The sequence below is a fragment of the Catellatospora aurea genome, assembly GCF_042663325.1.
Classification (GTDB): domain Bacteria; phylum Actinomycetota; class Actinomycetes; order Mycobacteriales; family Micromonosporaceae; genus Catellatospora; species Catellatospora aurea.
The window spans coordinates 1-113,282 of sequence record NZ_JBHTAC010000015.1; the positions used below are offsets into that span (position 1 = coordinate 1).

At 71.5% G+C, this 113,282-nt stretch carries 106 protein-coding genes (1 of these 106 running past the window's edge); 63 read left to right on the plus strand and 43 right to left on the minus strand.

Going from position 1 to position 113,282, the window contains the following annotated elements:
• Positions 1-2,557, minus strand: a 2,557-nt coding sequence (locus ACFQO7_RS16670; RefSeq protein WP_376807172.1) for a helix-turn-helix transcriptional regulator, incomplete at its 3' end; no start/stop codon positions are given.
• Between the two features lie 120 nt (positions 2,558-2,677).
• On the opposite strand from ACFQO7_RS16670, the gene ACFQO7_RS16675 reads away from it, so the two are divergent.
• From ACFQO7_RS16675 to ACFQO7_RS16690, 4 genes are all read left to right on the plus strand, one after another.
• The gene (locus tag ACFQO7_RS16675) at positions 2,678-3,163 is read left to right on the plus strand and encodes an NUDIX domain-containing protein (protein WP_376807173.1); all 486 of its coding nucleotides are present in this window, start codon (positions 2,678-2,680) and stop codon (positions 3,161-3,163) included.
• Between the two features lie 218 nt (positions 3,164-3,381).
• Positions 3,382-4,422 carry a substrate-binding domain-containing protein gene (locus tag ACFQO7_RS16680; protein WP_376807174.1) on the plus strand — a complete coding sequence of 347 codons (1,041 nt, stop codon included), beginning with the start codon at positions 3,382-3,384 and terminating at the stop codon, positions 4,420-4,422.
• A 187-nt stretch (positions 4,423-4,609) separates the two neighbouring features.
• Positions 4,610-5,578: a carbohydrate ABC transporter permease gene (locus tag ACFQO7_RS16685; RefSeq protein ID WP_376807175.1), complete on the plus strand. Its 969-nt coding sequence runs from the start codon at positions 4,610-4,612 to the stop codon at positions 5,576-5,578.
• Positions 5,575-6,465: a carbohydrate ABC transporter permease gene (locus ACFQO7_RS16690; protein WP_376807176.1), complete on the plus strand. Its 891-nt coding sequence runs from the start codon at positions 5,575-5,577 to the stop codon at positions 6,463-6,465. The genes ACFQO7_RS16685 and ACFQO7_RS16690 overlap by 4 nt, the downstream gene beginning before the upstream one ends.
• Positions 6,466-6,542: 77 nt before the next feature.
• Here ACFQO7_RS16690 and ACFQO7_RS16695 read toward each other — a convergent pair whose 3' ends face one another.
• Entirely contained in the window at positions 6,543-7,805 is a 1,263-nt protein-coding gene (locus ACFQO7_RS16695; protein WP_376807177.1) for a Gfo/Idh/MocA family protein, read from the minus strand.
• 83 nt (positions 7,806-7,888) lie between these two features.
• Here ACFQO7_RS16695 and ACFQO7_RS16700 point away from each other — a divergent pair, with 83 nt between their 5' ends.
• The 6 genes from ACFQO7_RS16700 to ACFQO7_RS16725 all read left to right on the plus strand — a co-directional run bounded on the left by ACFQO7_RS16700 (position 7,889) and on the right by ACFQO7_RS16725 (position 17,719).
• Positions 7,889-9,055 (plus strand): ROK family protein, encoded by a 1,167-nt coding sequence (locus ACFQO7_RS16700; protein ID WP_376807178.1) that lies wholly within the window; start codon positions 7,889-7,891, stop codon positions 9,053-9,055.
• 124 nt (positions 9,056-9,179) lie between these two features.
• Positions 9,180-10,442 (plus strand): ABC transporter substrate-binding protein, encoded by a 1,263-nt coding sequence (locus ACFQO7_RS16705; RefSeq protein ID WP_376807179.1) that lies wholly within the window; start codon positions 9,180-9,182, stop codon positions 10,440-10,442.
• A gap of 6 nt (positions 10,443-10,448) precedes the next feature.
• On the plus strand, positions 10,449-11,426 hold the full coding sequence (locus tag ACFQO7_RS16710; protein WP_376807180.1) for a carbohydrate ABC transporter permease: 978 nt from the start codon (positions 10,449-10,451) through the stop codon (positions 11,424-11,426).
• Positions 11,419-12,246, plus strand: coding sequence for a carbohydrate ABC transporter permease (locus ACFQO7_RS16715; RefSeq protein ID WP_376807181.1), 828 nt, complete (start codon positions 11,419-11,421; stop codon positions 12,244-12,246). The genes ACFQO7_RS16710 and ACFQO7_RS16715 overlap by 8 nt, the downstream gene beginning before the upstream one ends.
• 27 nt (positions 12,247-12,273) lie before the next feature.
• Positions 12,274-14,103 carry a spherulation-specific family 4 protein gene (locus ACFQO7_RS16720; RefSeq protein WP_376807182.1) on the plus strand — a complete coding sequence of 610 codons (1,830 nt, stop codon included), beginning with the start codon at positions 12,274-12,276 and terminating at the stop codon, positions 14,101-14,103.
• A gap of 25 nt (positions 14,104-14,128) precedes the next feature.
• On the plus strand, positions 14,129-17,719 hold the full coding sequence (locus ACFQO7_RS16725; protein WP_376807183.1) for a fibronectin type III domain-containing protein: 3,591 nt from the start codon (positions 14,129-14,131) through the stop codon (positions 17,717-17,719).
• A 63-nt stretch (positions 17,720-17,782) separates the two neighbouring features.
• On the opposite strand, the gene ACFQO7_RS16730 is transcribed toward ACFQO7_RS16725, so the two are convergent.
• Positions 17,783-19,306, minus strand: coding sequence for an MFS transporter (locus tag ACFQO7_RS16730; protein WP_376807184.1), 1,524 nt, complete (start codon positions 19,304-19,306; stop codon positions 17,783-17,785).
• Positions 19,307-19,457: 151 nt separating this feature from the next.
• Here ACFQO7_RS16730 and ACFQO7_RS16735 point away from each other — a divergent pair, with 151 nt between their 5' ends.
• Positions 19,458-20,030, plus strand: coding sequence for a TetR/AcrR family transcriptional regulator (locus ACFQO7_RS16735; protein WP_376807185.1), 573 nt, complete (start codon positions 19,458-19,460; stop codon positions 20,028-20,030).
• A gap of 106 nt (positions 20,031-20,136) precedes the next feature.
• On the opposite strand, the gene ACFQO7_RS16740 is transcribed toward ACFQO7_RS16735, so the two are convergent.
• The 10 genes from ACFQO7_RS16740 to ACFQO7_RS16785 all read right to left on the minus strand — a co-directional run bounded on the left by ACFQO7_RS16740 (position 20,137) and on the right by ACFQO7_RS16785 (position 34,351).
• On the minus strand, positions 20,137-20,388 hold the full coding sequence (locus tag ACFQO7_RS16740) for a hypothetical protein (protein ID WP_376807186.1): 252 nt from the start codon (positions 20,386-20,388) through the stop codon (positions 20,137-20,139).
• Between the two features lie 260 nt (positions 20,389-20,648).
• Complete coding sequence (locus tag ACFQO7_RS16745) at positions 20,649-22,964, minus strand: CBM96 family carbohydrate-binding protein (protein ID WP_376807187.1); 2,316 nt, start codon at positions 22,962-22,964, stop codon at positions 20,649-20,651.
• A 305-nt stretch (positions 22,965-23,269) separates the two neighbouring features.
• Positions 23,270-24,466, minus strand: coding sequence for an aKG-HExxH-type peptide beta-hydroxylase (locus ACFQO7_RS16750; protein ID WP_376807188.1), 1,197 nt, complete (start codon positions 24,464-24,466; stop codon positions 23,270-23,272).
• Between the two features lie 2 nt (positions 24,467-24,468).
• Complete coding sequence (locus ACFQO7_RS16755) at positions 24,469-24,648, minus strand: hypothetical protein (RefSeq protein WP_376807189.1); 180 nt, start codon at positions 24,646-24,648, stop codon at positions 24,469-24,471.
• 70 nt (positions 24,649-24,718) lie between these two features.
• A complete protein-coding gene (gene fxsT / locus ACFQO7_RS16760; RefSeq protein WP_376807190.1) occupies positions 24,719-28,615 on the minus strand; it encodes an FxSxx-COOH system tetratricopeptide repeat protein in 3,897 nt (1,298 codons plus the stop codon).
• Positions 28,616-28,628: 13 nt separating this feature from the next.
• Positions 28,629-30,113, minus strand: coding sequence for an FxsC protein (gene fsxC / locus ACFQO7_RS16765; RefSeq protein ID WP_376807191.1), 1,485 nt, complete (start codon positions 30,111-30,113; stop codon positions 28,629-28,631).
• A 180-nt stretch (positions 30,114-30,293) separates the two neighbouring features.
• Entirely contained in the window at positions 30,294-31,307 is a 1,014-nt protein-coding gene (locus ACFQO7_RS16770; RefSeq protein ID WP_376807192.1) for a LacI family DNA-binding transcriptional regulator, read from the minus strand.
• Positions 31,307-32,155, minus strand: coding sequence for a carbohydrate ABC transporter permease (locus ACFQO7_RS16775; RefSeq protein ID WP_376807193.1), 849 nt, complete (start codon positions 32,153-32,155; stop codon positions 31,307-31,309). Before ACFQO7_RS16775 ends, ACFQO7_RS16770 begins: the two co-directional genes overlap by 1 nt.
• Positions 32,152-33,078, minus strand: coding sequence for a carbohydrate ABC transporter permease (locus ACFQO7_RS16780; RefSeq protein ID WP_376807194.1), 927 nt, complete (start codon positions 33,076-33,078; stop codon positions 32,152-32,154). The genes ACFQO7_RS16775 and ACFQO7_RS16780 overlap by 4 nt, the downstream gene beginning before the upstream one ends.
• A 4-nt stretch (positions 33,079-33,082) precedes the next feature.
• Positions 33,083-34,351, minus strand: coding sequence for an ABC transporter substrate-binding protein (locus ACFQO7_RS16785; RefSeq protein WP_376807195.1), 1,269 nt, complete (start codon positions 34,349-34,351; stop codon positions 33,083-33,085).
• A gap of 323 nt (positions 34,352-34,674) precedes the next feature.
• Between ACFQO7_RS16785 and ACFQO7_RS16790 the strand changes: the two genes are divergently transcribed.
• Entirely contained in the window at positions 34,675-36,660 is a 1,986-nt protein-coding gene (locus ACFQO7_RS16790; RefSeq protein WP_376807196.1) for a beta-galactosidase, read from the plus strand.
• Between the two features lie 108 nt (positions 36,661-36,768).
• Here the strand turns inward: ACFQO7_RS16790 and ACFQO7_RS16795 are convergent, their stop codons facing one another.
• Positions 36,769-38,322: a glycosyl hydrolase 53 family protein gene (locus ACFQO7_RS16795; RefSeq protein WP_376807197.1), complete on the minus strand. Its 1,554-nt coding sequence runs from the start codon at positions 38,320-38,322 to the stop codon at positions 36,769-36,771.
• 136 nt (positions 38,323-38,458) lie between these two features.
• On the minus strand, positions 38,459-38,986 hold the full coding sequence (locus ACFQO7_RS16800; RefSeq protein ID WP_376807198.1) for a GNAT family N-acetyltransferase: 528 nt from the start codon (positions 38,984-38,986) through the stop codon (positions 38,459-38,461).
• Positions 38,987-39,124: 138 nt separating this feature from the next.
• On the opposite strand from ACFQO7_RS16800, the gene ACFQO7_RS16805 reads away from it, so the two are divergent.
• Both ACFQO7_RS16805 and ACFQO7_RS16810 read left to right on the plus strand, forming a co-directional pair.
• Positions 39,125-40,012 carry an aminoglycoside phosphotransferase family protein gene (locus ACFQO7_RS16805; RefSeq protein ID WP_376807312.1) on the plus strand — a complete coding sequence of 296 codons (888 nt, stop codon included), beginning with the start codon at positions 39,125-39,127 and terminating at the stop codon, positions 40,010-40,012.
• Between the two features lie 97 nt (positions 40,013-40,109).
• On the plus strand, positions 40,110-40,916 hold the full coding sequence (locus ACFQO7_RS16810) for a GNAT family N-acetyltransferase (RefSeq protein WP_376807199.1): 807 nt from the start codon (positions 40,110-40,112) through the stop codon (positions 40,914-40,916).
• Between the two features lie 187 nt (positions 40,917-41,103).
• On the opposite strand, the gene ACFQO7_RS16815 is transcribed toward ACFQO7_RS16810, so the two are convergent.
• Positions 41,104-43,845, minus strand: a complete 2,742-nt coding sequence (locus tag ACFQO7_RS16815; RefSeq protein WP_376807200.1) for a helix-turn-helix transcriptional regulator — start codon at positions 43,843-43,845, stop codon at positions 41,104-41,106.
• A gap of 187 nt (positions 43,846-44,032) precedes the next feature.
• Here ACFQO7_RS16815 and ACFQO7_RS16820 point away from each other — a divergent pair, with 187 nt between their 5' ends.
• A complete protein-coding gene (locus tag ACFQO7_RS16820) occupies positions 44,033-44,611 on the plus strand; it encodes a dihydrofolate reductase family protein (protein ID WP_376807201.1) in 579 nt (192 codons plus the stop codon).
• Here ACFQO7_RS16820 and ACFQO7_RS16825 read toward each other — a convergent pair.
• Complete coding sequence (locus tag ACFQO7_RS16825; protein ID WP_376807202.1) at positions 44,593-45,303, minus strand: helix-turn-helix domain-containing protein; 711 nt, start codon at positions 45,301-45,303, stop codon at positions 44,593-44,595. The two genes, ACFQO7_RS16820 and ACFQO7_RS16825, sit on opposite strands and share 19 nt — an antisense overlap.
• A gap of 237 nt (positions 45,304-45,540) precedes the next feature.
• On the opposite strand from ACFQO7_RS16825, the gene ACFQO7_RS16830 reads away from it, so the two are divergent.
• The 4 genes from ACFQO7_RS16830 to ACFQO7_RS16845 are packed head-to-tail and all read left to right on the plus strand — an operon-like array spanning position 45,541 to position 49,414.
• Positions 45,541-46,545 carry an ABC transporter substrate-binding protein gene (locus ACFQO7_RS16830; RefSeq protein WP_376807203.1) on the plus strand — a complete coding sequence of 335 codons (1,005 nt, stop codon included), beginning with the start codon at positions 45,541-45,543 and terminating at the stop codon, positions 46,543-46,545.
• A 10-nt stretch (positions 46,546-46,555) separates the two neighbouring features.
• The gene (locus ACFQO7_RS16835; protein ID WP_376807204.1) at positions 46,556-47,581 is read left to right on the plus strand and encodes a FecCD family ABC transporter permease; all 1,026 of its coding nucleotides are present in this window, start codon (positions 46,556-46,558) and stop codon (positions 47,579-47,581) included.
• Position 47,582: 1 nt separating this feature from the next.
• Entirely contained in the window at positions 47,583-48,641 is a 1,059-nt protein-coding gene (locus ACFQO7_RS16840) for a FecCD family ABC transporter permease (RefSeq protein ID WP_376807205.1), read from the plus strand.
• Positions 48,638-49,414, plus strand: coding sequence for an ABC transporter ATP-binding protein (locus ACFQO7_RS16845; RefSeq protein WP_376807206.1), 777 nt, complete (start codon positions 48,638-48,640; stop codon positions 49,412-49,414). Before ACFQO7_RS16840 ends, ACFQO7_RS16845 begins: the two co-directional genes overlap by 4 nt.
• An 83-nt stretch (positions 49,415-49,497) precedes the next feature.
• Here ACFQO7_RS16845 and ACFQO7_RS16850 read toward each other — a convergent pair whose 3' ends face one another.
• Both ACFQO7_RS16850 and ACFQO7_RS16855 read right to left on the minus strand, forming a co-directional pair.
• Positions 49,498-50,916 carry a sigma-70 family RNA polymerase sigma factor gene (locus ACFQO7_RS16850; RefSeq protein ID WP_376807207.1) on the minus strand — a complete coding sequence of 473 codons (1,419 nt, stop codon included), beginning with the start codon at positions 50,914-50,916 and terminating at the stop codon, positions 49,498-49,500.
• Between the two features lies 1 nt (position 50,917).
• Entirely contained in the window at positions 50,918-51,856 is a 939-nt protein-coding gene (locus ACFQO7_RS16855) for a hypothetical protein (RefSeq protein WP_376807208.1), read from the minus strand.
• Positions 51,857-52,013: 157 nt separating this feature from the next.
• Here ACFQO7_RS16855 and ACFQO7_RS16860 point away from each other — a divergent pair, with 157 nt between their 5' ends.
• Together ACFQO7_RS16860 and ACFQO7_RS16865 are read left to right on the plus strand one after the other, a co-directional pair.
• The gene (locus tag ACFQO7_RS16860) at positions 52,014-52,691 is read left to right on the plus strand and encodes a DUF998 domain-containing protein (RefSeq protein ID WP_376807209.1); all 678 of its coding nucleotides are present in this window, start codon (positions 52,014-52,016) and stop codon (positions 52,689-52,691) included.
• 64 nt (positions 52,692-52,755) lie between these two features.
• On the plus strand, positions 52,756-53,241 hold the full coding sequence (locus ACFQO7_RS16865; RefSeq protein ID WP_376807210.1) for a hypothetical protein: 486 nt from the start codon (positions 52,756-52,758) through the stop codon (positions 53,239-53,241).
• 12 nt (positions 53,242-53,253) lie between these two features.
• On the opposite strand, the gene ACFQO7_RS16870 is transcribed toward ACFQO7_RS16865, so the two are convergent.
• Complete coding sequence (locus tag ACFQO7_RS16870; protein WP_376807211.1) at positions 53,254-54,477, minus strand: multidrug effflux MFS transporter; 1,224 nt, start codon at positions 54,475-54,477, stop codon at positions 53,254-53,256.
• A gap of 406 nt (positions 54,478-54,883) precedes the next feature.
• Between ACFQO7_RS16870 and ACFQO7_RS16875 the strand changes: the two genes are divergently transcribed.
• Positions 54,884-55,210, plus strand: coding sequence for a hypothetical protein (locus ACFQO7_RS16875; protein ID WP_360539002.1), 327 nt, complete (start codon positions 54,884-54,886; stop codon positions 55,208-55,210).
• Between the two features lie 82 nt (positions 55,211-55,292).
• A complete protein-coding gene (locus ACFQO7_RS16880; RefSeq protein ID WP_376807212.1) occupies positions 55,293-55,856 on the plus strand; it encodes a hypothetical protein in 564 nt (187 codons plus the stop codon).
• A 73-nt stretch (positions 55,857-55,929) separates the two neighbouring features.
• Here the strand turns inward: ACFQO7_RS16880 and ACFQO7_RS16885 are convergent, their stop codons facing one another.
• Positions 55,930-56,394: an iron chaperone gene (locus ACFQO7_RS16885; RefSeq protein ID WP_376807213.1), complete on the minus strand. Its 465-nt coding sequence runs from the start codon at positions 56,392-56,394 to the stop codon at positions 55,930-55,932.
• 221 nt (positions 56,395-56,615) lie between these two features.
• On the opposite strand from ACFQO7_RS16885, the gene ACFQO7_RS16890 reads away from it, so the two are divergent.
• Positions 56,616-56,978, plus strand: a complete 363-nt coding sequence (locus ACFQO7_RS16890) for a hypothetical protein (protein WP_376807214.1) — start codon at positions 56,616-56,618, stop codon at positions 56,976-56,978.
• A gap of 6 nt (positions 56,979-56,984) precedes the next feature.
• Here the strand turns inward: ACFQO7_RS16890 and ACFQO7_RS16895 are convergent, their stop codons facing one another.
• Positions 56,985-57,809, minus strand: a complete 825-nt coding sequence (locus ACFQO7_RS16895; RefSeq protein ID WP_376807215.1) for an alpha/beta fold hydrolase — start codon at positions 57,807-57,809, stop codon at positions 56,985-56,987.
• Positions 57,810-57,913: 104 nt separating this feature from the next.
• A complete protein-coding gene (locus tag ACFQO7_RS16900) occupies positions 57,914-58,381 on the minus strand; it encodes a MarR family winged helix-turn-helix transcriptional regulator (RefSeq protein WP_376807216.1) in 468 nt (155 codons plus the stop codon).
• 102 nt (positions 58,382-58,483) lie between these two features.
• Between ACFQO7_RS16900 and ACFQO7_RS16905 the strand changes: the two genes are divergently transcribed.
• The gene (locus ACFQO7_RS16905) at positions 58,484-59,044 is read left to right on the plus strand and encodes an NADPH-dependent FMN reductase (protein WP_376807217.1); all 561 of its coding nucleotides are present in this window, start codon (positions 58,484-58,486) and stop codon (positions 59,042-59,044) included.
• Positions 59,045-59,075: 31 nt separating this feature from the next.
• The gene (locus ACFQO7_RS16910) at positions 59,076-59,840 is read left to right on the plus strand and encodes an SDR family NAD(P)-dependent oxidoreductase (protein ID WP_376807218.1); all 765 of its coding nucleotides are present in this window, start codon (positions 59,076-59,078) and stop codon (positions 59,838-59,840) included.
• Positions 59,841-59,908: 68 nt separating this feature from the next.
• Here ACFQO7_RS16910 and ACFQO7_RS16915 read toward each other — a convergent pair whose 3' ends face one another.
• The gene (locus tag ACFQO7_RS16915; RefSeq protein WP_376807219.1) at positions 59,909-61,105 is read right to left on the minus strand and encodes an epoxide hydrolase family protein; all 1,197 of its coding nucleotides are present in this window, start codon (positions 61,103-61,105) and stop codon (positions 59,909-59,911) included.
• A 211-nt stretch (positions 61,106-61,316) separates the two neighbouring features.
• Here ACFQO7_RS16915 and ACFQO7_RS16920 point away from each other — a divergent pair, with 211 nt between their 5' ends.
• On the plus strand, positions 61,317-62,060 hold the full coding sequence (locus tag ACFQO7_RS16920; RefSeq protein WP_376807220.1) for an SRPBCC family protein: 744 nt from the start codon (positions 61,317-61,319) through the stop codon (positions 62,058-62,060).
• A 183-nt stretch (positions 62,061-62,243) separates the two neighbouring features.
• Here the strand turns inward: ACFQO7_RS16920 and ACFQO7_RS16925 are convergent, their stop codons facing one another.
• Positions 62,244-62,813 (minus strand): mycothiol transferase, encoded by a 570-nt coding sequence (locus tag ACFQO7_RS16925; RefSeq protein ID WP_376807221.1) that lies wholly within the window; start codon positions 62,811-62,813, stop codon positions 62,244-62,246.
• 45 nt (positions 62,814-62,858) lie between these two features.
• Complete coding sequence (locus ACFQO7_RS16930) at positions 62,859-63,344, minus strand: MarR family winged helix-turn-helix transcriptional regulator (RefSeq protein ID WP_376807222.1); 486 nt, start codon at positions 63,342-63,344, stop codon at positions 62,859-62,861.
• Between the two features lie 79 nt (positions 63,345-63,423).
• Between ACFQO7_RS16930 and ACFQO7_RS16935 the strand changes: the two genes are divergently transcribed.
• The 6 genes from ACFQO7_RS16935 to ACFQO7_RS16960 all read left to right on the plus strand — a co-directional run bounded on the left by ACFQO7_RS16935 (position 63,424) and on the right by ACFQO7_RS16960 (position 68,831).
• On the plus strand, positions 63,424-64,062 hold the full coding sequence (locus tag ACFQO7_RS16935) for an NAD(P)-dependent oxidoreductase (RefSeq protein WP_376807223.1): 639 nt from the start codon (positions 63,424-63,426) through the stop codon (positions 64,060-64,062).
• 165 nt (positions 64,063-64,227) lie between these two features.
• Positions 64,228-65,511, plus strand: coding sequence for a VWA domain-containing protein (locus tag ACFQO7_RS16940; RefSeq protein ID WP_376807224.1), 1,284 nt, complete (start codon positions 64,228-64,230; stop codon positions 65,509-65,511).
• Positions 65,511-66,317, plus strand: a complete 807-nt coding sequence (locus ACFQO7_RS16945) for a peptidase (RefSeq protein ID WP_376807313.1) — start codon at positions 65,511-65,513, stop codon at positions 66,315-66,317. The genes ACFQO7_RS16940 and ACFQO7_RS16945 overlap by 1 nt, the downstream gene beginning before the upstream one ends.
• Positions 66,318-66,421: 104 nt before the next feature.
• Positions 66,422-67,120, plus strand: a complete 699-nt coding sequence (locus ACFQO7_RS16950) for a hypothetical protein (RefSeq protein WP_376807225.1) — start codon at positions 66,422-66,424, stop codon at positions 67,118-67,120.
• An 89-nt stretch (positions 67,121-67,209) separates the two neighbouring features.
• Positions 67,210-67,563, plus strand: coding sequence for a YciI family protein (locus tag ACFQO7_RS16955; protein WP_376807226.1), 354 nt, complete (start codon positions 67,210-67,212; stop codon positions 67,561-67,563).
• Between the two features lie 62 nt (positions 67,564-67,625).
• Positions 67,626-68,831, plus strand: a complete 1,206-nt coding sequence (locus ACFQO7_RS16960; protein WP_376807314.1) for an RNA polymerase sigma factor — start codon at positions 67,626-67,628, stop codon at positions 68,829-68,831.
• A 20-nt stretch (positions 68,832-68,851) separates the two neighbouring features.
• On the opposite strand, the gene ACFQO7_RS16965 is transcribed toward ACFQO7_RS16960, so the two are convergent.
• Positions 68,852-70,033, minus strand: a complete 1,182-nt coding sequence (locus tag ACFQO7_RS16965; RefSeq protein WP_376807227.1) for a serine hydrolase domain-containing protein — start codon at positions 70,031-70,033, stop codon at positions 68,852-68,854.
• A gap of 189 nt (positions 70,034-70,222) precedes the next feature.
• Here ACFQO7_RS16965 and ACFQO7_RS16970 point away from each other — a divergent pair, with 189 nt between their 5' ends.
• The 5 genes from ACFQO7_RS16970 (at position 70,223) to ACFQO7_RS16990 (ending at position 75,172) form a co-directional block, all read left to right on the plus strand.
• Positions 70,223-71,137 (plus strand): ABC transporter ATP-binding protein, encoded by a 915-nt coding sequence (locus tag ACFQO7_RS16970; RefSeq protein WP_376807228.1) that lies wholly within the window; start codon positions 70,223-70,225, stop codon positions 71,135-71,137.
• Positions 71,134-71,970: an ABC transporter permease gene (locus tag ACFQO7_RS16975; protein ID WP_360539059.1), complete on the plus strand. Its 837-nt coding sequence runs from the start codon at positions 71,134-71,136 to the stop codon at positions 71,968-71,970. The genes ACFQO7_RS16970 and ACFQO7_RS16975 overlap by 4 nt, the downstream gene beginning before the upstream one ends.
• A gap of 195 nt (positions 71,971-72,165) precedes the next feature.
• Positions 72,166-72,711: a PadR family transcriptional regulator gene (locus tag ACFQO7_RS16980; RefSeq protein ID WP_376807229.1), complete on the plus strand. Its 546-nt coding sequence runs from the start codon at positions 72,166-72,168 to the stop codon at positions 72,709-72,711.
• Between the two features lie 20 nt (positions 72,712-72,731).
• Positions 72,732-74,444, plus strand: a complete 1,713-nt coding sequence (locus ACFQO7_RS16985) for an acyl-CoA dehydrogenase family protein (protein ID WP_376807230.1) — start codon at positions 72,732-72,734, stop codon at positions 74,442-74,444.
• A 128-nt stretch (positions 74,445-74,572) separates the two neighbouring features.
• On the plus strand, positions 74,573-75,172 hold the full coding sequence (locus ACFQO7_RS16990; RefSeq protein ID WP_376807231.1) for a hypothetical protein: 600 nt from the start codon (positions 74,573-74,575) through the stop codon (positions 75,170-75,172).
• On the opposite strand, the gene ACFQO7_RS16995 is transcribed toward ACFQO7_RS16990, so the two are convergent.
• The 3 genes from ACFQO7_RS16995 to ACFQO7_RS17005 all read right to left on the minus strand — a co-directional run bounded on the left by ACFQO7_RS16995 (position 75,159) and on the right by ACFQO7_RS17005 (position 76,794).
• Positions 75,159-75,743: a hypothetical protein gene (locus tag ACFQO7_RS16995; protein ID WP_376807232.1), complete on the minus strand. Its 585-nt coding sequence runs from the start codon at positions 75,741-75,743 to the stop codon at positions 75,159-75,161. The two genes, ACFQO7_RS16990 and ACFQO7_RS16995, sit on opposite strands and share 14 nt — an antisense overlap.
• A gap of 136 nt (positions 75,744-75,879) precedes the next feature.
• On the minus strand, positions 75,880-76,386 hold the full coding sequence (locus ACFQO7_RS17000) for a hypothetical protein (protein ID WP_376807233.1): 507 nt from the start codon (positions 76,384-76,386) through the stop codon (positions 75,880-75,882).
• A gap of 12 nt (positions 76,387-76,398) precedes the next feature.
• A complete protein-coding gene (locus ACFQO7_RS17005) occupies positions 76,399-76,794 on the minus strand; it encodes a hypothetical protein (protein WP_376807234.1) in 396 nt (131 codons plus the stop codon).
• A 103-nt stretch (positions 76,795-76,897) separates the two neighbouring features.
• Between ACFQO7_RS17005 and ACFQO7_RS17010 the strand changes: the two genes are divergently transcribed.
• From ACFQO7_RS17010 to ACFQO7_RS17020, 3 genes are read left to right on the plus strand one after another with little or no spacing between them, the layout of a single operon-like run.
• Positions 76,898-77,227, plus strand: a complete 330-nt coding sequence (locus ACFQO7_RS17010; protein WP_376807235.1) for a PadR family transcriptional regulator — start codon at positions 76,898-76,900, stop codon at positions 77,225-77,227.
• 49 nt (positions 77,228-77,276) lie between these two features.
• A complete protein-coding gene (locus ACFQO7_RS17015; RefSeq protein ID WP_376807236.1) occupies positions 77,277-77,546 on the plus strand; it encodes a hypothetical protein in 270 nt (89 codons plus the stop codon).
• Positions 77,547-77,557: 11 nt separating this feature from the next.
• A complete protein-coding gene (locus ACFQO7_RS17020; protein WP_376807237.1) occupies positions 77,558-78,514 on the plus strand; it encodes a hypothetical protein in 957 nt (318 codons plus the stop codon).
• Between the two features lie 85 nt (positions 78,515-78,599).
• Here the strand turns inward: ACFQO7_RS17020 and ACFQO7_RS17025 are convergent, their stop codons facing one another.
• From ACFQO7_RS17025 to ACFQO7_RS17040, 4 genes are all read right to left on the minus strand, one after another.
• Positions 78,600-79,970 (minus strand): FAD-dependent oxidoreductase, encoded by a 1,371-nt coding sequence (locus ACFQO7_RS17025; protein WP_376807238.1) that lies wholly within the window; start codon positions 79,968-79,970, stop codon positions 78,600-78,602.
• 341 nt (positions 79,971-80,311) lie between these two features.
• The gene (locus ACFQO7_RS17030; protein WP_376807239.1) at positions 80,312-81,064 is read right to left on the minus strand and encodes an AraC family transcriptional regulator; all 753 of its coding nucleotides are present in this window, start codon (positions 81,062-81,064) and stop codon (positions 80,312-80,314) included.
• 28 nt (positions 81,065-81,092) lie between these two features.
• A complete protein-coding gene (locus ACFQO7_RS17035; RefSeq protein ID WP_376807240.1) occupies positions 81,093-81,395 on the minus strand; it encodes a putative quinol monooxygenase in 303 nt (100 codons plus the stop codon).
• 180 nt (positions 81,396-81,575) lie between these two features.
• The gene (locus ACFQO7_RS17040) at positions 81,576-81,722 is read right to left on the minus strand and encodes a hypothetical protein (protein ID WP_203688755.1); all 147 of its coding nucleotides are present in this window, start codon (positions 81,720-81,722) and stop codon (positions 81,576-81,578) included.
• Positions 81,723-81,980: 258 nt separating this feature from the next.
• Between ACFQO7_RS17040 and ACFQO7_RS17045 the strand changes: the two genes are divergently transcribed.
• The 7 genes from ACFQO7_RS17045 (at position 81,981) to ACFQO7_RS17075 (ending at position 91,029) form a co-directional block, all read left to right on the plus strand.
• Positions 81,981-82,394, plus strand: a complete 414-nt coding sequence (locus tag ACFQO7_RS17045) for a hypothetical protein (protein ID WP_376807241.1) — start codon at positions 81,981-81,983, stop codon at positions 82,392-82,394.
• Between the two features lies 1 nt (position 82,395).
• Positions 82,396-84,897, plus strand: coding sequence for a DUF7737 domain-containing protein (locus ACFQO7_RS17050; RefSeq protein ID WP_376807242.1), 2,502 nt, complete (start codon positions 82,396-82,398; stop codon positions 84,895-84,897).
• Between the two features lie 84 nt (positions 84,898-84,981).
• Entirely contained in the window at positions 84,982-88,812 is a 3,831-nt protein-coding gene (locus ACFQO7_RS17055; RefSeq protein WP_376807243.1) for a S8 family serine peptidase, read from the plus strand.
• Positions 88,813-88,897: 85 nt separating this feature from the next.
• Positions 88,898-89,227: an ArsR/SmtB family transcription factor gene (locus tag ACFQO7_RS17060; protein WP_376807244.1), complete on the plus strand. Its 330-nt coding sequence runs from the start codon at positions 88,898-88,900 to the stop codon at positions 89,225-89,227.
• On the plus strand, positions 89,224-89,700 hold the full coding sequence (locus tag ACFQO7_RS17065) for an SRPBCC family protein (protein ID WP_376807245.1): 477 nt from the start codon (positions 89,224-89,226) through the stop codon (positions 89,698-89,700). The genes ACFQO7_RS17060 and ACFQO7_RS17065 overlap by 4 nt, the downstream gene beginning before the upstream one ends.
• Positions 89,701-89,767: 67 nt before the next feature.
• Complete coding sequence (locus ACFQO7_RS17070) at positions 89,768-90,232, plus strand: hypothetical protein (protein WP_376807246.1); 465 nt, start codon at positions 89,768-89,770, stop codon at positions 90,230-90,232.
• A complete protein-coding gene (locus ACFQO7_RS17075) occupies positions 90,229-91,029 on the plus strand; it encodes a hypothetical protein (protein ID WP_376807247.1) in 801 nt (266 codons plus the stop codon). Before ACFQO7_RS17070 ends, ACFQO7_RS17075 begins: the two co-directional genes overlap by 4 nt.
• A gap of 58 nt (positions 91,030-91,087) precedes the next feature.
• On the opposite strand, the gene ACFQO7_RS17080 is transcribed toward ACFQO7_RS17075, so the two are convergent.
• The 3 genes from ACFQO7_RS17080 to ACFQO7_RS17090 form a co-directional block, all read right to left on the minus strand.
• Complete coding sequence (locus ACFQO7_RS17080; RefSeq protein ID WP_376807248.1) at positions 91,088-92,269, minus strand: NAD(P)/FAD-dependent oxidoreductase; 1,182 nt, start codon at positions 92,267-92,269, stop codon at positions 91,088-91,090.
• 91 nt (positions 92,270-92,360) lie between these two features.
• Positions 92,361-93,305, minus strand: a complete 945-nt coding sequence (locus tag ACFQO7_RS17085) for an RNA polymerase sigma-70 factor (RefSeq protein ID WP_376807249.1) — start codon at positions 93,303-93,305, stop codon at positions 92,361-92,363.
• Positions 93,306-93,356: 51 nt separating this feature from the next.
• Positions 93,357-94,325 carry a helix-turn-helix domain-containing protein gene (locus ACFQO7_RS17090; protein ID WP_376807250.1) on the minus strand — a complete coding sequence of 323 codons (969 nt, stop codon included), beginning with the start codon at positions 94,323-94,325 and terminating at the stop codon, positions 93,357-93,359.
• Between the two features lie 181 nt (positions 94,326-94,506).
• Here ACFQO7_RS17090 and ACFQO7_RS17095 point away from each other — a divergent pair, with 181 nt between their 5' ends.
• Positions 94,507-94,914: a low affinity iron permease family protein gene (locus tag ACFQO7_RS17095; protein WP_376807251.1), complete on the plus strand. Its 408-nt coding sequence runs from the start codon at positions 94,507-94,509 to the stop codon at positions 94,912-94,914.
• Positions 94,915-94,919: 5 nt separating this feature from the next.
• On the opposite strand, the gene ACFQO7_RS17100 is transcribed toward ACFQO7_RS17095, so the two are convergent.
• Positions 94,920-95,996 carry a PHP domain-containing protein gene (locus ACFQO7_RS17100; RefSeq protein ID WP_376807252.1) on the minus strand — a complete coding sequence of 359 codons (1,077 nt, stop codon included), beginning with the start codon at positions 95,994-95,996 and terminating at the stop codon, positions 94,920-94,922.
• 145 nt (positions 95,997-96,141) lie between these two features.
• Between ACFQO7_RS17100 and ACFQO7_RS17105 the strand changes: the two genes are divergently transcribed.
• The 4 genes from ACFQO7_RS17105 (at position 96,142) to ACFQO7_RS17120 (ending at position 98,720) form a co-directional block, all read left to right on the plus strand.
• Positions 96,142-96,669, plus strand: a complete 528-nt coding sequence (locus ACFQO7_RS17105) for a hypothetical protein (RefSeq protein ID WP_376807253.1) — start codon at positions 96,142-96,144, stop codon at positions 96,667-96,669.
• A gap of 49 nt (positions 96,670-96,718) precedes the next feature.
• Entirely contained in the window at positions 96,719-97,390 is a 672-nt protein-coding gene (locus ACFQO7_RS17110) for a UdgX family uracil-DNA binding protein (RefSeq protein WP_376807254.1), read from the plus strand.
• Positions 97,391-97,528: 138 nt separating this feature from the next.
• Positions 97,529-97,672 carry a GPGG-motif small membrane protein gene (locus ACFQO7_RS17115; RefSeq protein WP_203688747.1) on the plus strand — a complete coding sequence of 48 codons (144 nt, stop codon included), beginning with the start codon at positions 97,529-97,531 and terminating at the stop codon, positions 97,670-97,672.
• Positions 97,673-97,721: 49 nt separating this feature from the next.
• Entirely contained in the window at positions 97,722-98,720 is a 999-nt protein-coding gene (locus ACFQO7_RS17120) for a nucleotidyl transferase AbiEii/AbiGii toxin family protein (RefSeq protein ID WP_376807255.1), read from the plus strand.
• A 42-nt stretch (positions 98,721-98,762) separates the two neighbouring features.
• Here the strand turns inward: ACFQO7_RS17120 and ACFQO7_RS17125 are convergent, their stop codons facing one another.
• The 4 genes from ACFQO7_RS17125 to ACFQO7_RS17140 all read right to left on the minus strand — a co-directional run bounded on the left by ACFQO7_RS17125 (position 98,763) and on the right by ACFQO7_RS17140 (position 102,105).
• Complete coding sequence (locus ACFQO7_RS17125; RefSeq protein WP_376807256.1) at positions 98,763-99,965, minus strand: hypothetical protein; 1,203 nt, start codon at positions 99,963-99,965, stop codon at positions 98,763-98,765.
• Between the two features lie 42 nt (positions 99,966-100,007).
• On the minus strand, positions 100,008-100,616 hold the full coding sequence (locus tag ACFQO7_RS17130) for a TMEM175 family protein (protein ID WP_376807257.1): 609 nt from the start codon (positions 100,614-100,616) through the stop codon (positions 100,008-100,010).
• 85 nt (positions 100,617-100,701) lie between these two features.
• Positions 100,702-101,418, minus strand: a complete 717-nt coding sequence (locus ACFQO7_RS17135; protein ID WP_376807258.1) for an alpha/beta fold hydrolase — start codon at positions 101,416-101,418, stop codon at positions 100,702-100,704.
• A gap of 84 nt (positions 101,419-101,502) precedes the next feature.
• Positions 101,503-102,105 carry a TetR/AcrR family transcriptional regulator gene (locus ACFQO7_RS17140; protein ID WP_376807259.1) on the minus strand — a complete coding sequence of 201 codons (603 nt, stop codon included), beginning with the start codon at positions 102,103-102,105 and terminating at the stop codon, positions 101,503-101,505.
• A 58-nt stretch (positions 102,106-102,163) separates the two neighbouring features.
• Here ACFQO7_RS17140 and ACFQO7_RS17145 point away from each other — a divergent pair, with 58 nt between their 5' ends.
• The 4 genes from ACFQO7_RS17145 (at position 102,164) to ACFQO7_RS17160 (ending at position 105,046) form a co-directional block, all read left to right on the plus strand.
• Positions 102,164-103,288 carry an FAD-dependent oxidoreductase gene (locus tag ACFQO7_RS17145; RefSeq protein ID WP_376807260.1) on the plus strand — a complete coding sequence of 375 codons (1,125 nt, stop codon included), beginning with the start codon at positions 102,164-102,166 and terminating at the stop codon, positions 103,286-103,288.
• Positions 103,289-103,404: 116 nt separating this feature from the next.
• Positions 103,405-104,367, plus strand: coding sequence for an NAD(P)-dependent alcohol dehydrogenase (locus tag ACFQO7_RS17150; RefSeq protein WP_376807261.1), 963 nt, complete (start codon positions 103,405-103,407; stop codon positions 104,365-104,367).
• A 26-nt stretch (positions 104,368-104,393) separates the two neighbouring features.
• Positions 104,394-104,660 carry a hypothetical protein gene (locus tag ACFQO7_RS17155; RefSeq protein WP_376807262.1) on the plus strand — a complete coding sequence of 89 codons (267 nt, stop codon included), beginning with the start codon at positions 104,394-104,396 and terminating at the stop codon, positions 104,658-104,660.
• Entirely contained in the window at positions 104,657-105,046 is a 390-nt protein-coding gene (locus tag ACFQO7_RS17160; RefSeq protein ID WP_376807263.1) for a hypothetical protein, read from the plus strand. The genes ACFQO7_RS17155 and ACFQO7_RS17160 overlap by 4 nt, the downstream gene beginning before the upstream one ends.
• Before the next feature lie 7 nt (positions 105,047-105,053).
• Here the strand turns inward: ACFQO7_RS17160 and ACFQO7_RS17165 are convergent, their stop codons facing one another.
• A complete protein-coding gene (locus tag ACFQO7_RS17165; RefSeq protein WP_376807264.1) occupies positions 105,054-105,440 on the minus strand; it encodes a Rid family detoxifying hydrolase in 387 nt (128 codons plus the stop codon).
• Positions 105,441-105,725: 285 nt separating this feature from the next.
• On the opposite strand from ACFQO7_RS17165, the gene ACFQO7_RS17170 reads away from it, so the two are divergent.
• The 6 genes from ACFQO7_RS17170 to ACFQO7_RS17195 all read left to right on the plus strand — a co-directional run.
• Complete coding sequence (locus ACFQO7_RS17170) at positions 105,726-106,229, plus strand: hypothetical protein (RefSeq protein WP_376807265.1); 504 nt, start codon at positions 105,726-105,728, stop codon at positions 106,227-106,229.
• Complete coding sequence (locus ACFQO7_RS17175) at positions 106,229-107,611, plus strand: hypothetical protein (protein ID WP_376807266.1); 1,383 nt, start codon at positions 106,229-106,231, stop codon at positions 107,609-107,611. The genes ACFQO7_RS17170 and ACFQO7_RS17175 overlap by 1 nt, the downstream gene beginning before the upstream one ends.
• Positions 107,608-108,951: a VWA domain-containing protein gene (locus tag ACFQO7_RS17180; RefSeq protein ID WP_376807267.1), complete on the plus strand. Its 1,344-nt coding sequence runs from the start codon at positions 107,608-107,610 to the stop codon at positions 108,949-108,951. Before ACFQO7_RS17175 ends, ACFQO7_RS17180 begins: the two co-directional genes overlap by 4 nt.
• A 12-nt stretch (positions 108,952-108,963) precedes the next feature.
• Positions 108,964-110,076: an ATP-binding protein gene (locus ACFQO7_RS17185; protein ID WP_376807268.1), complete on the plus strand. Its 1,113-nt coding sequence runs from the start codon at positions 108,964-108,966 to the stop codon at positions 110,074-110,076.
• Positions 110,073-112,877, plus strand: a complete 2,805-nt coding sequence (locus ACFQO7_RS17190; RefSeq protein WP_376807269.1) for a DUF5682 family protein — start codon at positions 110,073-110,075, stop codon at positions 112,875-112,877. The genes ACFQO7_RS17185 and ACFQO7_RS17190 overlap by 4 nt, the downstream gene beginning before the upstream one ends.
• A gap of 163 nt (positions 112,878-113,040) precedes the next feature.
• A protein-coding gene (locus tag ACFQO7_RS17195; RefSeq protein ID WP_376807270.1) for a hypothetical protein crosses the window boundary here: on the plus strand, positions 113,041-113,282 show its 5' portion. 172 nt of this gene lie beyond the right edge of the window; the window shows 242 of its 414 coding nt (coding positions 1-242); it begins with the start codon at positions 113,041-113,043; its stop codon lies off the right edge, out of view.

A 113,282-nucleotide genomic window follows, 5' to 3' on the forward strand; every position in this document is an offset into this window, starting at 1 on the left:
CCCGGACGAGGCCGTCCCGTGAGGTGATCCCGAGTTTCGCGTAGGCGCGGGACAGGTGGTTCTCCACCGTCCGCACCGACAGGACCAGCCGTACGGCGATCTCGGTGTTGCTCGCTCCGGCCGCCGCGAGTTCGGCGACCAGGCGTTCGCGGGAGGTCAGCGGGTCGGCGGGCATTGGTGACCCGGCCAGCAGGGGAGTGGCCGGGTCGCCCACCTCGTGCGCGAGTTCGTCGGCCCGTCGTCGGGCGGCGGCTGCGGCCCGGCTCGGGGCGCACCGTGCGGCTGCGGCTGCGGCCTCGGCCGCGTACAGGGGTGAGCCGACGGCCTCGAAGGCTGCCGAGGCCTCCAGCAGGGTCTCGGGGCAGGCGCGCTCCAGGCCGGTGGCCAGGGTCAGGCGGGCCGCGCCGACCGCGGAGCCGGCGGTGAGCGCGGCCAGCCGGGCGCGTACCCCGCTGGCGTCGTGCATGCGCAGGCGTTCGTGCAGGATCCAGGACTCGGCCGCCACCGCCCGTTCCTGCGCGGCTCTGGCCTGGCCCTGCCGTAGCAGGTCGCGGGCCGTGGCGTGCCGGCCCTCGCCGTATGCGGCCCAGGCCAGGGCGATCGGGACGGTGTGGCGCAGGAAGCCCAGTCCCGCCTCCGGCGAGCGCAGGTACGTCACCCACGACGGGTCCGGGGGCAGGCCGCGCGAGCTGTAGGACACGGTCAGCACGCTCAGGCAGACCCGGGTGCAGTCGGTCATCCCGGCGGCCTCAGCGGTCACGAGGCTGCGCCGCGCCCAGAACGCCGCGTCGTCCAGGCGCCCCGCCTGCATAAGGGCTGCGCCGACGCACAGCGCGGCCCAGGCGCGTTCGAAGACGACGCCGTCGGCCAGCGCGCTGTCGTAGGCGCGCTCGGCGGTGCGGGCGGCGTCGTCGAGGCGGCCGTGCTCGCGCAGGGCGTGGCTTGCGTACACGAGCAGCTTGTCGCGGGTCCCGGCGACCGCTTCCGGCCCGGCGGCCGTGACCTGGTCGAGCAGTTCCTCGACGGCGGCGACCGCCTCGCCGGTCCGTCCGATGTGGGCCAGGGCGTTGCTGCGGCTGGTCGCCAGCATGGTCCGGACCGGCAGCGGCAGCCCGGTGCCGTCCCCGATGCCGGAGGTGAGCGCCAGCGCCTCGTCCGGGAGTCCGGCGTAGGCCAGCGCGTCGGCCTCGGCGACCGCGAACAGGACGCCGACCGGCGCCCCGGCGGGATACCGGGCGGACTGCCGGCGCAGCACATCTCGGGCGGCGGGCAGGTCGTAGCGGCCCCAGAGGACCACCTTGTGCAGGGTCACCGCGAGCAGGGCGGCGTCCCTGCCGGGCGGGGTGCGGTCCAGCGCGTGGCGCAGGACGGTCACGGCCTCGTCGGTGCGCCCGGTCTCCCAGAGGGTGACCGCGAGGACGAGAGCGGCGCCGGCGGCGACCTCCGGGTGAGCGGTCCAGGCCTCGGCGACCCGGTCCAGGCTTGCCCGGGCCAGCCGGACGGCGACGTCGGTCGCACCGCCCGCGGCCGCGACCCGGGCCGCGGCCAGCAGCCGTCCCGGCTCGACGACCTCCCCGGCGTCCAGGCTCAGCACGGTGCACCGCACGTGGTCGTGCGGCGCGAGCGCCCTGGCGACCGTGAGGTGCTCGCGAAGCACCGACCGCCGCCGGGCGGGCGACAGCCCGTCCCACAGCACCTCGGCGAACAACGGGTGGACGAACCGTACGGTCTCGGCCGCCCAGGCAGCGATCCCGTGTGTGACCAGGTGCTCCGTTCCGGCGAGGTGCCCGGCCTGCTCGACCTCGCCGTCGTTCGCCCGGCCGGTGGCGGCGAGGAAGTGCGCGGCGGCCACGGCGTCGTCGGGCAGGCCCCGCAGGCGCGTCGGCAGGAGGCTGCGCAGCCCGGTCGGGATCGGCAGCGGCCGGACAGCGTGCCAGCCGACGGTCGAGCGGTGCAGCGCGCCGCTGTGGCGTGCGCTGTCGAGCAGTTGGGTGACGAAAAGCGCGTTCCCTCCGGTACGGCGCCACACGTCGTCGACCACACCGGCGTCCACGGGCCCGTCGAGCAGTGTGTGGACCAGCTCCTCGGTCGACGTCCGGTCGAAGGGCGCGACAGCCACCATGACGGTGCCCGACGACGCCGCGAGCTCGGCCACGACGGGCGGCACCCGGCCGTCCGCGGTCCGTACGGTGCCGACCAGCGTGCGTCCGGCGTCCCGGGCGACCCGCACCGCGACCGCCAGCGAGACCTCGTCGCACCCGTGCAGGTCGTCGACCGCGAGCACCGCCCCGGCCGGGACCGCCCGCAGCACCTGGGCGACCATCTCCGCGAGCGACGTCGCAGCCGGGTCGACCAGGTGCGCCAGCGCCGCCAGCGGCACGTGCGACAGCCCCCGCGTGCCCCAGGCCCGAACCGAGGGGAGCGCGGCGCACACGGCGTCGAGCAGCCGCGTCTTGCCCACCCCCGCCTCACCACTGACCAGCACCACGTCCGTACGCGAATCACGCACCGCGGACAGGACTTCACCGAACTCCTGCGCCCGGCCGACCATCGTCATGCCGAGATCGTCCAGTACGCCGGGTGAGCCCAGCGTGATCTCATGTGGACCGTGGCCGACCGCGGACAATATGGCGGCCCGAGCGGTGGGCGTGAGCGCGGGCGGGCTAGCGTGGCGGGCATGCCGGCCCGTCATTCGCACTGCTCCTACTGCGGGAGCGCCTTCGCCGCCGACCTGGCCTGGCCACGCCGGTGTGCCGCCTGCGAGCAGGTCAGTTATGTGAACCCGGTGCCGGTCGCGGTCGCCGTGCTGCCGGTCGGCGACGGCCTGCTCGGCGTGCGGCGTCTCATCCCGCCGGGCGTGGGCCAGGTGGCGTTGCCGGGCGGATTCATCGATCTGGGTGAGTCGTGGCAGGCGGCGGTGGTCCGCGAGCTGTGGGAGGAGACGGGCATCCGGGCCGACGCGGCCGAGCTGAGCCTGTACGACACGCTCAGCGCCCCGGACGGCACCCTGCTCGTGTTCGGGCTGCTGCCGCACCGCGCCGTCGCCGACCTGCCCGCACCGGTCGCGAATGCCGAATCGGCAGGCTGGGAACTGGTCACGGCGACCACTTCGCTCGCGTTCAGCCTGCACACCGCCGTCGCGGCCCGCTATTTCGCCGGTTGAGCCGACAGACCGAAGACCGGCACTTTTGTCGATCTATATAAAAGTTCGAACATTTGCAGTAGAAGATATGGACACGGTGAGTGAAAGCTCGTAACGTGTGCGACACCCAGCCGAGTCTGTCCTGATCAAGGTCGAGTTCGGTCCGGCGCGTCCCATCGCCCCGGTGGCCGTCGGCGCGGCCGCGGCGGCGCCTCGATCATGATGAATCGGAGGCCGTCATGGCAGGCCAATCGCGGCGTGCCGTCGTGTCCGGCGCGGCCGCCGTCGGTGCGGCGGCGCTGCTCGGCGGATGCACCGGCGGGCAGGCCCCGCCGGCGTCGCAGATCCTGGCCGGCGACGCCGCCCACCCGAACGCCGCCCCCGGCAGGCGTGTCGTGATCGGCTTCTCCGCGCCGGCCGCCGATCACGGCTGGTTGGCCGCGATCACCAACAATGCCAGGCGGCAGGCTCGGACGTTCCCGGACGTGGAGTTCAAGATGGTCGCGGCGGGCGCGAACGCCGCCGCCCAGCGCGCGGCGCTGTCCACGCTGATCGCCGAACGGCCGGACGTGATCGTCGTGCTGCCGTACGACGGTAAGGAACTCGCCGGGTTCGGCGTCGAGGCGATGCGCGCCGGCGTGCCGGTGGTCAACCTCGACCGGGCTTTCCCGAACCCCGCGGCGTTCCGGCTGCAGATCAAGGGCGACAACTACGGCATGGGAGTGGCCGCCGCCCGCTACATCATCGCGCGGCTGGCGACCCGGAAGGTGGACCGGCCGGTCATCGGCGAGATCGCCGGGCTGGACTTCCTCGAACTGACCCAGGAGCGGTCCCGCGGGTTCAGGGACACGCTGGCCGCGGCGGGCCTGTCGGTCGCGAACCGGCGCGCGGCCGGGTTCACGGCGGACACCGGCCAGCGCGAGGCCGCGCACCTGCTGCAGGCCCTGCCGCACCTGCACGCCGTGTGGAACCACGACGACGATCAGGGCGTCGGTGTGCTGGCCGCCGTCGAGGCCGCCAAACGCGGCGAGTTCTTCATGGTGGGCGGCGCCGGATCGCGGCAGGCGATGCAGACGATCAAGGCCGGTGGCACGGTGCTGGAGGCCACGGTCACCTACAGCCCGTCCATGGCGTCGTCGGCGATCCTGCTGGCCAGGCTGATCGCTCAGCAGCGGGGCCTGGCCGACCTGGCCGAGTTCGAAGTGCCCAAGGAGATCGTGCTGGCATCGGAGACGATCACCAGGGATAACGCCGACGCGTATCTCCACTTCGGATTCTGATCGGCCGGCCGCACGACGACCGGCCGCCCCGGCCGGAATGCACGGCACAGCAAGACGCCCGCGGATCCGCCGCGTGGTGAACCGGCGTGAATCGGCGCACGCCCTGTCGGTATTCGTACTGCGGGAAGAGAGCACCGATCCATGTATTGCCCTGCCATCACGGCCGGCCGTGTCCTGGGAGCCGGTCGTGACCGTCGTTGACCGGCCCGCCGTCCGGCTCTGGACCAAGCCGCCGCCCCTGCCGCCCCGTCCGCCCCGGCGCAGCCTCCTGCACCGGGAGAGCGTCGCGGGTTACCTGCTGCTCACCCCGTGGCTGACAGGGCTCGCCGCGATCACCGTCGCGCCGGTCCTCTACTCGCTCGCCCTGAGCTTCACCGACTACAACGTCATCACCGGCGAACTCACCTGGATCGGCCTGGCCAACTACGAGCGGATGTTCACCGCCGATCCCCGGTACTGGCGCTCAGTGCAGGTCACGGTCATGTTCGTCGCCGTGTCCGTGCCCCTGAAACTGTTCATCGCCATGGCGGTCGCGGCGCTGCTCAACGGCCGCCGCCGCGGCGCGGGCACGCTGCGGGCGCTGGTCTACCTGCCGTCCCTGCTGGGCGTCAGCGTCGCGCTGGCCATCACCTGGCGCACCATGTTCGACACGGGCGGCGCGGTCAACCAGGTCCTGGGCGTGTTCGGCGTGCCGGACCGGTCCTGGGCCACCGAGCCGGACACGGCCCTGTTCACGCTGATCCTGCTCGCCGCCTGGCAGTTCGGCGGCCCGATGGTGATCTACCTGGCCGCCATGCGGCAGATCCCCGCCGACTACGCCGAGTCGGCGCGCATCGACGGGGCGAGCCGGTGGCGCATCCTGCGCAGCGTCACCCTGCCCACGCTGTCCCCGGTCATCCTGCTCACCGTGGTCATGGAGACGATCGCGGCGTTCCAGGGCTTCACGGCCGCGTTCGTGTTCGGCGACGGCGGCGGCGGGCCCGAGGACGCGACCCTGACGTACACGCTGTACCTGTACCTGCGCGGCTTCGCCGGGCTGGAGATGGGCTACGCCTCGGCGATGGCCTGGGCGTTCCTGGTCGCGGTGGGGGCGCTGACCGCGCTCATCTTCTGGACCAGCCGCTGGTGGGTCCACTACCCGGGAGGCCGGCCGTGAGCATCTCCGCCGTCACGCCAGGCCCCGGCCGGCTCGCCCGCACCGCGGCCACCGCCGCCACGGTCGCCGTGGTGCTGGTGCTGGTCTACCCGCTGCTGTGGATCCTGGCCTCGTCGCTGCGCGCCGCAGGCGAGACGGCGACCGGGCTGAGCCTGTGGCCGCAGGAGTTCACCTGGTCGAACTACACCGACGGCTGGTCCGGGAGCAACGGGGTCGGCTTCGGCACGTTCTTCGTCAACAGCACCGTCGTCGCCGCCGGGGCGGTGGTCGGCAACGTCGTCACCTGCCTGCTGGCCGCGTTCGCCTTCGCCAGGCTGCGGTTCCCGCTGCGCCGGTTCTGGTACGCCGTCGTCATCGGCACGCTGCTGCTGCCCCAGCACGTGCTCATGGTCCCGCAGTACATGCTGTTCCGGGAACTCGGCTGGCTGAACACCCCGCTGCCGCTGATCGTGCCGAAGCTGCTCGCCACCGACTCGTTCTTCATCTTCCTGATCGTGCAGTTCCTGCGGTCGCTGCCGGAGAACTACGACGAGTACGCGCGCACCGACGGCGCGAGCCCGTTGCAGCTGTTCCGGCACGTGATCCTGCCGCTGAGCCGCCCGGCGATCACCGCCACGGCGATCCTGTCGTTCATCTGGACCTGGAACGACTTCTTCCCCCAGCTGGTCTACCTGCCGCTGGTGGAGGACTCCACGGCGCCGTCCGGGCTGCACCAGTACGCGATCGCCAGCGGGCTCAGCTCCCCGGGGCCGATGTTCGCGATGTGCGTGCTGTCCCTGCTGCCGGTGTTGCTGTTCTTCCTCGCCTTCCAACGACTGTTGACGACGTCCTCGGCGACCTCCGGCCGGATGGCGGCTCAACTGCCGCGCCCCCGCGGTCGCCGGTAGCGGTCCGTCCGGCGGCGGGCGCTCGCGCAGGATCGGCCGGGTTCCGTGCGATACCGGAACCCGGCCGGCGCGTCAGGTCACCCGGCGTGGAACGGGTGGACCGTGCCGGACGTGCGGGCCTGCTCGGCCGCCCAGACCACGCGGTGGCTGGCCAGGCTCGCGGCCGCGTCGGAGTGCAGCGCCGACGCGTCGCCGCTGGCCACGGCCTTCAGGAAGGCGTCCATGATGCCCTCGTCGCCACCGCCGTGCCCGTCACCGGCACTCGCGCCGTCGAGCGTGCCGGTGTCGATGGTGTGCTGCTCGCCGGTGCGGAAGTCGGTGACGTGCAGCAGGCGGCCGTCGCCGTCGACGTAGCCGTGGGTGCCGAACAGGCGGGTGCGGCGGTGCTCCATCGGGGTGAACGCCGTCATGGTGAACGTGCAGGTCGCCCCGTCGGGGAACTCCATCGCGACGACCTGGTGGTCGACGACGTTGTTGTCGCTGCCGTAGACGCAGCGCCCGTACGGGCCGGTGCGCAGCGCGGCGTCGATACCGGCCTCGGTGTGGTCGGTGGTGACCGCCGACAGCGGCCAGAACTCCCGCGCCGGGTCGCCCAGGCAGGACCGGTAGAGCCGGGGCGCGGAGTACGGGCAGGTCCGTTCGAGGGGGCAGTCCAGGCAGTTGTCAGCCGCTTCGGCCGGGCGCTGCTCGGGCCGGAAGTGGGCGAGCCCGCCGAACGAACTGACCCGGCCCGGTGCCGCCCCGATCAGGTAAAGCAGCCAGTCGATGTCGTGGCAGGACTTGGTGAGCAGCAGCGGCGCGGAGGTCTCGGAGTTGTTCCAGTGCCCGCGTACGAACGAGTGCGCGAAGTGCCACCACCCGATCGGCTCCAGGTGCTGCACGTTGACCAGCTTGCCGATCGCCCCGCTGTCGAGCAGCCCCTTCAGCGCCCGGGTGTACGGCGTGTAGCGCAGCACGTGGCAGACCGCCAGCATGACCCCGGCCTGCTCGACGGCGGCGGCGATGCGCAGCGCGTCGGGCTCCGTGGTGGCCATCGGTTTTTCCAGGAGTATGTGATATCCCAGCGCGGCGAAGGCCACGGCCGCGTCGGCGTGCATGCGGTCCTGGGTGGCGATCACCGCTGCGTCGCCGAGCGGCCCGGCCGCGGCGAGCTCGGCCCAGTCGGTGAAGACCTGGTCGGCGGGCACCCCGAACTCGGCGGCGAAGGCCGCGCGGCGGGCGGGGTCGGGTTCGGCGACGGCCACCACCCGGGCCGCCCCCGTGGCGGCCGCGCGGCGGGCGTATCCGATGCCGCGCAGTCCGGCACCTGCCACGACCAGCCGCACCCCGTCTACAGTCATCTCAGCCATCCCGTGGAGGAGTTACTTTTGAAGGTCTCCATAATTAGTAACATGGCAACGCGGTGCGCAAAAGGGGGCCGGTGGTGACCGAACAGCTCGCAGGTGGGGATCTGTCCCGGTTGCGGCAGCTCAACGCCCTTGCGGTGGTGCACGTGCTGCGCGGCCGGCCGGCGCTGACGCTGACCGAGCTGTCACGCGACACCGGCCTGTCCCGGCCCTCGACCGAGGACGTGGTGCTGCAGCTGCAGAGCCAGGGCTGGCTGGAGGAGGTGCAGCCCGCGCCGGGGGTGATGGGCCGCCCGGCCCGCCGCTACCGGTTCCGCGCCGACGCCGGCCGGGTGCTCGGCGTGGACATCGGCGGGCACACCATCCGGGTGCTGGCCGCAGACCTGGACGGCGAGGTCGGGCACACGGTGCGGGTGCCCGTGGCGATCACCGCGGGCCGGGCCGAACGCCTGCGGGCGGTCGACGCGGCCATCGCGCTGTGCCTGTCCGAAGCCGGGTTGACCGGCGCGGACATCTGGGCGACCACGGTCGGCACCAGCGGCCTGGTCGACGCCGCGGGCCGGGTCGTGCTGTCGGTGGCGTTCCCGGAGTGGACCGGGGTGCAGCTGGCCCAGCACGTGGGGCGGCTGGTCGCCGGCACGGTGTTGGTGGAGAACGACAGCCGGCTGGCCGCGCTGGCCGAGACCTGGCGCGGGGTCGCCCGGTACGCCCAGCACGTGGTCTACCTGCTGGCAGGCCTGCGTACGGGCACCGGCCTGATCATCGACGGCAAGCTGCACCGGGGCTTCGCCCAGGCGGCCGGCGAGATCGGGGCGCTGCCCGAGCTGGGCTGGATCCGGGCGCAGGAGCACCTGCGCTCGTGGACCGGCGCGCCCGCCGGCACCGACCCCGACGACCTGGCCGGGTACGTGTTCGCCAGCGCCCGCGAGGGCGACCGCAAGGCGGTGGCCGTGGTCCGCCGATACGCCAAGGAGCTGGCGCTGGGCGCGTCGGCGCTGGTCCTGGCGCTGGACCCGCAGCTCGTGGTGCTCGGCGGCGGGTTCTCCCGCTCGGCCGACGTGCTGCTGGAACCGCTGCGCCGGGAGATCGAGAAGCGCTGCGTACGCATCCCGGAGATCGTCACCTCGACGCTCGGCGACGAGTCGGTGGCGCTCGGCGCAGTGAAACTCTCGCTGGAACATCTGCAGGAGCACCTGTTCGACGTGCGCACCGGAGTGGCCGCACCCGTGCGACCAGGGCGTTGACGTGTCGGCACGGCCGAGCTCGGGGTCGGGTCTTGACAAACTTATTCAGGACTCCATTAATACTGGGCTAGCACATGTGACCCGGTGAATCCCCGATGACGTCCTTGCGAGAAGGGTTCCTCAGATGTGGAAAGCAGTGCGGGTCGGCGCGGCCGCGGTTCTGGCCGCCGCCCTCGCCGTGACCGCCGCGGGTTGTGGCAGCGACGAACCCGCTGCCGGTGACGAGACGGTCACCCTGTCCTACGCGGTGTGGGACAAGAACCAGGTCCCGGTGATGGAGGAGCTCGCCGCCGCCTTCACCAAGGACCACCCGAACATCACCATCAACGTCCAGCTCACCCCGTGGGCCGACTACTGGACGAAGCTGCGGGCCGCTGTCACCGGCGGAGCCGCCCCGGACGTCTTCTGGATGAACGGACCCAACATCCAGCTGTACGCCGACAACGGCGTGATCATGCCGCTGGCCGACAAGGTCGCCGAGGCCAAGCTCGACCTGGGCGTCTACCCGAAGGCCCTGGTCGACCTCTACACCTTCGAGGGCAAGGTCTACGGCCTGCCGAAGGACTTCGACACCGTCGGCGTCTGGTACAACAAGGAACTCTTCGACGCCGCCGGGGTGAAGTACCCGGCCGACGGCTGGACCTGGGCCGACTTCAAGGCCGCCGCGGCCAAGCTGACCGACCCGGCCAAGGGCGTGTACGCCGTCGGCGCCAACCTCGCCGGCCAGGAGTACTACTACAACACCATCTACCAGGCCGGCGGCAACGTCATCTCCGCCGACGGCAAGAAGTCCGGCTTCGACGACCCGGCCACCATCGAGGGCCTGCGCTTCTGGACCGACCTGATCAAGAACAAGCAGTCGCCGGACCTCAAGACGATGACCGACACCGCCCCGCTCCAGCTGTTCGAGTCGGGCAAGCTCGCCATGTACTGGGGCGGCTCCTGGAACGTCGCCGAGTTCGGCAAGAACGAGTACACCAAGACCCGCGTCGACGCGGCCCCGCTGCCGACCGGCGTCAAGCAGGCCACCATCATCCACGGCCTGGCCAACGTGGTGTCGGCGAAGACCAAGGCCCCGGCGCAGGCGTGGGAGTTCGTGAAGTTCCTCGGCTCCAAGCCGGCCGCCGAGATCCTCGGCAAGAAGGGCCCGATCCCGGCGCACACCGGCACCCAGGACGCCTGGCTGGCCGCCAACTCGCAGTTCAAGGGCAAGGTCTTCCTCGACGCGGTCGCCTACGCGGTGCCCTACCCGGTGTCGCGCAACACCGCCGCCTGGAACGACGAGGAGTTCAAGCAGCTCACCAAGGCATACACCGGTGAGGTCGCGGTCGAGGCGGCCGCCAAGGAACTCGCCACGCAGATGAACGCCCTGCTGGCGAAGGAGTAGCACCGCATGACAGTTACCGTGACGGGCACCGCGGACGACGTCCGCACCGCGGTGCCCGCCCCGGTGCCCGCCCGGCGGCGGCGCCGGTGGCGCCACCGGGGAGCCGAAGCCGCCTGGGCCTACCTGCTCATCGCCCCGACCGGGCTGGGCCTGGCCGTGTTCTACCTGTGGCCGGTGGTGCAGACCGGCTACTTCTCCTTCACCGAGTGGGGCCCGTTCGGCGGGCACGAGTGGGTCGGGCTGGACAACTACCGCACCCTGGCCGCCGACGACGAGGTGCTGACCGCGCTGCGCAACACGGTGACGTACACCCTGCTCGGCCTGCTCGGCATCCCGCTGGCGGTCATGTTCGCGGCACTGCTCAACCGGCCGAAGCTGCGCGGGGTGTCGGTGTACCGGGCGCTGTTCTTCCTGCCCGTGGTCACCATGCCGGTGGCCGTGGCGATGGTCTGGCGCTGGCTCTACAACGGCGACTTCGGCCTGATCAACTACCTGCTGTCGCTGGTCGGCGTCGAGGGACCGCACTGGATCGCCGACCCCGCCACCGCGCTGTACGCGATGGTCGCCGTCGGGATCTGGACCAGCCTCGGCTACAACATCGTCATCTTCCTGGCCGGCATGCAGTCGATCCCGCGCGAGTACTACGAGGCCGCCTCGATCGACGGGGCCGGCGCGCTGGCCCAGTTCCGGCGGATCACGCTGCCGCTGCTGTCACCGTCGCTGTTCTTCGTGTCGGTGCTGTCGGTGATCGGCTCCCTGCAACTGTTCGACCTGGTGTACGTGATGGGCGGCAGCGGCCAGGCGGCCCGCGCCAACCCGGCGTTCCCGCGCATCCAGACCGTCGTGCACCTGTTCTACGACAAGGCGTTCTACACCAACGACCGGGGCTACGCCGCCGCGATCGTGATGGCGCTGCTGGTGCTCATCGTGATCCTCACGGCGATCCAGTTCCGGCTGCAGAAACGGTGGGTGCACTATGGCTGATCCGGTACGCCGCGGCGGGCGCGCCGCCACCCACGTCACGCTGCTGATCGGCGCGGCGGTCATGGTCGGCCCGTTCCTGTGGCAGTTCCTGACCTCGCTGAAGACCCTCACCAACGCCACGAAGGTCCCGCCGACCATCGCGCCCGACTGGCGCTGGTCCAACTACGGCGACGTGTTCGGGCTGCTGCCCTTCGGCGACCAGATCCTCAACACCGTGCTGATGACCGCCGCCCGCACCGCCGGGCAGCTGCTGTTCTGCTCCATGGCCGCGTACGCGTTCGCGCGGCTGCGCTTCCCCGGCCGCGGCCTGCTGTTCGGCGTCTTCCTGTCGGTGCTGATGGTGCCGCCGCCGCTGTTCGTCATCCCGCAGTACGAGATCATGGCAGACCTGGGCTGGCTCAACAGCCTCACCGCGCTCATCGTGCCCGGCCTGTTCTCCGCGTTCGGCGTGTTCCTGCTCCGGCAGTTCTTCCTCGGCCTGCCCAAGGAACTCGACGAGGCCGCCCGCCTCGACGGCGCCGGCCCGCTGCGCATCTACTGGTCGGTCATGCTGCCGCTGGCCAGACCCGGCCTGCTCGCGCTCGGCATCCTGACCGTGCTGTGGTCCTGGAACGACCTGTTCTGGCCGCTGATCGTCAACACCGACCCGGAGCAGATGACCCTGTCGGCGGGCCTGGCGTCGCTGCAGGGCCAGTTCCAGACCGACTACCCGGTGCTCATGGCCGGTTCCCTGCTCGCCTCGCTGCCCGTCATCGTGCTGTTCACCGTCATGCAGCGCCACTTCATCCAAGGCATCGCCTTCAGCGGCAACAAGGGCTGACTTAGACCGCAGATCGGAGACACGACCATGCTGCACCGGCATGGCCGCGGACGCCTGCACCTTCGGGCGGCGGCCGTACTCGTCACACTGCTCACCGCCGCGTCCGCCGCGACCCCCGTCCAGGCCGCCGCCCCGCCGGACGGCATCGCCCAGCAGCTCGCGGTGCCCGCCTACTTCTACCCCGGTGGCGACGGAGCCGCCCTCTGGCAGCAGCTGAACACGCCCGGCGTCGGGATCGCGGTCGCGAATCCGTTCTCCGGGCCGGGCAAGACCCGCGACCCCAATTACGCCGCCGCCATCACCGCCGCCAAAGCCGCAGGGGTACGGGTGCTCGGCTACGTCGCCACCGGCTACCTCGGCAGCACCGGCCGTGCGACCAGGCTCAACGAGACCACCCCGGCCGCCTGGGCGGCACAGGTCCAGCAGGACGTGGCCACCTGGTACCGCCTCTACGGCGCGGACGGCCTCGGCGGGATCTTCTTCGACGAGGTGCAGAACGTCTGCGGCCCGCAGGACGCCTACATCGACACGTACCGGATGCTCGACCGGCACACCGAGAAGGCACACCCCGGCGCGTTCACGGTGATCAACCCGGGCATCGACACCGAGCCCTGCTACGCCGACGCCGCCGACGTGATCCTCACCTTCGAGGGCGCCTACGAGACCTACCTCGGCTGGCAGCCGCCGTCCTGGCACCGCGCGCTCGACCCACGCAAGCTGTGGCACCTGGTCCACGCCACCGACACCACCGCCCAGCTCGCGAACGCGGTCGCGTTGAGCAAGGAGCGCAACGCCGGCTACCTGTACGTCACCCCGGACGTGCTGGCCAACCCGTGGGACTCGCTGCCGCCGCAGGACTACTGGACGCAGCAGCTGGCATCCGCGTCGGCGGGCGGAGCTGACACGGCCGCACCCCGCACGGTCGGCGCGCCGTTCCCGGTCCGGACCGGGTCCACCGAAGCCGTCGTCGCATGGCTGCCCGCCACCGACCCGCACGGCCGGGTCACCGGCTACGACGTGCACGTCGACGGGGTGCGGGTGACCGGTTCGACGAGCGCGCTGCCGGTCGCCACCCTGCACGGCCTCGACCCGGGCCGGACCTACCGCGTCGCGGTCACCGCGCACGACGCGGCGGGCAACGTGTCCGCGCCGAGCCGGGCGCTGACCCTGACCACGGGCCGCGCCGACGTTTCCGCTCCTGCCGCGCCCGCCGGGCTGCACGCCGCCGAGACCAAGGTCGCCAGCGTGCGGCTGGGCTGGACCGCGTCGGCGGAGCCGGATCTCGCGGGCTATGACGTCGAGGTCGACGGGCAACCGCTGCTGTCGTTGCCGTCGTGGCTGGTCACGCAGGGGGCGACGGTCACGGTGCCGGTCAGCGGGCTGGAGCCGGGCACGGCGTACACCTTCACGGTCTTCGCTCGTGACAAGAGCGGGAACCGCTCGGCCGCCGCCGGGCCGCTCACCGTGAGCACGACGGCGCCCTCCGGTGACCCGATCACCGAGATGTCCGGGACCATCGGCACCGCCGACGTCACCTACCAGGCGCAGTACCACCTGCCGTTCGACTTCCACCACCTGTTCATCGACGTCGACAACGACGCGTCCACCGGTTTCGCCACTGCCGGGATCGGCGCGGACCTGCTCATCGAGAACGCGTGGTTCTACCGGCACACCGGCACCGGCTGGAGCTGGGCCCCGGTCGACGGGCCGAGCCCGCTGATCTCCAGCGACGACGACCGCTACGTCTGGCGGGTTCCCGCCGACGTGCTGGGCATCCCGGTCGGGCCGCACCGGGTCGTGTTCCACGGCTCCGGCAGCTCGCCGGAGATCTATACCGCAGTGATCACCGTCAGCTGATCCATCTTCCATAAGCGAGGTGCACATGAACGACACGGCTCATCCGCACCGCACCGCACCATCGGCCCGCCGGGTCCGGGCCAGGCTGCTGGCCGGGGCGCTGGCCGCCGCCACCGCGCTGACCGCCGGGATCGTCGCCCTCACGGCGGCCCCGGCGGCCGCGGCCGGCTTCGAGATCGGCCGGACCCCGTTCTACGGCAAGGTCCCCACGCTGAGCGCCAACAGCCGCACCGCGTTCTGGTACGGCGCGCTCGACCAAGCGAAAGTCAACCAGCTCAAGGCGTACGACCTGGTCGTGCTCGAACCGACCCTGCGGGTGCTGAACGTGACCGCAGACCACTTCTACTTCGAGTCGGTCACCTCCGCGCAGGTCCAGGAGATCAAACGGGGCGTCGACGGGGTGCTCGGCAGCGCCGACGACGCGATCGTGCTCGGCTACCTGTCGGTCGGCGAGATGCTGCCGACGATCATCCCCGGGCACAGCGGCCACATGACCGTCCAGAAGGGCATCGACCTGGGCCTGCTCCCGGCGGGCTACAGCGGCCCGTCGGGTCCGCTGCACGGCCCGAACCCGTGGAACTACAGCTCTTCGGGCTCCTACCTCAACGTCGAGGGCGGCGCGGCCCCGGACGGCACCTACGCCGACGGCTACGCGGGCTACGCCGGCACGTCGATCGGCGCGAACTACTCCTCCTGGGGCAATCGCCTGACCTGGCGCAACAACGGCGTCATGCCCTGGTATCTCGACCAGCAGGGCACCTGGGTCAACGACAGCCGCTACCTGTACGGCGGCTACTGGAAGGACGGCGACGGGACCGTGGACGTCAATCCGACCTACGGCGGCGGCTACATCAACGGCGGTGACCCGGCCTGGCAGAAGTTCATCACGTACCAGGTCGACAAGATCGTGCACGACGGCGACTACGACGGGGTCTTCCTGGACACCGTGGACACCCCGGATCCGGTCGGCGGCGCGGGGCCGGGCATCTCGTGGGGGCCGCGCGGCAACTTCGGTTTCACCGCGGGCGGCATGGTCGACCTGGTGGAGAAGATCAAGGCGGTGGACCCGAGCAAGGTCGTCGCGTCGAACCGGGGCTACTGGTACTTCAACCCCGACGAGGGCACCTCGCAGTTCGCCGTCCGCTACCGGCACGCGATCAACATCTTCGTGACCGAGTCCTGGTACTACAACACGTACATCCCCGGCTTCTACGACACCAGCCCGGGGTTCGAGGCCAACTGGAACACGAACACCGCCTCGCCGACGTACCGAAGTCGCGACAACTTCGGCGGGTTCTGGAAGGAGTACGTCAACGCCCAGGCGAACCAGGCCGACGGCTTCAACGTGGCGATCATCGACTTCCGGGTGCCGACCGCGAGCACGCAGAAGTGGATGAACGAGGTCGTCGTCAACTCCGGCTACCTCGGCTACGACGTCTCCGGGGCCAACCACTTCAACTCCGCCGTCTACGACGACGCCAAGAACTGGCTCGACGCGCAGGGGCGGGCCGCGCCCAGCCAGGCCGGGGCGCACCCGACGGACCTGTACGGCGGATTCGTCGCCGACGGGACCGCGGGGGAGTGGTCGGCCGAGACGCCGATCTTCAACGATCCGGCGGGCGCGAACGCCAAGGGCATCACCAAGGTGTACGTGAAGTTCGTCGGCGACCGGTTCTTCATGATGGTCGAGGCCAAGCAGACGATCAGCCTCGCCCAGGAGATGATCTACTTCGACTACGACAAGGACGGGCCGAACGGGTGGCAGCCGTCCTGGCCGACGTCGCCTGACTCGCGGCTCTACCTGGAGAACCTGAACCAGGCATACCTGCTGCCGCACGCCGGGGCAGGCCAGGGCGACGTGTTCAAGTTCAGCAGCCCCAGCGCGCCGACCAACCGCGGCTGGCCCGTCCGGGTCGTGCAGTCGGGCACCCGGGCCGAGTTCGAGTTCGACCGCGACTACGTGTTCCCGGCCTCGATGGCGGGCACCGAGGTGTGGACGTGGCTGCGGGTCGCCAACTTCGGCGGCTCCTCGGTGAAGTTCACTGTGCCGGGCAGCGGCCCTCAGCCGTCGCCCTCTTCGCCGCCACCGTCCTCACCGCCGCCCGCCCAGCCGCCGGTGATCTCCAACGTGCAGTACGCGAACGTGACCAGCACGGGCGCGACGGTCACGTGGACTACTGACGTGGCTTCGTCGTCGGTCGTCGAATACGGCACGTCGACGTCCTACGGCTCCACCGCCACCGGGGCGAGCAACGTGACCAGTCACTCGGTGACGTTGTCGGGGCTGTCCCCGGGCACGGCGTACCAGTTCCGGGTCCGTTCGGTCTCGGCCGGTGGCACGACGAACAGTCCCAACGGCACGTTCACCACCGCCGCGTCCGGTGGCTCGTATCCGGTGATCACCGTCGACGGCTCCGCCGGAGACTGGGGGAGCGTCGCGCCCGCGATGACCGGCAGCACGACCGTGCAGTCGGTGTCGGTGGCCAACAACGCCACGAACCTGTACCTGCTCACCAGGGGGACCGGGCTCAACGTGTTCGGCCAGTTCTTCCTGAACACCGACAACAACACCGGGACCGGGTACAACGCCACCGGCTGGAGCAATCCGTCCGGCGCGGACTACATGCTGGAGAACGGCAACCTGTACCGCCACGCGGGCGGCGGCTGGGCCTGGACGTCGCTGGGCGCGGTCACGTTCGTCCGTAACGACACCGTGGTCGAGGCGGCGATCCCGCTGTCCACCCTGGGTCTGAGCCCGGGAGCTCAGCTGCGGTCGGGCTACCTGAAGAACAACTCCACCACCGACCGGCTTCCGGCGGCGAGCGGCACGTTCCCCGTGGTGACCCTGCTCAACGGGTCCGGCGGCGGCGGTGCGCCCGTGATCTCCAACGTGCAGTACGCGAACGTGACCAGCACGGGTGCGACGGTCACGTGGACGACGGATGTGGCGTCGTCGTCGGTGGTGGAGTACGGGACGTCGACGTCGTACGGCTCGACGGCGACGGGGGCGAGCAACGTGACCAGCCACTCGGTGACGTTGTCGGGGCTGTCGCCGGGCACGGCGTACCAGTTCCGGGTGCGGTCGGTTTCCTCCGGCGGCACGACGAGCAGCCCCAACGGCACGTTCACCACGGCGTCGTCCGGCGGCGGCTACCCGGCGATCACCGTGGACGGGTCGGCGGGGGACTGGGCGAGCGTGACGCCGGTGCTGTCCGGTGGCACGGGTGTGCAGTCGGTGTCGGTGACCAACAACGGCACGACGCTCTTCCTGTGCGTCAAGGGCACCGGTTTGAACGTGCTCGGGCAGTTCTTCCTGAACACCGACAACAACACCGGCACCGGATACAACGCGGCCGGCTGGACCAACCCGTCCGGCGGCGACTACATGCTGGAGAACGCCAACCTGTACGACCACGGCGGCAGCGGCTGGTCCTGGACCCCGCTGGGCGCGATGACGTTCGTCCGCAACGACACCGTCATCGAGGCCGCCGTGCCGCTGGCGAGCGTGGGCCTCGCGCCCGGAGCCCAGTTCCGCCTCGGCTACATCAAGAACAACACCACCGACCGCCTCCCGGCAGCCGGCGGCACCTTCCCCACCGTGACCCTGCTCAACTGACACCGAAGGTTAAGAAGGGCACCTTCCGCTACGCATGGCGATGGGAAGGTGCCCTTCCTTGGGTCAGGCGCGGTGGCGGCCGGGGGTTGTCGCGGTCGCCGTCGCCAGGACGGGGAGCAGGGCGGAGTTCTCGTCCCGGTCCGGGCTGGACGGGGTGAACTCCTGGAAGCGGTCGCCCTGGGTAGGCTGGTCGGGTTCGGCGGTCGGTGTCGTCCGGGTGGTGGGGACCAGTAGCGCGACGACCACGGCGGCCGCGGCGACGGCGGCCAGCACCAGGAAACCGGTGGTGTAGCCGGCCGCGGTGGGCAGGCCGCTGGGCTGGGTGTGCGAGGTGACGATCGCGGCGACGACGGCGATGCCGATGGAGCCGCCGATGGTGCGGATGTTGGTGTTCATGCCGGTGGCGATGCCCGTCTGGGCGGGGTCGGCGCCCTGGACGATGAGGCTGGTCAGGGCCGCGTACGCGATGCCGAGTCCGAGCCCGAACACGGCGCCGCCGGCGGCGAGCTGCCACGGGGCGTCGTTGAGCAGACCGAAGCCGGCACACGCGGCGGAGATGAGCGCGGAGCCGGCGACCAGCTGCGCCTTGAACCCGACGGTGCGGTGGATGGGACCGCTGACCAGGCCACCGACTGCCATGGCCACGAGCATGGGCAGGATCAGCAGGCCCGCCGCGGTGACCGAGGCGCCGAAGCCGTATCCGGCACCGGCCGGGGTCTCCAGGAACTGCGGCAGGAAGGTGAACGCGGCGATCATCGCTCCGCCGAACAGCAGGGCGACGGTGTTGGTGGTCAGCATCAGCGGCTGGCGCATCATCCGCATGTCGATCAGCGGGTTGTCGGTGCGCGTCTCGACGACCGCCCACAGCGTGAAGCTCACGGCCGCCAGGGCGAACAGTGCGATGGTCACGGGGGCGTCCCAGCCCCAGACCCGGCCCTGGCTGACCGGCAGCAGCAGGGCGAGCAGCCAGGTGGCCAGCAGCGCCGCGGCGGTCAGGTTGATGCGGCCGCCCGAGCGCACGGGTGACTCCGGGATGAACAGGCGGCACAGGATCGCGGTGGCGGTCACGACGATCGCGGGGATCCAGAACAGCCAGCGCCAGCCGAGCGCTTCGGTTATCGGCCCGGCCAGTACGGTGCCGAGTCCGCTGCCCACAGCGATCACGCCGGACAGCGCGCCGATCGCCGAGGGCACGCGGCGGGGTGCGAACTCGTCGCGGATGATGCCGAACGCGAGCGGGAACACCGCGCCGCCGAGGCCCTGGATCACCCGTCCGGCGACGAGCACGCCGAGGTTCGGGGCGAGCGCGGCGACGACGTTGCCGACGGCGATCGCGATCAGCACGATGACCAGGCTGTGCTGCTTGCCCTTCAGGTCGCCGAGGCGGCCGAGGATGGGGGTGGCGACGGCGGCCGCCAGCAACCAGGAGATCAGCACCCAGGAGACCGCGGACTGGGTCGTCGCGAGGTCGTGCTGGATCACCGGCAGCACGGGGCTGACCAGCGACTGCAGCATCGACAGGGAGATCGCGGCGAGCGCGAGCAGGCTGAAGGTGACGGTGGTGGAGCGGGCAGGGGAAGTTGCCATGGTGCATGTCCTCATCTCGCGGCGGGAGCGCTCGTCGGCGCATCGTCCGGCCGCGGATATACTGAGAGTGGTCCTCCACATATACGGAGGGTTACTATCACTATAGTGATAGTCGGTCTCCGGTTGCAAATGCGATGAGGGGAAGGACACCGTGAACGACCTGGCCCGGCTCAGGACACCCCGGCCGCACCGCGCCGACGCCGGCCGCAACTTCGACGCGATCCTGGCCGCGGCGCGTACGGCGTTCACGGAGCTGGGCGCGGACGCGCCGCTGGATGAGATCGCACGCCGGGCCGGGGTCGGCATCGCCACCCTCTACCGCAACTTCCCCACCCGCGAGCAGCTCATCGAGAACGTCTACATCACCGAGGTGGAGGCGGTCGCCCAGGCCGCGGTCGACGGCGCGAGCCTCGACCCGTGGGAGGGTCTGACCAGGTGGCTGCGCCGCTACGTCGACTACGTCGGGGCCAAACGGGCGCTGATCACCGGCCTGAACCGCGACTCCGCGACCTTCCAGGCCTGCCGCGACGAACTGTTCGCGGCGGGCAGCCCGCTGCTGGAAAGGGCCCAGCGGGACGGCACGGTGCGCCCCGACGTGACCATCGTCGACGTCATGTGGCTGGTCAGCGGGGTGGCGGGAGTGGGCGGCGACCCGGACCGGCGCGAGAAGGTGCTGGCGGTGGCGCTCGACGGCCTTCGTTTCACGGATGCCGGCAAGCCGTAGCAGGCCCCGTCCGGGCGGGCGTCGAGTGGCGGTCGACAGATGATTCTGGGAGCCCCGGCTGATTCTGGGAGCCCCGGCGACCAGGCCGACCCGAGAATCCCCGCCGTCACCGTGGGATCGGGGGCGCGTCCCAGTCTGCGTGCCGGGCCATCGACCGCAGGGCCACCCGGGCCGGGGTCAGTCGCATGACGGTGTTACGTAGCCGCACGGCCACGGGGTTCGTCAGCTGCTGGCCGATCCGGCCGATCTGCGCGGCGGCGCGGGCGACCTGCTGCGAGCGAGGACGCCTCTGCCGGTCGTATTCAGCCAGCGCGGCAGGGATGTCGTCCCCGGGGCCGCAGAGCGCGGCGAGCACCACCGCGTCCTATCCTGCCCGCGCGTATGCGCGGCCGTGCCTTTCTGCCGCTCGGCTGGGACACCCACCCGCATCTCGTGGTGGACGCGATCAGGTGGTACGTCGACCACCCCGAAGACCGTGCCCGCATCGGTTCCTAGGCCGAACACGACCGGCTCGTGTCGGCGCTCGACCGGGTCTGACGCCTGCGGCGGCCGCGACGCCGACGTGACGAACCGCCTGCCCTCCGGTCGACCGGCGGCAGGCGGTTCGCGGGATGCGGGTCAGGCCGCGCCGAAGGTGACGGTCAGGGTGGGCTTGTTGGTGTACTCCCGGCTGTGCAGGCGCTGCTCGTATCCGGCGGCGCCCTCGGTGTTGTCGCGGATCTGCAGGCCGTGGTTGCCGTCGGTGTACAGGCCGGCGACCTGTGCGGTGACGGTCCACTCCACCCAGCCCTTGACCGCGGGCACGGTGGCCGCGGTGCCGGTCGTCGCGGGCTGGTTGCGCCAGGTCACGCCGGTCTCGGTCCAGGCCCCGGCGAGCCGGGCCGCCCGCAGCGTGCGGGTGCCGGCGACCGAGGACACGTACATCCGCAGCTTCGCGTTCGTGACCTTGCAACCGGCGGGCAGGCTCGGCAGCGCGAAGTGCACCAGCGTCCGCGCGTCGGCGTTGGCCTTGCTGCGGACCTTGAGGATCGTGTCCTTGGCGTAGTTCGTCGTGGGCCAGCTCGTCGTGATCCACGAATCGTAGTCGGCGGTCCGGGTCGCCGTGCTCGCCGTGCAGGTCGCGGTGCCGTTGACGGTCACCGACGCCTGATCGTCCTCGCCGGGCGCGCTGTTTCCGGGCGTCGAGTCCGTGTCGGCCGGGGACGCGGCGGTGACCTGCGCGATGTTCGTCTTCTGACCGGTGGTCGCGACCCTGGCGACGAGCTGGAGCGTCGCGTTCGCCGCCGCGGCGAGGCTGCCGACCGACCACACTCCGGTGGCCGCCGTGTACGTTCCCTGCGTCGCGGTCGCCGACACGAAGGTCAGCCCCGACGGGAGCTGGTCGGTGACGGCCACGCCCGTGGCCCCAGCCGGTCCGGCGTTGGCGACCCGCACGGTGAAGGTGACGTTGGAGCCGACCGGCACCGAGGCGGCCGAACCGGTCACCGTCAACGACAGGTCGACCATCGGCGGCGGGGGCAGCCCCGCGCCCCAGTCGCGGGCGAACACGTCGCGGTGGGCGTCGGAGTCGTCGGCGCTGAGATTGCGCGCCGGCGACTCGAACGCGATCAGCCTGCCGTCGCCGGAGATCGACGGATTCGTGGAGCGCTCGTCGCCGCCGGCCCCGCCCGCCCCGGTCGCCCTGCTCACGAAGGTGGTCGTCGCGGACTGGAGGTCGCGGACGAACACATCGGGGCACGGCCGGTTGGTGCCCTGCCCCGGGTCGTAGCAGGTGTCGAGGTCGTCGGCGCTCAGGTTCATCGCCCGCGACATGAACGCGACGTAGCGCCCGTCGGCGGAGATCGACGGCTCGAACGAGCGTAGCTCCGCCACGGCCCCGGCGGCCCCGTTCGCCCTGCTGGCGAGCGAGGTCCGGCCCTCCTGCGTATCGCGTACGTAGATGCTCTCGGTGTCGAACGAGTCGACGTCGTCGGCGCTGAGGTTGTACGCGTCGGAGACGAATGCGATGTGGCGGCCGTCGGAGGAGATCGACGGGCAGCTCGACGGCCCGCCCGAGGCGAGCTGGCCGTCGACCCCGTCGGCCCTGCTCACGTAGCTCGCCGTGCCAGACTGCAGGTCGTACACGACGACGTCGAGGTAGCCGTTGTGGTCATCGATCGAGATGCCGTCGGTCTCGAAGGCGACCTTGCGCCCGTCGGCGGAGATCGCCGGACCGCAGGGCCCGAACCGGTAGATGGGCGCGTTGCCGATGTACACGGTGGTGCCCGCCTGGAGGTCGCGTACGAAGAAGTCGGTGCACGGGTGCGGGCCGCCGCCGTCGATGTAGCACTCGTCCTCGTCCTCGGCGCTGAGGTTCGCCGCGCCCGAGGTGAAGGCCACCTTGGTTCCGTCCGCGGACACGGTCGGGTAGTAGGAGCTGCCGTCGGAGGCCGCGCCCTGTGCGCCGTTCGCCCTGCTGACGAACGTGGTCGTGCCGGCCTGGAGGTCGCGGAGGAAGATGTTCGAGCACGGCTCGGGCAGGCCCCAGAACAGGGACATGCAGGTGTCCTCGTCCTGGCCGCTCAGGTTCGCGGCGGTCGAGCTGAACACGACGTAGCGGCCGTCGGCGGAGATCGACGGGTCCGCGGACGGGCCGTTGGCGGCGGCTCCGTCCGTTCCGTCGGCGCGGCTGACGTAGGTCGTCGTGCCGGTGGTCAGGTCGCGGACGAAGATGTTGGTGTGGTTGTTGTCGTCGGCATCGCTGAGGTTGTCGGCGTCGGAGGCGAAGGCCAGGTAGCGACCGTCGGCGGAGACCGCCGGGGCCGAGGAGTCGCCGTTTCCGGCAGCACCGGAGCTTGCTCGGCTGACCAGTGCGGTGTCGTACGTGGCGGCCCACGCCGGGGTGCCCGGCACGGCCGCCAGCGTCGCCGCCAGCATCGCCAGCGAGACGGCCAAGGGCGTCCTGCGGCGGAAGGCGGCCCCGGCGTGTTGTCGTCCTGCGCGGGGCATCCGCGATGTGAACCCGGGTCTTGTCATCGGCATAGGACGGCTCCGTTCAGCCCATGCGGCGTCCACGCGCATGGACGGGTATGGTTCGACCGCTCGCGATCGGCGAGCCTGCACGCAGAGTAAATTACCGATAACAGAACGTCGCGATGACACTCGCTGCTGCTCGCCGCCCGCCGAACGGTCGCGAATCGAGACGCGCCCCACCGGTGCGGACCTGCGGCGGACCGGCTGGGCGCGGGCTGACCGTGCGCTTAGGTCAGCTCGAACTGCGGCACGCTACCTGCCGGCTGCTTCCGCTGCCAGCGCTGGACCAGGCGGGCCAGTTGTGCTCGTGCGGACGAATCCGCCGCCGGCGGAAGGTCGTACGCCGCCAGACTGCGCACAACGATGCTGTTCGCCCTCACGAAGCGCCGGCCGGCCGCGGTGAGTCCCGGATCGTCCCCGATCTGGTCGATCGCGCAGGTCAACTGCAAGCGGAGCTGAGCGAGTTGCTCCATGGCGGACTCGGGTCGGGGCGATGTGTCGCAAAAGGCCTTCCACCACAGCGCCACAGCGGTGAAGGCTCCGATTCCGTGGAGCATGCCGCTCAACGGACGAGGATCCGGGCGCCATGGTGCGAAGTATCGGATACCCGAGTCCTGCCGGTGCAGGTCCACCAGGTCCATCAATGCGTTGATCTTGCTGTGCTGGAATTCGTGGATGAGCATCACCGCTGCCTCAAGCGGTTGGTGCGGGATGGTCGCCGCCAGGCCGCCGAAGGCGTCGCCACTGGTGACGCTGACTCCCGGCACCCCGTTCAGGGGAACGACGGAGGACAGCCCCACCGCGAGCTCATCGGCTCGGTCCGAGGCATGTTCCTCGATCAGTTCCCATGCCTTCGTGAGAGTCCTCTCGACGCGGGACCACTCGCCGTTCGGCAGGCGATCCGCGGGTGGCACGCCGACGCAGTCCCGATGCGGGTCCAGGTCGTCGACATACAGCGTGAATCCGGTCCTTCCCGCCGGCCGGACGGTTCTGATGGGGTCAGCGGGCTGGATGATCCCTTTCGGCGCCGTGAACAGGCCGATCGTCGGCAGCCAGATCCGGCCTCCGGAATCGCGCGCGATTCTTTCGGCCGTCGCCGTGTCGCCCACCCGGTACGCCACGGCGGCGACCACATTACGCAGGTAGTCCGCAGGGCCGGCATGCCTGGCACGAGCGGATCTCGTGATCCACGCGGCTACCCAGGGATAGGTCAGAACGGCGGCACACTCCGCCGGAGAGGTCGCTTCCACCTCGGCCAGCAGCGTGATGTAGTCCGCGGACTCGGGCCGATGCGTGGCCAGATGGCGCAACAGCAACCGGACCCTGCTGACCCTGCTCGCCCGCAGCGCCGATACGACGGACGCCGATGCGGCGGCTCCGGCTATCGAATCGAATGACGGTGTATTCAGGCGGTGCCACTCCATGGTTATACGTCGATTGCGCTCTGCCAGCCGAGCCGGATCTCGTCCGTATCGCTGAGTGTGGAAACCAGCTGCTGCACGGCGGCCATGAGGTCCGGGTCCCGGTTGTGAAGGAGTTCTACCAGGCTCATCGGATTGACGTCGGGAATAGCCCGCGAATCGGGCATGTCACTCTCTACGGGCATTATCAAGCACCTCATTGACAGGTTGGGATGAAGGAGTTGCCGACTTGTCGGATGAACGTGAAAGTCTAGTTCAGAGTGGCGCAGGCTCGATGTAGACGTTAAGCCGTTCGCCACGGATCGCCTGTTCGACACGTGGGTGGGTGCCGCCGAGGACCTCGATCAGCAGGCGCAGCGCGTCGGTGTGTTGCTGCTTGCCGGCATCGACTTCCCCGAGTGCGAGTCTGTCCGCCGCGAACGACAGGGCCGCGGCCAGGGCGTCGGGGTGCCTGCTTCCCAGCGTTCTGGTCAGCTCGACATAGGCGAATCGATCGAGCTCCTTGGCGGCTTCGAGATCGCCTAGGGCGAAGTGGGCGTTGGCGAGATTCACGCCGGCGAACAGGACGTGCGGATGCCCTGGGCCAAGATCACGAGTGAGGTGTTCGTGAACGGCGGCGGCGGCATCGAAGGCACTGGTGAAACTCTCCTCCTTGAGCAGGAGGATGGCGTAGGTGCTCCGGCATGCCAGGGTCAGGTGGGCGACAGGTCCGTAAACCTGGTCGGCGAACTGCCAGAGCCGTTTCGCGGCCGTGACCGCGTCACGGTTCTCGCCGATGGCTGACTGAATGGTCACCGCAGCGAGCTCGCAGGACAGGGCATCGGGATGATTGCGGCCCGTCACGGTCGCGTATCTGGCCGTCGTCTGGCGGACGAGCTCATGCGCATCGGCGAATCGTCCGAGCTGGCGCAGGGTGAGCGCGAGCTCCTTGCCGGTGCGCAGCGTGTCCAGATGATCTCCGCCGGGGGAGAGCTGCTGCGCCTGCAGTGTCCTGTGCAACAGGCTGTATGACTCCCAGAGGTAGCCGAGGTCGCGTAGGTCGCGTCCGTAATTGCCCGCGGCGGTCAAGGTTCCGGCGTCTTCAGTTCCGAATATGCGAGATCGGAGCTCTAGCGTCTGGTCGTTCAGCTCGGCCGCGCTGGCGAAGTCGCCGACGAGCCGAAGTCCGATCGCGAGGTTGTTCACCGCGATGAGCGTGTCGGGGTGCTCCTGCCCGTAGGCGGCCCGGTAGAGGTCCAGCGTCCGGCGGTCGAGGCTGACGGACTCGGCGTACTGCCCGGTCGCTCGCAGGTCGAAGCCGAGGCTGCGAGCGGTGGCGAGGGTGTCGCGGTGGCTCGGGCCGAAGGCTGCCAGCTGACGGCGGTAGACGTCCTTGTCGATGGAGTGAGCGAGCGTGATGTCGCCTCTGGCGCGGACGGCGTTCGCCAGGTGGAATCGTGTTCTGAGGGTGAGCGGGTCGTCGTTGTCGGCTGTCTCCCGCCACGCGCCGAGGGCAGCGTTGGCGAGAGCCTGGCTCGCATGATAGTCACCACGCCGGTACAGGTAGCGGACGAGGGAGACGACCAGGACTCGCATCGACTCTGCCTGCGAATCGATGATGTCCAGGTCGCGCGCGTGCGTGAGAATCTCACTGAAGCGGGGCCAGGTTCCCGGGTCCTCGGGCGACAACTGGCTTCCGACTCGGGCGAGAACGCTTCTGGCGATGTCGCGCAGCTGTTCGAGATCATGGACCTGTGCCTGGATGCGGAGCCGGACCAGCGGATGGATGATGACCGCGGTGCGCGCGGCGTCGACCTGAGCCAAGGCGTAGCGAGAGATGTCGTCAAGAAGGAGCCGCTGCTCGTCTATGTCGGCCAACGCGCCGTCGAATGCGGTGAGGTGGCCTCCCAGCTCCTGGCCGAGGATGATGGACATCCCGATCGGCGAGGGGCCCATCGCGGCACACAGCTCCAGCAGCCAGGCGGCAGCCGGCCGCTCCTCGCGTAGCCGATCGAGCGACACGATCCAAGCGTCCAGGACGTCGCCGGCACCACCGAAACGCTGGTCTTCGAGAAGGCCGAGAATCCGGTCCTGCGAGTGCAGCGACTGAAGATACTCAGGCACCGGGACGGCGACGGTGTGCAGGTAAGCGGCCGCCTGCGCGACTGCCAGCGGCAGGTCGCCCATGCGCTCGGCCACCTCGTCGGCCTCGGACAGCGAGATCCGGGGAACCCGCCGGCGGATCAGCTTGATGCTGTCGGCTCGGCGCATGTTCCCGATGTCGAAAGTCTCGGCGGCCTCGTCCCATGTGCCGAATCGCGTCGTGATCAGGATGTCTGCCGACGTGCGCGGAATGAGGCCGAGGAACTCGTCGTCGGGTTGATCCGCATTGTTCAGGATCAGCAGCGTGCGGCGGGGCGGCGTGGTCCGCTCCTCCAGTGAGTCGCGAAGCCGCCGGATCCGGGTGTCGAGGTCGAGGCTGGGAGAGTACCCGAGGGCGATGGCGAGCTCGCCCAGCCCTTCCTTGAGCCGCTGGGAGTCGGTGGCTTGAACGACCCAGACGATGTCGTAGTCGCGGGAGAAGCGGCGTGCGTATTCGAGCGATACTTGCGTTTTGCCGATGCCACCGAGCCCGACGATCGCCAGCGGGCGGTCGTTACCGGACGAGAAGTAGTCGCGGATACGTTCGATCTCGGCCGCACGTCCCACGAAGACCACGGAGCTCGGCGGCAGATTGGTCGTCGTTCTCGGCTTGCCGACGAACCGGTGATCGCGAACTGGCCGTGGTGCGTCCTGGTGAATGCCGTCGGCTGTGCGCAGCAGCGCGGACTGGATGTCGCCGCTGTTCAGGCCCGTCACGTCGATCGCGGCAGCCGTCGAGTAGTGCGGTTCAAGCCTGCTTCCGTCGATTTTCACGGCGTGGAAGGTCGTATGGTCCGACCGGCCGACGGACGCGAGGTGCCAGATCTCGGCGCCGAAAGCGGCGGACACATAACTCGCCGACAGGACGACGAGCACATGGTCTGCGGAGGTGACCATGCGACGCAGTGAGCCGAATCCCTCGAGCGACTCGTCGGCGTCGACGGCGCGCATCGTCACCTCGGGTCCGTGCCCGGTGAGTTCGGCGGTGATCCATTCGGCCCACAGCCGGTCGGCGGAGGTGTAAAACACGACCAGTGATCGATCTTCGCCACTTCCGCGCTCGTATTCCGCGAGATATCTCTTGCGCAGTGACTCCTCCACCGGCGCCACGGTGACCTCGCGGTCCAGGAGCACCGAGGTCAGCCTCTCGTAGGCGGCGAGCAGCGTCGTGTTCTGCTGCGGCCGCTCGGCGAAGACCGACAGAATCTCCTCGTACGCGTAATAGGGCCGGTAAGGTATCTCCACATTCGGCCAATAGAGGGGATCATCCGGAGCGATCGCATGAAAGCGTGCGCGAGCGATCTCCAGGCCGCGTTCCCGCTTCGGGTGTTCGTAGTCGTCGACGCGCATCGGGACCGGGTAGATCCGGATCGGATCTCGCTCCCTGGCGGACTGGATCGATCGCGCGACGGAGAAGGCGCCTTCGATAGCCTGGTTGGACAGAGTGAAGCCGTCGACGACGCAATCGGGGAGCACCACTGTGCAGATGCCTGCGGTGTCGCTCAGACCGGTTCGGCTGTCGATCAGCACGTAGTCGTAGGAGCGCCGGAGGCGGTGCCGCAGCGCCTGGAGGAACTTGCCGCCGGCCAGGCGGTTGTAGAAGTTCGCCCACTCGAACTCACTCACCACCGTCGCGTAGTACTCGTCTTGCTGGCCGGCGGGCATCAGGTCGATCTTGCCCCCGCCGGGAAAGCGCCATTTGACCGGTGCGAGGAAGCCCTCGATCCGCGTCGCCTGATCGAACCGGTCGTCCGCGTCGGGGGTGGGTAAGGGCTGGCTGAGGGGCAGTTCCCCGTACCGCTGGATCAGATTGATCAGTCCGGGAGTGTGCCGGAGCATCTTGTCCTCGAGGAACGGATGAAAGTACCGGTGCAGGCCGGGGGATTCGAGGTCCCAGTCGATGATCAGGACCCGCAATCCTTGGCCGGCCATTATCCAGGCGATATTGGCCAGGGCCATGGTGCGACCGGTGCCCCCCTTGTAGGAGTAGAAGGTGACAATCCGGCCGTTTCTGCCACGGTCTAAGGTCATGATGTCCTGCCGCTCAGGGGTTGCCGAGGATCGGCATCGAGGGGGGTGGTGGGCCGGGCGGCTCCTGGAACACCCTTCCCGTGGTGAAAAGGCGGGTCTTCGCCACGGTCAAGGCCTTGGCCAGTCGGCGCTTGAACTCGTCAGGTGTCTCCGAGGCCAGTATCAGTAGATCCGGGTCTCCTCGTTCGAGGGCGTGGGGAAGATTCGCCGAGACCCTCTCCCAGAACAGGCGCCCGTCGATGGAGAAGCTGGGATCATATCGACTCCACGGCACCACGACGGGATCGTTGCGCTGCGGTTCTGATCCCGTGGCACGGACGTCGTAGCGGTGGACGATCGATGCGAACTCCGGCATGAAGGTCGACCACACGTCGACGAGCAGGATGATGAACTGGTTGTTCTCTTCGGCCCACGTCGTCAGGTGCTGGAGCTGGGCCACGTCGGCGATGCGGTACTTGAAGTCTCGGACGGTGGCGACCACGCCCGCGTGATAGGCGAGCGGAAGGCGGCCGCTGTAGTCCGGTTCTTCTTGTGTGGGCTCGTGCATGTACGGCGCCCACAGGTCATGGGAGGTGCCGTAGTACTGGTCGGCGCGTCTCGGCCAGATCGCGCGGATCTCCTCGGTGGTACCCGCGGCGACGACGATGTGCACGAGGAACGCGTCGGTGGGCGGATCGCCGTCAGGCCGTGGCGAAGGGCCGGATGCGCTGACAGGCGGGCCGTCGGCGGGCGGGGCCGTCGGCGGCGGCTGTCCCGATGAGGTCTCACTACGCTGGGCGGGAATGCGCAATGAGGAATGGGATGCGCGCAGTTGCTGAAAGTGCTGCCGAAGCTTCTTGTAGATCAGCTCGTCCGGCGACTTGGGCCGTATGATCTTCGAGTGAGTGCCGGGCAGGACGCCGACATTCTCCTTGGGAAAAGCTGATTGCGCCGATTCTGGGGTGACGACTCGGTCCGTCTGCCCCGCGTATGCCCATACGGTGATCGGGCATCTCGATTCGGAGACCACCGTCGCATGCACGGCCCTGTTGATGAGATCGTGCCGGGTGTCCTGAACTTCTTGGTGGAACGGCTTCAGATCCTGCACCTGCGGGTGCCGGCGAAAGAAGCCCCGGCGCAACGTGAGGTGGAACTCCGACCCGTCGTTCGGACATGCGAACATGACAAGCGACCGTATGCGCTGAATCTCGCTGCCGCGCCCGTCCTTGAGCATTCGGACGATGAGCCGTTGCGCGATGAGTCCGCCCTGGCTGTGAGTGACCAGGCAGACCCGGTCCTCCGCATCGGTCTCCGTCTCCAGGAAGGTCCAGAGCGAATCGGCCAGCGTGTTGAAGGACGGTATGCTTTCGAGTGGTCTGCCCACCGGCGGCGACGGGTAGTTCCAGGGCAGGCGTTTGACGTCGATCGGGTCGGGATCCGCTAGAAACAGCGCCTCTAAGGTGTCCCAGGTTCGCGCAGACGAGAATAGGCCGTGTACGAAAACGGCAACCGCTGCCATCCGCTACCTCTGCCGTAGGCTGACCAACTGGTTCGGACGTAAATTATCGAACGAGTCGAACCTGTTGCGGAAGTGTCTTTGATCTGTCAGCCCGATGCGGAATGGGGCCGCGAGGCGTTAGGCGGAGGAAGCCTCAGCTGCCCGAGCTGCGAACTCGTTTTCCATGACGGTGCCCTTCCTTCAGGCGGACTCGCGGGGGACGAGTTCGGTCGGAAGTATGAGCGAGTCGACCGTCTCCGCGCCGTCGATCAGTTCCAGGAGCAGGCGGACGGTCTCGGTGGCGACCTGTTCCAGCGGCTGGCGGACCGTGGTCAGCTTCGGGTGGGTCGAGCCGGCGATGGCGGAGTCGTCGAAGCCGCCGACGGCGACGTCCTCGGGGACGCGTCGGCCGCGTTCGCGCAGGACGGCCAGGGCCCCGGCGGCCATCAGGTCGGAGCCGACGAAGACGGCGTCGAGGTCGGGGACGCGGTCGAGCAGTTCGCGCATGGCGGCCTCGCCGCTGTGGCGGGAGTAGTCGCCGTGGGCGATGAGCTTCTTGACCGCCTTGCGCCCGAGCACGTCGCAGAAGCCTTCGAGGCGGTTGAGCCCGCCGGGGGTGTCCAGCGGCCCGGTGATCGTGGCGATCTTCTTACGCCCCTGGTCGACGAGGTACTGCGCCATCTGGCGCGCGCCCTCGCGGTCGTCGGCGGCGGCGTACGGGATCACGCCCTCGCGGCCGAGGACCGCGCCGCAGGCCACGGCCGGGATGGACAGGCCTTCGAGTTCGCCGAGCAGCGGGTCGCCGGAGTGCGCGGACAGGAGCAGCACCCCGTCGGCGTGCCCGCCGCGCAGGTAGCGCACCACGCGCTCGCGGTCGCCGTCGTCCCCCGCGACCATCATCACCAGGGCCACGTCTCGCTGCGCCAGCCGCCGGGTCGCGACCCGCAGCAGCGTGCTGAAGTTCGGGTCCTCGAACAGCTTCTCCTGCGGCTCGCTCAGCACCATGACCACGGTGCCGGTGCGCTGGGTGACCAGGCTGCGCGCCGCTCGGTTGACGACGTACCCGGTCTCGGCGACGGCGCGGCGGACGGCGGCGAGCGCGGCGGTGCTCACGTACGGGTCGCCGTTGAGGGCACGGGACACCGTGCCCCGGGAGACTCCCGAGGCACGGGCCACGTCGTGGATCGTGGGACGCCGCTTGTTGGTCACAGGCATCAGGATTTCACAGACCCGCCGGACAGGTCCGTTCGCCAGTACCTCTGCATGGTCAGGAACAGCGCGATCAGGGGGATGATCGACAGCAGGGCGCCGGTGATGACGAGGTTGTACAGGGCGGGCTGGTTGGCCCCGGTGGCCAGCAGCGTGTACAGGCCGACGGTGAGCGGGAAGCGCTCGTCGTCGGCGAGCATGATGAACGGCAGCAGGAAGTTGTTCCAGATCGCCACGAACTGGAACAGGAAGATCGTCACCATGCCGGGCAGCATCAGTGGCACCGCCACCACCCGCAGCAGCCGGTGCTCGCCCGCCCCGTCGATGCGCCCGGCCTCCAGCAGCGCGTCCGGGATCGCCGCGGCGGCGTAGATGCGGGCCAGGTAGATGCTGTACGGGTGCAGGATGCTGGGCAGCAGCACCGCCCAGTACGTGTTGGCGAGTCCGGCCTTGGCCAGCAGCAGGTACTGCGGCACGGCCAGCACCACCGCGGGGACCAGGATGCCGCCGATCAGCACCGTGAAGATCGCGTCGCGGCCGAAGAACCGGAACTTCGCCAGGGCGTACCCGGCCAGCACCGACACGGCCGTGGACAGCAGCGCGCCGACGCCGGCGTACAGCGCGGTGTTGGCCATCCACTGCCAGAAGATCCCGTCGCGGTACGCCGACAGGTCGGCGATGTTGCTGAACAGGCCGCTGCCCGGGGCGAACGCGTTGGTGGTGAACAGCTCGCCGCGCGTCTTGGTCGACGCGGCGAGCACCCAGCACACCGGCAGCAGGCAGTACAGCGCCCCGAGCAGCAGCACCGCGGTCGGCGCCAGCCCGAGCGGTCGGCGTACCCCCTTGGTGGTCATCTTTCCTCCCCGAAGGCCTGGCGGCGGACCAGGCGCATGAACAGCAGCGACGGCACCACCGAGATCGCGGCGATGACCAGCGAGGTGGCGGCGGCGCTGTAGAGGTCGCCGGTGACGAACGCGTCGCGGTACACCTTCATCAGCGGGCTCCAGGTGGAGCTGACCGCGTTCGAGATGGGCCGCAGCGTCATCGGCTCGGTGAACACCTGGATCGTCGCGATGATGGAGAACACCGTGGTCAGCACCAGCGCGGGGGCCAGGATCGGCACCTTGACCCGTAGCGCGATGGCGAGCTCGCCCGCGCCGTCGATGCGGGCGGCCTCGTAGTAGTCGCGGGGGATGGCCCGCAGCTGGGTGTAGAGGACCAGCATGTTGAAGCCGGTGCCGCCCCAGATCGCCACGTTGACCATGGAGAACATGACCGTGCTCGGGCTGAGCAGGTCCACGCCCTCGATCCCGAGCGCCCGCAGCGTGGCGTGGATCGGGCTCAGGCTGGGCAGGTAGAGGAAGCCCCAGAGCAGGGTGGCCACCACGCCCGGCACCGCGTACGGCAGGAAGATCGCGATGCGGGAGAAGCGGGCCAGCCGCACCCGCGCCGAGTCCAGCAGCAGCGCGAACACCAGCGCCAGGCCGAGCATCAGGACCAGGACCAGGGTGGCGTATCCGAGCACGCGCAACCATCCTGCCCAGAACTCCCCGTCGGCCACGGCCGTGCGGTAGTTGTCGAGGCCGACGAAGATCTCGGTGCGCGACTTGCGGCCCAGGCCCAGCCCGGAGAACTTCACCTGGCGCAGGCTCAGGTAGGCGGTGTACCCGATCGGCGCGGCGATGAACAGGGTGAACAGCACCACCGCGGGGAACAGGTAGAGGTAGGGGGTGGCGCCCGCGCGATGTGCGCGGGCGCCCCGGTGTGCCTTGGTCATCCGCTCAGCTCGCCAGCGTGAAGCCGGACTTCTTCATGTCGGCGACGGTCGCGTCGTGCATCGCGCCCAGCGCGTCCGTGAAGGAGGACTTGTTCTGCAGCGCCTTGTCGAAGGCGTCCTTGTACGCGCTGTACGCGACGTTCACGTTGGGGCCGAAGGTGAAGCCCCGCGCGGTGCCGGCGATGGTGGTCGCCTGCTGCCAGAAGTCGGCCTGGTTGGCGAAGTACTCCGGCGCGGTGGTCATCAGGGCCTGGCCGTTCTTGGCCGCCGGGTAGATCGCGGCCTCCTTGATGAGCAGGTCCAGGGCCTTGGCGTCGGTGTTCAGCCAGGACGCGAACTGCGCGGCGGCCTTCTTGTGCTTGCTGCCCTCGGCGATCGCGATGGACGAGCCGCCCCAGAAACCGGAGTAGTTCTCCCCGGCGCTCCACTGCGGCAGCGGCGCGATGGCCCACTTGCCCTTGCCGTCGGGGGCGTTGCTGGTCAGCACACCGGGTGCCCAGACCGCCGACGCCCAGCTCAGGATCTTGCCGCCGTTGAGCGCGGCGTTCCACTCCGGCGTCCACGGGGCCTGCGTGTCGACGACGCCGTCGGAGGCCAGGCCGCCCCAGAAGTCGGCGACCTTCTTCGTCGCGTCGTCGTTGATGCCGACCTTCCAGGCCTCGCCGGTGATGGACCACCACTTGCCGCCGGCCTGCTGGGCGAGCCCGGCGAACCAGCCCGGGTCCTTGCTGGAGAAGCCGCCCAGGTAGACCGTCTTGTCCTTGGCGTGCACGGTGCGGGCCGCGGCCGCGTACTCGTCCCAGGTCTTGGGGATCGCGATGCCGTACTTGGTGAACAGGTCGGTGCGGTAGTAGAGCATCATCGGGCCGCTGTCCTGCGGCAGGCCGTAGACGCCGTCGGTGCCCAGGGTCACCAGGTTCCAGATGCCGTCGGAGAACTGGCCGCGGACGGCCTCGACCTCGCCCTTGATGTCGGCGACGGCCTCGGCGGCCACGAACGACGGCAGCATCTGGTACTCGGCCTGCACCAGGTCGGGCGCGGTGCCGGCCTTGGCCGCGGTCAGGAACTTCGCCGCCGCCTCGTCGCCGCCCGCCTGCTTGCTGACGGTGACCTTGATGTCGGGGTGCGCCGCGTTCCACACCGCCGCGATCTTGTCCATGTTGGGGGCCCAGGTCCAGAACGTCAGCTCGACCGGGCCGGTCTCCTGCGGGGTCTCCTCCTGCCCGCCGCTCGAACAGCCCGCTGCCAGGGCGCCGACCAGCACTGCGGACATCACCAACCTGAGCCGCTTCGTACGCATAGGTCCTCCGTCAAAGGCGAATTCTCTGTGAACGTTCACAGTGCGGCACAGTCTGCGCGCCACGTATCCAGCCCGTCAAGACCCCGTGTCCGAGGCGTTACACGCCCGGCCCCCACCCCCTCCTGTCGCAACTCTTAAAGACTTGGCCCGTCAGATATCCGCCTTTGCCGCGAGTCTTTATGAGTTGCGGCGGGGAGGGGCGACAGGCGGGCGATGATCGCCCGGGTCTTTGCGTGGGGCGGGGGGTCCGTTACTGTGCACGTTCACAGACGTGCCGTGGTTGTCAGGGGGAAGTGGTGTCCGAGAGCGAACATGTGGTGCCGCGGTTGCGCGGGCTGGCCTTCGGCGGCGACTACAACCCGGAGCAGTGGCCCCGCGAGGTGCAGGAAGCCGACGTCGCGCTGATGCGGCAGGCCGGGGTCAACCTGGTGAGCCTCGGCATCTTCGCGTGGGCGCTGCTGGAACCGGAACAGGGCCGCTACGACTTCGGCTGGCTCGACGAGATCATCGACCGGCTGCACGCGGGCGGGGTCAGCGTCGACCTCGCCACGCCCAGCGCCGCCCCGCCCGCCTGGTTCGCCCGCAGGTACCCGCACACGCTGCCGGTCAACCGCGACGGCGTGCGCATCGGCTTCGGCAGCCGCGAGACCGCCTGCCCCAGCTCGCCCGAGTACCGGCACGCCACCGTCGAACTGGCCCACCGGCTCGCCGAGCACTACCGCGACCACCCGGGCGTGGTCATGTGGCACGTGCACAACGAGTACGGAGCCCCGCTCGGCGAGTGCTACTGCGAGACCAGCGTCCGGGCGTTCCGGGACTGGCTGCGCGAGACCTACCGCGACCTCGACGCGCTCAACGCCGCGTGGGGCACCGCGTTCTGGAGCCAGCGCTACGGCGACTGGGACGAGATCGACGCCCCGCGCGCCAACCACACCGTGGTCAACCCCGCGCAGCGGCTCGACTTCGCCCGGTTCAGCTCCGCCGAGAACCTGGCCTGCTTCACCGCGCAGCGCGACGTGATCCGCGCGGCCACCCCGCACCTGCCGGTCACCACCAACTTCATGGTCACCAACTGCAAGTCGATGGACCTGTGGCGCTGGGCGCCGGAGGTCGACGTCGTCTCCAACGACCACTACCTCAACGCCGAGCAGCCCGACAACCACATCGACCTGGCCATGGCCGCCGACCTGAGCCGCTCGCTGGGCGGCGGCCGGCCGTGGCTGCTGATGGAGCACTCGACCGGCGCGGTCAGCTGGCAGCCCCGCAACATCGCCAAACGCCCGGGGGAGATGCGCCGCAACAGCCTCGCCCACGTGGCACGGGGTTCGGACTCGGTGCTGTTCTTCCAATGGCGGGCCTCGCGGGCCGGGGCGGAGAAGTTCCACTCGGCGATGCTGCCGCACGCCGGCACCGATTCGGACCTGTGGCGCGAGGTGGTCGCGCTGGGCGGTGAGGTGGCCGGTCTTTCGGGGGTACGCGGCGCGCGGGTGGCCGCCGAGGTCGCCGTGGTCTGGGACTGGGAGTCCTGGTGGGCCCTCGATCTGGAGTGGCGGCCCAGCGTGGACCTGCGTTTCCGCGAGCGGGTCGAGGCCTACTACGCGGCGCTGTGGCGCGAGCACGCGACCGTCGACTTCGTGCATCCGGCGGCGGACCTGTCGGCGTACAAACTGGTGGTCGCCCCGAGTGCCTACCTGCTCGGGGAGGCGGCGGCGAAGAACCTGCGGTGTTTCGTGGAGTCGGGCGGGCACCTGCTGGTGTCGTACTTCTCCGGGATCGTCGACGAGCACGACGCCGTGCACCCGGGGGCGTACCCGGGCGTGCTGCGCGACGTGCTGGGACTGTCGGTCGAGGAGTTCCACCCGCTGCGCGAGCACGAGACGGTGGCGCTGTCCGACGGGGGCGCGGCCCGGGTCTGGTCGGAGCGGGTGCGCCCGGCCGGCGCGGTGACCGTCACCGAGTTCACCACCGGCCCCGACGCCGGGCATCCGGCGGTCACCCGGCACGAGCTGGGACGCGGCACCGCCTGGTACGTCGCGACCAGCGTCGACGGGCTGCGGCCGCTGCTGTCGCAGGCGCTGGACGCGGCCGGGGTGTCCCGCCCGCGCGGTCTACCGGACACCGTCGAGGCGGTGCGGCGCGGCGCGTACCTGTTCCTGCTCAACCACGGCGACGAGCCGGTCACCGTGCCGGACGTGTCGGGGGTGGACGTGCTCGACGGCACGGTCTTCGCGGCAGAGGCAGTCGTCCCTGCGGGAGGCGTGCGGGTGATCGCCCCGCAGTGAGGGCGGGATGTGGCCGATGTGTCTGTGAGCGTTCACATGTTCGCAACAGTCGCGTCGGCTGTCAACGGCGGCGTCGCCGGGTGTGTGCCCACCCGGCGGCGCCGCTTTCTACATCGAGCCGTACACCGACATCGCGGTCAGCGCCCGCGAGTTGTAGTCGAACAGGGCCTGGTTCTCCCAGCCGTTGCCCGACGACGGGTTCGTCGGGTCCCAGCCCGCGCCGGCCTGCGCGGTCCACGCCGGCTCCCAGTAGAAGACGCCCATGCCCCGGCCGTTGGGCACGTTCTTCACGATGTCGACCACGGCCTGGAACGCGTCGCGCTGCCCGGTCGCCGAAGCCGGGTAGCCGCAGGTGTTCGCCAGCGACGAAGTGAAGATGTTGCTCTCGCCGTCGTCCTGCGCCGTGGCGAACCCGTACGCCGTCTCGGCGACGATCACCGGTTTGCCGTACCGGGAGGCCATGTCGTTGAGGTTGTTCTGCAGGCCGGACATCGACCCGTGCCAGTAGCAGTAGTACGACGCCCCGATCACGTCGAACGGCACCCCGAACGCCACGGCCTGGTCGAACCACCAGCGGAAGGTGGCGTTGTCGCCGCCCTCGGCCAGGTGCAGCATCACCAGCGTCGAGGAGTTGACCGCCTTGACCGCGTTGACGCCCGACTTGAGCAGCTGCGACAGGTTGCCCCAGTGGGACGTGCTGCCGGTCGGCAGCAGCATGCCCGGGTTGATCTCGTTGCCGACCTGCACCATGTCCGCCGTGGTGCCCTGCGCCTTGAGCGCGTTGAGCACGTCGTAGGTGTGGTTGTAGACCGCGGTGTTCAGCTGCGACAGCGAGTAGCCCGACCACGCGGCCGGGGGCACCTGCTTGCCCGGGTCGGCCCAGGAGTCGGAGTAGTGGAAGTCGACCAGCAGCTTCAGGCCCTGCGCCTTGATCCGCTGCGCCATGGTCAGCACCCGGGCCTTGTTGTTGTACCCGTCGGCCGGGTTCACCCAGACCTTGAGCCGGGCGTAGTTCATGCCCGCGTTCTTCAGGATCGTGATCGCGTCGCCCTGCGTGCCGGAGCTGGTGTAATACAGCGCGCCGAAGTCCTCGTTCTTCTTCAGCGACGACAGATCACCGCCCTTGACCTGCAGCGACGTGCCCGCACCGTTCTTGGTGAAGGTCACGTCGTCCACGTTGATCCACTGGTTGGCGGCGGCGTTGGAGTAGACGCTCAGCGTGCACGACGTCGAGCTGACGTTCGCCGTCACCGACACCTGCACCCAGGTGCTGCTGCTGGTCGGGATGTTGACCTGCGCCTGTGCGCCGCCGCAGTTCTTCATCGCCAGGTACGCCGCCGACTGCCCGCCGCCCGAGCGCACCCACGCGCTCAGCGTGTACGAGCCGGTGGTCAGGCCGGTCAGCGTCTGATACGTCTCGACGGTGTACGCCGACGCAGACCAGTGCGTGCCGCGGTAGCTGCCGCTGCGCCCACCGGCCTCGCTCTTCGACGCGGCGACCGTGCCCGACTCGGACCAGCCGGTCGGGGTCTGGCTCGCCCCGTTGGACTCGAACCCGGGGTTGGTGACCGTCGAGGCCGCCGCGGCGGGTGACGCGGGTGCGGCCAGCGCCGTCACCGCGGCCAGGGCCGCCGCGGCGAGCAGTGCCTTTGCTCTGTGCATGTGTCCTCCTGATGTGTGAGTCGCTCACAGACACATCGGGAGCGTCCACAGCGGAACCGGGGGGCCGACTGTGAACGTTCACAGAAAACATCGACGGAGGTGCGTTGTCAAGAGCAGCACCGCCACCCGCGTCGGATCAGCGGGCGGCGTGCTGCTCACGCGTGATGGCGAAGAACGTCGACGGCCCGTCGTCCTCGACGACCCGGCTGGGTTGCTCGACCATCCCGAGCTTGCCGGCGATCTTGATCGAGGCGTGGTTGTCGGGGTGGATCGTCGCGGCGATCTCGTCCAGCGACGAGATCGCGAATACGTGGTCGAGCATCGCCCGGCCCGCCTCGGTGGCGTAGCCACAGCCCCAGAAACGCTGATGGAAGACGTAGATCAGCTCGTCGAAGTCGTTGCCCGGGGCCCGGACCACGCCGCAGTAACCGACGAAGTCGCCCGACGCGCGCTCGAACACGGCAGACGTGCCGTACCCGCGGTCGGCGTACTTGCCCTGGCAGACCTCGATCCAGTAGGCGACACCCGCCCGGTCGAGCGTGTCGCCGTCGCCGACGTAGCGCATCACCGCCGGGTCGGCGCAGAGCGCGGCGAAGTCGTCGAGATCGTCGGGAGTGAAGTGGCGCACCCGCAGGCGCTCGGTGCTGAACATGTCCTCGGTCACGGACGCGACCCTACGGCGCTCGCGTCGGACCGGCGATCGGTTTGTGGCTCATCGGCTGGGCCAGGGTCGCCGCGTGCCCCGGGCTGGGCGAATGAGGTTGCCGCGCGCAGCCGGTTCGGGAATGCTGCCCCGGTGCAGATGCATTCTGACCAGCTCACCGTGTCCCCGGAGGCGGTCCGCGCCCTGATCGCCGAGCAGTTCCCGCAGTGGCGGGACCTGGCGGTCACCGAGCTGCGCTCGCAGGGCACCGTCAACGCGATCTTCCGGATCGGCGACGGCCTCACCGCCCGTTTCCGCCTGCAGCCGCTCGACCTCCCGGAGGCTCGCCGCAGGCTGGAGGTCGAGGCCGAGGCGGGTCGAACTCTGGCCTCCCGGACGGGGTTCCCGACCCCGGAGCCGGTCGCTTTCGGCGAGCCCGGACCGGGATACCCGCTGCCGTGGGCGGTGCAGACCTGGGTGCCCGGCGTCATCGCCGCCGACGACGACCCGGGCGAATCGGAGGCGTTCGCGCGCGACCTCGTCCGGTTCATCACCGAGGTGCGCGCCATCGGCACCGGCGGCCGTCGGTTCGCGGGCGGCGGTCGCGGCGGTGACCTGCGGGGCCATGAGGACTGGGTGCAGACCTGCCTGGGCCGCAGCGAGCAGCTGTTCGACGTGCCGCGACTGCGGCGGATCTGGGCGCGGCTGCGTGACCTGCCGCGCGAGGCCCCGGACGTGCTGAACCACGGCGACCTCATTCCCGGCAACGTGCTCGTCGCCGAAGGCCGCCTGGCCGGGGTGCTCGACGTCGGCGGACTCGGTCCGGCCGATCCCGCCCTCGACCTGGTGAGCGCGTGGCACCTGCTCGAAGCCGGGCCGCGCGAGGTGCTGCGGACCGGACTCGGCTGCGACGACCTGACCTGGGAACGCGGCAAGGCCTGGGCCTTCGAGCAGGCACTCGGCGCGGCCTGGTACTACGTCGACACCAACCCGGCGATGAGCCTGATGGGCCGGCGTACCCTGGCCCGCATCCTGGCCACGGAGTGACGGCGGAAACACGGGTGCGCCAACGCCGTCACGACAGGCAGCATGGTGCCCGCCACGGCGGATCGTCACCGTGGGGACCGACGGACGGAGCGGCGAGATGAACCCCGAGCAGGCACCGGTCAGCGAACAGGACCGGCACGACACGGTACGGATGATCGACTTCCAGCGCGCGTCGCAGCGTCGGCAGGCCGAGCGGGTCGTCGACACCCCTGTCGGCTTCGCCGTGTTCAGCGGCCGCTACCGACACTCCTACGACCACAACAAGTTCGTCGTCACCGGCGGCGACGTGTCGACCGTGCTGGAGACGGCGGAACGGCTGCTCGCCGACGAAGGGCTCGCGCACCGCTACATCGTCGTGCACGACGAGCAGCTGGGCGAGGCGCTCGCTCCGGCCCTGACCGAGGCCGGCCACGTGCACGAGCGCAATGTGCTGATGCGCCACGACGGCCGGACACCCGAGCCCCGCGCGACCGCGACGGTGAACGAGATCTCCCTCGACGAGCTGCGCGCACCCGACCGCGAGTCCTGGCTGGCCGAGCTTCCGCAGGCCAGCGCCGAGGCCATCGACCACCTGGTCGACCGCCGGGTAACCCGGCTGCAGGCCGCGCCGCGGGTGACCTTCCTCGGCGTACGCGAGGGCGGGCAGGTCGTCGCGCGCGCCGACCTGTACGTTGACGCGGGTGCGGGCGTCGCGCAGATCGAGGACGTGCACACCCAGCCCGCTCACCGCGGTCGTGGCCTGGCCGGGGCGGTGCTCGCCACCGGTTTGGAGCGTGCCCGGCAGGCCGGATGCGACCTGGTGTTCCTGGAGGCGAGCGCCGACGACTGGCCGAGGCACTTCTACGCCAGGCTCGGCTACCGCGAGCTGGCGGTGACCCACCTGTTCTGCCGCGTGCCCGGCTGACCCGCCCGCGCCGCCCGACCACCGGCGCACGCGCGCCGCGCCGCATCGCACCGCGCAGGGTCCAAGATCGTTCGATTTGCCCGGCACTCGTGCGTATCTTGAGCGCGCATTCGCCCACCTGCCTGGCAAGTCGGCCGATCTTGAGCGCGGCGCGCGTGCGCCGGCGGACGCGGCGAGCGGGGTGGGGTCAGCGGGTGAGGGCGGTGGTGACCTCGGTGCGGGAGGTGACGCCCAGTTTGCGCAGGATGCTGGAGACGTGCACGGCGGCGGTCTTCGGGGAGATGTAGAGCCTGCGGGCCAGCTCGGCGTTGGTGAGGCCGTCGGCGACCAGCAGGGCCACCTCGCGTTCGCGGGTGGTCAGCGCGGCCACGCCGGTGATGGTCTGGCGGCCGTCGGCGGGGGCCAGGCCGAGCTGCGCCCGCAGTTGGCCGAGCTGCTCCACCCGCCAGCCGGTCCAGCGGCGCAGCAGCTCGCCGGCGCGTTCGACGCAGCCGGCCGCCTCGGCGTCGCGGCCGAGCGCGAGCAGGCAGCGGGCCGCGCCCAGATGGGCGGTGCCGCGTACGGCCAGGGCCAGCAGCGGTGACTCGGCGACGGAGCGGTAGCCGTCCAGGGCCGCCGAGTCCTGCCCGCACACCTCGGCGAGCTGCGCCTCGACCAGTGCCCGCCAGTGGTCCCAGACCTGCCCGTCGAGCAGCTCGTCGGCCAGCTGGCGCAGGCGGGGCAGCGGCAGCCCGGCGTGCAGGGCCGCGGACAGCAGGTCGTGGGCCTGCTCGCCGCTGCGCCACGCCTGCCGGCGCAGGTCGTCGAGGACCCGGTCGAGCAGCGCGTCGGCGGCGTCGAGGTCGCCGCGGCGGCAGGCCAGGTGGAACCCGAGGCTGTCGAGCACTATCGGGTCGACCTTCTCGATGACGGACAGGTCGCTGATCAGGCGCTGCACGCGGTCGAGGTTGCCGGACTCCAGGCACAACCCGGCCAGGAACACGGCGTGGAAGTCGGCTCTGCGGCCCGAGTGCAGGTAGCCGCGGTCGCGGGAGCGGCCTTCGTCGAGCGCGCCGATCGCGGCCTGCAGGTCGCCTTCGCGCATGGCCAGGCGGGCCAGGCCCTGGAAGTACGCGGCGACCGCGAGCGCCTCGAAACCGGCCCGCTCGGCGTCGCCGCGCATCCGTTCCAGCAGCTCGGCCTGCTGGGTCAGCGAGGACGTCTGCGGCATGTTGACCAGCCGGTTCAGCGCCCGCGCGGCGAGCACCCACTCGCCGAGCTTCTCGGCCTCGTCGACGAGCCCGGACAGGATGGCCCGGCCCTCCGCGGACCGGTTCGGGTCGCCGGTGAGCACGGTGCCCTTCTCGACCAGGGCGGCCAGCCGGATCTGCGGCAGGTCGAACTCGTCGGCCAGCGCCAGGGCCCGGTCCGCGAAGTCGAGGGCCGCGTCGTCATGGTCGCGCAGCATCGCCGACTGCGCCACCGCGGTCATCGCGCGGGCCTTGTCCGCGCCGGGCGGCAGCTGGGCGATGAGCCGTTCGATGTCGGCGGTGACCCGCTCCATCCACGGCTCGTCGTCGGCCTCCCAGGCGAGCCGGATGAGCAGGTAGAGCGCGTCCGCGCGGTCGGTGGGGCCGGTGGACAGGTCGCGCCAGCGCTGGGCGTACCCGGCGGCGTCGTCGAGCAGCCCGGCCAGCCACGCCGCGCGGGCCGCGGCCGACAGCAGGGTCAGGTCCTCGGGGTCTTCGGCCATGCCCATCTCGGCCAGCTGCAGTGCCTGGTAGGCCGACCCGATGGCCAGGTACAGCACCGCGCCGCGGCGGGCGGCGGACACCATGTCGGCGTACCGGCCGGCGGCCTGGGCGTGGTGGGCGACCAGGGCCGGGTCGGCGTCGCCGCCGTCGAGCAGCGCCTCCAGGGCGCTCTCGTGCAGGCGGCGGCGCTGGCGGCCGAGCATCTGCCCGGTGATCGCCTCGCGCACCAGCGCGTGCCGGAAGCTGAACTCGTCCTCGCCGGCCTCGACCAGCACGCCGCGCACGACCAGGTCGCGCAGGATGCCGATCAGCTCGTCCTCCCCGGCCCCGGTGACCGTCGCGAGCAGATCGAACGGGGCCCGCCTGCCGAGCACCGCGGCGGCTTCGACGACCCGCTGCGCGTCGGCGTCGAGGCTGGCCACCTGGCGGCGCAGCACCTCGGCGAGGCTCCACGGCAGCGGCTGCTCGACCAGGGAGTCCAGGTCTTCGGGCCGGCAGGAGCCGAGCAGCTCCTCCAGGAAGAAGGGGTTGCCGCCGGTGCGGTGGTAGAGCGCGGCGGCGGTGCGGTACGACACCGGGCGGCCGGTGACCGTGGCCAGCAGCGCGGCGGTCTCGGCCTCGGTCAGCCGCTCCAGGCGCAGGTGCGCCACGGCGTGCCGGCGTTCCATCCGCTCCAGCAGCGAGGCGAGCGGGTGCCGGCTGCTGACCTCGTCCGGCCGGTACGTGCCGATGAGCAGGCGCGGGCCGTCGGTGTCGGCCAGGCGCTCGAACAGCGCGGCGCTCTCGGAGTCGGCCCAGTGCAGATCCTCGAACACGATCACCGAGGGGTCGTCGCCGACCAGGTCGGCGACCAGCGCAAGCCCGCTGTGCAGGCGCTCGACGGGGCTGCGCCGCGGGTCGGTCAGCGCGGCCAGCCGCTCGGCGTCGACCTGCGCCCCGTCGGCGCCGTCGATCGCGTCGAGCAGCAGCTCGTAGGGGCGGGCCAGGGAGTCGGGTTCGGCCTGGCCGACCAGCACCACGGCCTGCTCGGGAAGGGTCGGCAGCAGCTCGCGGACCAGCCGCGTCTTGCCGATGCCGGGCTCGCCGCCGACGAAGACGACGGCCGGACGGCGTGCCGCCACCAGCTGCGTCAACTGCCGCAGCTCGCGGTCACGCCCGACCATCGTCGAGCTCACCCCACCTCGCTGACTTCCCACGGCCGACACCTTACCGGCGCGGCCGGACAGGTCAGGGGCCCATTTCCGGCGTACGGGCCTGTGGGCTCGCTCTCATCGCGCAGCCTGCCGGGCTGTCGTTTCCGTACAAGACGATCGGGTTCGCCGCCTCCTAGGCTGAACGCGACCAGTGCGGCGACCCGGTCGCCCGATGATGAGGAGAACCACCATGCGCGATCTCGTCTATACCGCGTTCATGTCGCTCGACGGTGTCGTGGACTCCCCGGGCGGCGGGCCGGGCGAGGAGCACCGCAGCGGAGGCTGGGTGTTCAAGGACATCGAGTTCCTGCCGGAGGCGTTCGCGCTCAAGGGTGAGGAGCTGGCGCAGACCAGCGCGCTGATGTTCGGTCGCCGCAGCTACGAGGCGTTCGCGCCGACGTGGCGCGACTCGGCGGACCACGCCGCCTACAAGGACCTGCCCAAGTACGTCGTCTCGGGCACGCTGGGCGAGGACGCGCTGGTCGACGGCTGGGGCCAGACGACGATCCTGCGCTCGACCGAGGACGTCGCCGCGCTCAAGCAGGGCGAGGGCGGCGCGATCTTCATCCACGGCAGCGCGGAGCTGGCCCGGCGGCTGTCGGAGGCGGGCCTGATCGACCAGTACAACCTGCTGGTGTTCCCGGTGCTGCTCGGCGGCGGCAAGAGCCTGTTCAGCCGGGCCGACCTGGACAAGAAGACGCTGCGCCTGCGCGAGACCGAGGCCTACCCGAACGGCGTCGTCAAGATGGTCTACGACGTCGCCGTCTGATCCAGATCGAGGGCGATCGCACCGCCGGCACCGTCGTGCAGCTGCCGGGCGGTGCGCCCGATGTACCGGCGCAGTGCGCGGGCCAGGTGCGGGGCGTCGAAGTAGTCCAGCTTGAAGACGACGTCGGCGATCGGGACGCCGCCGGCCAGCAGGGCCGAGGCTTCCCGGGCTCGTTCGACCTGCCGCACCGTGCCCTGGGTGAGGCCGGTCGCGGCCTGGAAGCGGCGTTGCAGGGTGCGCGGCGAGACGTCGGGACGGTATCCCCGGAGCACGTCGGCGACCAGCGGGTCACGGACCACGGCACCGGCCCGGACCAGCCGCTCGACCAGGGCCTCGGCGTCGTCGGGGCCGGGGGTCTCCCAGCGCGCGCCGTCGAGCCGGAACGTGCGGTGGGTCGTGTCGGGCAGTTCCACGCCCGCGTCGACGAGGGCGGGCGTGGGCACGGCCCGCAGCGACGTGCCGAGGGCGAACTCGACGCCGACGAAGGCGGCGCCTTCGGGCACGGCAGCGGTGCGGGCGCCGGTCTCGGGGCCGGTGACGGCGGCGTACGCCGCGCCCCGCTGCCGCCAGAAGACCAGGCCCCAGCGGACCGCCGCCACCGACGTCATCTCGGTGACCTGCTCGCTCGTGCAGGTCCACACGGAGTCGACCCAGGCGGAGTCCGACCCGCGCGTCTCGAACCGCAGCACCACCAGGCGAGGATACGGCTCCGGGGCCTGCCTTCGGGTGCGTCGGCGGCGGGTCCATCCAAGATGTCGAATACCGACAGGTCGTGTCGAGTACGCCTGACTGTCGCTTCAGGACGGCATCACGCAGCGTGACCGAAAGGTGGGTGAGCCGGGTCACCTGAGGGCTTCCCCGCCGAAAGGGAGTCGGTTAGCCTTACCTAACTTTAGGTTGCCCTTCCTTAAGCGAGAACGGACTTCCCCATGCGCATCTGGCGCCCGATCGTTGCCGCCGCGGCACTGAGCCTGACGCTCGCCGCCTGCGCCTCGACCGACACCCCCGCGACGACGCCGACGTCGGCCGGCCCGTGGCAGTTCACCAACGGCAACGGCGAACTCGTCAAGGCCGACAAGACGCCGAGCCGGATCATCGCGCACGCCGGAGAGGCCGCCGCGCTCATGTCCTTCGGCATCAAGCCGGTCGGCATCTACGCCGACGAGTCGGTCAAGACCGACCCGAACCTCAAGGGCCTCGACCTCACCGGCATCGAGATCCTCGGCGAGGAGTGGGGCAAGATCGACGTCGAGAAGGCCGCCGCGCTGCGCCCCGACCTGATCGTCGCCGACTGGTGGCCCGCCGAGAAGGCGCACAGCGGCCTCGAAGAGGGCGTCGACGAGAAGAGCAAGAAGCTCAAGGAGCTGGCCCCGATCGTCGGCGTCGCGCAGGGCAAGTCGATCGCCGACCTCGCCGAGGGCTACGAGGACCTCGCGCAGAGCCTCGGCGCCAAGGTGGACGCCCCGGAGATCGCCGCCGCCAAGAAGAAGTACGAGGACGCCGTCACCGCGTTCAAGGCGGCCGTCGCGGGCAAGCCCAACCTCACCGCGCTGGCGATGTCCCCGGCCGACGACAAGGTCTACGTCGCCAACCCCGAGTACGCGCCGGAGCTGCTCGACTTCCAGAAGTGGGGCCTGAAGGTCGTCAACCCCGACAAGCCCGACCCCGGCTTCCCGTACTGGGAGAACCTGAGCTGGGAGAACGCCGACAAGTACCAGCCCGACCTGATCCTGTGGGACGGCCGCTCCTACACCGACACCGCCAACGCCGAGTGGGGCAAGAAGCAGCCGACCTGGTTCGCGATCAAGGCCGCCAAGGCGAACGCGGTCGTCTCCTGGCCCGCGTACTGGCTGCACACCTTCGGCCACTTCGCCACCGAGCTGGACAAGCTCACCACGGCGATCAAGGCCGCCGACGAGAACATCGGCAGCTGACCCTCCGCACATGAGCACCTCGACAGTACGTGCGCGGCGAGCCCTGGCCCTCGGGCCCGGGCTCGCCATGCTCTGCGTGATCCTCGCCCTGGTCGCCTTCCTGAGCATCACCCTCGGCTCCCGCGACATCGGCCTGACCGACGTGCTGCGCGCGCTGGCCGGGCTGGACGGAAGCTCCATCGAGCACACCGTCACCGTCGAGATGCGCGTGCCGCGCACCCTGCTCGGCGTCGGAGTCGGCGCGGCCCTCGGCGTCGCCGGGACGGTCCTGCAGGGCGTCACCCGCAACCCGCTCGCCGACACCGGGATCATGGGCGTCAACTCCGGCGCCGCCGCGTTCGTCGTGCTGGCCATCACCGTGCTCGGCGTACGCGGCGTGAACGTCTACATCTGGTTCGCGTTCGCCGGGGCGATCCTGGCGGTCCTGCTGGTCTACGCCATCGCGTCACTGGGCCGGGAGGGCGCGACCCCGGTCAAGCTCGCCCTCGCCGGAGCCGCCGTCACCGCCGGCATGGGCTCGCTCACCACCGGCATCGTCATGACCAATGTGGACGCCCTCAACGAGCTGCGCTTCTGGCAGGTCGGCTCGCTCGCCGGCCGGTACGCCCCGATCCTGTCCGGGGTCGCCCCGTTCCTGATCGTCGGGTTGATCGCGTCGCTGGCCTGCGGCAGGGCGCTCAACGGCCTCGCCCTGGGCGAGGACACCGCCCGTGGCCTGGGCCAGCGGGTCGGGCTCACCCGCGCCGCCGCGTTCGCCGTCGTCGCCGTGCTCGCCGGAGCCGCGACCGCCGCGTGCGGCCCCGTCGTGTTCGTCGGACTGATCGTGCCGCACCTGGCCCGGTTCATCTGCGGTCCCGACTACCGCTGGATCCTGCCGTACTCGATGCTGCTCGCCCCGATCGTGCTGCTGCTCGCCGACATCGTCGGCCGGGTCGTCGCCGCGCCCGGGGAGCTGCAGGTCGGGGTCGTGCTCGGGGTCCTGGGCGCGCCGGTGTTCGTCGGCATCGTCCGCTACGGCAGGTTGTCGGAGGCCTGACATGACAGCAACCGCCACCCGGACCAGCGCCGCCACCGCGGCCGCGCTGCGGGCCACCCGCCGCCACCGCGCCGCACGCGCGTTCGCCGCGACCACCGGCCTCACCGCCGCCGTCGCCGCCCTGTTCGTGCTCACCATGATGGTCGGCAGCTTCCGCCTCACCGCCGGTGAGGTCGTCACGTCGGTGCTGCACCTGGCCGACGTGCCCAGCGTCGACTTCGTGGTACGCGGCCTGCGCCTGCCGACCGCCCTGTCGGCGCTGACCGTCGGCCTCGCCCTCGGCGCGTCCGGCACCGTGTTCCAGCAGCTGCTGCGCAACCCGCTCGCCTCACCCGACTTCGTCGGCATCACCTCCGGGGCGAGCCTGGCCGCGGTCAGCGGCATCGTCCTGTTCCAGGTCGGCGGGCTCGCCGTCTGCCTGCTGGCGCTCGGTGGCGCGGTCACCGCGGCCCTGGTCATGTACCTGCTCGCCTGGCGCGACGGGGTCAGCGGCTACCGGTTCATCCTCATCGGCATCGGCGTCGCCGTGTTCTTCGAGGGCCTCACCGGCTACATGCTGATCAAGGCGGAGCTGTTCGAGGCCCGGCAGGCCATGCACTGGCTGACCGGCTCGGTCGGCCAGGCCGGCGACGACGAGCTGAAACTGCTCGGCGGCGCGCTGGTCGTGCTGCTGCCGCTGGCCGTGGTCCTGTCGCGCAAACTGCGCGTGCTCGAACTCGGCGACGACACCGCCCGCGCGCTCGGCTCCCGCGTCGAGCTGACCCGGGCCGCGCTGCTGGCCACGGCGGTGCTGCTCGTCGCGCTCGCCGTCGCGGTCGCGGGACCGATCGTGTTCGTCGCGCTGGTCGCCGGGCCGATCGCCAACCGGCTGCTCGGCCCCGCCACCGGCGGCATCGTCGCGGCCGCGCTCGTCGGCGCGATGCTGCTGCTGTCCGCCGACCTCGTCGCCGTGCACCTGCTGCCCACCGCGCTGCCGACCGGTGTGGTCACCGGCGCGGTCGGCGCACCGTACCTGCTGTGGCTGCTGGCCACGACCAACCGGAAGGGAGCAGGCGGATGAGCCGACTGCGCGCCGAAGGCCTCACCCTCGGCTACGACGCCGAGCCGATCGTCCGCGACCTCGACGTCACCGTCCTCGACGGCAAGGTGACCGCGATCGTCGGCGCGAACGCCTGCGGCAAGTCCACGCTGCTGCGCGGCCTGGCCCGGCTGCTGCGCCCCCGCTCGGGCGACGTCCTGCTCGACGGCAAGGCCATGGCCGGCCTGAGCACCCTGGAGGTCGCCAAGGTGCTCGGGCTGCTGCCGCAGTCCCCGATCGCCCCGGACGGCATCACCGTCGCCGACCTGGTCGGCCGGGGCCGGTACCCGCACCAGGGCTGGTTCCGCACCTGGACCGACCGCGACCATGACGCCGTCGCCCGCGCCCTCGACGCGACCGACACCGCGGACCTGGTCAACCGGCCGCTGCGGGCGCTGTCCGGCGGGCAGCGGCAGCGGGTGTGGATCGCGATGGCCCTGGCCCAGGACACCGACCTGCTGCTGCTCGACGAGCCGACCACCTACCTGGACATCAACCACCAGGTGGAGCTGCTGCGCCTGCTGCGCACCCTGAACGGGCAGGCGGGAAAGACGATCGTCGCGGTGCTGCACGACATCAACCTCGCCGGCCGGTACTGCGACCACATCATCGCGATGGCGGGCGGCGCCATCGTCGCCGAGGGCGCCCCGGGCGAGGTCATCACCGCCGAGCTGATTCAGAAGGTCTTCGGCCTGGCCTGCGTCGTCGTCGCCGACCCGGTGGCGGGAACGCCGATCATCGTGCCGGCCGACTAGAGCGCGCCGGCCGAGACCGCCCGATGCGCAACCGGACAGGGGTGCGTGACGGAAGGCACCGCGCCTGCGGTCGTGCCGCGGCCCTAGCCGCAATCCTTGGTCAGCACGCGGTTCGGAGTGCGCAGGGTGCGACCGTCTGCCGTGGACAGCTCGACCGACCAGGTGAACGGCCCGGTCGATGCGGCCGTCACCGCGAAATGGGCGCTCAGCCGGTCCGCGGACACTGTCATCGCCTGCCGCCGCGTGAACCCGCGCAGCTCGCGGTGCAGCGTCGCGCCGGACAGCGGGCTGTCGGTGTAGACGCGATACACCGCGTGCAGGCCGCCGGAGGCGGTGCAGATCACCTCGGTGACGGAGGTCCGGGCGAACGGCGGCCGTGGCGACGGGCTGCGCGGTGGCGCGCTGCGCCGCGGTGACGGCCGGGCGGTGCGGGTCGGCGGCGCGGTCGACGGCGACCCGGAACCGGCCGTCGGTGAAGCCAGCCCGCCGGTCGGGTCGGCAGCCGAGGGCGCGGCCAGGCCCGGTTCGCCCGGTTCCCAGGCCATCGGCTCCGGACTGGTGGTGACCTGCGCGACCGGCAGCCCGGCCGCGCCGATTCCGGCCGCGCCACCGCACGTGGCGAGCAGCAGCACCGCGGCCACGGCCAGCACAGGACGGCCGCGCAGCAGACCCCGGGGAGGCTGTTCGGGGAACCCGGTCTCGCGGTTCCAGCACGGCTCGCCACCGGCCTGGCGTGGTTCCATGGCGTGGTGGTCGGTCGAGGGCCGGGTGCTGTCCGGTGCGGCGGGGAAGGCCAGGGCCGCGAAGACGGTGAGCAGCGTACGCGGGTCCATCTGCCGTCCCCGGACGGCGGAACACAGGGCGCACTGCTCGATGTGCCGGTGCAGCCGCTTGCGCAGCAGCGGGGTCAGCGTGCCGTCCCAGCCGCCGAGCAGGTCGGCGAGGTCCTGGCAGGCCGACGGCGTACGCGCGACCAGCAGCGCCCCGAGCGCGTCGGCCAGCCCCGCGCGCGCCCGCGACAGCCGCGCGTTGGCGTGCTTGACCGACACGCCCAGCGCGGCCGCGATCTCGCCGGTGGACAGGCTGTGCCGGATCGCCAGTTCGATGACCTCCCGGTCGGCGGCCGACAGCCCGCCCCCGGCCGCACGCACCAGCCGCCCGACGTAGTCGGTGTGCACCCGGGCGGCCGGGTCGGCGAACCCGGCGCTGAGGTGGTCGAACGTGTCGACCGGGGCGACCCGGGCCCGGTGGCGCACCTGGCGCAGCGCGACGTTGCGGGTGATGGCGTAGAGCCACGGCCGCAGCGCCGCCGGGTCGCGCAGGCCGGCCGCGTTGCGCCCGGCGAGCAGGAACGCGTCGTGCACCGCGTCGGCGGCGGCGTCCGGCGCGCCGACGATGGTGGCCGCGTAGGCGACCAGGCGGTCGGCGTAGCGCCGGTAGGCCGCGTCCAGCGCCGCCGGGTCGCCGTCGGCCAGCGCGACGGCGAGGGTCGAGTCGTCCACATCAACCACCGTAGATAGATGTTCGGGGATGGGGCAGGTCGGCGGCGGGTTGCCGACAGCCGCCGGTGACGGCGGGCCGCCCGTGCGGCCCGCCGTCACCGCCGGAACAGGACGCGCAGATCGCGTACACCCGCGTCGACCAGTTGCCGGCGTACCCGTCGGCGTCCTCCATCGCGACCGCCACGGTCTGGTCCAGCGCCCCGGACGGGTAGAGCCCGCCGTACAGCGCCTGGCCCGCCGGGGTGCTCATGGTCGCGCCGAGCCCGTGCGTGAACTTGCCGACCGGGCAGCTCGCCCCGACGACGTCGTCGGTCGAGTCGGGCCCGACGAGCGCCGATACCAGCTGCAGGCCGGGCAGCGGGTTGGCGCACACCCCGTAGCTGTACAGGCTCCAGTTCCCGGCGAAACCGCCCTGGGCCTCGTACGCGGTGGAGGTGGTGGAGGCCAGGCCGGCCGCCGGGATGGAGCTGTTGATGATGACCCGGCCGCCGCCGTTGAGCACCCGGGCACCGGTGCTGAGCAGCTGCTTGCCCGCCGGGCAGGTCGCGGTGGCGGACTTGCTCGCCGAGGAGTCCGACAGGGTCAGGTAGCTGACGTACTCGAGCCCGGCCGGGGCCGTGCCGCAGATGGCGTACGCGTGCACCTGCCAGGCGGACCCGTACGCGCCGATCTCGGCGGCCGAGGCGGTGAAGTCGTCGGAGCTGCCCAGTGCCTGCAGCCGGGTGAAGCTCACCTGCCGGTTGCCGCCGGAGATGAACCCGCCGCCGCCCAGCACCCGGGTGCCGGTGGGGCAGCTGGCCAGCGCCGACTTCTCCGCCGTCGAGTCGACCGCGGAGACCGCCGACACCAGCGACATGTTCGGCACGGCCGAGGCCGGAGCCGCGACCAGGACCGCGGCGGCGCTGACCGCGAGCGCGGCCAGGGCGATCCGGAGTTTCATGGTGTTCCCCTTCCGAAAGGTGGGTCTGTCGGGAGTAGGAGCACCGGGCGGCGGCAGGGACAACACTTTCCGCGCCACTGTTTTCGCGGCCGGGGTGACGTGCCGCACGATCGTTCGCGGCCGGGTTTCCGGCGAACCGGCGCGGGTAGGGTGGATCATGCCTTCGGACAGGTCACGATGGGCGGCCGGGCTCGCCGTCGCCGCCGCGGTCGCCGGCACCGCCGCCGTGATGTACGCGCTCGGCGTGCTGCCCGAGCCCTGGACCCGCGGGTACATCAGCGAGGGCGGCGTGGCCTCCAGCCCCCGGGGCGGGGTGTACCGGGTGGGCATCCTGACCCTGGCCGGTTCGCTGGCGTTGCTCGGGCTGGCGCTGCGGCGGCTGGTGCCGTTCGTGTGCGGGATGCTGGTCACCGCGAGCGTCTTCGGCGCGGGTTCGGCGGCGGTGTCGTGCACGCCGGGCTGCCCGCTGCCGCCCTACGAGCCGTCGACGCCCGCGGACCTGGTGCACGCCGGGGCGAGCGTGGTCGCCGTCGGGCTGGCGGTGCTGGCGATGTCCGTCGTGGCGCTGGCCTCGCTGCAGCCGGTGCTGCGCGCCGTTGCGCGGGCGTTCGCCGCGGTGACGCTGCCCCTGGCGCTGCTGCTGGTGGTCGGCCTGCTGGCGATCGGCCGGGGCCTGTTCACCAGCGTGCTGGAGCGGGTCGCGCTGGCGCCGCTGGTGGTCTGGGTCGTCGTCACCGGGGTGCTGCTGTGCCGGCCGGTGCCGCGGCAGGTCACGGCAGGTGCGGAGTCTGCCGCCCAGGTCGTCGGCGCTCGGAGCCGGTCCGCGGCCGGATAACCGACAGAATCGGGCTCGGCTCCCCACTCGCGGTAGATCACCGCTCTGCTGCACTATGTCGATCGTGGACATTCTTGGACCCGTGCTCGGATTCCTCGGCGGCGCGTTGGCCGTCGGGCTCGGCTTCCTGCAGTGGCGGCGCACCGAGCGCAACCGGCGCACCCGGGAGCTGAGCCAGCGCAGCGCGGGTGCGATCGAGGAACTGCAGACCCGGCTGCGCCAGCTGCAGATCCTGTCCCGGGGTGGGGCCATCTCCGCCGAGGCGCTGGCCGAGCAGGCCCGGCACCTCAACATCTTCCTGATCGAGAAGCGCAGCGTGCTGGACGCCGAGATCGAGACGGCCGCCCGCGACTACCTCGCGGCGCTGAGCGACATCCACCGCGAGATCTCCGACGCGGGCGCCGCCGCCGAGGAGGACTGGGCGAACACGATGGCCCGCCCGCGCAGCGAGAGCGAGGCGTTGCGCAACGCGGTCGAGCGCATGGAAGCGGCCGAGACCGCCCTGACCGGCCGCCTGCACCGGGCCTGGGAGAACATGCCCGCCAGCTGACCGGGTGGCGCGTCAGCCGAGGTGCACGGCCGCCGGTTCGGCGAGCGAGCCCTCGAACCGGGCCGCGCGCACCACCGGGACGGCGATCGCCGCCGCGGCCGCCATCCCGGCGAGGATCACGACGGCCATCGCCGGCGCGTCCGCACCCAGCACGCCGACCATCGGCGCGGCCACCGCCCCGACGCCGAACTGCACCGCGCCCAGCAGCGCCGCCGCCGTTCCGGCCGCTTCGCCGTGGCGCGACATCGCCAGGGCGGGCGCGTTGGGCAGCGCGAGGCCGCAGGCGGCCAGGACCGTCCACAGGGCGCAGAGCAGCGCGGGCAGACCGCCGAACCCGGTCACGGTCAGCATCAGCAGGACCGCCGCCGCGCCCGCGCCGCCCGCCAGCGCGCCGAGCAGGATGCCCTGCGGGGTGTACCGGCGCAGCAGGCGCACGTTGAGCTGGGTCGCGCCGATCAGCCCCGCCGCCCCGGAGCCGAAGACGATCGCGAACTGCTGCTCGTCCAGGCCGTACTGCTGCTGGAACACGAACGACGAACCCGCGACGTACGCGAACAGCCCGGCCATGGCCAGGCCCGCCACGAGCACCAGCCCGACGAACGTCCGGTCCCGCAGCAGCGTGCCGTACATCCGCAGGGTGCCCGCCGCTCCGCCGGTGCGCCGCCGCTCGACGGGCAGGGTCTCGCGCAGGCCGAACATCGCCACCAGGGTCAGCGCGACCCCGAATCCGGCCAGCGCCACGAACACGCCCCGCCACTGCGTCCAGCGCAGCACCGCCCCGCCCAGCGTCGGCGCGAGCACCGGGGCCGCGCCCATGACGAGCATCAGGCGGGAGAACAGCCGGGCGAACGCCGCCCCGCTGAACAGGTCCCGGACGACGGCCATGGCCACGACCGAGGATGCCGCGACGCCGAGGCCCTGCAGGACGCGCAGCGCGCCCAGGCTCACGACATCGGGGGCGACGACGCACAGGGCGGAGGCGAGCACGTGCAGCAGCAGCCCGAGGATCAGCGGCCGGCGGCGGCCGTAGGCGTCGGACAGCGGGCCGATCACCAGCTGGCCCAGGCCGAGGCCGGCCAGAGTGCCGGTCAGGGTGAGCTGCACGGCGGTGGAGGTCGTGCCGAGGTTGTCGGTGATCGCGGGCAGGGCCGGCAGGTACATGTCGATGGTCAGCGGGCCGATCGCGATCAGCGAGCCGAGGACGAGCACCAGCCGCAGCCGCTGCCCGCCGCTCATCAGTTCACCGGGCGGAGCAGAGGCTGCGGCGGGAGTCGAGGTCACGCTGACATCAACTGGATACCGGCGGGTAGATTCCCCGCCCCTGAGGTGTCGCAGGTCACAACCCGGAAGGTCACATGGGTGGTGGCGGCACCGGCGGGATCGGCGACGGGGCCGGCGGCGGAGGCGTCGGCGGGGGAGCCGGTGTGGGCGGCGGCGGCATCGGTACGGGTGGCTGCACAGGATCGCGTGGGTCGGTCATCTTCTGCCTCCTGCTGTCGATGGTTCAGCCGTACCCCGGAGGTGGCCGCCGCCAAACCGCGCGGGCAGGCCGCCTGGCGCAGGTTCGGGCGCTCGGGGCGGTATGGGAAGCCCTCGCATGGGTAGGAGGTCGGCACACGAGACCGGAAGAGGGGTGGGGGCGATGTCGCTGCGTCCCGAGGAGCAGGCATGTCTCGACGGGCTGGCCGAGCGGACCAGGGCCGGCGACCCGGTGTTCGTGCTGGGCCTGAGCACGGGCGTGGTGTGCCCGCCGGTGGAGTACCGCAGGCGCAGTGCGGCGCGCCTGGGCTTCGCGCTGGCCGCCGCCGCCGTGCTGTTGGCGATCTTCCTACTGCTGGTGGGCTGGATCGGTGGCGGCTTGATCGCCCTGTTCGCCGCCGCGGGAGCGGGCACCGCCGCCCGACGATGCGCGCTGCAGCCGGGCGTTCCCCGCGCCGGTCAGCCGGGAGTACGCGACATCCCGGCGTGAGCATCGGCAGGACCCCATGTCGTCACGAACCACCGGACCATGATCACGTTCGACGTCCGGGGAGGTCGATAGCATCTGCCGCATGATCCTCGCGCTCGATCACCTTGCCGGGTATGTGGACCGTGACCTCGACGCCGATCTCGCGCGCTGGTACCCGGACGCGCCGACGGTGAGCATCCCCGCCGAGGTCCGCGCCGTCGAGCCGTTCCTGGCCAAGCTCCCGCCCGCCGCCGCGGCGGCGCTGTCCGCATTCGACCGGCGGGTCCGTTCGGGGGCCATGCCGCAGTTCCTCGACATCTACGACTGGTCGTACGGCTTCGACTTCGCCGCCAACGAGTGCGAGATCCTGGACTCCGACTACACCACCGTGGTGTCCGGCGACGACGTGTGGTCGATCGGCGCCGACGGCGGCGGCAACTACTACGTCGTGCTGACCAGCGGCCGCGTCGCGGTCTGGTTCCACGAGGAGCAGGTGATCGAGGCGGACACCCAGTTCGACAACCTCGACGTGTTCCTGTGGTCGGTGGTGCGGCACGGTGCCGTCCGTGCGGGCGTTCTGAACCGGTCCGACGTGGAGGGCGACTTCCGGTCGCTGAACCAGCCCGGCGCGCTCGAACCCGAGATCGGCCTGCTCGCCGGCCTCTGACGGCCGCGCACACGGGTTCGGAGCGCGTCGGGCCGGGGCGCGGCACACGTCCCGGCCCGACGGGCCTCGGTGGTCAGCTCACGGCCTTGCGCAGCAGCGCGCCGATGCGGGCCTCGGCGGCGGCGGTCAGCTCCGTCAGGGCGTACGCGGTCGGCCACATCGTGCCGTCGTCGAGGTTCGCGACGTCGTTGAAGCCGAGCGTGGCGTACCGCGACTTGAACTTCGCCGAGTTCTGGAAGAAGCAGAGCACCTTGCCGTCGCGGGTGTAGGCGGGCATGCCGTACCAGAGCCGCGGGGCCAGCTCCGGCGCGTTGGCCTTGACCAGGGCGTGGACGCGCTCGGCCAGGACACGGTCGGCTTCCGGCATCTCGGCGATCTTCGCGAGGACGGTGGCCTCCTCGTCGGCCTTGGCGCCGCGGCGCGTGGCGGACTTCAGTTCCGCGGCGCGGTCCTTCATCGCGCCGCGCTCCTCGTCGGTGAAGCCGTCGTACTTCTCGGCAGCCTTCGTGCTCTTGTCGGACGTCTTCGTGGCCTTCATGACGAATCTCCTTTGAATCAGGTGGTGTGCGCTGTCCGTGCCGGGCCCTTCCGGGCGGGTCGTTCGTGCTTTCAGCATCGCCCGTGGGCCGCTCCGCGGGCATCCGTGGCGACCACGGAACGCGGCACGGAACGCGGGTCCGGGTGCCCGCCGGGTGGCGAGGCCGCTAAGTTCTCGATGGCGGCCCGGCTACGGGCTCGACGGCCGAACGGAGCGACGACGTGACCGGGTTCGACACGGCCGAGGAGCTGCGGCGGCGGCTGGCCGACCGTTCCGCGGTGTGGGAGTTCCTGCGCCTGTTCACCGCTGCCTGGGGGCTGCCGGGCGAGCCGGTCGCCGCGCCGGACGAGGTGGCCGACCGACGGGGGTTCGGGCTGCCGGTCGCGCTGCGCGAAGAGTACGCGTGCAACGGGCTGCTCGATCCCCGTGGCATGGAGGCCGAGGACGGTCCGCTGGCATTCACGGCTGGGCAGCTCGTGCGGACGCACGGCGACGACTGGATGTGGGCGTGGGTGCGCGCGCAGACCCCGGCCGACCTGGAGCGGATCTTCGCGGCGTTGCCGGGCGCCCGCTGGAGCCAGTGACCGGCACTACCCGATAGGCGCACCCGCCAGGAACCGGGAGACCGGACGGACGAGCTCGTCCTGGGCGGTGACGGCGGCGTCATGGGCCGCTCCCGGGACGATGAGCGCCTGGCCGTGGGGGATCGCCTCGGCCAGCGTCCGGCAGTTCTCGGCGAAGTGCTCCGGGCTGCGGGCACCGGCGGCGAGCAGGACCTCAGCGGTGATCCCGGCGTAGTCGCCGGGCGGGCCGTCGTGTTCGCGGATGCGGCGGATCTCGGGGAGCACGGCGGGCAGCAGGTCGGCCGCGGCCCGCCTGCTCGGCGTGCGCAGCAGCAGCCGGTTGACCCGCAGCGCGAAGCCGAAGGGCAGTTTGGCGGCGAGCCCGTCGGGATGGGTCCCCTGGGCCAGCGCGGTCAGCGCTCGGGCCTGGTCACCCGAGAGCACGGCCTGTTCCAGCGGCTCCAGGAAGTCCCACGCCGGGTGGCCGGACACTGACAGGCTCGGGTCGTAGACCGCGATGCGGTACAGCGGCAGGCCCAGCCCCGCGCGCAGGGCGAGGAAGCCGCCGCTGCCATGCCCGAGGACGCTGCGGGCGCCGGTGTGCCGGAGCACCGCTGAAAGGTCGGCGAGATCGGTTCCGAGGGTCTCGGAGCCGTCCAGCGGGGCCGCGCCGGGCAGGCCGCGCCTGTCGTAGAGGTGCACGGTGAACCGGTGTTCCAGAGCCTCCGCCAGCCCGTGGTAATGCTGCTGCGCGATGCCGCCCTCGTGCAGGATCACCACGTCCGGCCCGGTGCCCGTCGTGTGCACCGTGATCGGTGCGCCGTCCGCGGACGTGATCCCGTCGACCCGCATCGAGCCCTCCTTCAGCGGTGGACGCCTTGAAGCCGTGCTCTCCACCGGTCGACATTAGATCACCAGGGCCTGTTCGCGTGGGGCCGAGCACCTGGGCCGCACGCTCAGGTGGCGACGTCCTGCAGCGCCGCGGCGAGTGCCTTGAGGTCGAGCCCGGTCAGGTGGTCGAGGAAATGTCGGCGTACCGAGGCCAGGTTGGTGGGCCAGGCTTCGGTCAGGCGGGCGAGGCCGGCGTCGGTGAGCACGGCGTTCCAGCCTCGGGCGTCCGCTTCGCTCCTGACCCGCTGAACGAAGCCCTCGCCTTCCAGCCGGCCCACGATGCGGCTCATGCCGCTGAGGGACATCTCGCTGGTGGCGGCGAGTTCGGTCATCCGCAGTCGGCGCTCGGGCGCCTCGGACAGGTACTTCAGGACGAGGAACTCGGTGAAGGGGAGCCGCTGCTCGCGGACCATGTCGGCGTCGATGGCGCGGGGCAGGGCGTACATGAGGCGGCTGAGGGACCGGACGAGGGCGTCCTCGGCCGGGCTCAGCGGCTGCGGCTCGCCGGTGGGGCGTGCTGTGACGGCAGACATATCCCCAGCTTACTTGCTTGACGAAGGAAATAGTGGCGCTATGTTTGCTTGACGAAGCAAGGACATCGTGGGATGACTGGACAAGTGTGGAGGAACGGACAGATGACCAGAATCGGGATCATCATCGGCAGCACCCGGCCGGGACGCAACGGGGCGGCCGTGGGGCAGTGGGTGTACGACGTCGCCCGGCAGCGCGCCGACGCCGAGTTCGAAATCGTCGACCTCGTCGACTACAGGCTGCCGCACCTGGACGAGGCGTACCCGCCCTCGATGGGCCAGTACACCCAGCCGCACACCCTGGCGTGGGCGAGCAGGATCGCGTCCTTCGACGGGTTCGTCATGGTGACGCCGGAGTACAACCACTCGACGTCGGGCGCGCTGAAGAACGCGATCGACTTCCTGTACGGCGAGTGGAACAACAAGGCCGTCGGCTTCGTCAGCTACGGCTCGGTGGGCGGCACCCGGGCGGTGGAGCACCTGCGCCTGATCGCGGGTGAGCTGCAGTTGGCCGACGTGCGTTCGCAGGTGGCGCTGTCGCTGTTCACCGACTTCGAGAACTTCAGCGTGTTCAAGCCCGGCCCGCACCAGCGGGACACGCTCAACACGACCCTCGACCAGGTGGTGGCGTGGAGCAGGGCCCTCGCGCCGCTGCGCGCCAAGTGACCTCGCACCGCTGGCAGACAGGAGGAGTCTCATGGGAACGCTCGACGGCAAGGTTGTACTGGTCACCGGCAGCGGCCGGGGTCTGGGGCGCGCCTCGGCGCTGGTCTTCGCGCGGGAAGGCGCGAGCCTCGTTGGCCTGGACATCATGACCGACGCCAATGACGAGACGGTAGACCTCGTCCGTCGTGGCGGCGGGGAGATGACCGGCATCGCGCCGGTCGATCTCACCGACCCGGAGCAGGTACGGCGAGCCGTCGACGACGCCGCGGCCGCCTACGGCGGACTCGACGTCGTCTACAACAACGCCGCCGTGGTCCGCTTCGGTCCGATGCCGGAGTTCACGGTCGAGGACTGGCGTACGACCATCACCGGCGAACTCGACATTCCGTTCTTCGTGTCGAAGTACGCGTGGCCGCATCTGGTCCGCCGCGGTGGTGGCGTCATCCTCAACGTCGCGTCCATGGCCGGCATGGTCGCCGGCGCGGTCCCGCCGATGGTCGCGCACAGTGCCGCCAACGCGGGCGTCATCGCCATGACGCGGCAGCTCGCGCTGGAGGGCGCGCGCCACGGCATCCGTGCCGTGGCGATCAGTCCGGGGCCGACCCTGACCCCGCTCAGCGACCGCGATCTCGGCGACGATCAGGCCGCCCGGGACGCGATAACCAGCAAGACTCTGCTCAAACGGTTCGCGCGGCCGGAGGAGGTCGTGGAACTGGCGGCGTTCCTCGCCTCCGATCGGGCGTCCTACATCACCGGCGCCAACTATCCGGTCGACGGAGGTTCGACCGCCTGGTGACACGCAGGGCTGCCGCCCCTCGACAGCCTGTTTCGAGGGGCGGCAGCCCTGGCAGGATCGTGGCTTGGTCAGCGGCGCAGCGGGCGAAGGCCGACGCGCAGCTCTTCGGTGAACGACTGCGGCTGTTCCCAGGCGGCGAAGTGCCCGCCCTTGTCGAGCTTGTTGTAGTGCAGGAGCTTCGGATAGGCCCGCTCGACCCAGCTGCGCGGCGCCGAGTAGATCTCATCCGGGTAGGCGCTCACGGCCACGGGCACGCCGACGCCCTTCGGGGCGAAGAACGCCAGCTTGTTCTCCCAGTACAGGCGCGACGCGGAGATCGCGGTGTTGGTCAGCCAGTAGAGCGTGATGTTGTCCAGCACGTCGTCGCGGGTCAAGCCCTCCTTCTTGCCCTGGAAGACGCGTGCGATCAGTTCGGTGCTGCGGGCGTCGTGGTCGAGGATCCAGGCGGCCAGCCCGACCGGCGAGTCCGCGATGCCGTACAGCGTCTGCGGGCGGTTGCCCATCTCCTGGGCGTAGGCCAGGCCCTTGGCGTAGAAGAAGGTGAGCTGGTCGAAGGCGTGCCGCTCCTCCTCGGACAGGCCGGAGGGCGGTTCGGCTCCGGCCAGGGCCGCCTTGTCGATCTCGGGTGGCACCGCGCCGGCCATGTTGGTGTGGATGCCGAGCAGCTCAGGGGCCGCCTGCACCCCCATCATGTCGACGATGAGCGCCCCCCAGTCGCCGCCCTGCGCGACGAACTCGTCGTACCCGAGCCGCTTCATCAACTCGACCCAGGCCCGTCCGATGTGGTCGGGGCCCCAGCCGGTGGTCTTCGGCGTGCCCGAGAAGCCGTAGCCGGGCATCGACGGGATCACCAGGTGGAAGGCGTCCTCGGCCTTACCGCCGTGCGCGGTGGGGTTGGTCAGCGGCTCGATGATCTTCAACTGCTCGACGATCGATCCCGGCCACCCGTGCGTGATGATCAGTGGCAGGGCGTTCTCGTGCTGGGAGCGGACGTGGATGAAGTGGATGTCCAGCCCGTCGATCTCGGTGATGAAGTTCGGGTAGGAGTTCAGGCGCGCCTCGCACTTGCGCCAGTCGTACTTCGTCGCCCAGTGCTTCGCGAGCGCCTGCATCGTCGCGAGCTGCACGCCCTGCGTCAGGTCGTCGACGGTCTCCTTTTCGGGCCAGCGCATGGCCTCGATGCGGGATCGCAGGTCGTCGAGCTGCGACTGCGGCACCTCGACGGTGAACGGGCGGATCGCTGTCTTCTTGCTTTTGGCAGGCACGCGTGCCCCCTTTGCCGTGGCGGATTCTGTGCGCGAATGGAATCGGCTGGTCGAATTCATCCGATTTAGGAGCTTTTTTCACTTAGCTGCCTTATGGTATTACGGTTCGCCACGCCGTGCCGGCACTACCGCACGTTCAGCCGGAATCGCTGCAGCGGCTGCACCACCGCGGCCCGGACGACACCGGGGTGGTGCTTATCGAGGCGACGCCGTGTTCGGCCACAAACGACTGGCCGTCATCGACCTGCGTCAAGGACGTGTCCGCGGCCAACAAGCGCGAGCATCCGGCAGTGGGCCTACACCGGCGGCGGAGCGCGCCTCCGCGGCCGCGCCCGACCGGGTCTCCGGGGCGGCGGCACCTTGTCGCGGATCGTATGCTCTCCTTGAGCGTTCGCTCAAAACGGGAGGGCAGGACATTGTGATCACCATTAAAGGTGCTGGTAGAGGTTCGGTCCGGCTGGTCGTCACTACCGGAGTCACCCTCGACGCAGCGCCCAATGAGGTGTGGCCGCTGCTGACCGACTCACGGATGGATCGCGCACCGCGTTGCCCGGTGTTCGTCGTCGGCACGCCCCGCCCCGTCGCCTGTACGCTGCCCGGCGGTGTCGGCGGTGTCGGTGCCCAGCGCGAGTGCCAGGCGGAGCAGGGAGTGGTCCACCAGCGCATCACGCGCTGGGAGCCGGCCGAGACCTTGGAGTTCCGCATGGAGGAGACCGATCTGGCGTTCGCCAGGTGGGTGACCGGAATCGAGGAGCGGTTTCAGCTGGTGTGCCAGGCCGGCGACCGCACCCGGCTGACCAGGACCACCACCGTCGCCGTGCGCGGCGCATTCCCGACCCTCATCGCCCTGGCGACGTCCGTCGGGCTCAAGTCGGTACACCGGTACGTCTTCACGTCATGGCGACGGCAGTGTCGAAGCGCATCGCACGGCCCGCGGCGCATCCAGGCGGCCTGACCGCGCCCTGACGTGGCACACGTGCAGATGGTCACCGCCCGCGTCGGCGGCGTGGGTCACCAGTCTCGCCACTCGCCGGCGGCCTCGTCGACGCCACGGCGCTCCGGCAACACCTCGACGTCGAGACGGGCCTCAGCGAGCACCTCCTAGATGTACTCGCTCAGCTCCTCTCGGGTTGGTGGCCTACGCCAACTGGAACGGGTACGCGGGGCCCGGTGGGTCCTCACCGACCCGGCCGTCGACGGCCTCCCGGATGAGATCGGCGTGGCCGTTGTGCCGGGCGTACTCCTCGATCATGTCGACCAGCAGCCGGCGTAGCGTGAGCAGGCTGCCGTCCGGTGCCGTGTACACGGTGTCGACCCCGGTCGTCAGCAGCACCTCGGTCACCGCTCGCCGGGACCGGCCGACGGCCTGCTCCCACAGCTCGAACAGGTGCGCGGGCTCGTCGTCAGCGGCCGACCGCCACTCCCAGCCGGGCTCGGCGTCACGTTCCAGGTCGCGCCACGGCGCAGGCAGCTCGGCGCCGGTCAGGTCACCGGTGAAGTTCACGTCCTCCATGTAGGCGAGGTGTTTGAGCAGCCCACCGAGGGTCATCGCCGATACGCCCGCACGTTTGCGCAGCCCTGTGCTGTCGAGCCCGGAGCACTTCCAGGCGAACGTGGCACGCTGCCGTTCCAGGGAGCCCAGCAGGGTCTCCGCCTCACCCGCAATGGCCGGCGGCTCGGGATAACCCTGCGCCTCGACAGAAGTCATGCCAGACCCCTACCCGGCGGTGCGGTGATCAATCGTGTGCTGCGTTCACGGCGAGCCGGGATTGCGGCGCAGTCCGGGGTGGACGCCCTGGGGGTTGCCGGAGTTCTCGGCCATGTGCTGCAGCAAGCCGAGCAGCTGTCGCCGCTGTTCGCCGGAAAGGCCGGTGAGCAGGTCCTCTTCCTCGGCGTCGGCGATGGCACGCGCCTGTGGCAGCAGGGTGCGGGCGGCGTCGGTCAGGTGGATCGCGTGCGCCCGCCGGTCCGCCGGATGCCGCCTGCGTTCGGCGAGCCCGCGCTGCTCCAGGTCGTCGAGCAGCCCGACCATGACCTTGCGGTGGATGCCGAGCGCCTCGGCGAGCTGCTGCTGGGACCGGCCCTCGCCCTGGGCCAGGTGCATGAGCAGGCCGAAGTGGCTGGGCTGGATGTCCAGTGCGGCCAGGCGCTCGGTGAACCGCATCGCGGTGTGGAAGCCCAGCTGCGACAGCAGGAAGTTGGTCCGCTCGTTGAGCGGTCGGTCCGAAGGCGGAGGCACGGGAGTATTGTACCGCCGAGATATTGTCCGGTAGGGTAACAATTACTGAGACTCCCTATTTCAGGAAGAGGGGCAGCTGATGAAACTGACTGTCTTCGGAGCCACCGGCGGCATCGGCGGGCACATGGTGCGCCAGGCACTGGACGCCGGACACGCGGTGACCGCCGTGGTCCGCGATGCGGCGCGTTTCGAGCTGCGGCACCCGGCCCTGGAGGTGGCTGCCGTTCGCGGTCTGACCGACCCGGACCTGCTACTGCCCGCGGTGAAGGGCAGCGACGCGGTCCTCTCGGGCGTCGGCTCCCGTGGCCGCAAGGCCGGCACCACGGCCTCCGACGCCACCCGTGGAATCCTCGGCGCGATGGCGGCTACCGGGGTCCGCCGCTTCGTGGCGGTGAGCGCCGCCCCGGTCGGCCCGCCCGCCGAGGGGGAGGGTTTCTTCGGCCGCCGCATCCTGCTGCCGATCGTCAGCGCGGCCTTCAAGGAGGTGTACCGGGACCTGGCGGTGATGGAGGACCTGATCCGGAACAGCGGCACCGAGTGGACGGTGTTCTGGCCGCCCAAGCTGGTCGACAAGGCGGTGACCGGCCGATACCGCAGGGTCGTGGGCGGCAACGTCGCCCGTGGCCACACGATCTCCCGCGCCGACGTGGCACATGCCATGCTGGCCGCGCTCGGCGACCCGGCGACGATCGGCCGCGCCGTCGGGGTCGCGTACTGAGCCGGATGACGCCGTGCTCGGCGGTTCCTTGGGCGAGCACGGCGGCGGTGTCTGGACACCCCGCGTTAACAAGCACGTAGTCGATGCCCGACGGTCGTATATGGATGATCGTCATACAGTCGATCCGCTGCCAGCGGGCCTGACGCGATAAGTAAGATCACCGCGGTGATCAACAGCAGATGGTTACGGGCCATCCTCATAGGACCGTCGGTCGCGTTGTCGGCCGTCTTTCCGACGGCGGCCTACGCCGATGACAACGAACCCGTCGAGACCGCCCCGCCGCCGCGGGTGGAGCTGGTCCTCGACGTCAGTGGATCGATGCGCGCCGCCGACATCGACGGCCGCACCCGGATCTCCGTCGCCCAGCAGGCGTTCAACGAGGTCGTCGACGCGCTTCCGGACGGAACAGAGCTCGGCATCCGCGTGCTCGGCGCGACCTACAAGGGCAAGGACAAGGCCGAGGGCTGCAAGGACACCCAGCAGATCGTGCCGGTGGCCCCGGTGGACCGGGCCGCCGCCAAGAACGCCATCGCCAAGCTGCGGCCCACCGGGTTCACCCCGGTCGGGCTGGCGCTGCGCGGCGCGGCCGAGGACCTGGGCACCGGCGAGACCGCCCGCCGGATCATCCTGATCACCGACGGTGAGGACACCTGCGCTCCGCCGGACCCCTGCGACGTTGCCCGCGAACTGGCCGCCAAGGGCACCCACCTGGTGGTGGACACCCTCGGCCTGGCGCCGGACGACAAGGTGCGCCGGCAGCTGGTCTGCATCGCCGCGGCCACCGGCGGGACGTACGCCTCCGCGGAGACGCCGGCGCAGCTGACGGACCGGATCAAGCAGCTCGTCGACCGGGCCAAGGACACCACCGTCGTGAAGCCTCCCGCGGTCGTGGCGGGCGGCAAGGAATGCGCCGGAGCGCCGCTGCTGGCACCCGGCGTCTACACCGACCGGGAGAAGATCTCCGAGCACCGCTGGTACCGGGTGCCGGTCCGCGTGGACCAGGAACTGCGCGCCTCGGTGAGCATCGCCCTGGACCGCCCGGTCAACCGGGACTACGGCGTACTGCTGCGTGCCACCGCGGCCGACGGCCGGGAGCTCGTGCGCGGCACCGACGCGGGCAGTGGACGCACCGACGTGCTGTCGACCGGCCTGCGCTGGTCGGCCCTGGAACCTGACGTCGAGTCGGACCAGCCGGCAGACGGTCCGACCACTCCGACCGAAGTCTGCCTGGTGATCAGCAATTCGTTCGCCAGCTCGACGTCGAACGACGCGCCGGGCATGCCTTTCGAGCTGACCATCGACGTGGTCGCCACCTCGCCCGCGCCGGACGCGCCGGGGCTGGGCAGCGGCTGGCTCCTGCTGCTGGTGCTGACCGTCGCCGGCCTGATCACCGGCGTGCTCGCCGGCTGGGGGACCCGCTGGTGGATCGCGACCTGGAGGACGAACTGATGCTGACCCGTGTGCGTACGCACCACCGCCTCGCGGCCGCCGTGTTCGCCGCGGCCTGCGTCGCCCTGATGCCGGCCGCCGCCATCGCCGCACCGACCCCCTCACCGGGATCGGCCACCGTCAACCGGGCCGGAACCTCGTTCCTCACCGCCACGGCGGTCAACGTCGGCCAGCCGATTCAGGTGGCAGCCACCACCGGCGACTACCTCTACTGGTCGTTCAGCGCCACGGCCGGGCAGACCACCGAGATCGCGCTGACCGTCGCACTCCCGCCCGCCGCGAAGCGGACCGGCGCGTCCACGTGGACGGTGGACGTCTTCGACGGGCTGCGCCGCCGCCAGGCGTGCACGGCCGGCGTGCAGACCCCGATCGCCGCCGCGACCGCCACCGAGGTCAGCCTCGGCTGCACCCTGCGCAGGGTGCGTTCCTGGGCCGAGCCGTGGTCCGGCGATCCGCTGCCCGGCACGTACTACGTCCGGCTGTCGGTCACCGATCTGCCCGAGCCGGATCTCGGCCTGCCGATCCAGGTCGACATGCTGCTCGGCGCCCACGGCGACGCCGTCGCCGACGACGGCGAGCTCAAAGCGCCGCTCGTTCCGCAGGTCAAACCCGGCCAGGTGATCACCGCAGCCGGATCGGTCGATCCCTCGGCCAGCCCCAGCCCGGACCCCGACGAGGCGACCGGGACGTTCGACTGGCTGCCGGACCTCTCGGCTCGCTGGATCTGGACCACGGTCGGCGGTGTCCTGGCCGCCGTCGCCGGTGTCTTCGGGTTCTCGCTGACCTGGCGTCGCCGCCGTAGCTGAAGGAAGCGCCCCTTCCTCCCCGGCATGCGGAGGAAGGGGCGCTGTCACGCTTGTCGGCCGCCGAGCGGGGCATCGTGGCACGGATGGGCGTGGCACCATGCGGCATGGCCGATGTCAGTCCCAGAAAGATCGCGGAGCTCGTTCTCGCGCCTGTGCTGTGTACGGCGCTGCTGCTGCTCGGGGTGATCACACTCGTTCTCGGGTGGGGCCTGACCGGCGACAGGACCATGGACCACGCGGACGTGGACTACGTCTACCTGCTGGGCACCGTGATCCTGTGCGGGCTGGCGGCCGCGGCGGCATACCGGATCGCGGGCCTGCTGCGGGCCCGCGGCTGGTGGCCGGTCCTCGCGGTGCTGGTCCCAGCCGTGGTGTTCACGGTCCTGCAGCTCGACAAGGCGTTCGGCAGGCGGGACTCCGCCCTGGTATGGCTGGCAGGCCTGCTGCTCGTGCTCGGGATCGTCGCGGTGCTCGCGGAGCGCGGTCTGCTCCGGCAGGCCTGGATCGTCGGAGTGCTCGGGGTGATCATCGTGGCCGACGTCGCGGTGCTGGCGCAGTTGCTGCATTCGAGCTCGGTCGACGGCGATCAGGTGCAACGACTCGACCGGGCGTACGCGCCGCTGTGGTTCGTGTTCGCGCTCATCGACTACGACTTCGGCCTCGACCCGCTCTCCTGGCACATCGGCGACTCGCTCGACATGCGCGAGGTGGGTTACCCGATGTACTCGATGATCGCGCTCGGCTACGTCGTGCGCTCGATGCGGCGCGACCCCGCAGCGGCGGACGCGGCAGAAGATCTTTGAAGTTTCTGCCGTACAGTCTGTCGATTCCGCGCGGGGCCGTTCGACGTACCGGCGTACCGACCCCGAACACCGCAGGAAGGCAGCCCGTCATGGCCCAGTACGCAGTTCTGATCTACGCCGGCGACTCCGCCCACAGCGCGCACGCGACCAGCGAGGACACCGCCCCGCACGACCGGCACGCCGAGGAGCTGGAGCGCTCCGGGGCGCTGGTGGCCGCCTACGCGTTGACGACCAGGGAGCTGGCGACGTCCGTGCGCGGCGACGTCGTCACCGACGGGCCGTTCGTCGACGTCAAGGAGATCGTGGCCGGTTTCTACATCCTCGAAGCGCCCGACCTCGACGCGGCGCTCGCGATCGCCAGGCTCAACCCGGCCTGCCACGCCGGCGGCGGGGTCGAGGTCCGGCCGATCGCCGGCGGCGGCTTCGTGCAGCGCCCGGCCTGATGGGCGAGCCGTCGGCCGTCGCGGCGGCGATCGCCGAGGCGCACCGTCGCGAGTGGGCCCTGGTGCTTGCCGCGACGGTGCGCGTGGCCGGGGACCTGGACCTGGCCGAGGAGTGCGTCCAGGAGGCGTACGCCGCGGCCATGCGCGGGTGGCCCCGCGACGGCGTTCCGGGCAACCCCGCGGCGTGGCTGACCACGGCGGCCAAGCGGCGCGCGGTGGACGCGATCCGGCGCGAGCAGGCGTTCCGGTCGAAACTCCCACTGCTGCTGGAGCCTGAGGAGATCGCCGTGGACCGGCTGCTCGACGAGGACCCCGACGGCGGTGTGCCCGACGACCGGCTGCGGCTGATCTTCACCTGCTGCCATCCGGCGTTGTCGCAGGAGGCCCAGCTGGCGCTGACCCTGCGCCTGGTGTGCGGCGTGCCGACCCCGGACGTGGCCAGGGCGTTCCTGGTATCCGAGCCGACCATGGCGGCCCGCATCACCCGGGCCAAGAAGAAGATCTCCGGCGCCCGCATCCCCTACCGGGTGCCGCGGGCGGCCGAGCTGCCCGACCGCTTGCGGCCGGTCCTCGGCGTGATCCATCTGCTGTTCACGACGGGACACACCGCGCCGTCGGGTGCGGACCTGGTGAACGCCGACCTCGTGGACCGCGCTCTGCACCTGGCTCGGATGCTGCACGAGCTGATGCCCGACGAGTCGGAGGTCCGCGGCCTGCTCGCCCTGCTGCTGGTCACCGACGCACGCCGGGCCACCCGGGTGGACGCCGCCGGACGGCTGCTGCGCCTGCGGGACCAGGACCGCACCCGCTGGGATCGGTCGGCCATGGCGGAGGCACACGACCTCATCGTGGCCGGACTGCGCGGCCGCCGGCCCGGACGGTATGTACTGCAGGCGGCCATCGCCTCGCTGTACGCCGAGGCCCCTTCGTACGAGCAGACCGACTGGCCGCAGATCGTCGAGCTGTACGACAGGCTGTTGGAGGTGTGGCCCTCGCCCGTGGTGGCGCTGAACCGGACGGTGCCGCTGGCGATGGCCGCCGGGCCGCAGGTAGCGCTCGCCGAGGTCGAACGGCTGGAACGGGAAGGCGGTCTCGCGGGCTACCAGTACCTGCCCGCGGTCAAGGCCGACCTGCTCCTGCGGTCCGGGCGCGAGGTGGAGGCCCGCGCGGCGTACGGCCGGGCGCTGGCCGTCACGGCGAACGAAGCCGAGCGGGCGTTCCTGTCCGAGCGCCTGGCCGACCTGGACACGGCTTCCGGGCGGTCGTGAGCCCGCCTAAAAGCCAGGGCTCAGCGGCGGAAGGACTGCTCGGCCAGGTGCGGGCGGGCGGCGGTGGTGCGGGCCGTGGCCGGCTGCTCGCCGCACAGCTGCGTGACCAGCATGGTGATGGTCGCGTCCGAGATCGGGTCAGGCTGACCGGGCGCGACGTAATGGGTCATGTTCTGCGCGACGGTGACCTGGCGGCGGCCGTCGGCGCTGTGCCAGGAGATGGTGGAGTGGCCGAGCACGAGGCCGTCATGGCCCCAGGCCAGCCCGCACGGCAGCAGGTTCGAGTACAGGCCGAGGCCGTAGCCGCCGTACTCCGGCGCGCCGGGCACCCACGGCACGGTGGTCTGCATCTCGGCGAGCTGCGCGGGCTTCAGCAGCTTGCCGGTCAGCAGCGCCCGGTAGAACCGGTTGAGGTCGTCGGTGGTGGAGACCAGGTCACCGGCCGCCCAGCCCCAGGACATGTTGTAGTCGGCGAAGTCGACGAGCACCCCCTCGTACCAGGGGATGTAGGCGGCGGCGTGCGGGCCGTGGATGCGGGTGCCGGTGCCGGGCAGGTAGGTGTGGCGCAGGCCGAGCGGCCGGATGATCCGCTTGGTGATCTCGTACGCCGGCGACCGGCCCGTGATCTTCTCCAGGATCATCCCGGCGAGCACGTAGTTGGTGTTGGAGTAGGACCAGGCCGCGCCGGGCGGGTTCGTGGCGGGCTGGTTCAGCCCGAACGCGGCCAGTTCGGCGGGGGTGAAGGTGCGGTGGCGGTTCTCCTCCAGCGAGGTGTCGGTGGCGAAGATGACGTGGTCGTAGTCGGCGATGCCGCTGGTGTGGTTGAGCAGCATCCGGACGGTGACCCCGTCGACGGCGTACGCCGGCAGGTAGCGGCCGAGCGGCGCGTCGAGCCGCAGCCGGCCCTCCCCGGCCAGCTGGAGCAGGACGGTCGCGGTGAAAGTCTTGGTGATGCTGCCGACGCGGTGGCGCATGCCGGGCCGGGTGGGCGCGCCGGTGGTGACGTCGGCGACCCCGGCGGCCGCGGACTGCCGGTGGCGGCCGTCGACGGCCTGGGCGAACACGCCGGGCATGCCGGCGGCGGTGATCGCCTCCAGCTGCGGGCGCAGCGTTCCCCCGGTCGCGGCGGCGGGTGCGGCACCGGCCAACAGGATGAATGCGACGGCGGTGCCGAGAGCGGCACGGACGGGTGTTCTGGTCATGAACCCTCCCCTTTGGACAAATCTCATGCTGCCCGATCGGCGCACCGGTGCCGTCAATCCGGCGAAGGACGCTGTCGTCGGCCGCGCGGAGGATGTCGCGGTCGTCCTGGCGGCGGATATCCATGTCATGGAGGTATTCGGAGCCCGCTCGCACTGGCCGGGCTTGCCACGACCGAGCACACTGTCCGGATGGGCAATGTGATCACCGATGGTGAGATCGTCGTGTCCGGCCTGGCCAAGCACTACAAGCAGGTCAAGGCCGTGGACGGGCTGTCGTTCACCATCAAGCCGGGACGGGTGACCGGCTTCCTCGGGCCGAACGGGGCCGGCAAGACCACTACGTTACGAATGATCCTGAATCTGGTGTCGCCGACGGCGGGCACGGCGACGATCGGCGGCGTGCGTTACGCCGACCTCGCCGAGCCGTTGCAGGCGGTCGGCGCGGTGCTGGAGGCGTCGAGCGCGCACAAGGGCCGCACCGGTCGCAACCACCTGCGGGTCATCGCCGCCGCCGCCGGCCTGCCGGCCTCCCGCGCCGACGAGGCGCTGGCGCTGGTCGGGCTGACCCCGGCGGCCAAGCGCAAATTCAAGGGCTATTCGCTGGGTATGCGGCAGCGGCTGGGCATCGCCGCGGCCATGCTCGGCGACCCGCGCGTGCTGATCCTCGACGAGCCCGCCAACGGCCTCGACCCCGAGGGCATCCGCTGGATGCGCGACCTGCTGCAGAAGCTCGCCGGGGAAGGCCGCACCATCCTGGTCTCCAGCCACCTGCTGTCGGAGATGGAGCTGCTCGCCGACGACGTCGTCATCATCGCCGCGGGCCGGCTGGTGGCGCAGGGCCCGGTCGCCGACGTGATCGGCGGGGCGGGCAACGCGGGCTCGGTGCGCGTGCGCACCCCGCACCCGGACAAGCTGCTCGCCGCGCTTCCCGGCGTCGGCAGCAACAGCGAGGACGGGGCGCTGGTGCTGACCGGTGTCACCGCCGAGCAGGTCGGCGACGCCGCGCTGAGCGCCGGGGTGGCCGTCCACGAACTGGTCACCGAGCGCCCCGACCTGGAGCGCGTCTTCCTCGACCTGACCGCGGGCAAGGAGGCGATCCGGTGAGGCTCATCCGCAGCGAGTTCCTGAAGATCCGTACGACCAACGTGTGGTGGCTGTTCGCGCTCGGCGCGTTCGGCCTGCTCCTGCTGGCGTTCGCGATCAACGCGCTGAACATGCACTTCGTGCTCGACCAGCCGGCGGAGATGGCCGAGGGCATGGACCCCGAGGGCGCTGCGGCGATGTCGGCGCTGGCCGAACCCGTCGCGCTGACCTCGTACATGGTCACCTCGGGGCAGTACTTCGGCCTGATGTTCGTGATGCTGCTGGGCATCATCACGGTCACCAACGAGTACCACCACCAGACCGCGACCACGACGTTCCTGGCCACCCCGCACCGCACCTCGGTGATCCTGGCCAAGGCGGCGGCCGGCGGCGTGTTCGGCGTCGTGCTGTGGCTGGTGACCACGGCGATCACCGTGCCGGCCACCGCGATCTTCCTCAACTCGGAGAACATCACCCCCGCCCTGGGGGACTGGGACGTGATCCGGGCGATCCTGCTCAACGGCCTGGCGTACGCGCTGTGGGCGCTGATCGGCATCGGCATCGGCGTGCTCATCCGCAGCCAGATCGGCGCGACCATCACCGCGATGGTCATGTACACGGTGGGCACGATCGCCGTGTCGATCATCGTGAACGTGCTGACGAACCTGCTGGAGTGGGACTGGCTGGCCAACGTGCAGTGGGCCATGCCCTCGCTCGCTTCGACCCTGATGACCAGCGGAGCGGACCTGCCGGGGCAGCCGCGCTACTGGGTCGGCGCGCTGGTCCTGGTCGCCTGGGCCCTGGTCACCGGCCTGATCGGCACCCTGCTCACCCGCACCCGCGACGTGTCCTGACCGGACGAACCCCAGGGCCTGCTTCCACCACGGAAGCAGGCCCTTCGCCGTTCCCGCCCCGTTCCCGCCCCGCCCCGCCGCGTTGATCATGAACTTGAGGGCGTGTTCGGCGGCGTGTCGTTACCCTGCCGCCGTGATCACGCCCCGAAGCGTGGGTGGGTTGATATGCAATTAGTTTCATAGCATAATAACGGCGTGGCCCTGGAACACGCGATCCTCGTCTCGCTGCTGGAGCAGCCCGGGTCCGGCTACGAGCTGGCCAGACGGTTCGACCGCTCGATCGGCCGGTTCTGGACCGCCACCCACCAGCAGATCTACAAGGTGCTGCGGCGGATGGAGGCCGACGGCTGGGTCACCGCCGAGGAGATCGGCCAGGACGGCCGCCCCGACAAGCGGTGCTACTCCGTGGCCGCGCCCGGCCGGGAGGCGCTGACCGCCTGGCTGCGGGAACCGGTCCAGCCGGAGACCGTCCGCCACGAGCTGGCCGTCAAGATCCGCGGCGCGGCGTTCGACGACGCCGCCGGCCGGGCGGCCCTGATCAGCGAGGTCGAGCGGTATCGCGCCGACCACGAGACCACCCTGCGCCGCTACCTGGCCGGCGAGCAGCGCGACTTCCCCGACACCGGTGACCTCGACGCGGGGCAGCGGCTGCAGCACGTCGTGCTGCGCGGCGGCATCGAGTACGAACGCATGGTCCTGGCCTGGCTAGACGACGTCCTGCACACCCTCCACGACCTCTGACCGGATAGGGAAGAACCGCCATGACGCACCCGTTGCTGCTGAACCCGCGCACCTACGACCCGGCGCACCTGGACGACGAGTCCCGCCGGCTGCTGCGCGCCACCGTCGACTTCTTCGAGAACCGCGGCAAGAAGACGCTCGTCGACAGCTACAACGACCGCACCTGGTACGCCGACTTCCTGGACTTCGTCGCCAAGGAAGGCCTGTTCGCGACGTTCCTGACCCCAACCGCCGACGGCACCGGCACCCGCTGGGACACCGCGCGCAACGCCGCGCTCAGCGAGATCCTCGCCTTCTACGGCCTCGGCTACTGGTACACCTGGCAGGTCACCGTCCTGGGTCTCGGGCCGGTGTGGCAGAGCGCCAACCCGGCGGCCCGCGCCCGCGCCGCGCAACTGCTCGCCGACGGCCACGTCATGGCGTTCGGCCTGTCCGAGCGCGCCCACGGCGCGGACATCTACTCCACCGACATGGTCCTGACCCCGGACGGCGCGGACGGGTTCCGGGCCACCGGCGGCAAGTACTACATCGGCAACGGCAACGTCGCGGGCCTGGTCTCCGTGTTCGGCCGCCGCGCCGACGTCGAGGGCCCCGACGGTTACGTCTTCTTCGCCGCAGACAGCCGCCACCCCGCGTACCACCTGGTCAAGAACGTGGTGAACGGGCAGATGTACGTCAGCGAGTTCCGGCTGGAGGACTACCCGGTGCGCGCCGAGGACGTGCTGCACACCGGCAAGGCCGCGTTCGACGCCGCGCTCAACACGGTCAACGTCGGCAAGTTCAACCTGTGCACCGCCTCCATCGGCATCTGCGAGCACGCGATGTACGAAGCCGTCACCCACGCGCACCGGCGCGTCCTGTACGGCAGGAAGGTCACCGACTTCCCGCACGTGCGCCGCGAGCTGACCGACGCGTACGCCCGGCTGGTCGCGATGAAGCTGTTCAGCGACCGGGCCGTCGACTACTTCCGGTCCGCGGGCCCGGACGACCGGCGGTATCTGCTGTTCAACCCGATGACGAAGATGAAGGTCACCACCGAGGGCGAGCGGGTGGTCGACCTGCTGTGGGACGTGATCGCCGCGAAGGGCTTCGAGGCGGACACCTACTTCGACAAGGCCGCCAAGGACATCCGCGGCCTGCCGAAGCTCGAAGGCACCGTGCACGTCAACCTGGCCCTGATCCTGAAGTTCATGCCGAACTACCTGTTCCGGCCGGCCGACTTCGCGCCGGTGCCGACCCGCCACGACGCCGCCGACGACGAGTTCCTGTTCCGGCAGGGGCCGGCCCGAGGGCTGGGGGAGATCCGGTTCCAGGACTGGCGCGGCCCGTACGACAAGCACGCCGACCTCGCCAACGTGGCGGTGTTCCGGGAGCAGGCCGACGGGCTGTGCGCGCTGCTGCAGGCGCACGCCCCGGACGCCGACCAGCAGCGCGACCTGGACTTCCTGCTCACCATCGGGCAGCTGTTCGCGCTGGTCGTCTACGGCCAGCTGATCCTCGAGCAGGCCGAGTCGACCGGCCTGGACCGCGACCTGCTCGACGAGATCTTCGCGGTGCTGGTCGGCGACTTCTCCGCGTACGCGACCGAGCTGCACGGCAAGGCGGCCACCACCGACGCCCAGGCCGCCTGGGCACTGGCGCACCTGCGCCGCCCGGCCCGGGACGCCGCCCGCACCGCCGCCGTGTGGTCCCAGGTCGAGGCCCTCTGCGGCGCGTACGAGATGCAGCCGTAGGCCGGCCACCCGCCCGTGCCAGCGCACCTTTCATTCGGTATTAGCCGAGATTGGACCCATTAGCGGGATATATTGCGGCTGTGGGCAGATTGCTGCCCGGAGTGGGTTTTCCGTGAGCGGGGGCAGGCGTGAACGCACGGGTAGCGAAGGCGGGCTGGGGCAGGGCGGCAGTGCTGTGGGCTGCCGCGTTCGGAGTTCTGGTGCTGCCTGCCTGCACCACACCCGTCACGTCCGCGACCGTGCCGCAGGCCGCCGCGCCGTCGGCCACCGGCGCCCTGCTTCCGCGCAACGTCGTCATTCCGCTGAGCGCGGTGCAAGGGTTCTTCCCGGAGATCAGCCAAGAGCTGGCCACCGGCTGGAACTCCACCGCCTCCGGCAGCCCGACCGCCACCCGGAGCGTGGCGTACACGAACAGCGACGGCACCAAGAAGGTGACGATCTCGGCCGACGAGTACGCCACCGCGGCGGACGCGGCCGCCGGTTATCAGAAGGCCGTCGAGCTGAGCAACGCGGTTCCCGACGTCAAGGCCGTGCCCGCGCCGAACCTGGGGGAGCAGGCCTTCGCCGGAAGCGTGACCAAGGACGGCCAGACCCACGTCGGCGTCGGCGTGCTTGACGGCACCATGGTTCTCGGCGCGACGACCGCCGGCTACGACGCGAACCCGGAGAACATCGCCAAGCTCATGGCCGTGGTGGCAGCGGAGGTCGCCGCCGTCAAGAACCGCTGAACACGCCGAGGCTCGCGCCGAGCGCCACGACTCCGGCGAACCCGGCGACGACCACGGACAGCATGGCGATGGTGAGCGGTCGGCGGCTGCGCCGCGGCGCACCCGCCGAAGGCAGCACCGGCACCTCGGTCAGGAACTGCTCCAGGCGGTCGAGATCGCGGGACACGGCACGTCGGCTGCGGTCGGTGCCGAGCCCGGGAACCAGTGCCCTGACCTCGATCGGCCGGTGCCCGCGTACCCGCAGCCGCACTGCCAGGTTGTCGAGCTGGTCGAAGCCTTCGGCCAGGTGCCTGGGGACCTCGTACCGCACGAGCGGGTTGGTGATGGTGACCGTGTCCGGGGTGACGGTGAATCCGGCGGCCGGTCCGGCCAGGTAGGCCGTGACGAGACCAGCCGCGGACAGGACTGCGCAGAGAGCCAGGCCGAATGCGGGCTGCGGCAGCCCGGCCCGGTCCACGATGACGGCGGCGGGCAAAAGCGGCGCGAACATGCCCCCGACGAGGTACGCGAGCGGGTCGGAGCGCCGGAAGGTCCGGTTCACCCGGCTGTCCGGCAGTCCCGGTGTCGTCATCGCAGCATTCCTCCGCCCGTTCGCGCACGCCCTCGGCCGGCGCACCGCAGGTCGGGCCGGGCGTGATGGGTCATCATGCCAGCCGGTTCGCGCTCACCCAGCCGGGCGGCGAGGTGTGGGAGCCGGCGCCGCCGTGCTACACGCGCCGGGTGTCGGTGAAGCGCGGCCCGGCGTGCTCGGCGAGCGCGGACGCGATCGCGGACGGTGACTCGCGCACCTGCGCCAGCACGAGGACCTCGAAGCAGCGGCGGCCGTCAGGTGTGGTCCCGGTGAACCTGCCGATCCCCGGATAGGTGGTGGTCTGGTAGTCCGGGTCGGGAACGACGAGGACGCGCAGGTCGTCGAGGATGACCGACTCGACGCCGGACCACGGGACAGTGGCGGTGATGTCGGGGGTCCGGATGGTCAGACCGGCGCTGTCGATGACGAAGCGGAACCGGAGCGCGCCCAGGGTCTTCATGATGACGATGGGAGCCGCGATCGCCGCGAAAATGACCATGATCAGCTCGCGGCCGACTATCGCCGGGGGCAGTCCGGCGATCATGTCGCGGCGCATCGTCAGCAGTGCCCAGGTCAGCGCGACCGGAGCCGCCAGTGCGATCAGTACCTGGACCAGCCACGTCCGGGTGCGATGGAGCGTCATCGGCACGAGGGTTCAGCCGTCGATCCGAGGCGGCGGTCCGGCCTTGGCCTCGGTGCGGTCCGGGCCGTTCGCGAGGCGGTATGCAGCCTCTTCCGCGGCACGGGCCTGATAGGACGCGTGGACCGCCGCCGAATAAGCAGCCTGCTGCTCCGCGCGGGCCCGGACCCGGGCGGCCAGCTGCTCCGGACCGCCGAGCGCCCGCCACACCTCGTGCTCCCGCCAGAACCAGCCGAGGGCGGCGACCCCGCACAGCACGACGAACAGCGCGAACGAGACCCCTGCGAGCCAGGTCGAGACCGTCGGCTCGATGCGGTTGACCAGCATGACCAGGCCGAGCACCCCGCCGCAGAGCGTGGCCAGGACCAGTACGACGAACCCGGCGGAGCGGGTGGGGTGGCGGGGCGTCACGAACAGGAGATCCTGCCATGCGAACGCCGCGTTCGCAGACCCCTGGCGACCGGCGCGGAGAAGGGGCTTGCGCGTTAACTCTACCTAGGTAGATATTAGAGGCTTGGCACGCGTACGACATCCCTCCCCGCAGACCGCGGCAGTGCTCGTCGCCCTCGCCAAGTCCGGTGAGGACTGGAGCCACGGCTACGACCTGTGCCGCACCCTCGGCCTGAAGGCGGGCACGGTGTACCCGATCCTCATCCGCCTCGCCGAACGCGGACACGTGGAGACCTCCTGGGAGACCGACCCGCCGCGCGGGCGGCCGGCCAGGCACCTCTACCGGCTCAGCACCGCGGGCGCCGAACTCGCCCGCACCGTCGCCGCGGCTGCCCGCGCCGCCGCGGCCGCACCCGCCCCGGGCCCGGCCGCGCTCGCGCCCAGGACCGCCTGACCCTCGACCGCTCGATCCCCGGCCCGCCCCTGCCGTTCGGAGGCCCGCGATGCTCGACTTCCTCCTCACCCTGGTGGTGCTCGCACCGGCACCCCTGCTCGCGATCGTGGTGCTCGCCGGCCGGCTGCGCGATGCCGTACGCCATGGCGGTATGGGCATGCTCGCCTCCCGCGCCCGCGCGGGATGGCGCGACGGCACCAGGCGTCCGGTGTGGCCGCTGCTGATCGGTGTCGCCGCCGGCACCGCGGCGCTGACCTTCGGCCTGCAGCGCCTGTATCTCGCCACGGTCGACAAAGGACCGGGCTGGGTGTCGACATAGCGCTGCTCGCCATGGTGCTCGGGCTGCTCGCGGCGGTCGCCTGCGCGGGGCTCGCCGCCCTGGCCGCGGCCACCGTGGCCCGGGCCCGCAGATTCGGGGCCGGAACGGTCGCGGGGCTGCTCACGCTCGTCGCGGTCGCCGTCGGCACCGCGGCCGCACACCTGCCGTTGAACGCCGCCTACCAGGCCGAACCCGACAGCTTCCCGGTCGTGGCCAACCTGGGCGCGGGCGATCTGCTGATGCCGTTCGCGGTGTTCCTCGTCGTGCTGAGCTGGGCCCTGCCCTGGCCGGTCCTCGGCGCGGCGCGCGGCGCCCGCACCGAGACCACGGAACGTTTGCCGGCCCGGGACGTGTGGCAGCTCCTGCTGGACCTGGCCACCGCGGACCTGCCCGAGAACCGGTCCGCCGGGGGCGCGGCGCTGCGCGCCGAACTGGCCCCCATCGACCCGCCCGCCGAGCGGCGCAGGTTCGCGCTGGGCGGGATGTGGGCCGCGCTGCGGTCCGGTCGGCCGCGGGCCGCGTGGGCATCGGCCGCCGCGGTCGCGGTGGTCGTCGCTGCCGGGTCGTTCGCGGCCTCACGCTGGTCACTGGCCCACAGCAGGGGCGGGATCCTCGACTTCTGGATCGTCGGCCCGAGCGTGCTGCTGCTCGCCGTCGCGCTCGTCACGGCCTGGCGCAACCGCTCCTTCGGCGCGGGACTGCGCGCCGCGGCACTGTCCGGGCTCGCCGCCCTGGTGGCGATCGTCACCGTCGGCGTCCCGGAGGCGCTGGTCTGGGCGCAGCGGCAGGCCGGCTACCTGAGCACCGGCGACGCGGTGCCGCCGACGTGGCAGTCGGCGGTCCTCGACGTGGTGCGGCCCGACTTCATCCTTATCATGATCGTCTTCTGGGCGATCGGCGCGGCCGGTGGCGCGGTCCTGGGCACGGCACTGAGGCGCGACCCTGCCGGAGTCACCGACGGGTCGTGAGCTTCCACGCCTACGGGTCGACGTGGGTCCGGCCTGCTGCGGGAGTGGGTGCTGCGACACAGCACCCACTCGGTGACCGTCCCGCTCAGGCGCCGCGCAGCATCGCGCGCAGCACGAACGACGGGCTCATGAGCGAGCGCGGGTGGGCCAGCATCATGGTGACCAGGCTCAGCTTGTGGTTGACGGCATCGTCGGAGATCGACGCGCGGGCGATCCGCCCGCTGATCCGGCTGATCAGCGCGTAGCCGGGCGGGTAGGGGCCGTCGACGTGCTCAAGCCCCAGGTCGGACAGCGTGGAGGTCTGCCAGGCCGCGTCGACGACGACCCGCACCAGGTCGAAGTATCGCCGGGCGGGGCGGCTCAGGTCCGGATCGGTCCGCAGGTACGCCGACAGGCACGACGCGTGCAGCGCGGCCGAGGTCATACCCTGGCCGTAGATCGGGTTGAACGACGCCACCGCGTCACCGGCCGCGACGACACCCGCCGGCAGGTCCCGGGCCTCGTGGAAGTCCCGGCGCCGGCTGTCGGCCTGGTGGTAGGTGATGACCGGTCCGATCATCTCGCAGCCCGTGGCGACCTGGCCGAACATCGGCGGGAAGTCCCGCACGCAGCGCTCGGTGAACTCGTCGGGATCGCGGCTGGGCCGGTCGTCGGCGTACCCGGCGATCAGGACCAGCCACCGGTCGCCCTCGACCGGGTTCACCCCGCCGATGCGCGGCACGCCACCACTGCCGTCGTTGAAGGCGATGCTGCCCCACGTGTCGCCCATCGCCGGGTCTCGGCGGAACGTCGCCGTGGCGTAGTTGAGTTTGATGCCCATACGCTGCATCGGCGGACGGGCGAAGCCGTGCCCCTCCAGCCAGTCGCTGAGCCGGCTGGACCGGCCCATGCCGTCGACGACCAGCTCGGCCCGTACCTCGGTGGAGCCTTCGTCGCCCTCGTAGCGCGCGCCGACCACCCGGCCGTCCTCGACGATCAGTCCCTCGGCCCGTCCGGACACGAACCTGATGTTGGGCACCGCGAGCGTCCGTCGCCGGACCAGCCCTTCCAGGAAAGGCCTGGTGCCGACCAGGCCCGGCTGCTCCAGCCGGACCGGTTTGGCGGTGCGCAGCGAGCCGTTCATGACGAACTCGAACGCTCCGTACGGCGGCACGACCGCGCCCGCCTCGATCGCCTCCTGGATGAACCCGGGAAACCACCGCTCGAACTGGATCTGCCCCGCGGGCAGCAGCCCGTGCACCTGGCTGCCCTGCGGCACACCGGGTCGCGGATCGTCACCGGTGTCCTGCGGGTCGCGCTCGATGATCAGTACTTCGTCGGCGTGGTCGCTGAGCACCCGGGCGGCCATCAGGCCGGCGATGCTGCCGCCCAGCACCACGGCCCGTGACATCAGGCGGCGCATGCCGGTGGGCGCGACGTCGGTGCAGATCTCGGCAAAGGTGCGCGTTGTGGACATGTCAGCAGGTCCCCCCGAAGCGATGGCTCCACATTGGCCATTCGTCGGAGGCAAACATAACGCGGGATCCATGTCGTCGGCAAAGATCGCGAGATCGGCCGCGTCGGTCGACGCAAGCTGGTGCGCATCGGCCCGTTGCGTTGTGACGGTCATCGGGATCTCCTGGGCAAGATCTGTTTTTGTGGACGCTGACTGTCCCTATAGGGGCGTCTGGCGTCCACAAAAACAGATCTTCACCCAGCCTCGCGCGCCGAAGCGACCGCGACCCATGAGCGATGCGTGGCCTCCCATCGGTAGGAGTTCGGCGACGCCCATCCGCTGACTGCCGGGTACCGGCCGGATCAGGGGCGGAAGCTGGCGCGGTATTCCGTCGGGGTGCGGCCGGTCAGGTCCAGGAAGGCGGCGTTGAACGCCGACAACGAGGTGTAGCCGACCGTGTGCGCGATCCGGGTCACCGGGGCGTCGCCTGCGGCGAGTTCCTCGATCGCGCGCAGCACGCGCATCCGGCGCAGGACCGCTCGCCAGGTCAGGCCGGTCTCCTCGGCGAAGCGCCGGGCCAGCGAGCGCGGCGCGAGGCCGACCTCGGCGGCGACGTCTTCGAAGCTGACCTCTCCGCTGAGCTGCCGCTCGGTGGCGGCCAGGGCCCGGCGCAGCTCCGGTGACCGTCCCGCCGGGACGACGACCGGGCTCGGCTGCTCGGCGAGCCGCCAGGTCACGGCGGCGAGCGCGGCGAACATCGTCCGGGCGTACGCAGGAAGGGGCTCGTCGCTCTCGCCGAAGGCGCCGCACTCGTCGACCAGGGCGCGGGCCAGCGGGTTGAGGTCGAACACGGTCAGCGGCGCGGGCGGGGCGGCGGTGAACTCGGGGTCGAACAGCACCGAGGCCGTGGTGACCGGTTGCGGGATGCTGACCTGGATCGGCCGGCCCGCCTCGATCAGGGCGGCCCGTGCCGGGGGCAGCAGCCATGCCTGGCCCTGCGCCTCCAGCCGGAGCACGCCGGCGGAGGCGCAGAGCAGGTAGTGGCGGTCCACGCGCAGTTCCCGGACCGGCTCGGCGGGGAAGGTGCGGACGAAGCTGTACGCCTCACGGGTCATCGGCGGCCTCGCACGGACCCCATCGTAGTCAGCGGACCGTCTCCAGCAGGTCGGCCCGGAAGCGGCGGCTCACCGGCGGCGCGATCATCATCGGGCGCAGCACCTCGCCGGAGCGGGCGAAGGAGTCCGACGTCTGGTATCCGGCGAACGACTCCTCGTCGGCCCACTCGTGCACGATGGTGATCGCGGAATCGTCCGCGCGGGAGGCGTAGACCCGGAAGGCGACGTTGCCGGGCATGGCGCGGACGTGTTGGCTTTCGGCATCGAGCCGGGCCAGGGCCGAGGTCCGGTCGGCGGGGGCGGTGCGGAAGTCGACGATCGCGATGAACATGGAAGGCCTCCGGAAGGTGCGGTGGCGGCGGCTGCCGCGGCTGGGTTCGATCCTCGCCGCCGTACGGCCGTCCGGCTCGCGTCGGCCGGACACGTTCACGCTCGCATCGGACACGTCACCGGTTGGCGCATACGAACAGGCCCGGGTCCGTTTCCGGATCCCGGGCCTGTCTAGTCGTGCTCATCGTGCCGTGTGGTCGCGCGCCTGGCGGCGCTTGCGGCCGTGGCGGTGCACCCTGTTGGCCACCCGCTCCTTCGCGGCCTCGTCTATGAGCTCTCGGTGATGCAACTTCGCGAGATCGAAGTACATCTCGGGCGATCCGAACATCGCAGACTCCTCAGTCCTTGACTCTCTGTCTTGCTGACGAGGTAAATACTCCTCCGGCCGGACCTCCGCTCCATCCGCAGCGACGGCGTATCTTGCCTGCCTACGACATACCTAGTGCCATGCCTAGGTGGGTCTAGGTATGCCTACCGACCGTGACCGCCATCACCGCCGGGAGGTCGTTAAGTCCGTTTCGGAGTGATCCCTTGTTGTCGGACGGCGCGGTTAGGGTCGGGGCCGTCCTAGGCGAGGAGGCGCGTGGTGCGGGTCGAGGTGCGAAGCAGGGTTCCCGGCGGGGACCGCCTGCCCGATGTGCTGGTCGAGCTGGCGCAGGAGCAGACCACGGTGCGCGAGCTGATCCGCGCCGCCGTCGCCGAGCAGGTGCGTGCCTGGCAGGCGGACGGCTCGCGGTGCCGCGCCCTGCTCGACCGGCAGTACCTGACCGACGAGGACATCCGAGCCCAGGCGGCCACCGGCGTGGTCCGCCTGCCCGACCGGCAGCAGGCCGCACCCGACGTCGAGGCCGAGGTGGCCCGCGCCTGGTCGGCGTTCGAGCGCGGCACGTTCGCACTGTTCGTCGGCGGGCGGCAGCTGGATCTGCTGGACGAGCAGATCGTGCTGCACCTGGGTGAGCCCGTGGTGTTCGTGCGCCTCACCGCGCTGGTCGGAGGCTGACGTGCAGCATCCGATTCCCGATGTCCACCTGGAGGCGTTCGCGCAGGAGCGGGACGCGCTGTGGCAGCGCGTCGAGCAGGTTCGCACCGCCGTCAAGGACGGTGACCTGGCGCTGCTGCGCGAGCTGGGGCCGATCGTCCGGGAGCAGCTGCGCCGGGGTGACGACCGTGTCGGTGGCAAGCTGGAGGACCGCATTCCCGACATCGACCAGGCGTTCAGCGAGGCGTACGACGAGGCGTTCCCGCTCGAGCCGGGCGCGGACGTGTGCGCCGTCCTGGACGCGCCGTGGCCGACCGCGACGCGTGACGCGGCGCTGCGCGCGCTGCTGGGGTGGCCGGTCTGGGGCACACCGCCGCTGGACGAGGTGGCCGACCGGGTCATCGCGGCCGGCGACGTGGCCGCGATGCGGGTGCTGGTGCTGACTCCGCTGGGGCGGGTGACCCGGCCCGCCGTGACCCGGCTGCTCGACGCCCTGCACGCGCGCGACGCCCTGGACGCGGCGCTGGTCGAGCACGCGTTCACCGTGGACCGCTGGCTGGGCAACACCATCGTGGGACGAGACCCGTCGGGTGGCGCGCCGCCACCGCCCGCCGCCTGCGCGGACGCGGTGCGGCCGTACGTGGACGAGATGCTGTGGCGGATGACCTCGGCGGGGGTGCCGGACGAGGAACTGCCGCAGGTGGTCGTGCCGCGTGGGCTGCGGTTCGTGCTGCGGGCGCTGGACTGGACGGGGGAGGAGAAGACCGGCAAGCGGCTGGGCGCGGCCGAACTGAGCAGCGAGGAGCTGGCAGAGCTGGTGGCGCACCTGCGGCAGCGCCCGTTGGAGGTCCGGCTGCGCGCCTTCCACCTGCGCCGGGAAGCCGGTGATGCCGAAGGGCTGCTGCCGGTGCTGGGACTGGAACCGGCGTCGGCGCTGCTGCGGCTGGTGGACCGGATCGAGGCGGGCGGCGTGGTCCGGTATGACCGTGAGCTCATCCTGGTGGCGGCCGAGGCGGCCGGACCCGCCACGACCGAGCACCTGCTGGCGCAGACGCCGTGCGAGCTGGTCAGCGCGGCCCTGGGGCGCAACCGCGCGGCGGTGCTCAAACGCGTGAAGAACAACGCCCTGGCGGGCATCGCCGCGTACGGCATGCTGCCGCTCGCCGAGGGCGAGACGGTGCTCGACCGGTACACGGCGCTGCGTGAGATCGCCAAGCGCGGGCCGAAGCTCGGCCCGAACCGGCGGCACAGCCACGCCGCCGCGGTCGAGGTGGCGCTGGAGCACCTGGCACAGGTCGCCGGCCTGCCTGACGCGAGCCGCCTGGAGACCGAGTGCGAGATCGAGCTTGCCGACGCCACCCCGCCGCCGTGGTCGGTCGGCGACTACACGGTCGCGGTCGTCATGGACGGCCCCGACCCGGTCATCACCGTCACCAGCGGTGGGAAGGTTATGAAAAGCGTGCCTGCGGCGGTACGCGCCGACGCCCGCTACACGGCCAGCCGCGAACACCAGGACCTGCTGCGCGATCAGGCCCGGCGGCTGCGTACCGGCGTGATCGAACGGCTCGTCGCGACCGGCACGCCGGTGGGCCCGCAGGAGCTGGCCGGGCTGCTGAGACTGCCCGCGGGCGCGGCGATGCTGCCCGCCCTGCTGTGGCGCGACCGCACCGGCCAGGTCGGGCTGCTCGCCGACGTCGACACGACCGGCCCGGTCACCGCCGTGCACCCGTTCGACCTGTACACGTCCGGGCGGCTCGGGCACTGGCAGGCCGAGATCGTGCGCCGCCGCCTGCGCCAGCCCGTCAAACAGGCATTCCGTGAGCTGTACGTGCTCACGCCCGCCGAACGCGAAGCCGTCGACGTCTCGCGGCGCTTCGCCGGCCACACCGTGACCGGCCGGGTCGCCGGGCAACTGCTGTCGGGTCGCGGCTGGCGCACGCACGGCGACTACGCCGCGTACCAGGCCACCCGCCCGGCGGGAGACCTGACGGCGGCTCTGCGCTGCGACTTCCACGGATACTTCGGCATGGGCGACGTGGAGATCGGCGAGCTGCGGTTCCTGTCCGGACGCGACATCGTGCCGCTGGCCGACGTGCCGCCGACCGTCTTCTCCGAGGTCATGCGCGACCTCGACCTGGTCGTGTCGGTCGCGGGCACCGACCCGGCACGGCTGGACTCGCCCGCTCGCGCGCAGAGCCGGGCCGAGGTGCTGGCCGCACTCATCGACGACCTGGGCCTGCGGCGGGTCGCCGTCGAGGGCGCGGTTGCGGTCGTCCACGGCTCGCGCGCCGTCTACCGCGTGCACCTGACCAGCGGCAGCATCCACGTCGAGCCGGGCGGCTACCTGTGCGTGGTGCCGGCCGGGTTCGGTCGCAAGCCGCACCGGCGGCTGTTCCTGCCGTTCGCCGACGACGATCCGATGACGAGTGTCGTGCTCAGCAAGGTGCTGCTGCTCGCCGAGGACGAGAAGATCACCGACCCGTCGGTCCTGGCGCAGCTGGCGGTGCTCACGGCACGCGGCTGAGCCGCGGGCGTCCGTACGGTGGCATGGCGGTGAAGCCGGGTTGTCCACCTGGTGACATGTCGCCTTTGCGCAGCACCGGCTCTAGTGACCTTGGACACGTGGCCGCAGCAGAATCCGATCACCTTCGCCGTGGACAGCGGCGATGATCGTGAGGAGCTCGACACGATGTGGTCACCCCTGGGCCGCGCCACCGCCGCCGGCGGTATGGCGGCCGTACTCACCTTCACCGTGCTCGGCACGGCGCAGCAGACCGCTGCCGCCGCGCCGGGCACGCCGGACCGGACCGCGGCGACCCCGCCGGCCGGCCAGACGGTCACGCTGATCACCGGTGACGTCGTCACCGTGAGCGACGCCGGCGCGGGCCGGCACACCGCCGCGGTGCGCCCCGCCCCCGGTCGGGAACGCATCACGTTCCACACCGTGGAGGTCGACGGCGGCCTGCGGGTGCTGCCGTCCGATGTGGTGCCGTACGTGTCGTCCGGGGCCGTCGACGCGGACCTGTTCGACGTCGAGGAGCTGCTCGCGGCCGGGTACGGCGACGCGACCGCGACCGGCCTGCCGCTGATCGTGCGCTACGCCGACGGCGGCGCGAACGCCAGGCGCACGGCCGGTGTCACCGGAGTGCGCGACCTGCCGAGCATCGGCGCAGCGGCGCTGACCGCGAGCCGCGACAACCTCGCCGGATTCTGGCGGGCCACCGCGCCCGCTGCCCCGGCCGCGGCGGACACGGCGGCCGCCGTGTCCTCGGCGGGCAGCGCGCGGTCCGGCGCCGCGCAGGGCGGCCGCCTCGGCGGCGGCATCGAGCGGATCTGGCTCGACGGCCGCGTGGAGGCCGCCCTGGACCGCAGTGTCGCGCAGATCGGCGCGCCCGACGCCTGGGCCGCCGGATTCGACGGCAAGGGCGTCGACGTGGCGATCCTGGACACCGGCGTCGACGCCAACCACCCCGACCTGGCCGGACGTATCGGGCAGGCCCGCAACTTCACCGACAGCCCCGACGCCGTCGACCGGCACGGGCACGGCACGCACGTCGCCGCGACCGTCGGCGGCACTGGCGCGGCCTCGGGCGGCACCCGCAAGGGCGTCGCACCGGGCGCGAACCTGCTGGTGGGCAAGGTGCTCAACGACGGCGGCTCCGGATACGAGTCGTGGATCGTCGCGGGCATGGAATGGGCCGTAGAGCAGGGCGCCGAGGTCGTCAGCATGAGCCTGGGCGGCTCGGCCACCGACGGCCAGGACCCGATGAGCCTGGCCGTGGACCGGCTGACCGCCGCCAGCGGCACCCTGTTCGTCATCGCGGCGGGCAACGACGGCTCCGACTATGCCGTCGGCTCGCCCGGCGCGGCCGCGTCCGCGCTGACCGTCGGGGCCGTCGACCGGGACGAGAACCTGGCCGACTTCTCCAGCCGCGGCCCGCGCCTGGGCGACGAAGGCCTCAAGCCGGAGATCACCGCCCCGGGCGTCGGCATCGTCGCGGCCCGCGCTGCCGGGACGTCGATGGGCACCGTCGTCGACGCGAACTACACCACCGCGTCGGGCACCTCGATGGCCACCCCGCACGTGGCCGGCGCGGCCGCGCTGCTGGCCCAGGCCCACCCGGGCTGGAAGGCCGGGCAGCTCAAGAACGCACTGGTCAGCACCGCCCGCGCCAACGCGTCGCTGACGGTGTACCAGCAGGGCGCGGGCCGGGTCGACCTGACCCGGGCCGTCGCGCAGACCGTGTACGGCACCGCCACCGCCGACTTCGGCCTGCTCACCACCGCCCCGGCGGCGCAGGCGGCGACCCGTGTGCTGACGTTCACCAACACCGGAAGCGCGCCCGTCACCCTCGACCTGAAGGTCGACCTGCGCAATGTCGACCGGGCCGTCGCCGAGACCGACGCCCTGGCCACCGCCGGGCAGGTCACCGTGCCCGCCGGTGGCACCGCCGACGTCACCGCGACCCTCGACCAGGCCAAACTGGACAGGGGCCGGCACAGCGGCGTCATCACGGCGACCGGCCCCGGCGGGATCGCCCTGCGCACCGCTGTCGGCCTCACCCTGGCCGGCCCGCGGCACAAGGTCACCCTGCGAGCGCTCGACCCGGCCGGCAAGCCCGGCTCCGCGCCGGTCGTCATGCTGCACGGCGAGGACAGCCGCTCCGACACCCTCACCTGGCTCGTCGGCAACGACGGCACCGTCGAGGTCGAGGAGGGCACCTACCTGCTGCAGGGCCTCATCGAGCACGGTGCGCCGCTCGACGAGCAGGTCACCCTGGTCACCGATCCGGAACTGAAGGTCACCGGGGACATGACCGTGCTGCTCGACGCGCGCAAGGGCACCCCGATCCGGATCGAGACGCCCAAGCCGTCCGAGCAGCAGGCGATCCTCAGCTACTACGTGCACCGGGTGCACGGCAACGGCCGCACGATCAGCCACGGCGTCATGCATTTCAGCACCGTGCAGCAGGTCAACGTGACCCCGACGAAGCCGGTGAGCGCGGGTGAGTACGAGTTCTCGTCCCGCTGGCAGCTGGTCGCGCCGATCGTGGCGGCCCAGATCGACGGGGTGAAGGGTCCGCTCGACATCAACCTGCTGCACCTGTCGCCCGGCTACGACGGGCCGAAGCGGCTCAAGCTGGTTCGCGCCGGCACCGGCACGGCCCAGCAGCTCGCGGCGGCGCGCGTGCGCGACGCGGTGGCGCTCGTCGAGACGGCGTCCGACCGCACCGAGCAGGAGCAGATCGCGGCGGCGGCCGCGGCGGGCGCGGCGGCGATCATCATCGTCCGCCCCGCCGACTGGTCGGCGTGGACGGTGTGGGAGCCGCAGGGTGAGCGGGAGCCGATCCCGGCCATGGTCGTCGCGTACGACGACGGGCAGAAGCTGCTCGCCCGCACCGCGCGCTCCAGCGCGACGATCGAGCTGGTCCTCACCCCGGTGAGCCCGTACCTGTACGACGTCTTCCACGTCGAGCGGGGCCGCGTCCCGCAGCGCATCGTGCACAAGGTGACCGCCGCGAACTCGATGCGGATCGACACCTCGTACGCGCACAACGGCGGCGAGCCGTGGGCCCGTGAGCAGCGCTTCGGCTGGCGTCCGTGGCAGGACTACTCCTGGAACGACACCACCCGTTTCGTGGCCACGCCGTCCACCCGCGAGGAGTGGGTGTCGGCCGGCGACTCGGTGTGGCAGCACCGGGTGCACCAGGAGTACCCGTGGGGCGGTTGGGGTCCGCTGGCCGGCGGCATCGCCGACCAGCCGCGCAGCTACCGGCCCGGCAAGACCCGGGAGACCTGGTTCGGGCCGGTGGTCCGGCCCGCCGCGGCGAGCGGCCTGCTCTCCACCCGGCTCGGTGACGTGCTGTCGCTGCGGGTGCCGGAGTTCGTCGACGCCGCCGGCCACGCCGGGCTCCGCGAGGGTGACGAGGTCGCGGCCAAGCTGTGGCGCGACGGGACGCTGGTCGCGGAGCTGCCGAGTGCCATGGCCGACGTGGAGGTGCCCGCCGGGGCGGCCGGGTACCGGCTGCAGTTGACGACCGCGCGGACCACGCCGGAGTGGGCGCGGGCGACCCGTACCGACACGGTGTGGGAGTTCCGGTCCGCGACGGCCGGGCAGGCGCGGGCGCTGCCGCTGCTGCAGGTCGACTACCGGGTGCCCGCCGACCTTAACGGCTCGGTCGCCGGGCGGGCGCACACCGTCGGGATCGGACTGCGCCACCAGGCCGGTCTGCCGACGCCGCGGCACACCACGCTGGTCGTGGAGGTGTCGTTCGACGAGGGCCGGACCTGGCGGGCGGTGCGGGTGACGGGGCGCGGTGACGCGTACACCGCGTACGTCCCGGCCGGTTCGGGCAGTGTGTCGCTGCGGACCCGGGCCACCGACGGTGCGGGCAACACGGTCACCCAGACCGTCGTGCACGCGTACGACCTGCGCTAGCGCGCCGTGAAGGGGTGCCCTCCGACCGGGAGGGCGCCCCTTCACGCATTGCGCCAACGTCTATGTAAGTCTAGGCTTACCGTTCGTGGACACTTACGGAGATCCGGGCCTGGGACTTCTCGGGGACCCGACCCGGCGCGCCATCTTCGAGCTGCTCGCCCGGCAACCGTGCTCGGTGGGCGAACTGGCCGACCGCCTGCCGATCAGCCGGCCCGCGGTGTCCCAGCACCTGCGCGTGCTCAAGGACGGCGGCCTGGTCGTCAGCCGGGCCGACGGCACACGCCGGGTCTACCAGCTCAATCCCGCCGGAGTGACCGCGCTGCGTGCCTACCTGGACCGCGTCTGGCAGGACGCGCTCACGGCGTTCCAGAAGGCCGCGGACGACGACACCGCACCCGAAGAGGAGAAGCCATGACCGCACCCACGCTCCCGCCGCTGCACGGCAGGGTCACCGTCAGCCTGCCCGCCGAGCGGGCATTCGACCTGTTCACCCGGTCGTTCGGCACCTGGTGGCCGGCGCAGTACCACATCGGACAGGCCGAGCTGGCCGAGGCCGTCGTCGAACCCCGCGTCGGGGGACGCTGGTACGAGCGGGGAGTCGACGGCAGCGAATGCGACTGGGGCACGGTGCTCGCCTGGGAACCCCCGCACCGCCTCGTCCTCACCTGGCAGATCAACGGCAGGTGGGAGTACGACCCCGAGCCCGCCCATGCCAGCGAGATCGAGGTCCGGTTCACCGCGGAGGGACCCGAGCAGACGGTCGTCGAACTGGAGCACCGTCACTTCGACCGGCTCGTGGCCGGTCAGGCGATGCGCGACGGGCTCGTCGGTGGCGGCGGCTGGCGCGGCGTCCTGGACGTCTTCGCCAAGGCGGCCGAGCAGCGGTAGCTCCGCCGCGCCGACACCGATTCCCCGCTTGATACGCTGCGCCCCCTTGGCTGGAAGGCGGAATTACATGCGTTGGCTCCTGGACCGATTCCGCAGGCGCGCCGATCCGAGCGACCGGGAGACCGCCAAGGTCATGCGCGAGTTGGCGGAGGCCTTCGTCCACGGCTCCGCGGAAGAAGGCCAGGCGCTCGGTTGGGACTCGACCGAGGCGTCGCGGCTGGACGACCTCTGCGACGCCTTCCTGGCGACGGATCCGCCTGCCGCGTACCGCCACAGCATGATCATGGGTATGGGCGCGTACGTCGGCGAGCTGATGGTGCGCCACGGCGGCGGTCGCTGGGCCTACGACGCGAACGAGCGGGCGGCCGTGGTCGAGATGCCGAACGGCCTGCGCGGCTTCCCGCACAACAAGGTCGCCAAGCGGCTCGACCACGGCCGCGAACACGACCTGTTCACCTTCTACTGGTACGGCCTCACCAGGGATGTCGGACCGGGCACCACGATCCGCACGATGCCGGACAACGGCAGGTGAACCCTCAGATCCTGCACGACACGGCAAGGCGCTACCTGGCGGAAAGGTATACCGAGCTGGCGGCCCGCTACTCCCGGCTGCCGAACCACGGGCGAGCCGCCGACGGCTACCACTACACCGACGAAGCCAAGGCGATCTTCCCCCGGTACGGCGTCGTGGACGCCGTCCTGGTCGAGGTCGAACGCCTGGACGGCGACCGTCTTCCCGGCTCGTCCCGGCTCGCCGACCTGCTGGTCCGCGCGGCCGGCACAGCCGGGCCGGTGTTCACTGATCCCGCCCGCGAGATCGAGGCTCAAGCCGCGTCCGAGGAGCGCGATCGTTTCACCCGTCAGGTGAGGGTGTGGGCGGCGACGGCGGATCTGCGGGCCGAGCCTGTCGGATACCGACGCGTGCTGTCCGAGGACGAGGCGGCGCGGTGGCGCGAACGGCTGACCGCCCGCTGGGGCCTTGTGGACTTGGCGTGGCATCCGATGATCGCCGCGGACATCCCCGCCGACGTCACGATCGTGCAGGGCGAGGCGCTGTGGGAGGAGCCTGTCGTCGACGCCTTCCGGCACGCCCTCGACCGGCTCGGGGTGCGACGGGTGATCGAGCTGCGCGAGTACGGCCCCGAATACGCCGTCGAGGTGAATCTGACGGCACCGAGGTACACAGGTGCCGAGGGCGTCTGGTCGGACGAATCGTCGAGCTGGATCGCGTACGCCTCGCACGAGGGAACGGTGGCGTTCGGCGGCACGCTGGTGCCGGTGCTCGAACAGGTCTGGCCCGGCGTGAACAGCCGGCGCTGGACGCCGTAGGCGCGTGCGGCCGAAGCGGGCGTTCTCGTCATGAGGGCGCCCGCCTCGGCTTCGTGCGCTACGCCGGCGCGTTGACGGCCGCGGCGACCGTGTCCCGGGCGATGCGGCGGGGCCGGGTCGGCACTCCCAGCGTCGGGTTGGCCACGCCCCAGGCCGCGCCTTTGCAGATGACCTCCTTGTACGCGGCCGCGAGCCGTCCGGTCAGGACAGCCTGCTTGGCGACGTCGTCCGCGGTGACGTACTGGATCAGGCCCTCCTTGCGGCCCAGCGAGATGCACTGGTTGAAGTAGCGCAGGTGCGCGGTCGGCAGCTTGCCGCCGGTCAGCCGGGCCGCGATCGCGTCGGCGGCCTGCCACGCCATCGGGGTTCCCGAGGCGCACGACATGCGCAGCGGCTTGTCCCCGGCGCCGATCGCCATGGCGGCGTCGCCGACGGCGTACACGTCCGGGTGCGAGACCGAGCGCATGGTGCCGTCGACCACGATCTGACCGGTGCCGGTCACCTCCAGGGTCGTCGCCTGCGCGATCGGGTGGACCGCGAAACCTGTGGTCCACACGGTGACCGCGGCCGGGACGGTCCGGCCGTCGGCGAGGGCGACCCGGTCGGCGTCGACGCGGGTGACGGCGGCGTCCTCGTACACGGTGATGCCGAGCTTGCCGACGACCTTGCGCAGGTGCTCGCGGCCCTTGGCGGACAGCCAGTCGCCGAGGCCGCCGCGGGCGGCCAGCGCCACCCGAAGGTCGGGGCGGGTCTCAGCGATCTCGGTCGCGGCCTCCAGGCCGGTGAGGCCGCCGCCGACCACGACCACGGTCTGCCCGGCGTCGAGGCGGGCGAGGCGCTCGCGCAGCCGCAGCGCGCCGGGACGGCTCGCGATCTCGTACGCGTTCTCGGCCGTCCCGGGCACGCCCTGGGCGTTCCAGCCGCTGCCGAGGGCGTAGACGAGGGTGTCGTAGGCGAGCTCGCCGCCGTCCGCGACGGCGACGGTCCTGCGGTCGACGTCGACGCCGACGACCTTCGTGAGCCGCAGCTCGACGCCGGTGCCGGCGAACATCTCGCGCAGCGGCCGGGGCGTGAGGTCCTGGCCGGCGGCCAGCTGGTGCATGCGCACCCGTTCGACGAAGTCGGGCTCGGCGTTGACCAGGGTGATGGCGACGTCGTCACGGTGCAGCCGCTTGGCGAGGCGGCCGGCGGCGATGGCACCGGTGTATCCGGCTCCGAGGACGACGATGCGGTGCTTCATGTCCTTGCTCCTGTCTTCGCGGGGTCGCCTCTTGAACCGGGCAGCCCGCCGTTTCCTGACAGGGACGGCTGTGAAGCAGCTCACACGGGGATCAGAACGCGGTGAACAGGGGTTTCCCGTGCTCGGTGGCGGCCCAGCGCGCGGTCGCGCGGGCGAGCTTGTCGGGGTTGACCTGGTTGCGGGACGCGGCGATGCCCTCGGCGGTGACCTCCAGGCACATGATGCCGACGACCCGGCCGTCCACCACGGCCACCACGGCGGGGTCGCCGTTGGCGGTCGTCGCGAAGATCTCCGGTGCGCCGCCGATGATGGCGCGCTTGGCCTCGGCGGGCCGGAACAGGCCCCACAGGAACTTCGCGACCGCGACCGCGCCCTCGAACGCCCTGGCGCGGGCCGGGACCTTGCCGCCGCCGTCGCCGATCGCGATGGCGTCGGCGGTGAGCAGCCGCACCAGCGGCTCCGTGCGGCCGCTGGTGGCGGCGGCCAGGAACTCCTCGACGATGCGCCGGGCCGTGGCGTCGTCGATCTCGGTGCGGGCCTTGCCGTCGGCGACGTGCTTCTTCGCGCGGTGGAAGATCTGCTGGCTGGCGGCCTCGCTGAGGTCGAGGATCTCGGCGATCTCCCGGTGCGGGTAGTCGAACGCCTCGCGCAGCACGTACACGGCGCGCTCGTTGGGGGACAGGCGCTCCATCAGGGTGAGGACGGCGTAGGAGACCGATTCACGCTGCTCGGCGGTGTCGGCCGGGCCGAGCATCGGGTCGCCGGCGAGCAGTGGCTCGGGCAGCCACTGGCCGACGTACGTCTCGCGGCGCGCCCGTGCGGAGGTGAGCTGGTTGAGGCACAGGTTGGTGAGGACCTTGGTCAGCCAGGCCTCGGGGACCTCGATGCGCTCGACGTCGGTGGCCTGCCAGCGCAGGTACGTCTCCTGCACGGCGTCCTCGGCCTCCGCGGACGAGCCGAGCAGGCGGTAGGCGACGGCCTCCAGGCGCGGCCTGGCGGCTTCGAACCGGTCGACGTCCAGCGCGGTCAGCGGCATGGCCCGATACTAACCAGCCGCCGGTGATCGACTCCGCGCCGCGGGCGCGGGTCAGAGCCAGCCGTGCCGGGCCGCGTGGTAGGCCAGGCCGGGGCGGGTGTCGACGCCGGCGAGGCTCATCAGCCGGTCGAGTCGGCGTTGGACGGTGCGGCGGCTGACCCCGAGCTGGGAGGCGATGGCCTTGTCGGGCAGGCCGCCGATCATCAGGGACAGCACGTACAGGTCGGAGTCGTCGGGGCCGTCGGCGGCCGCCGCGCCGGAGGGGTGGATCGGGGTGGCCATGGCCCAGTACGCGTCGAACAGCGCGACGACGGCGGTCAGCAGCTCGCTCTGGCCGATCACGGCGGCGGTGGGTTCGCCACCGCCGGTCTCGCGGACCAGCGGGCAGATCGCGATGGCCCGGTCGGCGATGGCGATCCGGATCGGCAGGCTGGGCAGGGTGCGGGCCTGCTGCCCGAGGCGCATCGCGGCCTGCGCGTTGTCGAGCACGCCGGGCGACTGCAGGAACTCGCGGTCGTAGATCACCTGATAGCGCACGCCGCGGCGCAGGGCGTCCAGTTCCGCGGTGTTCTCGCCGCTGGGCAGCGCCACGGGGTTGGACCGGCAGAACCAGAGCATCTCCTGGCGGGCGCCGTCCTGCAGCTGGCGCAGCCGCTCCCGCAGCGCCGCGCCGCCGACGACCACCTCCACGAGATGGTCGGCCTCCAGGCGGCGCACGCCCGCGCGGTACTCGTCGTTCAGGTCGGCGACCAGCTGCCGGGCCCGCTCCAGCGCCTCGTACCGGCGCAGCAGGTGGTTGCCGAGGGCGACGTCGGGGGGCAGGGGGCGGAACACCGCCTGCTCACCGGGCTGGATCGCGGCCAGGCCCCGTGCCTGCAGCGCCTGCAGCACCCGGGCGGCCTCGGTGTGCGACAGCGTGGTGATCGCGGCGAGGTCGTCGGGCCGGGCCCGGTCGAGTTTCACCAGCAGGCGGTACGCGTGCTCCTCCAGCGCGGGCAGCATCTCCGGCTCGTCGGGCATGCGGTACCTCCGATGTGCGGATCTTGCGAGTGATCACCGGTACTGACCGCCGCGAGCGGCCCGCGGTTCCCTGCATGCGATCCGGACTTCGGGGTGTTCCGGGACCGGGCGGCCGCGCAGGCATGGAAAGCGGCGTGGGCGGGCAATACCGGGATGTGTGGTTGACGACGGGAGGCCGGCCATGACCGGGCGTAAGGAAGACATGCCCTCATCGGTGTCCGGCAAGGACATGTCGATGTTCGACCGCTTCGCGGAGGCGGCCAGCAACTTCGCGTCGAAGGCGTGGTTCTTCGCGCTGTGTGTGCTGCTGATCCTGGTCTGGGCACCGTCGATCGTGTTCATCGGCACGGTCGACACCTGGCAGTTGATCATCAACACGGCCACCACCATCGTCACGTTCCTGATGGTGGCGCTGCTGCAGAACAGCCAGACCCGAGCCAACGAGGCCGTGCAGCACAAACTGAACGCGATCGCCGACGGGCTGGCCGACCTGATGGAGGCGCAGAGCCAGGGCGGCGACCAGCTGACCCAGGACATGGTCGAGCTGCGCGACGCCGTCGGTCTGGAGCACCGGGAGGGCACCCGCTGACCCGCTCAGGAACGGTCGCGGCGGGTCCAGTCCAGCAGCCGGTCCAGCGGCCAGGTGTTGACGACCCGGTCCACCGGCACGCCGCAGCGGGCGGCACGTTCGCAGCCGAAGCGCAGCCAGTCCAGCTGGACGCTGTAGTGGGCGTCGGAGTCGATGGCGAACAGGCAGCCCGCCTCGACGGCGAGCCGCAGCAGCCGCTTGGGCGGGTCGAGCCGGTCCGGCCGGGAGTTGACCTCCACGGCGACCCCGCGGTCCGCGCACGCGGCGAACACGGCCTCGGCGTCGAACGTGCTCTCCGGCCGGGTCTCGACGGCGGCGTCGCCGCCCGCGCGCCGCAGCACCCGGCCGGTGCAGTGGCCCAGGATGTCGGTGTGCGGGTCGGCGACCGCCGCCAGCATCCGCGGCGTCATCACCTCGGTCGGGGCGCGCAGCTTGCTGTGCACGCTGGCCACGACCACGTCGAGCCTGCCCAGCAGCTCGTCGGTCTGGTCGAGCGAGCCGTCGTCGAGGATGTCCACCTCGATGCCGGACAGCAGGCGGAAGCCGTCGCCGTAGCCGGCGTTGAGCCGCTCGACCACGGCCAGCTGCTCCTCCAGCCGCTGCGCGGTCAGCCCGCGGGCCACCGTGAGGCGGGGGGAGTGGTCGGTGAGCACCAGGTACTCCCGGCCCAGGGCGCGGGCAGCGTCGGCCATCGCCTCGATCGGCTCCGCGCCGTCGGACCAGTCGGAGTGGCTGTGGCAGTCGCCGCGCAGCGCGCGGTGCAGCTCCTCGGTGGCCTCGTCGAGCGGCCGGTCGGCGGTGGCCAGCAGCCGGCGCAGGTAGACCGGTTCCTCTCCGGCCAGCGACTCCGCCACGCAGCGGGCGGTGACCTCGCCCAGGCCGGGCAGCTTGGCCAGGGTGCCCCGGTCGGCCCGGTCGGCCAGGTCGGCGGGGTCGGTGACGGCGACGGTCTGCGCGGCCCGGCGGAACGCCCGGATGCGGTAGCCCGCCTCGCCGGCGCGCTCCAGCTCCACGGCGATGGCCAGCAGGTCGGCGGCGGGATCGCGGCTCACCCCGAAGTTGTACCCCGGCGTATCGGTCATGTCACATCCGGCCGGCCCGCTGAGCGTACCCAATCAAGATCATGGATTGCTCTTCGCCCTGGTCGTGGCTAACATTGCTGATCCTCGCTGCCCCGGCGGGGCAGGCCGCACCGGCGCGGCCCCGCGCACCCCGAATGAGGTAGACGTGACCGCAGGCCTGGCCCCCGTGATCGCCGCCACCACCCACTGGCTGACCCGGGCCTACCCGTCCGACGGCGGGCCGGCGCAGGCTGCCCGCGTGCTGGCGCAGGCCCGGCAGGCGGCCACGGTCGCGGCGTGGCTGCGCTACCCCACGGAGCTGGACGCAGGGCTGCTGGCGATGCTCGGGCCGGGCGGCTCCGGCGGGCTGGACCGCGTCATGCGCGCCGACGAGCACGAGGAGCCCTCCGCCGCCGACCGGATCTGGCGGGGCTGGGTCGACGAGGTCGTCGCGAGCTGGGCGGCGTGCCTGCTGTCGGACCCGCGGCTGGCCGCCGACGCGGTCGCCGCGACCGCCGACTGCGAGCACGCCCAGGTCGTCGACCGTGACTTCGGCCGCCTCACCGCGCCCGACGCCGTCGACGGCCGCGCCGTCGCCCTGCTGCGTCACCCGGACCTGGTCGCCGCCGTGGCGAACATGCACCGCGCGCACCTGATCGAGCGCCTGCGCCTGGACCCGGTCGAGGTCGGCTGAGCCCTGGCGCGGGGCATGGGCCGATCATTTCCTGGGTACCAGCCCGGACATGGCGACGAGCACCGAGCAGGGCGCCCAGCGGTATGTGCCCGACCAGGCGGCGACGATCGGCGAGCTGCGCGAGGCCGCGAACGGCTGCCGGGGCTGCCACCTCTACCGCGCAGCCACGCAGACCGTCTTCGGGGCGGGCCCCGCGCATGCCGCGGTGGTGCTGATCGGCGAGCAGCCCGGCGACGTCGAGGACCGCCGCGGCGCGCCGTTCGCCGGCCCGGCCGGCAAACTGCTGGACCGGGCGGTCGAGCAGGCAGGGCTGGACCGGGCGGACGCCTACGTGACCAACGTGGTCAAGCACTTCAAGTTCAAGTCCACCGACACCGGCAAGCGGCGCATCCATCAGAACCCCAACCGGGCCGAGATGACCGCCTGCATGCCGTGGTTGGCCGCCGAGCTGTGCCTGCTGCGCCCGCGGGTGCTGGTGGCGCTCGGCGGCACGGCGCTGAAAGCGCTGCTCGGGCCATCGGCGACCGTGTCCGGATCCCGTGGTGTGCTCATGCCCTGGCCGGATGCGGCGTACCAGCCCGAACTGTTCCCGGACGACGGCGGGGCGCGGCTGCTGGCCACCATCCACCCGTCGGCGGTGCTGCGCGCCGTGGACCGCGACGCCCTGTATGAGGGCCTGGTGGCGGACCTGCGCCTGGCCGTGGCGGCGCTGCGCCCCTGAGCTGGGCCGGTTTGACATGTTTCACCCTTGGGTACGCGGAATGTCGGGTGGTACCGGTCGAACAACGACGATCGACCAGTCGCCCCAACCGGAGTCCTGCCCCATCCCGGGCCGGCCGGTCAGACGAGGGAGAAAGAGATGGCCACGCTGCTGTGGATTCTCGCGGTCGTGCTGGTGATCGCGGGCATCTTCGCCCTGCTGCGCAGGGAGATCCTCTGGGGGATCGTGTTGATCGTCGTCGGTCTGCTCGTGGGTCCCGGAGGCGTCAGCATCTTCACCTGAGCTGACATTCCGCCCACGGTGTCGCATGGAGGGCCTAACCTCTGCCGGCATGGGAGTCGCTGAACCGATCGAGAACGCGCCGTTCGGCGCGCGTGCCCGGCAACGGGCGGCGCACCGGGCGGCGCTCGATCACGTGCTGGCCCTCGTCGCCGCCGCACCGTGCGCGGACCGGCTGGTGCTGCGCGGCAGCATGACCATGCTGGCCTGGGTGGGGGAGCGGGCGCGCGAACCGGGCGACCTGGACTGGGTCGTCCGCCCCCTGGCCTGGGTGCCGGTGGACCCCGCCTTCCCCTTTCCGTACGTGGACAAGCTCGACCGGGTGCGCACGTGGCCGGAGGCCGCGCACGGCGCGGCCGGGGACGAGATGTGGGACCCCGACGACTTCGACACCGGCGGGATCCGTGCGGTGCTGCCATCCGAGGGGCTGCGCTGGATGCCGCCGCTGGACCGGATGGAACTGGACCGTCCGCACGAGGACGTCCTGGAACTGGTGCACCGGCAGCCGCAGGCCGAAGGCGGCGTGCGGTTCGACGCCGACCGGGCCGAGATCGACCACGACTGGGCGTACGCGTACGACGGCGAGGAGGACGGGGCGGCCGGCACCCGTCTGCTGCTGCCCTGGCGGGTCGACGAGGCGGTGCACGGGCTGCTGCAGCTCGACTTCTCCTACGACGAGCGCCTGCTGGAGCCGCCGGTGCTCACCGCGATCCCCCGGTCCGGGGGCGGCCCGCCGACCGCGGTGTGGACGGCGGGCCCGGAGCTGTCGCTGGCCTGGAAGCTGCACTGGCTGCACCATGACCAGGCGGCTGACGGCACGGCCGCGGGCAAGGACCTGTACGACGCGGTGCTGCTCGCCGAACGCGACGGCACCCGCCTGACCGGCCGCCTGCGGCGCGAGCTGTCGCGACGGGTGTCCGATCCGGACGCCTACCACCCGGACCGGGTGCGGTCCTGGCGCGTCGACTGGCCAGGCGACCTCGGCGGACCGTCGGCCGGCCCGTGGCTCGAACGGCTGATCGCCGCCCTGCCACCGGTCCTCGGTCCGTGACGGTGCGGCCGAGGGCCCGGTTTCGCCGCGCGTGCCGGCGGCTCAGTCGACCGCGTAGGCGCGCAGCTGTGCCATGACCTCCGGGGCGGGCCAGTCGCCGACCTGGTAGCGGGTCGGCGCGAGCAGCGGCTCGGGGGTCAGCTCGACGAGCCGGGCCACGTCGCGCCAGGGCACCCGGCCCCAGCTCTCGCCGTCGCGGACGAAGGAGACGAAGTCCGCCTCGGGCAGCAGGGTGGTGATGCCGTCGGTCCAGGTGGTGACGGTGATCGCCGGCTCGTCGGGCCGTGCCGCGGCGATGAGCGACGCCACGAACACGTCGATGCCGTGCTCGGCGTACTGCGTCGACAGCCAGCGGGTCTGCGCGCCGTACTCGGTGTGGGCGAGCACGACCTGGGCGCGCTGGGCGGGCACGTGGTCCGGGTGGCCCGGCGGCGGGGCGTACGGCGCGACGCGGCCGCGCTCGTCGGCGACGTAGCCGACCGGCGACACCCCGCGCGTCGCCTCGTTGAACTCGCTCTCCACCAGGGAGAACAGGCCGGGCATGCCGCCTTCGCCGACCGGGCACAGCAGGACCGTGTTGACGTCGGGCACGAACGCGACCACCTGCGCGTCCATCGCGTGGCTGATCCCGGCCAGCCAGCCAGGGGCCAGCAGCAGCGAGGTGAAGTAGGCGTCGCCGGTGTCGACCATGCGGATCAGCGCGCCGGCGTCGGGCCAGTCGCGGCTCAGCGAACGTTCGGCCAGGCGCTGCAGGTTCTCGCGGGCGGCGGTGAAGACCTCGTCGGCGGTGACCTCCCACTCGTCGAGCCGGGCCGGGGTCACGTACGCCATGGACTCGGGGCGGTCGACGACCACCAGTTCCCGCAGGTGCGGCAGGGCGGCGCGGGACAGCGGCGGGACCATGCCCATCGGCCCGCCCTGCCCGAAGGTCTCCGCGCGCAGCACCGGCCGCAGCCGGTGGCGCACCTCCTGCCAGGTCTCGTCGTCGTGCGGGGTCATGATGATGCGCACGAGCTGCGTGATCCGGTCCCGGCGGGCGGCCGCCCCGGCGCCCTCGCTCTCCGCGAAGACGTTCGACAGGTAGATCCACACCGGGGTGGTGGCGCCGTCACGCCAGGCGGCGATCGCGAACTTGCCCGCGTCGTACGCGACCCGCCGGACCCCGGGGGCCTGCCGGGCGATCCGGAGCGCCTCGGCCGCGAACCTGTCCCGGGGCGATCCGAAGAACCTTCCCAGCAATCCCATGGCGGCCAACGTAGTGGATGCCCGTCGGCCGCGTGGGCCCGGTCAGGCCGGTTCGGCGGGCCTGCGGGCGATCCGGTCGATGCGCGGGTCGGGCACGACCCACATGACCACGACGGCGACGAAGCAGCCCAGCGCGAGCCATACCCCGGCCGGACCGGGGATGAGCAGCGCGCTGAGGATGCCGGCGACGTCGAGCACCAGCGACGCCTTGCCCTTGCGGTCGCGGCCGACGGCCTGGCGCAGCGCCGAGTCCGGCCCCTGGTGCCGGATGATCACGTTCTGCAGCACGACGTACGCCAGCGCCGAGGCGAGCAGGTTCACCCCGTAGAGGACGACCGGCGTGCGGGCGAAGCCCGACTCGTCGACCCAGGCCGTCGTGAACGGGAACAGCGACAGGCAGAACAGCAGCGCCAGGTTCGCCCACAGCACCCCGCCGTTGACCCGCTCCACGAGGTGGAACATGTGGTGGTGGCTGTTCCAGTAGATGCCGATGTAGACGAAGCTGAGCAGATAGGTCAGCAACCCGGTGCCCGTCATGCCGAGCAGGTCCGACAGCTCGTGGCCTTCCGGCACCCGCAGTTCCAGCACCATGATCGTGATGACGATGGCGAGCACGCCGTCACTGAACGCCTCTACCCGACTGGTCTTCACCGCACTACCGCCCCTTCTTCGTCGCGCTGCCCTTGGGAGGGGGCGGGGTCCGAGGAGACAACCAGGACCCCACCCCCGGCTCTGGTCAGACCGCCTCGACGGCCTCGATGATCGACGCGGCCACGGCGTCGGGCTGCGAGACGCTGATCGCGTGGGACGCGCCCGGCACCTCGCGGACGCTCTTTGCGCCGGCCCGGTTCGCCTGGAACCGCTGCAGCTGCGCCGGGATGCACAGGTCGGCGTCGCCGATGACGAACCACGACGGGATCGACGCCCACGCCGGAGCGGCCGCGGTCAGCCCTGTGGTCAGGGCGAGTTCGGTGACCGGGCGCTGGGTCGCGTGCATCACGGCGGCCCGCTCGGCCGGCACGTCGGCGGCGAACTGCTGGTGGAACACGTCGCGCCGGATGGCGAGCTCGTTGCCGCCGGTCGACACCGGGTAGCCGGTCAGCGCCTGGCCCAGGGTGCTGCCGGGGAAGCGGCCCGACAGCTCGATCGCGGACTCGCCGTGGTCGGGCGCGAACGCGCAGACGTAGACCAGGCCGGCGACCTTGTCGCTGCCGGCCGCGGCCTCGGTGATGACCATGCCGCCGTACGAGTGGCCGACGAGCACCACGGGTCCGCTGATCGCGGCGATCACGTCGCGTACGTAGGCGGCGTCGCCCTGCAGGCTGCGCAGCGGGTTGCCGACCGCCACGACGTCGATCGACCTTTCCTGCAGCCGCTGCACGACCCCGGACCAGCTCGCGGATTCGGCGAAGGCACCGTGTACGAGGACGACGGTCGGCTTCTGGTCGGTCATGGTGTTCTCCGTTTCGTAAGGTTTGCCCTGCTCAACCAGCTAAGACAGGGCAGCCTCACGACATGTGACCGTCCGTGACGGCCGTCACACGCTCCGTGCTGCGGCTAGGCCGCCTTCCACGATCGCGACCGCGAGCCGAAGTGCCGCCTCGCGGGTCACTGCCTCGACCGGTCCGGTGACCAGGGCGAACAACGCTCCGCCGTACATCACGAGCATCGGTGGGATCGCGGCCGGCGGGATGTCCAGGCCGAGGTCGACGTGGTGGCCGCTGGTGAACGAGGCCATCGCCGCCATCAGTTCGTCGAGCGCCGCTGCCAAGGAGGGCCGCCGCAGGCTCTCCAGGCGCAGTTCGAAGATCGCCAGGTACCGAGCCCGGTGCGGGCCTGCCGCCAGCAGCAGCGAACCGGCGATGAGGTCGACCGCCCGCTGCACGCCGTCGCCTGAGGCCGGGCCGGGCTCGGCTCTCGCGGCGTCGGCCATGTCGGCCTGGTGGCGCTCGACGACGCGTCCGGCGGTCGCCACGAGCAGGGCCTCGCGGCTGCGGAAGTAGTTCGACGCCGTCCCGGCGGGCAGACCCGCGCGCCGGTCGACGGCCCGATGGGTGACGCCGTGGACACCCGACTCCACGAGCAGGTCGATCGCCGCGTCGGTCAGCTGCGCCCGGCGCTGTTCGTTGGGTGGCGGCACCCGTGCAGTGTATGGCACCATCCGTTGTACAACGTACGTAGTGAATGGGAGTGTCGCGGTGAAGGTGTTGATCGCGGGAGGCGGCGTCGGCGGGCTGGCCCTCGCCCGGGGACTCGCCGGGTCCGGGCACGAGGTCCGCGTGTTCGAACAAGCCCCTGAGCTGCGCACCGGCGGAGCAGCCGTCACGATCTTCAGCAACGGGGCGGCCGCGCTCGCCGGGCTCGGCGCGCCGCTGGCCGGGTTCGGCGGGCGGCTCGACCGGCTGCGGTTCGACATCGCCGACGGCCGGACCGTGGTCACCGCCGACCTGACGGTGCCGGCCCGCCGGATCGGCTTCCCGGTGACGTCGGTGCCCCGCGACCGCCTGGTCAGGCATCTCGCGCAGGGTGTGCCGGTGGAGTTCTCGCGCGAGATCGTCGACGTTGAGGTCCACCCTGGCGGCGTGGTGGCGATCGACGCCACCGGCGGCCGCCACGAGGCCGACGTCGTGGCGGGCGCGGACGGGCACCGCTCCGCCGTACGCCGCGCGGTCCTCGACCCGGCACCGGCCGCCGAGAACGAGTGGACCACCTGGCAGGGCCTGACCCCGGTGCTGCCCGAGCTGGTGGACGGCACCACCGGCGTCTGTGTCGTCGGTGATGCCGGCCTCGTCGGGCTGCTGCCGTCCGGCGACGGGCTGCTCATGTGGTGGTTCGACGTGCACCGGCCGCTGGGCGACTCGCCCGCCGCCGAGCTGGCCGCGCGCTTCGCCGGATACGGCCCGCTCGTGCAGGGGCTGCTGCGGCAGATCCGGGACCAGGACCTGGAGTCGTTCCGGCACGTCACCCATCGCATCCCCGACCAGTGGGGACGCGGCGGGGCGACGCTGCTCGGCGACGCCGCGCACGCCTTCCCGCCCACCCAGGCGCAGGGCGCCAACCAGGCCCTCGAAGACGCCTGGCTGCTCAGCCGCGCGCTGCGGGGCGACACCGCCGACCTGCCCGGCGCGCTGCGGCGCTACGAGGCGCTGCGCGCCCGCCGGGTGCGCAAGGTCTCCCGGCGCGCCGCGAGCGAGCAGACCAACAAGCCACTGCCCCCGCTGGTACGCACGCTGACCAGGCTGATGCCGCCGACCCTCATCGGCAGGGCGTACGCCGCGCAGCTGCGCGGCATCAGCAGCGTCCTCAACGACGAGACCGCCTGACGGCTTAAGGGGCGGGTTCAGGGTTAGTGCCGATGCGGGTGGTCCGGCAGCGCGCTTAGCGTGGCGGACATCGGCCGACGTCGTCCGTCCAATGTCACCTCAGGGGTGGGGCAGCCATGCGCGCGATCGAGCACACCGCCTACGGAACCCCCGACGTGCTGCGCCTGACCGAGGTCGAGCCGCCCGTGCCCGGCGAGCGCGACGTCCTGATCAGGATCGTCGCGACGACCGTCACCGCGGCCGAGGCCGCGATGCGGCGCGGCGAGCCCCGCTGGGGCCGGGTCGTCCTCGGGTTCACCCGGCCGCGCCGCCGGATGCGCCGCCTCGGCATGGAACTGGCCGGCGAGGTGACCGCGGTCGGCGCGGGCGTGACCCGTTTCCGGCCCGGCGACCGGGTCTACGGCTTCACCGGCTTCGGGCTCGGCGCGTACGCCGAGTACAAGTGTTTGCCGGAGGACGGGTCGCTCGCGCTCATGCCCGCGAACGTGACCTTCGAGCAGGCCGCCGCCGCGGTCGACGGGGCCACCACCGCGCTGTTCTTCCTGCGCGACCAGGCCAAGGTGCGACCGGGCCGGCGGGTGCTGATCGTCGGCGCGTCCGGCAGCGTCGGCACGTACGCGGTCCAGCTCGCCAAGCACCTCGGCGCGCACGTCACCGCCGTCTGCGGCACCCGCAACACGGGCCTGGTCGCCGAGCTCGGCGCGGACCACGTCATCGACTACACGAAGGACGACTTCACCGCGAACGGCGAGCGCTACGACGTCGTCTTCGACACGATCGCGGGCAGCTCGTTCCGCGCCTGCCGGGCTTCGCTCACGCCCCGGGGCTGCTACGTGCCGACGACCGGGCTGCGCAACGTCCCGCTGGTCTGGCTGACCGCGCTGACCAGGGGCCGGCGTGTCGTCGGCGGCATGTCGGTGAACAAGGCCGAGCTGCTGGTCTACCTGCGCGACCTCATCGAGCGGGGCCGGCTGCGCATCGTCGTCGACCGGACCTACCCGCTGGAGCGGGTCGCCGAGGCGCACCGCTACGTCGACACCGGCCACAAGACCGGCAACGTCGTCATCACCGTCGGTTGATCAGTATTACGGAGTACAGTAATCGTATGAACCGAGAACAGGTCGACCGCACCTCGATCAGCCTGCCCGTGGACCTGGCCGAGTACGCGCGTGCCAAGGGCAACGGCAACACCTCGGCGTACCTGGCGAGCCTGATCGAGAAGGACCGGCGCCTCGACCGGATCAAGGCGATGCTCGCCGAGCACGGATACACCGGCGACCGGGCGATCACCGACGCCGGCGTGGCGGCGATGCGCGACCGGCTGCACCGGGTGCGCCGCGAGCGGGCCGGCCGCCGTCCGCAGGCCGCGTGAACATCACCGTCGTGCTGGACGCCTCCGCGCTGCGCGCCTACGCCCGGCTGGAGAGCGTGTCCGTCGGGGAGTTGCTGCAGACCGTCGCCGAGGACGGCGATCTGGCCGGGATACCGGTTCTCGCGCTCGTCGACCTGTGGCCCGACCTCGGCAAGGAGGAGCAGAACCTGCTCACGGACCTGATCGGACGCGCGGACAGCCCGGTGCAGGTGCTGCCGATGCACACGGACCTCGTGCCCGCCGTCGCCGCCGCGGCCCGCACCCTCGGCCACGGCCCGGCCCAGGCGGTCGCGGCCGTCCAGGACCTCGGCGCGACCCTCGCCACGTTCCACCCCGACCGCTACGCAGACGTCCTCGACCCGTACGACGTGCTCGAACTTTCGTAGCCTCCGCTCAGCCGGCGGCGAGGGCGGCGATCGCCTCGATGGAGATGAGCAGATTACGCGGCAGGCGGACGTTGGCCGGCGCTGAGCGGGCCGGTGGCGGGTCCGGCATGAACCGTTCGTAGACGGCGTTGATGGCGGCGAAGTCTGCCACGTTCACGTAGAAGATGGTCGTCTTGACGACGGTCGCCAGCGATGCTCCGGCGGCCGTCAGGATCGCGTCGAGGTTGCGCAGCGCCAGCTCGGTCTGCTCCTCGATGCCATCGGGCGCGACACCGGTGGCAGGGTCGATACCCGCGGTGCCCGAGCAGAACACGAACCCGTTGGCGACGATCGCCTGACTGTAGGGCCCGATCGCCGGCGGCGCGTCGCCGGTCGAGACTGCGTGCCGGATCATCGTCGAACCTCCATGGACGTGGGCGAAGGGTCTTCATCGTCGGCCGAAACATGGACGCCCATCGTCACACCGGCGTCTATCGGACAGTTCGTGGCGGCTCGCGCACCTACGGTCCACCCGCCCCCTGGTGGCGCGGCCGCGTGCGCTGCCACGTGCTCGAACTGCCTCGCAACGGGAGCAGTCCCGACAGCCGAGTGGAAACTGTCGGGCGGCGACGGTAATTTCACCGCGCCGCCGAAGCCGACCTTGGCCGGTGGAAACACCGTTCAAGGAGGTGCAGGCAGGGTGAATGCTGCCCGGAAACCGTGGGAGGAGCGCAGCGCCGCGCGCGTGGTCGCGCCCGCGCGGTCGCGCAAACTCGCCAAGGTGCCGTTCGTGGAGCTGGCCGACGGCCGGCTGCAGGGAGTGGTGTCCAGCGGCTCGGACATCGAGCGGGTGTACGTGTCCTCGCTGACCGCCGCGAACCACTCGTTCCACTGCAGCACCAACAACAACCGCCCGTGCGGCGGCATCCGCCGCGGCGGCTGCAACCACCTGCGTGCCCTGGCCGACGAGGCCGTGCTGCAGTACGGCGTCGAACGCGTCGCCCGGTACGTGCGCGCCGACGTCGCCGAGGACGCCACCACGGGCGCGGCGGTGCTGGCCGCGGTCGACCCGTGGCACGAGCCGTCGGCGGGCGCGCCGGTGTTCAGCCGCTTCCTGCGGCACCTGGCCTACCTGGAGCTGGCCGCCACCACCGAGCCGCTGCCCGAGCTGCACTGGTTCCCGGCCGGCGGGGCGGTGCGCTGATGCGGTTCGACCTGCTGGCGGCTCCGGTCGACGGGGTGTCCGAGGCGTACGAGGTGGTGGCCGGGTTCGACGGCGCGCTGGTGGGCGGGCTGCTGCGGCCGGGCGTGGAGCAGATCGCGGCGCTGCGCGCGCTCGCCGAGGCGGTGGCGGGCACGCCGCTGGCCGGACGCGTCGCCGAGGCGGTGGAGAAGACCATCGCCGGTTCGATCTCCGACGAGCACCTGGTGGCACTGGTGGCGGCGCGCTCGGCGCTGCTCGGCGCGTCCCACGACGCGCTGCTGGCACGGCTGGACGAGGCGGCCGGGCGCGGCCGCGAACCGTGGCCCGCCACCGCGCCGGGCACCCTGGCCGGAGCCGACAACCTGCTGGCCGCGGCCCGGTCCTGGCTGTCCGATCTGGCCATCGCGGGCTGGCGCGGCATCGACCACGACCTCGTGGCGCACGCCGACCAGGCGGTGCAGGCGCTGCTCGCCGAACCGCGGCTGCGGCGGCTCGGCGCGCTGCTCGACGGGTTCGCCGGGGAGCTGCGGGCCAACGCGCCGGGCGCGACGATGCCGCGGGTGCCGGTGCGCCGCTGGGCCGACCTGTGGGCCCGCGCGGTGCTGCTGGCCCAGCCGGGCGCGCTCGCCGCGACCGAGCCGGGCACAGTGTCGGGGCGGCTGCTGCCGCTCGGGATCGAACTGCACGAGCACCCGACCGCGGTGCAGGCACAGGTGCACGCGGTGCTGGAGACCGCGGACGGGCCGCGCCTGGTCCGCGCGAGCGTCTCCACCCCGAAGGTGGACACACTCGTCGGGTCGGGCGTGTGGCAGCTGCTGCGCGGCCACAGCGCGCTGCTGGCGGCGGTCACCGAGCAGCGCGCCATGGACCTGACGGACATGCCGGTCACCGCGGGGGGCGACCTGATCTGGTCCGACGAGAACGCGAAGGCGGGAGCGCCCGCCGAGCCGTTCGCCGCCGCGCGGGTGCAGCTCGCGGCGGCGTGCGCCGCGCCGGTCCCGCCGCTGGAGCGGCACCCGGTGCGGATCGCCGAGCCGGTGCTGCTAGAGGGGTACACGGTAGAGTCGCACGACGACGGCGTCACGCTCACCCTGCCCGGCCTGACCGTCGAGGTGGACATCGAGCGGATGCACGGCGCCGGGCCGCTGACGCCCGCGCTGGTCGCCGCGTCGACCGCGTGCATCGGGCTGCTGCGCTGGGACGGGCACTGGACGATCCAGCCCTTGGCGGTCGAGGCGCAGGTCAAACGTAAGCCAGTCGCCGTGCACGCGGGCGCGTGGGCGGGCGGGGCCGCCGACGCCGTCGGAGCCAAGGCCGAGGCGGCCGCCGCCGACGCGGTCAAGGTGTTGCGTGAGCGGGCCGGAAGGTTGCTGCGCAAATGACCGTGGACGCGGACTTCAACCGCCGCCAGGTCATCTACTGGCGGCTCATCGCCCGGCTGTTCAGCCGTGAAGAGCAGGGCACCCTGGAAGCGGCCAGCCTGGCCGTGACCGAGGACATCGGCCTGCCCGCCGCGCTGCTCGACCCGTCGGTGTCGATCGACAACATCGTGCAGCGCTTCCCCGACCTGGCCGCCGAGTTCGACGGCTTGATGACGCCCGAGAACCTTCCCACGGAAGGGGACCGGGACACGGCCGCCGAGGTGCGCCGGGCCGCGCTCGCGGCGAAGCTGCTGCTCAACGTGTTCGACACCGGGTCGGGTGCGGTGTCGGCGACGCAGCTGGCGCGCTGGCAGTCCGATGCCGGCTGGCTGGAGAAGGCGCTGGGCGAGGAGCCGGGCAGCCTGCGCCGGCAGGGCGGCGGCGGGGCGATGGGCGGCGGCGGCGGGCAGGGCATGGGCGGCACGCTCGGCGAGCTGGAAGGCGACCTGGTGAGCCGGATGAAGCTGCGCGAGGTGCTGGCCGATCCGAAGCTCGCCGCGCAGCTCACCCCGAGCATGTCGCTGATCGAGCAGCTGCTGCGCGACAAGTCGAACCTGTCCGGGGTCGCGCTGGCCAACGCGAAGGCGCTGATCCGGCGGTTCGTCGAGGAGGTCGCGGCGGTGCTGCGCACCCAGGTGGAGCGCACCGCGGTCGGCAAGATCGACCGGAGCGTGCCGCCGAAGCGGGTGTTCCGCAACCTCGACCTGGACCGCACCATCTGGAAGAACCTGACCAACTGGAGCCCGGACGACCAGAAGCTGTACGTCGACCGGCTCTTCTACCGGCACACCGCCGCCAAGACCACGCCGTCCCGGCTGATCGTGGTGGTGGACCAGTCCGGTTCGATGGTCGACTCGATGGTGAACTGCACCATCCTCGCCTCGATCTTCGCCGGGCTGCCGAAGGTGGACGTGCACCTGATCGCGTACGACACCAGGGCCATCGATCTGACGCCGTGGGTGCACGACCCGTTCGAGGTGCTGCTGCGCACCAACCTCGGTGGCGGCAACGACGGGCCGATCGCGATGGCGATGGCCCGCCCGAAGATCGCCGAACCGGCCAACACCGCGATGGTGTGGATCTCGGACTTCTACGAGTTCGACCGCTCCCAGCCGCTGTACGACAGCATCGTCGCCGTGCAGCGCTCCGGGGTGCGGTTCATCCCGGTCGGCTCGGTGACCAGCTCCGGGCAGAACATCGTCAACCCGTGGTTCCGCCAGCGCTTCAAGGACCTCGGCACGCCGGTCGTGTCCGGCCACATCCGCAAGCTCGTCTTCGAACTCAAGAACTTCCTGGCTTAGGAGATCCGACCCATGACCGAGATGCTGCGCGCCCCCGCCGAGACCAAGTACGCCGAGGAGCTGGACTGGCTGGAGTCGATCGACGACGGCCCGAAGCCGTTCTCGTGGCGGCTGAGCCCGAAGATGGTGCGGCTGTTCATCCTGGGCAGCGAGCGCGCCGACGGCCTCGACCGGGAGGTCGCCCAGAAGTGGTTCGGCGACCGCAGTTTCGTCGAACGCGCCATCGTCACCCTCGCCTCCGACCGGGGCCTGCTGCTCATCGGCGACCCGGGCACCGGCAAGAGCTGGCTGGCCGAGCTGCTCGCCGCGGCGATCAGCCGCAACTCGACCCTGGTCGTGCAGGGCACCGCGGGCACCACCGAGGACCACATCAAGTACTCCTGGAACGTGTCGGCGGTCATCGCCAACGGCCAGTCCCGGGCCTCGATGATCCCGTCGCCGATCATGACGGCGATGGAGCAGGGCGTCATCGGCCGCTTCGAGGAGCTGACCCGCTCCACCAGCGACGTGCAGGACGCCCTGATCTCGATCCTGTCCGAGAAGTACGTGTCCATTCCCGAGCTGGACGACGACAACATCGTGTTCGCCAAGCCCGGCTTCTCGATCATCGCGACCGCGAACAGCCGCGACCGGGGCGTCAACGACCTGTCGTCGGCGCTCAAGCGCCGGTTCAACTTCGTGCGCATCCCGGTGGTGACCAACAAGAAGAGCGAAGCCGAGATCGTACGGTTCCGCACCGTCGAGCTGCTGCGCCGGCACCAGATCGAGCTGGACGTGCCGCCGACGCTGCTCGACATCCTGCTGCAGAGCTTCGCCGACCTGCGCGCCGCGGCCGCGTCGGCGGGCAGCGACGACGAGAAGCTCGAATCGGCGCTGTCCACCGCCGAGCAGATCGGCGTGCTCGAAGACGCGATCCTGCACAGCAACTTCTTCGGCGACCGGTCCCTGCGCGCGCAGACCCTGGCCGGATCGCTGGTCGGGTCGCTGGCCCGGCGGGCCCCGGAGGACCTGGCGATCCTGAACAAGTACTGGCACGGCGTCGTCGAGCCGCGCAGCAAGGCCGAGGGCGGGTCGTGGACCGAGTTCCTCGACGGCGGCCGCGAAGCGATCAAGACGCTGTCGTGACGACACCCACCTTCGGGGCGCTGCGCTCGCAGCTGCTCGACGCGGCGGCGGCGCTCGCCGACGGGCCGGACGCGCTCGCCGGGATCCTGTCCGGCATCGTGGACGACGTCGACCGGGCGCTCGCCGAGCCGCTGGAGATCTTCCCGGTGTGCCACCACTCGCCCGCCTCCGCGATGGCGATGGCCAGGCGGCTGCGCGAGAAGCGGCCCAAGGTCATCTACCTGGAGCTGTGCGAGGACATGACACCGCTGCTCACCGAGCTGCGCAACTGCAAGCTGCCGGTGGCGGTGCAGGCGTTCGCGTCCGAACTCGACGGCTTCCCGCAGGACTGGGCGCCGCTGTCGGTGGTCGCGCCGATCACCGAGGCGTCGGCCGAATACCAGGCCATCGCGTACGCCCTGGACACGCCCGGGGTCGAGCTGGTGCTCGTGGACCGGTCCACCGACCACGTCTTCCAGTGGCAGCCGCGCAAGGACAAGGCCGCCGAGCCCGCACCCGAAGCCGGGGCGGAGCCGGCCGAGGACGCCGACCTGCACGGTGACGCCGTCGGTGTCGAGATCGGCGACCTGCGGCCGCGTTTCGCCGAGCTGGAGGAGCACCTGCTGCACCACGGCAAGGTGCGGCACTGGTCGGAGTGGTGGGACCAGTACGTCGAGCAGCCCCTCGGCGACGCCGACTACGACACGTACCGGCAGGTCATGGTCCTGATCGGCAGCCTGTTCCGGCGGCTCGCGCCCGGCGCGCGCGACCGCGTCACCTCCGACGAGGAACGCGAGCGCTACATGTGGACCCGGATGCGGCAGCACCTGGCCACGTCCGGCGTCGACGCCGCCGACACGCTCTACGTCTGTGGGGCGTTCCACGCGGCCAGCCACGTCGACGAGTTCGGCCTGCACGGCGCGGACACCTACGAGATCAGCCCCCGGACCGCCACCAAGTGGCACTACGGATTGATCCCGTCGAGCCACTCGTCGATCGAGGCCCAGTTCGGGCTGGCCTCGGGCTCGGTCTCGATCGCCGCGGCGGTGTTCGCGAAGTCGCTGGCCCGCACCGGGGTGGAGCCGTACCGGCTGGAGGGCCAGCAGGGCGGCCGGGCCGCGAAGAAGAAGGCCAAGCCGGCCCCGGTGGTGTCGGCGCAGTCGCAGCAGGTCGCGGACCGGCTGTCCGGGTTCCTCGCCCGGCCCCCGGTGCTCGACACGCTCGACGAGGACGAGCTGCTCGGCTGGTCCGTCGAGATCGTGCGGCTGGCCCGGCGCAACGGCTACCTGTCCAGCACCGCCGACGCCATCGCCGTGTTCGAGACGTCGATCCTGCTCGCCGGAATGCGCGGCCGCGCCCGGCCCACGCCGTACGACTTCCAGGACGCGGCCGTCACCTGCATCGAGAAGGAGTCCGTGCCCGGCCGCCGCGACGTGCGGCGGCTCTGCGAGATCATGCTCGGCGGCGACCGGATCGGCCAGGTCGGCTACGACTCCCTGCCGCCGCTGGCCCGCGACGTGCACGACCGGCTCGCGCCGCTCGGCCTGAAACTGGAGCAGCGCGGCGTGCAGCGGGCCCTGCTCGACATCGCCGGTGATCCCGTGCTGGGCAAGTGCTCCGACCTGCTGTGGATCCTGCGGCACCTGCTGCCGCAGGGCGCGGCCCGCCCGATCATGGGCGAGCGGCGGCTCGGCCACCGGGCCATCCAGGAGTCCTGGGACCTGGCGCTGGGCACCCACTCGCGCGAGCTGATCGAACTCGGCTACGAGGGCATCACCGTCGAGCAGGTCCTCGAACAGCGCCTGCGCCGCTCGGTCTGGGGCCCGCAGGCCACGGCGGCGGTCGCGCTCGGCGCGGTCGAGGACGCCACGCTGTACCTGCGCAGCCGCCGCTTCGCCGACGAACTCGGCGCGCGGGCCGTCGAGCTGCTCGCCGCCGAACGCACCGTCGACGACGCCCCGGACGTGCTGCGCCGGGCCCGCCGCCTGCTGGCCCACTACCGGGCCACCGAGCCGGTGCTGCCCGCCTGGCTGGAGGCGTTCGTCAAGGCCGGGTACGCGCACTACTGCACCCTGCTGCCGAACGCGTTCGTCGAGGAGGAGACCGGCACGAAGCAGGTCGCCGCGATGCTGGGCTTCCTGTTCAGCATGGAGAGCCTGGCGCTGTCGCTGGGCTGCGACCGGGCCCAGCTGGAACTGGCCGTGGCCCAGTCGCACCCGACGACGCCGGGCAAGACGGCGCTGCTGTGGGCGGCCCAGCACCAGCTCGGCCTGCTGTCCCGGGCCGAGCTGCGCGAACGCTGCGTCGCGCTGCTGGACAACCCGCTGGTGCTGCCCGCGTACCCGCAGTATCTGAGCGGGTTCGTGCAGGCCCTGGAACCGGTGCCGGCGCTGGCCGGGTTCGTGGTCGAGGCGATCTCGCAGGCGTTCGGGCGGCTGCCCGACGCGGTGCTGCTGCCCTGGCTGCCGACGCTGATCACGACCCTGCGCAAGGAGGGCGGCGACCACGTCGGCCTGCTGGTCCGCGAGGCGGGCCGGGTGTTCCCGGGCGACCTGCCGACCCTCGACTCGTGGACCCCACCCTGGTCGGCGGCGGCCGTAGACCCGGCGTCCCCGGTCGTCGGGTCGCGCGGTCCGGCCGGGCCGGTCGCGGTGTTGCTCGCCGCGTACCCGGAGCCGACCGACGCGCTCGCCGCCCTGCTCGGCTGTGACGGCACATGGGCGGCCCCGGAGCAGGCGCCCGGCACCGGCCCGGTCGGCGACCTAATGGCCCGGTACCCGCTGTCGGCCGCCGAGCTGGCCGTCGCTATCGGCGTCGGTTGACCGAGGTCCGCGGGCCGTGGCGGGGACCGTCTCCGCCACGGCCCTCGGCCGGGTGCCGCAAGATCAGGGGACGCAGGCTGACCTGGGCGAATGTCTGGCACCGCGACCCTGCTCGGGTGACGGACGTCGGCTATCGTCTGCCCCCGACGGGCGGGGGTGGCGGGTGTTGGACCTGGTGGCAGGGCTGATCGGCGGGCTGATCGGCTTGGGTTGGGGCGAGCGGCGAGAGCTTCGGCGTGCCGAGGCGCGGCGGGCGGCGCTCGCCGCGGGCCGGCCCGTGCGCGTGCCGTGCGGGATCAGGGACACCGGTGCCGGGCAGACCCAGTGGCGGCACGGTGACCTGCTCATCACGGCCGACGGCCGGTGGTGGACCCCGCCGGGCATGAACACCCGGCGCATCGCGCT

Bases quoted from the DNA above. Each gene is read 5' to 3' on its own strand.
- ACFQO7_RS16675 (WP_376807173.1), top strand. From the start codon at position 2,678: ATGCCGGCCCGTCATTCGCACTGCTCCTACTGCGGGAGCGCCTTCGCC.
- ACFQO7_RS16680 (WP_376807174.1), top strand. From the start codon at position 3,382: ATGGCAGGCCAATCGCGGCGTGCCGTCGTGTCCGGCGCGGCCGCCGTC.
- ACFQO7_RS16695 (WP_376807177.1), bottom strand. From the start codon at position 7,805: ATGACTGTAGACGGGGTGCGGCTGGTCGTGGCAGGTGCCGGACTGCGC.
- ACFQO7_RS16705 (WP_376807179.1), top strand. From the start codon at position 9,180: ATGTGGAAAGCAGTGCGGGTCGGCGCGGCCGCGGTTCTGGCCGCCGCC.
- ACFQO7_RS16710 (WP_376807180.1), top strand. From the start codon at position 10,449: ATGACAGTTACCGTGACGGGCACCGCGGACGACGTCCGCACCGCGGTG.
- ACFQO7_RS16715 (WP_376807181.1), top strand. From the start codon at position 11,419: ATGGCTGATCCGGTACGCCGCGGCGGGCGCGCCGCCACCCACGTCACG.
- ACFQO7_RS16720 (WP_376807182.1), top strand. From the start codon at position 12,274: ATGCTGCACCGGCATGGCCGCGGACGCCTGCACCTTCGGGCGGCGGCC.
- ACFQO7_RS16725 (WP_376807183.1), top strand. From the start codon at position 14,129: ATGAACGACACGGCTCATCCGCACCGCACCGCACCATCGGCCCGCCGG.
- ACFQO7_RS16730 (WP_376807184.1), bottom strand. From the start codon at position 19,306: ATGGCAACTTCCCCTGCCCGCTCCACCACCGTCACCTTCAGCCTGCTC.
- ACFQO7_RS16750 (WP_376807188.1), bottom strand. From the start codon at position 24,466: ATGGAGTGGCACCGCCTGAATACACCGTCATTCGATTCGATAGCCGGA.
- ACFQO7_RS16755 (WP_376807189.1), bottom strand. From the start codon at position 24,648: ATGCCCGTAGAGAGTGACATGCCCGATTCGCGGGCTATTCCCGACGTC.
- fxsT (WP_376807190.1), bottom strand. From the start codon at position 28,615: ATGACCTTAGACCGTGGCAGAAACGGCCGGATTGTCACCTTCTACTCC.
- fsxC (WP_376807191.1), bottom strand. From the start codon at position 30,113: ATGGCAGCGGTTGCCGTTTTCGTACACGGCCTATTCTCGTCTGCGCGA.
- ACFQO7_RS16770 (WP_376807192.1), bottom strand. From the start codon at position 31,307: ATGCCTGTGACCAACAAGCGGCGTCCCACGATCCACGACGTGGCCCGT.
- ACFQO7_RS16775 (WP_376807193.1), bottom strand. From the start codon at position 32,155: ATGACCACCAAGGGGGTACGCCGACCGCTCGGGCTGGCGCCGACCGCG.
- ACFQO7_RS16780 (WP_376807194.1), bottom strand. From the start codon at position 33,078: ATGACCAAGGCACACCGGGGCGCCCGCGCACATCGCGCGGGCGCCACC.
- ACFQO7_RS16785 (WP_376807195.1), bottom strand. From the start codon at position 34,351: ATGTCCGCAGTGCTGGTCGGCGCCCTGGCAGCGGGCTGTTCGAGCGGC.
- ACFQO7_RS16795 (WP_376807197.1), bottom strand. From the start codon at position 38,322: ATGCACAGAGCAAAGGCACTGCTCGCCGCGGCGGCCCTGGCCGCGGTG.
- ACFQO7_RS16805 (WP_376807312.1), top strand. From the start codon at position 39,125: ATGCATTCTGACCAGCTCACCGTGTCCCCGGAGGCGGTCCGCGCCCTG.
- ACFQO7_RS16810 (WP_376807199.1), top strand. From the start codon at position 40,110: ATGAACCCCGAGCAGGCACCGGTCAGCGAACAGGACCGGCACGACACG.
- ACFQO7_RS16820 (WP_376807201.1), top strand. From the start codon at position 44,033: ATGCGCGATCTCGTCTATACCGCGTTCATGTCGCTCGACGGTGTCGTG.
- ACFQO7_RS16830 (WP_376807203.1), top strand. From the start codon at position 45,541: ATGCGCATCTGGCGCCCGATCGTTGCCGCCGCGGCACTGAGCCTGACG.
- ACFQO7_RS16835 (WP_376807204.1), top strand. From the start codon at position 46,556: ATGAGCACCTCGACAGTACGTGCGCGGCGAGCCCTGGCCCTCGGGCCC.
- ACFQO7_RS16840 (WP_376807205.1), top strand. From the start codon at position 47,583: ATGACAGCAACCGCCACCCGGACCAGCGCCGCCACCGCGGCCGCGCTG.
- ACFQO7_RS16845 (WP_376807206.1), top strand. From the start codon at position 48,638: ATGAGCCGACTGCGCGCCGAAGGCCTCACCCTCGGCTACGACGCCGAG.
- ACFQO7_RS16855 (WP_376807208.1), bottom strand. From the start codon at position 51,856: ATGAAACTCCGGATCGCCCTGGCCGCGCTCGCGGTCAGCGCCGCCGCG.
- ACFQO7_RS16860 (WP_376807209.1), top strand. From the start codon at position 52,014: ATGCCTTCGGACAGGTCACGATGGGCGGCCGGGCTCGCCGTCGCCGCC.
- ACFQO7_RS16870 (WP_376807211.1), bottom strand. From the start codon at position 54,477: ATGAGCGGCGGGCAGCGGCTGCGGCTGGTGCTCGTCCTCGGCTCGCTG.
- ACFQO7_RS16875 (WP_360539002.1), top strand. From the start codon at position 54,884: ATGTCGCTGCGTCCCGAGGAGCAGGCATGTCTCGACGGGCTGGCCGAG.
- ACFQO7_RS16880 (WP_376807212.1), top strand. From the start codon at position 55,293: ATGATCCTCGCGCTCGATCACCTTGCCGGGTATGTGGACCGTGACCTC.
- ACFQO7_RS16885 (WP_376807213.1), bottom strand. From the start codon at position 56,394: ATGAAGGCCACGAAGACGTCCGACAAGAGCACGAAGGCTGCCGAGAAG.
- ACFQO7_RS16895 (WP_376807215.1), bottom strand. From the start codon at position 57,809: ATGCGGGTCGACGGGATCACGTCCGCGGACGGCGCACCGATCACGGTG.
- ACFQO7_RS16900 (WP_376807216.1), bottom strand. From the start codon at position 58,381: ATGTCTGCCGTCACAGCACGCCCCACCGGCGAGCCGCAGCCGCTGAGC.
- ACFQO7_RS16905 (WP_376807217.1), top strand. From the start codon at position 58,484: ATGACCAGAATCGGGATCATCATCGGCAGCACCCGGCCGGGACGCAAC.
- ACFQO7_RS16910 (WP_376807218.1), top strand. From the start codon at position 59,076: ATGGGAACGCTCGACGGCAAGGTTGTACTGGTCACCGGCAGCGGCCGG.
- ACFQO7_RS16925 (WP_376807221.1), bottom strand. From the start codon at position 62,813: ATGACTTCTGTCGAGGCGCAGGGTTATCCCGAGCCGCCGGCCATTGCG.
- ACFQO7_RS16935 (WP_376807223.1), top strand. From the start codon at position 63,424: ATGAAACTGACTGTCTTCGGAGCCACCGGCGGCATCGGCGGGCACATG.
- ACFQO7_RS16945 (WP_376807313.1), top strand. From the start codon at position 65,511: ATGCTGACCCGTGTGCGTACGCACCACCGCCTCGCGGCCGCCGTGTTC.
- ACFQO7_RS16950 (WP_376807225.1), top strand. From the start codon at position 66,422: ATGGCCGATGTCAGTCCCAGAAAGATCGCGGAGCTCGTTCTCGCGCCT.
- ACFQO7_RS16955 (WP_376807226.1), top strand. From the start codon at position 67,210: ATGGCCCAGTACGCAGTTCTGATCTACGCCGGCGACTCCGCCCACAGC.
- ACFQO7_RS16965 (WP_376807227.1), bottom strand. From the start codon at position 70,033: ATGACCAGAACACCCGTCCGTGCCGCTCTCGGCACCGCCGTCGCATTC.
- ACFQO7_RS16970 (WP_376807228.1), top strand. From the start codon at position 70,223: ATGGGCAATGTGATCACCGATGGTGAGATCGTCGTGTCCGGCCTGGCC.
- ACFQO7_RS16985 (WP_376807230.1), top strand. From the start codon at position 72,732: ATGACGCACCCGTTGCTGCTGAACCCGCGCACCTACGACCCGGCGCAC.
- ACFQO7_RS16995 (WP_376807232.1), bottom strand. From the start codon at position 75,743: ATGACGACACCGGGACTGCCGGACAGCCGGGTGAACCGGACCTTCCGG.
- ACFQO7_RS17000 (WP_376807233.1), bottom strand. From the start codon at position 76,386: ATGACGCTCCATCGCACCCGGACGTGGCTGGTCCAGGTACTGATCGCA.
- ACFQO7_RS17015 (WP_376807236.1), top strand. From the start codon at position 77,277: ATGCTCGACTTCCTCCTCACCCTGGTGGTGCTCGCACCGGCACCCCTG.
- ACFQO7_RS17020 (WP_376807237.1), top strand. From the start codon at position 77,558: ATGGTGCTCGGGCTGCTCGCGGCGGTCGCCTGCGCGGGGCTCGCCGCC.
- ACFQO7_RS17025 (WP_376807238.1), bottom strand. From the start codon at position 79,970: ATGTCCACAACGCGCACCTTTGCCGAGATCTGCACCGACGTCGCGCCC.
- ACFQO7_RS17030 (WP_376807239.1), bottom strand. From the start codon at position 81,064: ATGACCCGTGAGGCGTACAGCTTCGTCCGCACCTTCCCCGCCGAGCCG.
- ACFQO7_RS17035 (WP_376807240.1), bottom strand. From the start codon at position 81,395: ATGTTCATCGCGATCGTCGACTTCCGCACCGCCCCCGCCGACCGGACC.
- ACFQO7_RS17040 (WP_203688755.1), bottom strand. From the start codon at position 81,722: ATGTTCGGATCGCCCGAGATGTACTTCGATCTCGCGAAGTTGCATCAC.
- ACFQO7_RS17065 (WP_376807245.1), top strand. From the start codon at position 89,224: ATGACCGCACCCACGCTCCCGCCGCTGCACGGCAGGGTCACCGTCAGC.
- ACFQO7_RS17070 (WP_376807246.1), top strand. From the start codon at position 89,768: ATGCGTTGGCTCCTGGACCGATTCCGCAGGCGCGCCGATCCGAGCGAC.
- ACFQO7_RS17080 (WP_376807248.1), bottom strand. From the start codon at position 92,269: ATGAAGCACCGCATCGTCGTCCTCGGAGCCGGATACACCGGTGCCATC.
- ACFQO7_RS17085 (WP_376807249.1), bottom strand. From the start codon at position 93,305: ATGCCGCTGACCGCGCTGGACGTCGACCGGTTCGAAGCCGCCAGGCCG.
- ACFQO7_RS17090 (WP_376807250.1), bottom strand. From the start codon at position 94,325: ATGCCCGACGAGCCGGAGATGCTGCCCGCGCTGGAGGAGCACGCGTAC.
- ACFQO7_RS17095 (WP_376807251.1), top strand. From the start codon at position 94,507: ATGACCGGGCGTAAGGAAGACATGCCCTCATCGGTGTCCGGCAAGGAC.
- ACFQO7_RS17100 (WP_376807252.1), bottom strand. From the start codon at position 95,996: ATGACCGATACGCCGGGGTACAACTTCGGGGTGAGCCGCGATCCCGCC.
- ACFQO7_RS17110 (WP_376807254.1), top strand. From the start codon at position 96,719: ATGGCGACGAGCACCGAGCAGGGCGCCCAGCGGTATGTGCCCGACCAG.
- ACFQO7_RS17115 (WP_203688747.1), top strand. From the start codon at position 97,529: ATGGCCACGCTGCTGTGGATTCTCGCGGTCGTGCTGGTGATCGCGGGC.
- ACFQO7_RS17120 (WP_376807255.1), top strand. From the start codon at position 97,722: ATGGGAGTCGCTGAACCGATCGAGAACGCGCCGTTCGGCGCGCGTGCC.
- ACFQO7_RS17125 (WP_376807256.1), bottom strand. From the start codon at position 99,965: ATGGGATTGCTGGGAAGGTTCTTCGGATCGCCCCGGGACAGGTTCGCG.
- ACFQO7_RS17135 (WP_376807258.1), bottom strand. From the start codon at position 101,418: ATGACCGACCAGAAGCCGACCGTCGTCCTCGTACACGGTGCCTTCGCC.
- ACFQO7_RS17150 (WP_376807261.1), top strand. From the start codon at position 103,405: ATGCGCGCGATCGAGCACACCGCCTACGGAACCCCCGACGTGCTGCGC.
- ACFQO7_RS17155 (WP_376807262.1), top strand. From the start codon at position 104,394: ATGAACCGAGAACAGGTCGACCGCACCTCGATCAGCCTGCCCGTGGAC.
- ACFQO7_RS17165 (WP_376807264.1), bottom strand. From the start codon at position 105,440: ATGATCCGGCACGCAGTCTCGACCGGCGACGCGCCGCCGGCGATCGGG.
- ACFQO7_RS17175 (WP_376807266.1), top strand. From the start codon at position 106,229: ATGCGGTTCGACCTGCTGGCGGCTCCGGTCGACGGGGTGTCCGAGGCG.
- ACFQO7_RS17180 (WP_376807267.1), top strand. From the start codon at position 107,608: ATGACCGTGGACGCGGACTTCAACCGCCGCCAGGTCATCTACTGGCGG.
- ACFQO7_RS17185 (WP_376807268.1), top strand. From the start codon at position 108,964: ATGACCGAGATGCTGCGCGCCCCCGCCGAGACCAAGTACGCCGAGGAG.